Origin of the sequence: Pseudarthrobacter sp. S6 (assembly GCF_050156575.1) — a bacterium.
In the GTDB taxonomy this organism is placed as follows: Bacteria; Actinomycetota; Actinomycetes; order Actinomycetales; family Micrococcaceae; genus Arthrobacter.
In genome coordinates, this window is record NZ_CP189581.1 from 842,587 (window position 1) to 957,681 (window position 115,095).

99 protein-coding genes, 4 tRNA genes, 3 rRNA genes, 1 pseudogene and 2 riboswitches (2 of these 109 cut by a window edge) are annotated in these 115,095 nt (G+C 64.6%); of the genes and pseudogenes, 67 read left to right on the forward strand and 40 right to left on the reverse strand.

All coding sequences use genetic code 11. The annotated features are described in order from the left end of the window. Both ACQCS0_RS04165 and ACQCS0_RS04170 read right to left on the reverse strand, forming a co-directional pair. On the reverse strand, nt 1–10 hold the start of the coding sequence (locus ACQCS0_RS04165) for a VOC family protein (RefSeq protein WP_354154647.1). The gene continues 758 nt to the left of window position 1, outside the view; 10 of the gene's 768 nt are visible here — the first part of the coding sequence; it begins with the start codon at nt 8–10; its stop codon lies off the left edge, out of view. 148 nt (nt 11–158) lie between these two features. Then, a tRNA-Ser gene (locus tag ACQCS0_RS04170) sits at nt 159–246 on the reverse strand. Between the two features lie 109 nt (nt 247–355). Here ACQCS0_RS04170 and ACQCS0_RS04175 point away from each other — a divergent pair. From ACQCS0_RS04175 to ACQCS0_RS04210, 8 genes and pseudogenes are all read left to right on the forward strand, one after another. Continuing rightward, the gene (locus ACQCS0_RS04175) at nt 356–1,339 is read left to right on the forward strand and encodes an NAD(P)H-quinone oxidoreductase (protein ID WP_354154646.1); all 984 of its coding nucleotides are present in this window, start codon (nt 356–358) and stop codon (nt 1,337–1,339) included. Nucleotides 1,340–1,459: 120 nt separating this feature from the next. Beyond that, nucleotides 1,460–2,071, forward strand: coding sequence for a PadR family transcriptional regulator (locus tag ACQCS0_RS04180; protein ID WP_354154645.1), 612 nt, complete (start codon nt 1,460–1,462; stop codon nt 2,069–2,071). Continuing rightward, nucleotides 2,068–2,695 (forward strand): annotated as a pseudogene (locus tag ACQCS0_RS04185) (ABC transporter ATP-binding protein); the annotation flags it as partial. The gene ACQCS0_RS04180 and the pseudogene ACQCS0_RS04185, both read left to right, overlap by 4 nt. Nucleotides 2,696–3,038: 343 nt before the next feature. Beyond that, a complete protein-coding gene (locus tag ACQCS0_RS04190; protein WP_354154644.1) occupies nt 3,039–3,323 on the forward strand; it encodes a DUF1540 domain-containing protein in 285 nt (94 codons plus the stop codon). A gap of 204 nt (nt 3,324–3,527) precedes the next feature. After that, nucleotides 3,528–5,828 carry a carbon starvation CstA family protein gene (locus ACQCS0_RS04195; RefSeq protein WP_354154643.1) on the forward strand — a complete coding sequence of 767 codons (2,301 nt, stop codon included), beginning with the start codon at nt 3,528–3,530 and terminating at the stop codon, nt 5,826–5,828. Then, a complete protein-coding gene (locus ACQCS0_RS04200) occupies nt 5,828–6,019 on the forward strand; it encodes a YbdD/YjiX family protein (protein WP_354154642.1) in 192 nt (63 codons plus the stop codon). Before ACQCS0_RS04195 ends, ACQCS0_RS04200 begins: the two co-directional genes overlap by 1 nt. Before the next feature lie 83 nt (nt 6,020–6,102). Then, on the forward strand, nt 6,103–6,780 hold the full coding sequence (locus tag ACQCS0_RS04205) for a bacterial proteasome activator family protein (RefSeq protein WP_354154641.1): 678 nt from the start codon (nt 6,103–6,105) through the stop codon (nt 6,778–6,780). Nucleotides 6,781–6,788: 8 nt separating this feature from the next. Further along, nucleotides 6,789–7,268 carry a hypothetical protein gene (locus ACQCS0_RS04210; protein ID WP_282330000.1) on the forward strand — a complete coding sequence of 160 codons (480 nt, stop codon included), beginning with the start codon at nt 6,789–6,791 and terminating at the stop codon, nt 7,266–7,268. 3 nt (nt 7,269–7,271) lie between these two features. Here the strand turns inward: ACQCS0_RS04210 and ACQCS0_RS04215 are convergent, their stop codons facing one another. Both ACQCS0_RS04215 and ACQCS0_RS04220 read right to left on the reverse strand, forming a co-directional pair. Further along, on the reverse strand, nt 7,272–7,457 hold the full coding sequence (locus ACQCS0_RS04215; protein ID WP_354154640.1) for a hypothetical protein: 186 nt from the start codon (nt 7,455–7,457) through the stop codon (nt 7,272–7,274). Nucleotides 7,458–7,496: 39 nt separating this feature from the next. Next, entirely contained in the window at nt 7,497–8,405 is a 909-nt protein-coding gene (locus ACQCS0_RS04220; RefSeq protein ID WP_354154639.1) for a hypothetical protein, read from the reverse strand. A 288-nt stretch (nt 8,406–8,693) separates the two neighbouring features. On the opposite strand from ACQCS0_RS04220, the gene ACQCS0_RS04225 reads away from it, so the two are divergent. Continuing rightward, nucleotides 8,694–8,960, forward strand: a complete 267-nt coding sequence (locus ACQCS0_RS04225; protein ID WP_426940038.1) for a hypothetical protein — start codon at nt 8,694–8,696, stop codon at nt 8,958–8,960. Between the two features lie 150 nt (nt 8,961–9,110). Here ACQCS0_RS04225 and ACQCS0_RS04230 read toward each other — a convergent pair. From ACQCS0_RS04230 to tmk, 4 genes are all read right to left on the reverse strand, one after another. After that, nucleotides 9,111–9,183, reverse strand: a tRNA-Thr gene (locus ACQCS0_RS04230). A 95-nt stretch (nt 9,184–9,278) separates the two neighbouring features. Continuing rightward, on the reverse strand, nt 9,279–10,844 hold the full coding sequence (locus ACQCS0_RS04235; RefSeq protein ID WP_354154637.1) for an alpha/beta hydrolase: 1,566 nt from the start codon (nt 10,842–10,844) through the stop codon (nt 9,279–9,281). 21 nt (nt 10,845–10,865) lie between these two features. Further along, nucleotides 10,866–12,008, reverse strand: coding sequence for a DNA polymerase III subunit delta' (locus tag ACQCS0_RS04240; protein ID WP_354154636.1), 1,143 nt, complete (start codon nt 12,006–12,008; stop codon nt 10,866–10,868). Next, nucleotides 12,005–12,661 (reverse strand): dTMP kinase, encoded by a 657-nt coding sequence (tmk, locus tag ACQCS0_RS04245; RefSeq protein WP_354154635.1) that lies wholly within the window; start codon nt 12,659–12,661, stop codon nt 12,005–12,007. The genes ACQCS0_RS04240 and tmk overlap by 4 nt, the downstream gene beginning before the upstream one ends. Before the next feature lie 53 nt (nt 12,662–12,714). Here tmk and ACQCS0_RS04250 point away from each other — a divergent pair, with 53 nt between their 5' ends. Then, nucleotides 12,715–13,905, forward strand: coding sequence for an aminotransferase class I/II-fold pyridoxal phosphate-dependent enzyme (locus ACQCS0_RS04250; RefSeq protein ID WP_354154634.1), 1,191 nt, complete (start codon nt 12,715–12,717; stop codon nt 13,903–13,905). Between the two features lie 9 nt (nt 13,906–13,914). Continuing rightward, entirely contained in the window at nt 13,915–14,265 is a 351-nt protein-coding gene (locus ACQCS0_RS04255; RefSeq protein WP_354154633.1) for a DUF2516 family protein, read from the forward strand. A 73-nt stretch (nt 14,266–14,338) separates the two neighbouring features. Here ACQCS0_RS04255 and ACQCS0_RS04260 read toward each other — a convergent pair whose 3' ends face one another. Continuing rightward, on the reverse strand, nt 14,339–15,199 hold the full coding sequence (locus ACQCS0_RS04260; protein WP_354224109.1) for a class I SAM-dependent methyltransferase: 861 nt from the start codon (nt 15,197–15,199) through the stop codon (nt 14,339–14,341). Between the two features lie 130 nt (nt 15,200–15,329). On the opposite strand from ACQCS0_RS04260, the gene ACQCS0_RS04265 reads away from it, so the two are divergent. Next, nucleotides 15,330–16,076 (forward strand): phosphoglyceromutase, encoded by a 747-nt coding sequence (locus ACQCS0_RS04265; protein ID WP_354154631.1) that lies wholly within the window; start codon nt 15,330–15,332, stop codon nt 16,074–16,076. 147 nt (nt 16,077–16,223) lie between these two features. On the opposite strand, the gene phoU is transcribed toward ACQCS0_RS04265, so the two are convergent. After that, nucleotides 16,224–16,877 carry a phosphate signaling complex protein PhoU gene (gene phoU / locus ACQCS0_RS04270; protein WP_354154630.1) on the reverse strand — a complete coding sequence of 218 codons (654 nt, stop codon included), beginning with the start codon at nt 16,875–16,877 and terminating at the stop codon, nt 16,224–16,226. Nucleotides 16,878–17,079: 202 nt separating this feature from the next. Between phoU and ACQCS0_RS04275 the strand changes: the two genes are divergently transcribed. Together ACQCS0_RS04275 and ACQCS0_RS04280 are read left to right on the forward strand one after the other, a co-directional pair. Beyond that, a complete protein-coding gene (locus ACQCS0_RS04275) occupies nt 17,080–18,288 on the forward strand; it encodes an ATP-binding protein (protein ID WP_354154784.1) in 1,209 nt (402 codons plus the stop codon). Continuing rightward, on the forward strand, nt 18,285–18,965 hold the full coding sequence (locus ACQCS0_RS04280) for a response regulator transcription factor (RefSeq protein ID WP_185262586.1): 681 nt from the start codon (nt 18,285–18,287) through the stop codon (nt 18,963–18,965). The genes ACQCS0_RS04275 and ACQCS0_RS04280 overlap by 4 nt, the downstream gene beginning before the upstream one ends. Nucleotides 18,966–19,055: 90 nt before the next feature. Here the strand turns inward: ACQCS0_RS04280 and ACQCS0_RS04285 are convergent, their stop codons facing one another. Next, nucleotides 19,056–19,601, reverse strand: a complete 546-nt coding sequence (locus ACQCS0_RS04285) for a hypothetical protein (protein WP_426939523.1) — start codon at nt 19,599–19,601, stop codon at nt 19,056–19,058. Between the two features lie 270 nt (nt 19,602–19,871). Between ACQCS0_RS04285 and ACQCS0_RS04290 the strand changes: the two genes are divergently transcribed. From ACQCS0_RS04290 to ACQCS0_RS04325, 8 genes are all read left to right on the forward strand, one after another. Continuing rightward, complete coding sequence (locus ACQCS0_RS04290; RefSeq protein WP_026266570.1) at nt 19,872–20,354, forward strand: CarD family transcriptional regulator; 483 nt, start codon at nt 19,872–19,874, stop codon at nt 20,352–20,354. Nucleotides 20,355–20,499: 145 nt separating this feature from the next. Beyond that, on the forward strand, nt 20,500–21,306 hold the full coding sequence (gene ispD / locus ACQCS0_RS04295) for a 2-C-methyl-D-erythritol 4-phosphate cytidylyltransferase (RefSeq protein ID WP_354154628.1): 807 nt from the start codon (nt 20,500–20,502) through the stop codon (nt 21,304–21,306). Nucleotides 21,307–21,323: 17 nt separating this feature from the next. Further along, nucleotides 21,324–21,806: a 2-C-methyl-D-erythritol 2,4-cyclodiphosphate synthase gene (ispF, locus tag ACQCS0_RS04300; RefSeq protein ID WP_354154783.1), complete on the forward strand. Its 483-nt coding sequence runs from the start codon at nt 21,324–21,326 to the stop codon at nt 21,804–21,806. A 71-nt stretch (nt 21,807–21,877) separates the two neighbouring features. Then, entirely contained in the window at nt 21,878–23,335 is a 1,458-nt protein-coding gene (cysS, locus tag ACQCS0_RS04305; RefSeq protein ID WP_426939198.1) for a cysteine--tRNA ligase, read from the forward strand. Nucleotides 23,336–23,403: 68 nt separating this feature from the next. Then, entirely contained in the window at nt 23,404–24,393 is a 990-nt protein-coding gene (rlmB, locus tag ACQCS0_RS04310) for a 23S rRNA (guanosine(2251)-2'-O)-methyltransferase RlmB (RefSeq protein ID WP_282330035.1), read from the forward strand. Nucleotides 24,394–24,580: 187 nt separating this feature from the next. After that, nucleotides 24,581–26,692, forward strand: coding sequence for a glycogen debranching protein GlgX (glgX, locus tag ACQCS0_RS04315; protein WP_354154782.1), 2,112 nt, complete (start codon nt 24,581–24,583; stop codon nt 26,690–26,692). Nucleotides 26,693–26,710: 18 nt separating this feature from the next. After that, nucleotides 26,711–27,196 carry a ribonuclease domain-containing protein gene (locus ACQCS0_RS04320; RefSeq protein ID WP_354154626.1) on the forward strand — a complete coding sequence of 162 codons (486 nt, stop codon included), beginning with the start codon at nt 26,711–26,713 and terminating at the stop codon, nt 27,194–27,196. 8 nt (nt 27,197–27,204) lie between these two features. Further along, nucleotides 27,205–27,561 (forward strand): barstar family protein, encoded by a 357-nt coding sequence (locus ACQCS0_RS04325; protein ID WP_282330038.1) that lies wholly within the window; start codon nt 27,205–27,207, stop codon nt 27,559–27,561. Between the two features lie 30 nt (nt 27,562–27,591). Here the strand turns inward: ACQCS0_RS04325 and glgP are convergent, their stop codons facing one another. Continuing rightward, nucleotides 27,592–30,210 carry an alpha-glucan family phosphorylase gene (glgP, locus tag ACQCS0_RS04330; RefSeq protein ID WP_354154625.1) on the reverse strand — a complete coding sequence of 873 codons (2,619 nt, stop codon included), beginning with the start codon at nt 30,208–30,210 and terminating at the stop codon, nt 27,592–27,594. Between the two features lie 152 nt (nt 30,211–30,362). Here glgP and ACQCS0_RS04335 point away from each other — a divergent pair, with 152 nt between their 5' ends. The 3 genes from ACQCS0_RS04335 to ACQCS0_RS04345 are packed head-to-tail and all read left to right on the forward strand — an operon-like array spanning nt 30,363 to nt 37,919. Next, complete coding sequence (locus tag ACQCS0_RS04335) at nt 30,363–32,444, forward strand: alpha-1,4-glucan--maltose-1-phosphate maltosyltransferase (protein WP_354154624.1); 2,082 nt, start codon at nt 30,363–30,365, stop codon at nt 32,442–32,444. After that, nucleotides 32,441–34,237 (forward strand): maltose alpha-D-glucosyltransferase, encoded by a 1,797-nt coding sequence (treS, locus tag ACQCS0_RS04340; protein WP_354154623.1) that lies wholly within the window; start codon nt 32,441–32,443, stop codon nt 34,235–34,237. Before ACQCS0_RS04335 ends, treS begins: the two co-directional genes overlap by 4 nt. Before the next feature lies 1 nt (nt 34,238). Next, nucleotides 34,239–37,919 carry a 1,4-alpha-glucan branching enzyme gene (locus ACQCS0_RS04345; protein WP_426939199.1) on the forward strand — a complete coding sequence of 1,227 codons (3,681 nt, stop codon included), beginning with the start codon at nt 34,239–34,241 and terminating at the stop codon, nt 37,917–37,919. A 169-nt stretch (nt 37,920–38,088) separates the two neighbouring features. Here ACQCS0_RS04345 and ACQCS0_RS04350 read toward each other — a convergent pair whose 3' ends face one another. Next, entirely contained in the window at nt 38,089–38,355 is a 267-nt protein-coding gene (locus ACQCS0_RS04350) for a hypothetical protein (RefSeq protein WP_426940039.1), read from the reverse strand. A 63-nt stretch (nt 38,356–38,418) separates the two neighbouring features. Here ACQCS0_RS04350 and ACQCS0_RS04355 point away from each other — a divergent pair. The 4 genes from ACQCS0_RS04355 (at nt 38,419) to ACQCS0_RS04370 (ending at nt 44,592) form a co-directional block, all read left to right on the forward strand. Beyond that, nucleotides 38,419–39,940 (forward strand): 16S ribosomal RNA (locus ACQCS0_RS04355). Between the two features lie 547 nt (nt 39,941–40,487). Continuing rightward, a 23S ribosomal RNA gene (locus tag ACQCS0_RS04360) occupies nt 40,488–43,634 on the forward strand. Nucleotides 43,635–43,870: 236 nt separating this feature from the next. Next, a 5S ribosomal RNA gene (gene rrf / locus ACQCS0_RS04365) occupies nt 43,871–43,987 on the forward strand. Together the 16S, 23S and 5S rRNA genes form the textbook arrangement of a ribosomal RNA operon. Nucleotides 43,988–44,094: 107 nt before the next feature. Then, the gene (locus tag ACQCS0_RS04370; protein ID WP_354155831.1) at nt 44,095–44,592 is read left to right on the forward strand and encodes an SRPBCC domain-containing protein; all 498 of its coding nucleotides are present in this window, start codon (nt 44,095–44,097) and stop codon (nt 44,590–44,592) included. Between the two features lie 48 nt (nt 44,593–44,640). Here the strand turns inward: ACQCS0_RS04370 and ACQCS0_RS04375 are convergent, their stop codons facing one another. Together ACQCS0_RS04375 and ACQCS0_RS04380 are read right to left on the reverse strand one after the other, a co-directional pair. Further along, the gene (locus ACQCS0_RS04375) at nt 44,641–45,720 is read right to left on the reverse strand and encodes a LacI family DNA-binding transcriptional regulator (RefSeq protein WP_426940040.1); all 1,080 of its coding nucleotides are present in this window, start codon (nt 45,718–45,720) and stop codon (nt 44,641–44,643) included. Then, nucleotides 45,687–47,429, reverse strand: a complete 1,743-nt coding sequence (locus ACQCS0_RS04380; RefSeq protein ID WP_354155829.1) for a glycoside hydrolase family 13 protein — start codon at nt 47,427–47,429, stop codon at nt 45,687–45,689. The genes ACQCS0_RS04375 and ACQCS0_RS04380 overlap by 34 nt, the downstream gene beginning before the upstream one ends. 203 nt (nt 47,430–47,632) lie before the next feature. Here ACQCS0_RS04380 and ACQCS0_RS04385 point away from each other — a divergent pair, with 203 nt between their 5' ends. Continuing rightward, nucleotides 47,633–49,003, forward strand: coding sequence for an FAD-linked oxidase C-terminal domain-containing protein (locus ACQCS0_RS04385; RefSeq protein WP_354155835.1), 1,371 nt, complete (start codon nt 47,633–47,635; stop codon nt 49,001–49,003). Between the two features lie 74 nt (nt 49,004–49,077). Here ACQCS0_RS04385 and ACQCS0_RS04390 read toward each other — a convergent pair whose 3' ends face one another. The 4 genes from ACQCS0_RS04390 to ACQCS0_RS04405 all read right to left on the reverse strand — a co-directional run bounded on the left by ACQCS0_RS04390 (nt 49,078) and on the right by ACQCS0_RS04405 (nt 54,311). Next, complete coding sequence (locus tag ACQCS0_RS04390) at nt 49,078–50,496, reverse strand: DUF4032 domain-containing protein (protein WP_354155828.1); 1,419 nt, start codon at nt 50,494–50,496, stop codon at nt 49,078–49,080. Nucleotides 50,497–50,671: 175 nt separating this feature from the next. Beyond that, nucleotides 50,672–51,754: a sn-glycerol-3-phosphate ABC transporter ATP-binding protein UgpC gene (locus ACQCS0_RS04395; protein ID WP_354155827.1), complete on the reverse strand. Its 1,083-nt coding sequence runs from the start codon at nt 51,752–51,754 to the stop codon at nt 50,672–50,674. A gap of 234 nt (nt 51,755–51,988) precedes the next feature. After that, on the reverse strand, nt 51,989–52,819 hold the full coding sequence (otsB, locus tag ACQCS0_RS04400; protein ID WP_354155826.1) for a trehalose-phosphatase: 831 nt from the start codon (nt 52,817–52,819) through the stop codon (nt 51,989–51,991). Further along, nucleotides 52,809–54,311, reverse strand: coding sequence for a trehalose-6-phosphate synthase (locus ACQCS0_RS04405; protein ID WP_354155825.1), 1,503 nt, complete (start codon nt 54,309–54,311; stop codon nt 52,809–52,811). The genes otsB and ACQCS0_RS04405 overlap by 11 nt, the downstream gene beginning before the upstream one ends. Before the next feature lie 179 nt (nt 54,312–54,490). Between ACQCS0_RS04405 and ACQCS0_RS04410 the strand changes: the two genes are divergently transcribed. From ACQCS0_RS04410 to ACQCS0_RS04430, 5 genes are all read left to right on the forward strand, one after another. Then, entirely contained in the window at nt 54,491–55,381 is an 891-nt protein-coding gene (locus ACQCS0_RS04410) for a thioredoxin domain-containing protein (RefSeq protein WP_354155824.1), read from the forward strand. Nucleotides 55,382–55,531: 150 nt separating this feature from the next. Further along, nucleotides 55,532–55,605, forward strand: a tRNA-Thr gene (locus ACQCS0_RS04415). A 354-nt stretch (nt 55,606–55,959) separates the two neighbouring features. Continuing rightward, nucleotides 55,960–57,186, forward strand: a complete 1,227-nt coding sequence (locus ACQCS0_RS04420; protein WP_354155823.1) for a glycosyl hydrolase — start codon at nt 55,960–55,962, stop codon at nt 57,184–57,186. Nucleotides 57,187–57,474: 288 nt separating this feature from the next. After that, nucleotides 57,475–57,777: a DUF4193 domain-containing protein gene (locus ACQCS0_RS04425; protein ID WP_248762310.1), complete on the forward strand. Its 303-nt coding sequence runs from the start codon at nt 57,475–57,477 to the stop codon at nt 57,775–57,777. A gap of 236 nt (nt 57,778–58,013) precedes the next feature. After that, nucleotides 58,014–58,565, forward strand: a complete 552-nt coding sequence (locus ACQCS0_RS04430; protein ID WP_354155822.1) for an AMIN-like domain-containing (lipo)protein — start codon at nt 58,014–58,016, stop codon at nt 58,563–58,565. Nucleotides 58,566–58,673: 108 nt separating this feature from the next. On the opposite strand, the gene ACQCS0_RS04435 is transcribed toward ACQCS0_RS04430, so the two are convergent. Genes ACQCS0_RS04435 through ACQCS0_RS04445 form a run of 3 tightly spaced genes read right to left on the reverse strand, consistent with a single transcriptional unit; the run spans nt 58,674 to nt 62,408 of the window. Next, nucleotides 58,674–60,236, reverse strand: coding sequence for an APC family permease (locus ACQCS0_RS04435; protein ID WP_354155821.1), 1,563 nt, complete (start codon nt 60,234–60,236; stop codon nt 58,674–58,676). 13 nt (nt 60,237–60,249) lie between these two features. Next, nucleotides 60,250–61,275 carry an agmatine deiminase family protein gene (locus tag ACQCS0_RS04440; RefSeq protein ID WP_354155820.1) on the reverse strand — a complete coding sequence of 342 codons (1,026 nt, stop codon included), beginning with the start codon at nt 61,273–61,275 and terminating at the stop codon, nt 60,250–60,252. Continuing rightward, nucleotides 61,272–62,408: a nitrilase-related carbon-nitrogen hydrolase gene (locus ACQCS0_RS04445; RefSeq protein ID WP_354155819.1), complete on the reverse strand. Its 1,137-nt coding sequence runs from the start codon at nt 62,406–62,408 to the stop codon at nt 61,272–61,274. Before ACQCS0_RS04445 ends, ACQCS0_RS04440 begins: the two co-directional genes overlap by 4 nt. A 213-nt stretch (nt 62,409–62,621) precedes the next feature. Between ACQCS0_RS04445 and ACQCS0_RS04450 the strand changes: the two genes are divergently transcribed. Then, on the forward strand, nt 62,622–63,101 hold the full coding sequence (locus ACQCS0_RS04450; protein WP_354155818.1) for a DNA starvation/stationary phase protection protein: 480 nt from the start codon (nt 62,622–62,624) through the stop codon (nt 63,099–63,101). Between the two features lie 96 nt (nt 63,102–63,197). Here the strand turns inward: ACQCS0_RS04450 and ACQCS0_RS04455 are convergent, their stop codons facing one another. Further along, nucleotides 63,198–64,784 (reverse strand): MFS transporter, encoded by a 1,587-nt coding sequence (locus ACQCS0_RS04455; RefSeq protein ID WP_354155817.1) that lies wholly within the window; start codon nt 64,782–64,784, stop codon nt 63,198–63,200. 67 nt (nt 64,785–64,851) lie between these two features. Between ACQCS0_RS04455 and ACQCS0_RS04460 the strand changes: the two genes are divergently transcribed. Together ACQCS0_RS04460 and gcvP are read left to right on the forward strand one after the other, a co-directional pair. Then, nucleotides 64,852–65,391, forward strand: a complete 540-nt coding sequence (locus ACQCS0_RS04460; RefSeq protein WP_354155816.1) for a helix-turn-helix domain-containing protein — start codon at nt 64,852–64,854, stop codon at nt 65,389–65,391. Nucleotides 65,392–65,570: 179 nt separating this feature from the next. Then, nucleotides 65,571–68,435 carry an aminomethyl-transferring glycine dehydrogenase gene (gene gcvP, locus ACQCS0_RS04465; protein WP_354155815.1) on the forward strand — a complete coding sequence of 955 codons (2,865 nt, stop codon included), beginning with the start codon at nt 65,571–65,573 and terminating at the stop codon, nt 68,433–68,435. Between the two features lie 27 nt (nt 68,436–68,462). Here gcvP and ACQCS0_RS04470 read toward each other — a convergent pair whose 3' ends face one another. Continuing rightward, a complete protein-coding gene (locus ACQCS0_RS04470) occupies nt 68,463–69,008 on the reverse strand; it encodes a TspO/MBR family protein (RefSeq protein ID WP_354222564.1) in 546 nt (181 codons plus the stop codon). A 158-nt stretch (nt 69,009–69,166) separates the two neighbouring features. Here ACQCS0_RS04470 and ACQCS0_RS04475 point away from each other — a divergent pair, with 158 nt between their 5' ends. From ACQCS0_RS04475 to ACQCS0_RS04485, 3 genes are all read left to right on the forward strand, one after another. Continuing rightward, nucleotides 69,167–70,240, forward strand: a complete 1,074-nt coding sequence (locus ACQCS0_RS04475) for a peptidoglycan bridge formation glycyltransferase FemA/FemB family protein (protein WP_354155813.1) — start codon at nt 69,167–69,169, stop codon at nt 70,238–70,240. A gap of 86 nt (nt 70,241–70,326) precedes the next feature. Next, a complete protein-coding gene (locus tag ACQCS0_RS04480) occupies nt 70,327–71,643 on the forward strand; it encodes a peptidoglycan bridge formation glycyltransferase FemA/FemB family protein (protein WP_354155811.1) in 1,317 nt (438 codons plus the stop codon). Between the two features lie 39 nt (nt 71,644–71,682). Beyond that, nucleotides 71,683–73,170, forward strand: a complete 1,488-nt coding sequence (locus ACQCS0_RS04485; protein WP_354155810.1) for a threonine/serine exporter family protein — start codon at nt 71,683–71,685, stop codon at nt 73,168–73,170. Between the two features lie 111 nt (nt 73,171–73,281). Here ACQCS0_RS04485 and ACQCS0_RS04490 read toward each other — a convergent pair whose 3' ends face one another. From ACQCS0_RS04490 to ACQCS0_RS04500, 3 genes are all read right to left on the reverse strand, one after another. Then, entirely contained in the window at nt 73,282–74,163 is an 882-nt protein-coding gene (locus ACQCS0_RS04490) for a metallophosphoesterase (protein WP_354155809.1), read from the reverse strand. A gap of 350 nt (nt 74,164–74,513) precedes the next feature. Further along, the gene (locus tag ACQCS0_RS04495; protein WP_354155808.1) at nt 74,514–75,353 is read right to left on the reverse strand and encodes a siderophore-interacting protein; all 840 of its coding nucleotides are present in this window, start codon (nt 75,351–75,353) and stop codon (nt 74,514–74,516) included. Nucleotides 75,354–75,367: 14 nt separating this feature from the next. Continuing rightward, complete coding sequence (locus ACQCS0_RS04500; protein WP_354155807.1) at nt 75,368–76,138, reverse strand: uracil-DNA glycosylase; 771 nt, start codon at nt 76,136–76,138, stop codon at nt 75,368–75,370. 133 nt (nt 76,139–76,271) lie between these two features. On the opposite strand from ACQCS0_RS04500, the gene ACQCS0_RS04505 reads away from it, so the two are divergent. The 6 genes from ACQCS0_RS04505 to ACQCS0_RS04530 all read left to right on the forward strand — a co-directional run bounded on the left by ACQCS0_RS04505 (nt 76,272) and on the right by ACQCS0_RS04530 (nt 82,090). Next, nucleotides 76,272–76,601: a DUF3263 domain-containing protein gene (locus ACQCS0_RS04505; protein WP_354155806.1), complete on the forward strand. Its 330-nt coding sequence runs from the start codon at nt 76,272–76,274 to the stop codon at nt 76,599–76,601. A gap of 51 nt (nt 76,602–76,652) precedes the next feature. Continuing rightward, complete coding sequence (locus ACQCS0_RS04510; RefSeq protein WP_354155805.1) at nt 76,653–77,270, forward strand: LytR C-terminal domain-containing protein; 618 nt, start codon at nt 76,653–76,655, stop codon at nt 77,268–77,270. Nucleotides 77,271–77,428: 158 nt separating this feature from the next. After that, a complete protein-coding gene (locus tag ACQCS0_RS04515; RefSeq protein WP_141139551.1) occupies nt 77,429–77,635 on the forward strand; it encodes a cold-shock protein in 207 nt (68 codons plus the stop codon). An 11-nt stretch (nt 77,636–77,646) separates the two neighbouring features. Further along, the gene (locus ACQCS0_RS04520) at nt 77,647–78,912 is read left to right on the forward strand and encodes an ABC transporter substrate-binding protein (protein ID WP_354155804.1); all 1,266 of its coding nucleotides are present in this window, start codon (nt 77,647–77,649) and stop codon (nt 78,910–78,912) included. 290 nt (nt 78,913–79,202) lie between these two features. After that, nucleotides 79,203–80,831: a chaperonin GroEL gene (groL, locus tag ACQCS0_RS04525; RefSeq protein ID WP_058929984.1), complete on the forward strand. Its 1,629-nt coding sequence runs from the start codon at nt 79,203–79,205 to the stop codon at nt 80,829–80,831. Between the two features lie 200 nt (nt 80,832–81,031). Continuing rightward, nucleotides 81,032–82,090: a ribonuclease HI family protein gene (locus ACQCS0_RS04530; RefSeq protein ID WP_354155803.1), complete on the forward strand. Its 1,059-nt coding sequence runs from the start codon at nt 81,032–81,034 to the stop codon at nt 82,088–82,090. Between the two features lie 20 nt (nt 82,091–82,110). Here the strand turns inward: ACQCS0_RS04530 and ACQCS0_RS04535 are convergent, their stop codons facing one another. The 3 genes from ACQCS0_RS04535 to ACQCS0_RS04545 all read right to left on the reverse strand — a co-directional run bounded on the left by ACQCS0_RS04535 (nt 82,111) and on the right by ACQCS0_RS04545 (nt 84,711). Further along, nucleotides 82,111–82,398, reverse strand: a complete 288-nt coding sequence (locus ACQCS0_RS04535) for a WXG100 family type VII secretion target (protein ID WP_058932786.1) — start codon at nt 82,396–82,398, stop codon at nt 82,111–82,113. 109 nt (nt 82,399–82,507) lie between these two features. After that, nucleotides 82,508–83,998 carry a HAMP domain-containing sensor histidine kinase gene (locus tag ACQCS0_RS04540; protein WP_354155802.1) on the reverse strand — a complete coding sequence of 497 codons (1,491 nt, stop codon included), beginning with the start codon at nt 83,996–83,998 and terminating at the stop codon, nt 82,508–82,510. Between the two features lie 2 nt (nt 83,999–84,000). Beyond that, nucleotides 84,001–84,711: a response regulator transcription factor gene (locus ACQCS0_RS04545; protein WP_354155801.1), complete on the reverse strand. Its 711-nt coding sequence runs from the start codon at nt 84,709–84,711 to the stop codon at nt 84,001–84,003. 307 nt (nt 84,712–85,018) lie between these two features. Between ACQCS0_RS04545 and ACQCS0_RS04550 the strand changes: the two genes are divergently transcribed. Both ACQCS0_RS04550 and ACQCS0_RS04555 read left to right on the forward strand, forming a co-directional pair. Next, a complete protein-coding gene (locus tag ACQCS0_RS04550; RefSeq protein ID WP_354155833.1) occupies nt 85,019–85,276 on the forward strand; it encodes a hypothetical protein in 258 nt (85 codons plus the stop codon). 27 nt (nt 85,277–85,303) lie between these two features. Beyond that, nucleotides 85,304–86,155, forward strand: coding sequence for an FHA domain-containing protein (locus ACQCS0_RS04555; protein WP_354222570.1), 852 nt, complete (start codon nt 85,304–85,306; stop codon nt 86,153–86,155). Nucleotides 86,156–86,222: 67 nt separating this feature from the next. Here the strand turns inward: ACQCS0_RS04555 and ACQCS0_RS04560 are convergent, their stop codons facing one another. The 3 genes from ACQCS0_RS04560 to ACQCS0_RS04570 are packed head-to-tail and all read right to left on the reverse strand — an operon-like array spanning nt 86,223 to nt 90,616. After that, entirely contained in the window at nt 86,223–87,869 is a 1,647-nt protein-coding gene (locus ACQCS0_RS04560) for a DNA repair helicase XPB (RefSeq protein ID WP_354155799.1), read from the reverse strand. 13 nt (nt 87,870–87,882) lie between these two features. Further along, nucleotides 87,883–90,372, reverse strand: a complete 2,490-nt coding sequence (locus ACQCS0_RS04565) for a helicase-associated domain-containing protein (protein WP_354155798.1) — start codon at nt 90,370–90,372, stop codon at nt 87,883–87,885. Between the two features lie 10 nt (nt 90,373–90,382). Beyond that, complete coding sequence (locus ACQCS0_RS04570; protein WP_354155797.1) at nt 90,383–90,616, reverse strand: hypothetical protein; 234 nt, start codon at nt 90,614–90,616, stop codon at nt 90,383–90,385. A 148-nt stretch (nt 90,617–90,764) separates the two neighbouring features. On the opposite strand from ACQCS0_RS04570, the gene ACQCS0_RS04575 reads away from it, so the two are divergent. Genes ACQCS0_RS04575 through ACQCS0_RS04585 form a run of 3 tightly spaced genes read left to right on the forward strand, consistent with a single transcriptional unit; the run spans nt 90,765 to nt 93,092 of the window. Next, complete coding sequence (locus ACQCS0_RS04575; protein ID WP_160677866.1) at nt 90,765–91,148, forward strand: cold-shock protein; 384 nt, start codon at nt 90,765–90,767, stop codon at nt 91,146–91,148. Between the two features lie 9 nt (nt 91,149–91,157). Further along, nucleotides 91,158–91,712 carry a DUF3027 domain-containing protein gene (locus ACQCS0_RS04580; RefSeq protein WP_354155796.1) on the forward strand — a complete coding sequence of 185 codons (555 nt, stop codon included), beginning with the start codon at nt 91,158–91,160 and terminating at the stop codon, nt 91,710–91,712. A 45-nt stretch (nt 91,713–91,757) separates the two neighbouring features. Then, nucleotides 91,758–93,092, forward strand: a complete 1,335-nt coding sequence (locus ACQCS0_RS04585; RefSeq protein ID WP_354155795.1) for an MFS transporter — start codon at nt 91,758–91,760, stop codon at nt 93,090–93,092. A 25-nt stretch (nt 93,093–93,117) separates the two neighbouring features. Here ACQCS0_RS04585 and serC read toward each other — a convergent pair whose 3' ends face one another. Further along, the gene (gene serC / locus ACQCS0_RS04590) at nt 93,118–94,248 is read right to left on the reverse strand and encodes a phosphoserine transaminase (protein WP_354155794.1); all 1,131 of its coding nucleotides are present in this window, start codon (nt 94,246–94,248) and stop codon (nt 93,118–93,120) included. A gap of 277 nt (nt 94,249–94,525) precedes the next feature. On the opposite strand from serC, the gene ACQCS0_RS04595 reads away from it, so the two are divergent. The 10 genes from ACQCS0_RS04595 to ACQCS0_RS04640 all read left to right on the forward strand — a co-directional run bounded on the left by ACQCS0_RS04595 (nt 94,526) and on the right by ACQCS0_RS04640 (nt 105,887). After that, nucleotides 94,526–95,221: a metal-dependent transcriptional regulator gene (locus ACQCS0_RS04595; RefSeq protein ID WP_354155793.1), complete on the forward strand. Its 696-nt coding sequence runs from the start codon at nt 94,526–94,528 to the stop codon at nt 95,219–95,221. A 155-nt stretch (nt 95,222–95,376) separates the two neighbouring features. Next, nucleotides 95,377–95,595: riboswitch (cyclic di-AMP (ydaO/yuaA leader) on the forward strand. Between the two features lie 3 nt (nt 95,596–95,598). Beyond that, nucleotides 95,599–96,423: a peptidoglycan DD-metalloendopeptidase family protein gene (locus ACQCS0_RS04600; protein WP_354155792.1), complete on the forward strand. Its 825-nt coding sequence runs from the start codon at nt 95,599–95,601 to the stop codon at nt 96,421–96,423. Between the two features lie 148 nt (nt 96,424–96,571). After that, a riboswitch (cyclic di-AMP (ydaO/yuaA leader) is annotated at nt 96,572–96,734 on the forward strand. Nucleotides 96,735–96,804: 70 nt separating this feature from the next. Next, nucleotides 96,805–97,497, forward strand: coding sequence for an NlpC/P60 family protein (locus ACQCS0_RS04605; RefSeq protein ID WP_354155832.1), 693 nt, complete (start codon nt 96,805–96,807; stop codon nt 97,495–97,497). A 171-nt stretch (nt 97,498–97,668) separates the two neighbouring features. Next, nucleotides 97,669–98,436, forward strand: coding sequence for an NlpC/P60 family protein (locus ACQCS0_RS04610; protein WP_354155791.1), 768 nt, complete (start codon nt 97,669–97,671; stop codon nt 98,434–98,436). 237 nt (nt 98,437–98,673) lie between these two features. Further along, nucleotides 98,674–99,174, forward strand: coding sequence for an HNH endonuclease (locus ACQCS0_RS04615; RefSeq protein ID WP_104062827.1), 501 nt, complete (start codon nt 98,674–98,676; stop codon nt 99,172–99,174). A gap of 62 nt (nt 99,175–99,236) precedes the next feature. Further along, entirely contained in the window at nt 99,237–99,959 is a 723-nt protein-coding gene (mobA, locus tag ACQCS0_RS04620) for an NTP transferase domain-containing protein (RefSeq protein ID WP_354155790.1), read from the forward strand. Next, on the forward strand, nt 99,956–100,249 hold the full coding sequence (locus ACQCS0_RS04625) for a DUF6457 domain-containing protein (RefSeq protein ID WP_354155789.1): 294 nt from the start codon (nt 99,956–99,958) through the stop codon (nt 100,247–100,249). The genes mobA and ACQCS0_RS04625 overlap by 4 nt, the downstream gene beginning before the upstream one ends. A gap of 10 nt (nt 100,250–100,259) precedes the next feature. After that, nucleotides 100,260–101,651 carry a molybdopterin molybdotransferase MoeA gene (locus ACQCS0_RS04630; RefSeq protein WP_354155788.1) on the forward strand — a complete coding sequence of 464 codons (1,392 nt, stop codon included), beginning with the start codon at nt 100,260–100,262 and terminating at the stop codon, nt 101,649–101,651. Between the two features lie 126 nt (nt 101,652–101,777). Beyond that, on the forward strand, nt 101,778–102,713 hold the full coding sequence (fdhD, locus tag ACQCS0_RS04635; protein WP_354155787.1) for a formate dehydrogenase accessory sulfurtransferase FdhD: 936 nt from the start codon (nt 101,778–101,780) through the stop codon (nt 102,711–102,713). 138 nt (nt 102,714–102,851) lie between these two features. Beyond that, nucleotides 102,852–105,887 carry a glycoside hydrolase family 38 C-terminal domain-containing protein gene (locus ACQCS0_RS04640; protein WP_354155786.1) on the forward strand — a complete coding sequence of 1,012 codons (3,036 nt, stop codon included), beginning with the start codon at nt 102,852–102,854 and terminating at the stop codon, nt 105,885–105,887. Between the two features lie 270 nt (nt 105,888–106,157). On the opposite strand, the gene ACQCS0_RS04645 is transcribed toward ACQCS0_RS04640, so the two are convergent. Further along, complete coding sequence (locus ACQCS0_RS04645) at nt 106,158–106,895, reverse strand: hypothetical protein (RefSeq protein ID WP_354155785.1); 738 nt, start codon at nt 106,893–106,895, stop codon at nt 106,158–106,160. Continuing rightward, nucleotides 106,892–107,647 (reverse strand): hypothetical protein, encoded by a 756-nt coding sequence (locus tag ACQCS0_RS04650; RefSeq protein WP_354155784.1) that lies wholly within the window; start codon nt 107,645–107,647, stop codon nt 106,892–106,894. Before ACQCS0_RS04650 ends, ACQCS0_RS04645 begins: the two co-directional genes overlap by 4 nt. A 248-nt stretch (nt 107,648–107,895) precedes the next feature. On the opposite strand from ACQCS0_RS04650, the gene ACQCS0_RS04655 reads away from it, so the two are divergent. Together ACQCS0_RS04655 and ACQCS0_RS04660 are read left to right on the forward strand one after the other, a co-directional pair. Beyond that, the gene (locus ACQCS0_RS04655) at nt 107,896–109,560 is read left to right on the forward strand and encodes an ABC-F family ATP-binding cassette domain-containing protein (RefSeq protein ID WP_354155783.1); all 1,665 of its coding nucleotides are present in this window, start codon (nt 107,896–107,898) and stop codon (nt 109,558–109,560) included. Further along, the gene (locus ACQCS0_RS04660; RefSeq protein ID WP_354155782.1) at nt 109,557–111,470 is read left to right on the forward strand and encodes an ABC transporter ATP-binding protein; all 1,914 of its coding nucleotides are present in this window, start codon (nt 109,557–109,559) and stop codon (nt 111,468–111,470) included. Before ACQCS0_RS04655 ends, ACQCS0_RS04660 begins: the two co-directional genes overlap by 4 nt. Nucleotides 111,471–111,479: 9 nt before the next feature. Here ACQCS0_RS04660 and ACQCS0_RS04665 read toward each other — a convergent pair whose 3' ends face one another. The 3 genes from ACQCS0_RS04665 to ACQCS0_RS04675 all read right to left on the reverse strand — a co-directional run bounded on the left by ACQCS0_RS04665 (nt 111,480) and on the right by ACQCS0_RS04675 (nt 112,497). Next, on the reverse strand, nt 111,480–111,899 hold the full coding sequence (locus tag ACQCS0_RS04665) for an NUDIX domain-containing protein (protein WP_354155781.1): 420 nt from the start codon (nt 111,897–111,899) through the stop codon (nt 111,480–111,482). Nucleotides 111,900–111,946: 47 nt separating this feature from the next. Then, a complete protein-coding gene (locus ACQCS0_RS04670) occupies nt 111,947–112,423 on the reverse strand; it encodes a DUF6314 family protein (protein WP_354155780.1) in 477 nt (158 codons plus the stop codon). 1 nt (nt 112,424) lies between these two features. After that, a tRNA-Arg gene (locus ACQCS0_RS04675) sits at nt 112,425–112,497 on the reverse strand. A gap of 83 nt (nt 112,498–112,580) precedes the next feature. Between ACQCS0_RS04675 and ACQCS0_RS04680 the strand changes: the two genes are divergently transcribed. Further along, nucleotides 112,581–113,342 (forward strand): DUF998 domain-containing protein, encoded by a 762-nt coding sequence (locus ACQCS0_RS04680; protein ID WP_354155779.1) that lies wholly within the window; start codon nt 112,581–112,583, stop codon nt 113,340–113,342. Here the strand turns inward: ACQCS0_RS04680 and ACQCS0_RS04685 are convergent. Then, nucleotides 113,339–113,965 (reverse strand): hypothetical protein, encoded by a 627-nt coding sequence (locus ACQCS0_RS04685; protein ID WP_354155778.1) that lies wholly within the window; start codon nt 113,963–113,965, stop codon nt 113,339–113,341. The genes ACQCS0_RS04680 and ACQCS0_RS04685 overlap by 4 nt on opposite strands. Nucleotides 113,966–113,997: 32 nt before the next feature. Here ACQCS0_RS04685 and ACQCS0_RS04690 point away from each other — a divergent pair, with 32 nt between their 5' ends. Together ACQCS0_RS04690 and pcrA are read left to right on the forward strand one after the other, a co-directional pair. Further along, the gene (locus tag ACQCS0_RS04690; protein WP_354155777.1) at nt 113,998–114,843 is read left to right on the forward strand and encodes an inositol monophosphatase family protein; all 846 of its coding nucleotides are present in this window, start codon (nt 113,998–114,000) and stop codon (nt 114,841–114,843) included. Between the two features lie 104 nt (nt 114,844–114,947). Next, a protein-coding gene (gene pcrA / locus ACQCS0_RS04695) for a DNA helicase PcrA (protein WP_426940214.1) crosses the window boundary here: on the forward strand, nt 114,948–115,095 show its 5' portion. 2,423 nt of this gene lie beyond the right edge of the window; the window shows 148 of its 2,571 coding nt (coding positions 1–148); its start codon is at nt 114,948–114,950; the stop codon falls past the right edge of the window.

Consider the following 115,095-nt stretch of genomic DNA (forward strand, 5'->3'; position numbering starts at 1 on the left):
GTGCAGGCATGGCGGGGCTCTTTCTGTCGATGGGTGGCAACAGGAACGACCCTATGTCCAGGCTCCGACAGTTTCAATGGGTCCGGTGTGGGGCCCGTGAGCCGGTTAAACGAAGAAGCCCCGGCCCGCCATCATGTGGCGTACCGGGGTTCCATTCGCGGAAGGTAAGAGATTCGAACTCTTGGTACGGGGTTACCGCACACTAGTTTTCAAGACTAGCTCCTTCGGCCGCTCGGACAACCTTCCCTAACGAGTAGTGTTTCATAGGCAGTTGGCTGCAACAAAACAGAGTCTGCCGTGCGTCCGGTGCACACTGGTTCTGGGGCACGAATCAGCTAGAAAACGGGAGTCCGCCATGAAAGCCGTCTACATTGTCGAACCCGGTGGTCCGGAAGTGCTGGAAATCCGCGAGGTGGACGCGCCGGTGCCCGGGCCAGGCGAGGTGTTGCTCGACGTCGTCGCCGCCGGCCTGAACCGGGCAGACGTGCAGCAGCGCCGGGGTTTTTACCCGCCTCCGCCCGGTGCCTCCGAGATCCCCGGGCTGGAAGTCTCCGGGCGGATCGCCGGCTTTGGTCCGGGAGTCACCAAAGCCTTCTCGGTGGGTGACAAAGTAGTGGCTCTGCTGTCCGGCGGAGGCTACGCGGAGCAGGTAGCGGTGCCGGCGGAGCAGGTCCTGCGGATTCCCGACGGCGTTGATGTGGTCACCGCTGCGTCGCTGCCGGAAGTCGCAGCCACGGTCTACTCCAACCTGATCATGACGGCGCAGCTGCAGGCGGGAGAGACCGTCCTGATCCACGGCGCCACCGGTGGGATCGGCACCATGGCGATCCAGATGGCCAAGGCCTTCGGCGCCAGGGTGGCCACCACCGCGGGGACAGCGGAAAAGGTGGGAACGGCGAAGGCGTTCCTGGGCGCAGACATCGCCATCAACTACACCGAAGAGGACTTTCCGGACAGCCTGCGGCGGCAGAACGGCGGCAAGGGTGCCGACGTGATCCTCGACGTCGTCGGTGCCAAGTACCTGGCGCAGAACGTTGATGCGCTCGCTGACTACGGCCGGCTCATAGTCATCGGCCTGCAGGGCGGTGCCAAGGGCGAGTTGGATCTTGGCCAGCTCCTGCGGAAGCGTGCGGCAGTGGTGGCCACGGCACTGAGGCCGCGCCCGGTGGCGGAGAAGGGCGCCATCATGAACGCGGTGCGCGAATCCGTGTGGCCACTCATTACGGATGGCCGGATCCGCCCGCTGGTGGCCAAGACCTTCCCGCTGGACCAGGCTGCGGCCGCGCACCGGTACTTCGATAGCGGCGACCATGTGGGCAAGATCCTGCTGGTTGTGTAGCCCGGGCAAATACTGAGTATTGCTATGTGCGGCGGACTCGGTTAGCCTCACTCTATACGCGGTATGCACTGGTCTTGAGGGTCCGTGCATACCGACGCTCACGCCCCCGCTAGGAGCATCATGTCCATCCGTCACAGCCTCCTCGCCCTGCTGCAGGACCAGCCGCGGTACGGCTACCAGCTCAGGGTTGAGTTCGAAAACCGCACCGGGTCCACCTGGCCCCTGAACATCGGGCAGGTGTACACGACCCTGGACAGGCTGGAACGCGACGGACTGGTCAGCAATGACGGCAGTGACGGCGAAGGCCACGTGGTCTACAGCATCACCCCCGGGGGCAACGCGGAAGTGCAGAACTGGTTTGCCGCGCCCGTGGAGCGCAACAACCCGCCCCGGAACGAGCTGGCCATCAAACTGGCGCTCGCGGTCACGCTGCCCGGCGTCGATGTGCAGTCCATCATCCAGGCCCAGCGGGTGGCGTCCATCCGGGCGCTGCAGGACTACACCAAGGCCCGCCGTGACACGGCCGCCAACCAGCGGGCGGCGGATACCGCCTGGCTGCTGGTGGTGGACTCGCTGATCTTCCAGACGGAAGCGGAAGTCCGCTGGCTGGACCTATGCGAGGCCCGGATGCTGCAGCAGGCGCAGACCGCAGGCCACGCATCACCCCGTAAATCGTCCAACGGGGTCACTGTGGAAGAGGCTTCCCCGGTCATCGCCGACAACCGCCGATGAGCGTCCAGGGGCCGCAGGTCCTGGAACTCGCCAAGGTCAGCAGGACGTTCGGTGAAGGCGCGACGGCGGTCGCCGCGTTGCGCGAGGTTGACCTCAGTATCAGCGCCGGCGAGTTCGTCGCGGTGATGGGCCCGTCAGGTTCCGGGAAATCCTCCCTTCTGGCGCTGGCCGGGGGACTTGACCGGCCGACGTCGGGCGATGTCTTTGTGGAGTCCACGCCACTGGGCGGGCTGGGACTGAACGATCTCGCCCGGTTGCGCCGCCGCGCCGTCGGCTACGTCTTCCAGGACTTCAACCTTGTCCCCACCCTGACCGCGGCTGAAAACGTGGCGCTGCCGCTGGAACTGGACGGGTCGGCCCACCCGGAAGGCGCAACGCCAGGCGTTGGATGCGCTGCGGCAGGTGGGAATCCCGGAACTCGCGGACCGCTTTATGGACCAGATGTCCGGCGGCCAGCAGCAGCGGGTGGCCATTGCGCGGGCCATCGTGGGCGACCGCCGGCTGATCCTGGCCGACGAACCTACGGGAGCCCTGGATTCCACCACCGGCCACGGCGTGATGGAAGTGCTCCGTGCACGTGCCGATGCCGGTGCGGCCGTGATGCTGGTGACCCATGAGGCCAGGAGACCGCAGCCGAGCGCGTGCAATACCAGCTCGGCGCCACCCAGGCGCGGTTCCGGCCCATGCTCGTGGCGCTGCTGATCGCGGTGCCGCTCACCGGTGCGGTCCTGGCTTGGCTGTTTACGCGGGCGAGGCTTCCGGTGTCCCGCCGGGAGGTGGGGACCTGAGCGGTCTGCCGCGGCAATGGAGGAGTGCGGGGGAGCCGGACAGCTGGGTTGGGCCGTGGAGTTGGGCAGGGCCTGTAATTAGGTCACACAGTTGGGTCTTTTTGATTGGGCCCAGCGGGCCTACCGTGGGGCCTAGGGCGCTGTCCCTCCCGGACAGCCGAAGTTCGGAGGGACCTCATGTGACAACCCATGTTGCCGATTGCAGTGTTACCCGTTGCTCGTTTAATGACCATGAAGGCTGTACGGCCCAGGCCATCACGGTTGGCGGGAGCAAAGACCACGCCAGCTGCGCCACGTTCATCGACACCGGGACGCACGGCGGGCTGCCCAAAGTCCTGGCGGATGTTGGAGCATGCCAGCGCTCCGAGTGCGTCCACAATGACCACCTGATGTGCAATGCCCCGGAGGTCCATGTTGGCCCGGGCGCTGACAACGCGGACTGCCTTACGTACGCACACGCTTAGCCACTGCTCCCGCGTGCGAGCAGACATTGAAGCCCCCGTCCAGGAAACCCTGTACGGGGGCTTTTGCGCCGCCCGGCGCCTGCAGCCCGCCGTTCACCGCAAATGGCACTCGGTGCGTGCACAATGCCATTTCCACGTCTGCGTGGCGTTGGTAGGGTGCCGTTGAGCAACCCACCGAAGCACAGAATCTCTCAAGGAAGAGACATGGTCAGCAGGCCTGACGACGCGGTAAGAGAAGCGCAAGGAGGCGGGCCGCTGATCGCAGATCCGAAGCTTCCGCCAACGGCCGTGGATGCGGCCGTCAGCGAGGCCGAAGACAGGAAATGGACCCCTGCCAAGATCGCACTGTGGTCAGCCATCGCGCTGCTCGGTGGCGTCGCCTGGTTCATGCTGGCGATCGTCCGTGGCGAGACCGTCAACGCGATCTGGTTCGTCTTTGCCTCGGTCTGTACCTATCTGATTGCCTACCGCTTCTATTCCAAGGTGATCGAACGCCTCATCACCAAGCCGGATGACCGCCGTGCCACGCCCGCGGAATACAAGGCTGACGGCAAGGACTACGTCCGCACCGACCGCAACGTGCTGTTCGGCCACCACTTCGCTGCCATCGCCGGCGCCGGCCCGCTCGTCGGCCCGGTCATCGCCGCCCAGATGGGGTACCTGCCCGGCACCATGTGGATCATCCTCGGCGTCGTCTTCGCCGGCGCCGTCCAGGACTACCTGGTGATGTTCTTTTCCATGCGTCGCGGCGGACGTTCCCTGGGCCAGATGGCACGCGAGGAACTCGGCGTCATTGGCGGCACCGCGGCCCTGGTTGCCACGCTGCTCATCATGGTCATCATCGTTGCAATCCTGGCCCTCGTTGTGGTCAACGCCCTGGGCGAAAGCCCGTGGGGTGTCTTCTCCGTCGGCACGACCATCCCGATTGCCCTCTTTATGGGCGTGTACCTGCGTTACCTGCGTCCTGGCAAAGTCATGGAGGTCTCCATCATCGGCTTCGTCCTGCTGATGGCCGCCATCATCGGTGGCGGCGCCGTCGCCGGCACCGAATGGGGCGCCGCGATGTTCCACCTGGACAAGGTCACCATCGCCTGGGGCCTGATTATCTACGGCTTCATCGCCGCGATCCTGCCCGTGTGGCTGCTGCTGGCCCCGCGCGACTACCTTTCCACCTTCATGAAGATCGGCGTCATCGGTATGCTTGCCGTCGCCATCATCGTGGTGCGCCCGGAAATCAACGTTCCGGCCTTCAGTGAGTTCGCCAGCCGGGACAACGGTCCGGTCTTCTCCGGCGCACTCTTCCCGTTCCTGTTCGTAACGATCGCCTGCGGCGCATTGTCCGGCTTCCACGCACTCATCGCTTCCGGTACTACGCCCAAACTCATCGAGAAGGAACGCCAGACCCGGTTCATCGGTTACGGCGGCATGCTGATGGAGTCCTTCGTTGCGATCATGGCCCTGGTAGCGGCGCTGTCGATCGACCGCGGCATCTACTTCGCGATGAACGCCCCCGCGGCCCTGACCGGCGGCACCGTGGAAACGGCGGCCGTTTGGGTCAACTCGCTGGGGCTCTCCGGTGTGAACCTCACCCCGGACATGCTGGCGCAGACCGCGAAGGACGTGGGCGAGCAGAGCATCATCTCCCGTTCCGGCGGCGCCCCGACCCTCGCCGTCGGCCTGGCGCACATCATGCAGCAGTTCATTGGCGGACCGGCCATGATGGCCTTTTGGTACCACTTCGCCATCATGTTCGAGGCACTCTTCATCCTGACCGCCGTCGACGCCGGCACCCGCGTCGCGCGGTTCATGCTGCAGGACTCGATCGGCAACGTCATCCCGAAGTTCAAGGAACACTCCTGGCGGATCGGCGCCTGGCTCACTACCGCGGTCATGGTGGCGGCCTGGGGCGCTGTGCTGATGATGGGCGTCACCGACCCCCTCGGCGGCATCAACACGCTCCTGCCGCTGTTCGGCATTTCGAACCAGTTGCTCGCAGCCATCGCGCTGTCGGTGTGCATGGCCATCGCGGCCAAGCGGGGGTCGTTCAAGTACCTGTGGATCATCGTTGTACCGTTGGCGTTCGCTGCGGTCGTGACCATTACGGCCAGCTTCCAAAAGATCTTCTCCACCACGCCAGCGGTGGGCTACTTCGCCAACAATGCCGCGTTCAGCAAGGCGCTGGCCGACGGCAAGACCTCTTTCGGCTCCGCCAAGACCCAGGCGGCCATGGAAGCAGTGGTACGCAACACCATGATCCAGGGCATCCTGTCCATTGTGTTTGTGGTGCTCAGCCTGATCGTGATCGTCGCCGCGATCCTGGCAACTATCAAGGCCTTCCGCGACCACACGGCAGGTATGCCCACGGTGGACAACGAGGACCGTCCGAGGGCATCCCGTGTCTTTGCTCCCGCCGGACTCATCCCGACGCCGGCTGAACGGGAACTGATGGCGAAATGGGACGAGCTGCCGGCCGATCAGCGGCTGGATAAGGCGGGGCACCACTGATGGGTGCGGTTGCCGGTGGTTTCCGTGGGTTCGCCACGTACTTCAAAGGGATCATGGGCGCCGATGCCTACACGAAGTACTTGGAGCACCACAACGCTTCCGGCCACGCGGAAGCGCCGATGACCGAACGCGAGTTCTGGCGCGACCGGACCGACCGACAGGACTCCAACCCGCAGGGCCGGTGCTGCTGATGTTGACGGCCCGCCAGCCTTCACCAGCTGGCCGGCTTCATCGACTGGGCTGCGCAGTCGTCCGCTCGTGAGAGTATGAACGCATGAGCGATCCCACAGACACTCAGCCTGATGATGTCCCCGTTGAGGGCAGGACCCTCGACAACGGCGAACCGGTCATGCCCGCCGCGGCCAGCCCGGCGGGAGCCGGTGCCGGTCCCGGCGCCCCTGGCCCGGTCAGTACCGACCCGGCGGCAAACGGCAACGCCAAAGGCAGCAACCTGCAGGACCTCGTGGACGAGCCCGCGAAAGTCATGCGGATCGGCACCATGATCCGCCAGCTCCTGGCGGAGGTGAAGTCAGCTCCGTTGGACGACGCCGCGCGCGAACGCCTGGCCGAAATCCACGAGCGTTCCATCAAGGAGTTGGAGGATGGCCTGGCGCCGGAACTTGTTGAAGAGCTGGAACGGATCAGCCTGCCCTTCCCGGAGAACGCCACGCCGTCCGACGCCGAGCTTCGGATCGCCCAGGCGCAGCTGGTGGGGTGGCTGGAGGGCCTCTTCCATGGCATTCAGACGGCTATCGCGGCCCAGCACGCGGCACGGGAGCAGGCCGCCGCGCAGCTGCACCTAAGGCAGCTTCCGCCGGGCACCATGATCGCCCCTGGTGTGGTTATCGGGGAGAACGGCGAGCCTCAGCGGGCCGCCGCAGGCCAGCGTTCTGGTCCGGTACCGTCCGGGCAGCCAGAGGACCCGGACCACGGCCCCGGCCAGTACCTTTAGGTTCCTGCGTGGGATTCTTTTCTGCCGCCCGCCAAGGGCGCAAGGACGATACTGAGCTGGGGAAGGGCCTTTGGCGCCGCGCCCATGATCGTTTCCACCGGGGCCTGGACCGCTATCACCAGGTCCTCGAAGGTGTCGAAGACGAGCAGCTTTACGCAGAACTCGTGGAAGTAGCCAACGAGCTGGCGGGGCTTATGGAACGCGTCCGTGTCGTTTGCGTCGAGGCCCAGCGGAAGTCGCCCAGCGAAGGCCTGGACATTCCCGGGGACTTGGCAGGTGTACACCGGTCGCTGTCGAAGGCGGGCAATTCGCTGGCCACCACCGCCGAGGCTGCCGCTATGCTGAGGCTCGCCGTCGGTCCCGTCCCGGTAGGGGCGGCTTCGGTGCGCCGCCGTGCGGAATCGGTGTTTGAGCAGGTGGCCGACGCTGAACGCCGGCTCGCCGAGGATGCCGCCGCCAGTGGCCAGCCGGAGAGCCTTTCCGGCTAACCGTCAGGCGGCGATCCTGGCCTGTCCGACGGCAACAGCGTCGATGACAGCCCAGGATTCCTCGCTGCCGCAGTTCCGGCTGGCGAAATGCTCGGCTTCCTCAAGGGAATCGAAGCCTTCACTGATGATCCGGCCGCAATCAGCGTCGAAGTACGTGACGTGAAATTCCTGTGCAAGTTGGTTTTCCATAAATCCAGTCTGCGACCGGGGTCTGACAATAATCGTTCATCAGTCCCGTGTGTTGCCAAGGCGGAGCACCCGCTCCTGCGCGAGCATGGCTGAACGCTTGGCCTTATCTGCTGTCCGCGCCGCTTGCCTGGCCTCGGCTGCCGCCGTGCCCAGACTCTTCCTGGCACTATCGAGCTGCTCTTCCGCGGCTCTGAGTTTGTCTCGCAGCTCACGTGTTTCGCGGGTCAGGTCCGAAACTTCCGCCTCCGTATCCGCCAGCTGCCTCCGCCGGTCCGCGGCCAGCCCGGCTGACTCCGCCTCGGCAGCCTGGGCCTCGGCCAGGGCAGCGCTGGCCTTCTCCAAGGCGGAGGGGGACACCGGCCGCGGAGTCTCCCGGACTGCCTTAAGCCGTGGCTGGTCCGCAGGCCTGCGGGCGCCGCGTTCCGGCGCCGGCACTGCGCCCGGAAGAGCCACGGCCCCGTCAAGTTCTACGGTGTCCACGCCGTCGGCGGACAGTGCCTGGACCAGCAGTCCGCTTTGGACGGCGGCGGTGGCCCCTTCGTCGGCCGTCATTGCCTGCAGGGTCCGCCCGACGTCGGCCGCGATCGTTGCGCTGATGGTGCGCCCCTGGCGCTCGGCAACGGCGCGGGCGGTGTCGACGGCGATCCCCAGCAGGGTGCGGCGCTCACGTGCCAGTTCCCTCAGTGCGGCGGCGTCGAGGGATGCCTGGGCCCCTCGCATCCTTTGGCCGAGCTCGGCAAGCTGCGCGAGGACTCCTGGCTCATGGCTGGCCAGCATGTTGACGGCCCAGGCCGCCACTGATGGTTTTGGCAAGGCCTTGACGGCTGCCGGGAGCTCCTTTCCGGAACCGGCGGAGGCCTTGGCTGCCGCCGTCCGGGCAGCCACAAATTCCTCGAAGGGCAGGGCGTACAGTTCGAATGCGATAGCCGCCAGCGCTTTGTCATCCATGCACGCCATCATAGGTGGAGCGGCTGGGCGCGGCCGGGAAGCCGTACAGCCTAGACTGGCCGCATGAGAGGAGTGTGGGGGCTCATTGTCCGGCTGGCGGTTCTGATGTTGGCCGTTTGTATTCCGGTGGCGGGATGCTCGAACGTCTGTCCGGCCATGGGGTGGGTCAACTCCGTCACGGTTGAATTGTCGGGTGATGTCTCGCGGGTAGGCACCGTGCCGCTGTGTGCTGATGGCGCGTGCTCGGAGTTGCGGCCGGAACCCGGGACAGCAGTGCCGCGTATTGTCGTGACAACACCGCTGGATGCCGAGGCTTCTCTTGCACCGGAAGCTCAGCCGGCCATGGTCCCGTTTTACGCTGAACGGATCGATGCCGATACCTGGCGGTTCCAGTTCAATGTGAGCTTCCCTGACCATGTGACCGCGAAAGCGCTGTCTGCCACAGGCGAGGTCATTGCCGAGACGGACGCCGACCTGGACTGGAAGCGGGTGGGCGGCTCAGCCCAGTGCGGCGGGCCTGTGGAAGCTTCGCCGGTGCGGCTAGCGGTGCCCTAAACCTGAAAGTTCGGGCGAGCTGCGGGGGCTTCACGTGCGGTTCCCGCACGGCAGCTTCTTCCAGGAGGGCACGCCTGGGCGGTAAGCGGCTTCCCTGTTTAACCAGCGAAAAACCCCCTAAAAACCTTGGTTTCTAGGGGGTTTATCCCGAGCTTCCTATCAGAATCGAACTGATGACCTTTTCATTACGAGTGAAACGCTCTACCGACTGAGCTAAGGAAGCACCGCACAAATTCATCCGGCGTAACCGGGCGGTTCATGCAAGAGTCAACTGTAATAGAGTCCCTGCGCCCGGGTCAAAATGGGGTTCGAAAAACGTCAGCAGACCGTGTTGTCGGTGGGAACCGTTCCGTCCACGAGGTACTTGTCCACGGCATCTTCGATGCAGCTGTTGGCCCGGCCGTAAGCGGTGTGGCCTTCTCCCTGCCAAGTCAGCAGCGAGGCGTTGCCCAGCTGTTTGCGCAGGGACGCCGCCCATTCCACGGGGGTGGCAGGGTCTCCGGTGGTTCCGACAACTACAATCGGGGCTTCGCCGGCATATTCCACCGGGGCAGGAGTCCGCAGGCTTTTATACGGCCAGTCCAAACAGTTGGTGCCGCCGTAGGCGAAGAAGTAGCCCAGAGTGGGGGAGGCCTGCATAAGCCGTTGTTGTTCGGCGCGCATCGCTGCCGTGTCGGACACCATGGGGTAGTCCAGGCAGTTGATGGCGCCAAAGGCGAAAGTCGAGTTGGACGTGTACTTCCCGTCGGCGCCGCGGTCAGCGCCGAGGTCGGCCAGACGGAGCATCAGGCTCACGTCGCCCGTAGTGGCGGCCTCCAGGGCCTGGGTCAGGGCAGGCCAGCTCTGGTCGTTATACAGCGGGGTGATGAGGCCACTGACGAACATCGTGGCGTTCACCAGGCGGCCGTCCTTGGCCAGCCTGGGTGTCGACTGGACGGCGTTGATGATGTCGCGGATCTGTTGGACGCCGCTGTCCACGTTCCCGGTGAGCGGACACGAGGATTCCTGCTGGCAGCTTGCCACATAGGCCCTGATGGCCTTTTCGAAGGCCACCGCCTGGCCGCTGGTCAGCTCCTCGTTGCTGATGGAAGGATCCAGGGCACCATCGAGGACCATCCGGCCCACATTGTCCGGGAACAGTGAGGCGTAGGTGGAACCGAGGAACGTGCCGTAGGAGTACCCCAGGTAATTGAGCTTCGCGTCGTTGACCACAGCCCGCAGGACGTCCAGGTCCTTGGCCGCGCTGACCGTGTCCACATGGCCCAGTACAGGCCCGGTCTTTTCGGCGCACTGCTCCGCGATGGCCTTGTTGTCAGCCAACGCGGCGGCCAGCCCGGCGTCGGTATCCAGGGCGTAGACCTTGGCCCGTGACGCGTCCCGTTCGGCATCCGTCAGGCAGGTCACCGGGGCGGAGCGTTTGACGCCGCGCGGGTCGAATCCCACCAGGTCGTAGCTGGCCCGGACGGACTGCGAGAAGTGCGTTCCTGCCGCATCCTTGACGAAGTCGTAGCCTGACCCGCCCGGACCGCCAGGATTGACCAGTAGGCTGCCGGTTTTCTTGCCCGTGCTGGGAGCCCGCAGCGCAGCTATTTGGATCGTGTCGCCATCCGGCTTCGCGTAGTCCATGGGCACGGTGACCTTGGCGCACTGGAAGCCGTTTTCGCAAGGCTCCCACACGACCTCCTGGGCATAGAAAGCATCCAATCCGGCGGGCGCGGACGCCACGATGGACGGGTCTGCCTTGGCCCTGGGAGGGGCTGCGGCCGGGGTATTCCCGCCCAGGAGGCTGCACGAGGCCAGCGTCAGGGCCAGGATCAGGGCGCCGGCAGCCCGCAGCCCAATCACCAGGGATCGGGAGCGTGCGGGCAGGGGGCGTGCAGTCATCGAGCGGTCTCCTAGTAGTTGCTAGATCAGGCTGGCTGCCATCGACTCAATGGTCAATAGCGGAGCAACGTTAGTGGTGGTAATTCGTTGGCGGGCTTTGTTGATCGCGTCCATGCGGGCGAGGGTGGTCTCCGGGGCAGACCGGGCAGCGAATTCCTCCAGCTCACCCGTGAGCTCAACGTTCACCAGCTCCACGGCGTTCCCGAACTGGATGATCAGCACATCCCGGTAGAACGAGAGGAGGTCCGTCAGTGTCCGGTCCAGGGAGTCCGTGATGGATCGCTTGGCCCGCCGTTTCTGGTCGTCTTCCAGCTGCCTGACCTGGCTGCGCAGCGATGGCGGGAGCATCCCTGACTCCGGGGCGCCCAGGGTGGCCAGCAGCGCAGCCCTCTCGGCGGCGTCGCGCTCTTCATTGGAACTGCTGGCTTCCGCGGTGGCGATCTTCACCAGCTTGTCCGCCATCATCACCGCCGCGGTCACACCGCGCAGACCCAGCGGGAATCTCACGGTTTCCAGCCGGCGTTCCCTCGCCTCAGGGTCCCGCGCCAGCCGGCGGGCGATCCCAACATGGCTTTGCGCCGCGCGGGCCGCACGTTCGGCGAGGACCGGATCCACCCCGTCGCGCTTGACCAGCAAAGCGGCGACGTCGGCGGCCGGAGGAAGGCGCAGGGCCACAGTGCGGCAGCGCGAACGGATGGTCACCAGGACGTCAGCGGGCGATGGTGCGCACAGCATCCAGATGGTCCGCGGAGTGGGTTCCTCGATGGCCTTCAGCAACACGTTGGTGGTCCGCTCGGCCATGCGGTCGGCGTCTTCCACCACAATGATGCGCCAGCGCCCGGAAGAGGGCCGGTTGCCCGCCTTGGAGACCAGGTCGCGGGCTTCATCGATGGTGATGGTGACCTTCTCGGTCCTGACGTAGGTCACGTCCGAATGGGTTTCGCCGAGGATGGTCAGGCAGGCTGGACACTCGCCGCAGCCGCGCCTGGCGACGTCGTCCTGGTCGCAGTTGAGGGCCGCCGCGAAGGCCTTCGCGGCGTTGGAACGCCCGGAGCCGGGCGGGCCGGTGAACAGCCAGGCATGGGTCAGTCCCTCTCCCCGCGAGGCCTGCCGGAGCTGTTCGACGACGGCGGGCTGGCCCTGAAGGTCGTCCCAGACAGTCACGCGGCGCCCCTGCCTGCAGACGCGAGCAGGGTATCCACCCGGGCGAGGATGCGCGCGGACAGTTCGGCGACAGGCAGGTCCGCCGGCAGGACCAGATAGGCCGCCGGCCGGCCGGCGGCCAGTGCGAGGAACGCTCCGCGGATTGTTGAATGGAACTCATCGGCCTCTGACTCAAGGCGGTCTTCGGCCGCGTCGCCGGCTGTTCGGCGGCGGCGGCCGTCAGCGGGATCCACGTCCAATAACACCGTGAGATCGGGCTGCAGCCCCGTCGTCGCCCATTCGTTGAGGGTACGCACGGCATCGGCACCCAGATCCCGGCCGGCCCCCTGGTACGCCACGGACGAATCAATATAGCGGTCCGTCAGGACAACCTCGCCGCGTGCCAGCGCCGGGCGGATGACCTGGCTGGCATGGGCTGCGCGGGAGGCGGCGAAGATGAGGGCCTCGGTGTGGGCGTCGATGTGGCCATGGCCGTGGTCCAGGACCAGGGCGCGCAGTTTTTCGCCAATGGGCGTCCCGCCGGGTTCGCGGGTCCGCAGGACCGTCAGGCCACGTGTTTCCAGGGTTTCGGCAAGCCGGCCAGCCTGGGTGGACTTGCCGGCGCCGTCGCCGCCCTCGAAGGCGATGAAAAATCCAGGGCTGTTGGTGGTCACTGCTCAAGACTACCGACTTCGGACACCGCTGCACGTCCAAGTACGCTTTCTCCATGAGTCTCCCGGAACAGTACGCAGCCTCCCTCTCGGCCGAAACCGTGGTGGTTGCCGCCGGCCGGCCGCCGCGTGAACGGGACGAGCCCGTCAACCCGCCCATCGTGCTGTCCTCGACATACTTCGGCACAGGAGCGCTGGGCGACGGGGACCGGGGCTATGGCCGCTATTCCAACCCCACCTGGGATCCCTTTGAGGAGGCCCTGGGCCAGCTTGAAGGATCCGACCTGCCCGGTCTGCTCTACGCGTCCGGACTCGCAGCCGTCAGTTCCGCGCTGTCCCTACTGCCCGCCGGAGGCGTCCTGGTGATGCCATCGCACAGCTACGCGGGCTCGCTGGTGATGGCCACGGAGCTGGCGCAGAAGGGCTTCCTGGAACTGCGGACGGTGGATATCGTGGACACAGACGCGGTCAAAGCACAGCTCGCCCCGCAGGGCCCGGACGCCAAGGCAGCCAGGATGCTGTGGCTTGAGAGCCCCACCAACCCCATGCTGGGCATCGCCGATATCCGGGAACTTACTGCGGCGGCCCATCGGGTGGGCGCCATTGTGGTCACGGACAATACGTTCTCAACGCCGCTGGTCCAGCAGCCGCTGAGCCTGGGTTCAGACGTCGTTCTTCACTCGGTGACCAAATACCTGGCCGGGCACTCCGACGTCGTCCTCGGTGCCCTGGTGACCTCCAACCCCGACATCCGGGCAGCGCTGTTGCACCACCGCATAATCCATGGCGGTATTGCCGGGCCGTTCGAGGCATGGCTGGCACTGCGCGGGCTGCGGACGCTTGCCCTGCGTATTGACAGGTCGCAGGCATCCGCCGCGGTCCTGGCCGAACGCCTCAGCGTGCACCCACTGATCGACAGCATCCGGTTCCCGGGCCTGCCCGCGGATCCCGGCCACGAACGGGCCAAGACCCAGATGACGGGTTTCGGTTCGATTGTGTGCGTGCAGATCGCGCCCGTTGCCGGCCTGAGCGGTGCGGATGCCGCGGATAAGCTGGTCCGCGCGCTGCAGCTCTGGCTCCCGGCCACATCCCTGGGCGGGGTGGAATCGCTGATCGAACGGCGCCGCCGCCACTCCGCTGAGCCGCTGAGTGTTCCGGACAATCTGGTGCGGCTGAGCGTCGGCATTGAGAATATTGAGGACCTCTGGGCCGATTTGAAGCAGGCACTGGACTCGCTGGGCCGCTAGGCTTGGACGGTGGACGGTGAACTGATAATTCGGCCTGTAGAGCTGGCAGTGTTTTTTATCCTTGCCCTGGTGGCATTCGGACTTGAAGTGTGGGCTCTGCTGGACTGCGTCAGGCACAAGTCCGCCGCCTTTGAAGCGACGGGCAAACGAACCAAGACCTTCTGGCTGGCACTGACCGGCGGCGCCACCCTGATCGGCGCCATCTCGCTCTTCAGTGGCGGCGGAATCTTCGGCACACTTGGCCTCTTTGGGCTCGCGGCCGTGGTTTCAGCCTCGGTGTACCTCGCCGACGTCCGGCCGGCGGTCAAGGACGCGGGCCGCGGCGGCAGCCGCAACACGGGGCCCTACGGCGGCTGGTAGTCCCCACCGGCCCCCTCAGGTCGCAAGCTCGCTGAGGGAACCCTGCCGGCGTGGGCCCACCACCGGCCGCCACCTAACCCAGTGGCGCCACAGCATCCCAGGCCACCGTCAGTTCGCCCAGGCGCCACCGCGACGGCCCGTCCTGAAGCGGCCACCCGCTGTCGAGCAGTGCCTTGCACATGGCGTGCCAGCGCTGCCTGTTACCGAATGACGCCAGCGGCGCCGACTCCAGCCAGGCCCGGTCCATGGCTTGCATCAGCCGGTGAACAGGCTCACCGGGAACGTTGCGGTGGATCAGCACCTTCGGCAGCCGCTCGGCAATTTCCGAGGGCAGGTCAAAGCTGCCGAACCGCACGGACATGCTCAGGGACAACGGCCGCTCGGCGTCGAGGGCAACCCACGTCACGCGCCGCCCGATCTCATCGCAGGTCCCGTCGATAAAGAGCCCGCCGGGGGCAAGCCGGCCCTGGACCAGCCGCCAGATCCCCGCCACGTCAGCCTCTTCATACTGCCGCAGGACGTTGAACGCGCGGACCAACACCGGGCGCCCGGGCAGCGGCAGCTCGAAACCGCCCACCTGGAAGCTCAGGCCCGGCCTTTCAAGCATTTTGGCCACCCGGACGCGCTCCGGCTCGATTTCGATGCCACACACCCGCACGTCCGGCCGGACGGTGCGGAGGCGTTCAAAGAGTTCGACGGCGGTGGCCGGCGTTGCACCGTAGCCCAGATCAACCACGAGTGGGTCTTCTGCGGCGCGCAGGCGCGAGGCCTGGGGGCCGGTGAGCCAGCGGTCCACCCGCCGCATCCGGTTGGGATTGGTGGTGCCCCGGGTGACGTTTCCAACAGGCGTGCCTGGCTTGGCGGGTTTGGCTGGCCCGCCGGCGGTTCTGCCCGAGATCTGGGCGTTTGCCACCCGTTCAGCTTTTTGCACCACCGCCCCACTGTATCTTCCAACGCGGAGTCACTTACGGCCCATCCAACGCTCCGCCATGGGCCGTAAGTGACCCCGCGTTGCAGAACGTAACGCCCGGCGGCGCCTCAGCAGATCAATTAGGATAAAAATCATGACTTACAAGCTGATTCTGCTGCGCCACGGCCACAGCGAATGGAACGCCAAGAACCTGTTCACCGGCTGGGTGGACGTTGACCTGAACGACCAGGGCCGCGAGGAAGCAGCACGCGGCGGCGAGCTCCTGGTTGAGAACGATCTTCTCCCGGATGTCCTCTACACCTCGCTCCTGAAGCGGGCCATCAACACCGCCAACAGCGCCCTGGACAAGGCAGACCGCGGCTGGATCCCCGTCAAGCGGGACTGGCGCCTGAACGAACGCCACTACGGCGCCCTGCAGGGCAAGGACAAGGCACAGACCCTGGCCGAATACGGCGAGGACCAGTTCATGGAATGGCGCCGGTCCTACGACACCCCGCCGCCGCCCCTGGCCGATGACTCCGAGTTTTCCCAGGCCCGCGACCCCCGTTACGCGGACCTCGGCGACTCACTGCCCCGCACCGAGTGCCTCAAAGATGTCCTGGTCCGCCTGCTTCCTTACTGGGAATCAGATATCAAGGAAGACCTCAAGGACGGCAAAACGGTCCTGGTCACCGCCCACGGCAACTCGCTGCGCGCCCTGGTCAAGCACCTGGACGGCATCAGCGACGACGCCATCGCCGGCCTGAACATCCCGACGGGCATCCCGCTGGTCTACGACCTGGACGAGGACTTCCAGCCGGTCAAGCCGGGCGGCACCTACCTGGACCCGGACGCTGCTGCGGAAGCCATCCTGGCAGTGGCCAACCAGGGCAAGAAGTAGGACTCCGCAGGTTCTTCGCCGAGTGCTCGGTCGTTCCTCCCTTAGACGCACTCCGGCCGAAGAACCCGCTGCGTTGACGGTTAATTGACGACGGCGGGTCGGTCACCTCAGGTGACCGACCCGCCGTCGTATGTGGTTCCGGAGTAGCTAGAAGCCCTGCGGCTGCCATTCGCCGGTGACCAGGTATGTGACCTTGCGGGCCACCGACACACCGTGGTCGGCGAAGCGTTCGAAGTAGCGGCTCGCAAGGGCCACATCCACCGTGGTGGCGGGGGACTCGGCCCAGTCCGGCGCGGCGATCGCCTTGAAAACGCTCAGGTGAAGGTCGTCGATGGTGCTGTTGGCCTTGAGGATGTCGCGGGCTACTTCGAGGTCCCGGGACTCCAGCAGCACAATGAGCTTGTCCGCGATCAGTTGGTCCTGCTCGGCCATTTTGTTAAACGTCTCCGTCATGGAGGCAGGAATCACAGTCGACGGGAAGCGCAGCCGGGCCAGCTGGGCGATGTGGCGGGCCAGGTCACCCATCCGCTCCAGGGAAGCGCTCATGCGCAGGGAACCCACGATCATCCGCAGATCGCTGGCCACCGGCCCCTGCAGGGCAAGGATATCGATGGCACGCTCATCGAGACTGGTCTGCAAAAAGTCGATACGGGCGTCCGCGGCAATGACATCCTCCGCCAGATCAACGTCGGCAACCTGGAAGGACGTAGCGGCCTTCCCCATTGCCTCGCTGACCAGCTTCGAAATCTCCACCAGCTGCTCACCCACCTGGGTCAGCTCTTCCTGAAAAACCTTACGCACGTGGGCGTCCTTTCTTTGGAACTCCGCCCCTCACGTGGCAGACGGAACTCTTGTCGCCATTCGGCACTCCAACGTATAACGCTGTCAGCGTCCGGTAAACGTTAAGTCGCTTGTAGATGAACGTTAGTTGAACCGTCTCCCCTAAGGACCAAGACGCACCGTCCGGCAATGAACCACGGCCTAAGCTGGAGCTGTGGATCCTATGCTCATCGGTGTCATCGCCGGCCTGGTCGGCCTGTCACTCGGCACTTTTGGTGTGCTCGCCTTCAGGATCAGTGAAAAGCAGCGCAAGCTTGTCGACGTCGACATGGACGAACCTGCCTTGCCTGCCGGCGCCGCGGAGGTGCTGGCCGTCGTCGGACGGGCTTTTGTAGTGGTGGACGCCGTGGACGGTGTGGTGCGGGCCAGCCCCGCAGCTTATGCGTACGGACTGGTACGCGGCCATACGGTGGTCCACAAGGAGCTGCTGGACATGACGGCCGGAGTGCGCCGCGACGGCGTGATCCTGGAGAAAAAGCTGGAGCTGCCGCGTGGCCCGCTGGGCCAGGGAACCATCATCGTGCAAGTCCGGGCAGCCATGCTCGGCGAGGAATATATTGTCCTGCTGGCCGACGACCGCACCGAAATCACCCGCACTGAGGAGATCCGCAACGACTTTGTGGCCAACGTGTCCCACGAGCTGAAGACCCCGGTGGGCGCAATTTCCCTGCTGGCCGAGGCGCTGGAGTCCTCAGCCGACGACGAACAAGCTGTTCGCCGTTTCGCCAAGCGGATGCACAAGGAATCGGGCCGCCTGGCCGCGCTGGTCCAGGACATCATCGAACTTTCCCGCCTCCAGGGTGCCAGCGTCTCCCAGGAGGGCAAGGCAGTGGACATCAACACGGTCATCACCGAAGCAGTGGACCGCTCCCAACTCCCCGCCGAAAGCAAGAACATCCGGATCGTAGTGGGTGACCGGGTTGAAGCAACTGTCTTCGGCGACCGGGACCTGCTGGTGACCGCACTGCGTAACCTGATCGACAACGCCATCCGCTACTCCCCGGAAAACACCAGGGTGGGCGTGGGCGTCCGGTCCAAGGAGGGGCTGATTGCCGTTTCCGTCACGGACCAGGGCGAGGGCCTGACCCCGGAGGACCAGGAGCGCGTGTTTGAGCGTTTCTACCGGGTGGATGCGGCGCGTTCGCGCCACACGGGCGGAACGGGCCTGGGCCTGAGCATTGTCAAGCACGTTGCCTCCAACCACGGCGGTGAAGTGACCTTGTGGTCCCGGCCCGGCCAGGGTTCCACTTTCACCCTGCGGCTGCCTGAGATGGAAAGCCGGGACGAACCGGATACTGCAGGTGCCAAACAACGAGTCGTACCCGAGCGTGTTAAAGAACGCGGTGTACATGAGCAAGGAGCCAGCTCTTGAGCAGGATTTTGATTGTTGAAGACGAAGAATCTTTCAGTGATCCGTTGTCCTATTTGTTGGGCAAGGAGGGATTCGAGGTTGAGGTTGTAGACAACGGCTTGGACGCCATCACCGAATTCGACCGTAATGGGGCTGATCTGGTGTTGCTGGATCTGCAGCTACCCGGCCTGTCAGGCACTGAGGTCTGCCGCCAGCTGCGGCAGCGCTCCAGCGTTCCGGTCATCATGCTGACGGCCAAGGACTCCGAGATAGACAAGGTGGTTGGCCTGGAGCTGGGTGCTGACGACTACGTCACCAAGCCCTATTCCTCCCGCGAGCTTGTGGCCCGCGTGCGGGCCGTGCTCCGCCGGCAGGGTGAACCTGAGGAGCTCATCTCCGCCACGGTGCAGGCCGGACCTGTCCGGATGGATATCGAACGGCATGTGGTCAGCGTGGAGGGACAGCAGGTCCTCTTGCCACTGAAGGAATTCGAGCTGCTGGAAATGCTGCTGCGCAATTCCGGCCGCGTGCTGACCCGCGGGCAGTTGATCGATCGGGTCTGGGGTTCGGACTATGTGGGGGACACCAAAACCCTTGATGTGCACGTCAAGCGGCTGCGCGGCAAGATCGAGCCGGACCCGTCCGTGCCCCGCTACCTGGTAACAGTCCGCGGCCTGGGCTACAAGTTCGAGCCGTAGGCTTCCCTACCGGTAAGGCATACAAAGCTTCAAGTGCACAAAAGGAGGGTCTCCCCGCGGGGAGACCCTCCTTTTGTGCTTTGTTGCTGTTTAGTGGGCCGCGGCTGTGCCGGTGGCCGACGGCGACGGGCTGGGTGTGGCGGAACCGGTCGGTTCGCTGCCAGCCGGCAGGTACTCCTTGTACTCCGCCAGCGAATCATCCAGGACAGGGATCCGGACAGTCTTGCTCACGTTGGTGCCGTCTTCAGTGACCTTGACGTCCACAAGTGAACCGGCGATGCCGCCGCTGGTGCTGAGCATGGCCTTGTCCGTGGAGTCGTTGAGCAGGGTGTAGGAGTTGGCTTTCACCGGCACCTGTGTCTGCGAACCCTCGGCACCGTTGACCGTGAGCTTGACGTCCTTTGAAGAGGAGTTGTAAACCGCGCCGAGCAGGCGGCCGGGCTTGTCTTCGCCGGCGGAGACTATCAGCATGTTGCGCAGCTGCAGCGGACCCAGGTCGGCGCGGATACCGTCCGACGCCGCGTACTGGTGAGAAGTCTGTTGGGGGTTGATGTAGCCACAGCCGGTCATCGTCGCCAGGACGAGGGCCAGGGATCCTGCCGCCAGTGCCAGTTTTCCGCCCTGGGCCCGGTTCATCGCAGTGAAACGCACGTCACGTACTCCTCGAGAGTCTTGAAACATTATTCAGCCATAGCCTAACGGCAAACCGGGCCAAACGAGGATTCCGTGCGGTCACATTGCCCTTGGCAGCAGGCCGCGCATGCACTATTATCTGCATCCGTCAAGGGGTCCAAGGGGGTCTATTCTGCCCATTTTCCGCGTATTTCCGGGGTTCCGGGGCCGGTTGGAGGCCAGTCATATGCCTGGATCGTGATAAACTGGTCTGCGGGAAAGGGGAATGTTTACATGGTATTTGAGGTCGGCGAGACAGTAGTTTACCCTCACCACGGTGCTGCAAAAATTGAAGAAATCAAGATGCGCACTGTCAAGGGCGAAGAGAAAATGTATCTCAAGCTCAAGGTGGCTCAGGGTGATCTGACCATTGAAGTTCCAGCAGAGAACGTTGACCTTGTTGGGGTCCGTGACGTTGTGGGCAAGGAAGGTCTGGAGCACGTATTTGACGTGCTGCGGGCCGAGTTTACTGAAGAACCCACCAACTGGTCGCGCAGATACAAGGCAAATCTGGAGAAGCTTGCTTCCGGTGACGTCATCAAGGTAGCAGAGGTTGTTCGCGACCTCTGGCGCCGTGATCACGATCGGGGCCTTTCCGCAGGTGAGAAGCGCATGCTGGCCAAGGCCCGTCAGATTCTGATTTCAGAACTTGCATTGGCTGAAAAGACTGATGAAGAGAAGGCTGCAAGCGTTCTCGACGAGGTCCTGGCTTCCTAAGAATTGAACCCCGGGGGCACGCAAGTGCCTCCGGGGCTTCTTTTTGCCCTTTTTCGGACCACGATCGGACCACGTCCGATGCGCCAGGCGCGTCGGACGGTCGGGATTCGGCAGGCCGGGCAGGCGGGCACGTAGGCTGGGCAGCATGAACAACGGACTTCCGCGCCCCGTCACCGCCGTCGTCATAGTGGCTGCCGGTTCCGGCGAACGGTTGGGTTATGGCATACCCAAGGCGCGTGTGCCACTGGGGAGCGACACCATCCTCACCCATGCCCTCCGGGGCGCCGCCGCAGCCGGCGTTGCACGCCAGATCTGTGTGGCCCTTCCGCCCGGCGATGCCGTCCTGCAGGAATTGTGCGAGGACTTCGCCGAGGAACTCCGGGCAGCGCACGACGGAAACCCGGACAGCGCTCCTCCTGTTCTGACAACGGTCGACGGCGGCGCCACCCGTGCCGCGTCCGTCCGGTCAGCGTTGGCCGCCTTGCTGGACGGCACCGAAGCCGTGCTGGTCCACGACGCCGCCAGGGCGCTGACGCCCGAGTACGTCTTCCACCGGGTAGTTGATTCCCTGGCTGCCGGCGCCGTTGCGGTGATTCCGACGGTACCGGTGGTGGATACAGTGAAGATGGTTACCCCCACCACCGGTGACGACACCAGCATCGCCCCGGAACTCGTGACGGGTACTGCCCCGCGGGAAGAGCTCCGCGCGGTCCAGACACCCCAAGGGTTCCGCCTGTCCACGCTGATCCAGGCCCATCAGGCGGCGTCGGGCTTTGATGAGAAACAAGCGGCCGCGGTCACCGACGACGCGATGCTGGTCGAACTGCTGGACGTTCCGGTGCACGCGGTCCATGGCTCCACGCAGTCATTGAAAATCACCACGCCGCTGGACCTGATTATTGCCGAGGGCCTGCTGGAAGGTCCGCTGGGTATCCGCTGGGTGGAAGGTTAGTCGTGAGTGAAACCAAGATGATCCTGCCCCGCACCGGAATCGGCCTTGATGTCCATGCCTACGCCTCCGATGACCTTCCCCGTCCGCTCTGGCTGGGCGGTCTGTTCTGGGAAGGCGAGCGTGGCCTGGCCGGGCATTCGGACGGAGACCCGGTGGCTCATGCCGCCGCCGACGCACTGTTCTCGGCCGCCGGCATCGGGGACCTCGGTACACACTTCGGCACCGACCGCCCGGAGTTCGCCGGCGCCTCCGGCGTCACGCTGCTGGGAGAGGCGGCCAGGATTGTCCGTGCTGCGGGATTTGAGATCGGCAACGTGGCTGTGCAGTTCGTGGCCACCCGGCCCAAATTCGGCCCACGGCGGGAAGAGTCCCAACGCGTGCTGAGCGAGGCGGCGGGGGCTCCGATCAGTGTCACGGCCACCACCAGCGACGGACTGGGTTTCACCGGCAGGGGCGAGGGCATCTCCGCCATCGCCACCGCTTTGGTCTATCCGCGCTGATACACCCGGGCTGTTCAGTCCGGATAGGGCGTGGGAGCCGGCGCGCAGGCCTTTTCCGCTAATCTGGAGCGGTGACTCTCCGCTTCCATGACACCGCTGCCGCCGAAGTCCGTGACTTCGTTCCCCTCGTCCCGGGAAAAGCGAGCCTGTACTACTGCGGAGCCACCGTGCAGGGCATGCCGCACGTGGGCCACATCCGCTCGGCGATCGCCTTTGACCAGCTCACGCGCTGGCTCGAGTACCGGGGGCTGCGGGTCACCGTGGTCCGCAACGTCACGGACATCGATGACAAGATCCTGACCAAGTCTGCAGAGTCGTTCGCCCCGGACTTCGAAGCCGGCCCGGACGCCGTCCGCGAGGAGGAATGGTGGGCACTGGCCTACCGCTACGAGCAGGCGTTCCTGCAGGCCTACGACACGCTCGGTGTTGCCCGGCCCACCTATGAGCCCCGGGCAACCGGGCATATCCCCGAAATGCATGAGCTGATCCAGCAGCTGATCGACCGGGGTCACGCCTACCCGGCGCTGGACGACTCCGGGGATGTTTATTTCGACGTGCGCTCCTGGGATAAGTACGGGTCACTGACGCGCCAGAACATTGACGACATGCAGGGTGCCCCGGACGCCGATCCCCGGGGCAAAAAGGACCCCCGCGACTTTGCGCTGTGGAAGGGCTCCAAAGACGGAGAGCCGACGACGGCGATCTGGGCGTCGCCCTGGGGCCCCGGCCGCCCGGGCTGGCACCTGGAATGCTCCGCCATGGTCACAAAGTACCTCGGCACCGAGTTTGATATCCACGGCGGCGGACTGGACCTGCGCTTCCCGCACCACGAAAACGAGATGGCACAGTCCCAGGCCGCCGGGCACGGGTTCGCCAACTTCTGGATGCACAACGGCATGGTCACCTACCAGGGCGAAAAGATGTCCAAGTCCATCGGCAACACCATCAGCCCTGCGGAGATGCTGGACCTCGCGTCACCGCGGGTGGTCCGCTACTACCTTGGGCAGGCGCAGTACCGCTCGGTCCTGGACTACCAACCCACGTCCCTGCAGGACGCCGCGGCCGCCGTCGAACGGATTGACGGGTTCATCAGTCGTGCGCTTCGGAGCACTATGACTCATGACGGCGCTGCCGGCTTCTTCAGCTACGGCACCGTCCCGGAGGCTTTTGCCGCGGCCATGGACGATGACCTGAATGTCCCAGCGGCCCTTGCGGTCCTGCACGAGACTGTCCGGGCCGGGAACACCGCGCTCACCGCCGGGGAACTCGACGACGCCCGGCAGGCGCTCGCATTCGTGACCGACATGCTCCGTGTCCTTGGTCTCAGCGCCACCGCGGCGCCCGTCGCCACTGGCCAGGCGGACAGGGCCCTCGAGGTGCTCGTCGAAGCCCAGCTCGCCGCGCGTGCCCAGGCCCGGGCCGGCAAGGACTGGGCAGCCTCCGACGCCATCCGGGACACGCTGAAGGCGGCCGGCGTCGTCGTCGAAGATGGCCCGGAAGGCGCTACCTGGAGCCTGCAAAGGAACTGAACTGGCGATTTTACTTGATTCAGTAGACTGGTAAGCAGACTCAGTCAAACAATCAAGGGTGGAAAATCATGGCCAACAACGGTCGCCGGTCGGTCAAAGCAAAGAAGGGGCCAACCATCGGAACCGGTGGTCATGGCCGCAAGGCTCTGGAAGGCAAGGGCCCCACGCCCAAGGCGGAGGACCGCCCGTACCACAAGGCGCACAAGAGTAAGCAGCTGTCCGAACGTTCGGCCGCCAAGCGCGGCACGGGCGCTCGCAGCGCCGGCGCCTCGCGCTCAGGCCCCAAAGGCCGTGCCACCGAGGAAGTTGTCACCGGCCGTAACTCGGTTGTCGAAGCCCTCCGCGCCGGGATCCCCGCGAAGGCCCTGCACATCGCCATCCGGATTGAAATGGATGACCGTGTCAAGGAGTCGCTGAAGATCGCCGCCGAACGCGGCATTCCGCTGCTCGAGACCGGCAAGATCGAGTTGGACCGCATGACGGAAGACGCCGTGCACCAGGGCCTGGTCCTGCAGATCCCGCCCTACGAGTACCAGGACGCGTACGAGCTGGCCGAGGAAACTGTGGACCGCTGGAAGAAGGGCCACGTAGCCAACGCGCCGCTGTTTGTTGCCCTCGACGGCATCACGGACCCGCGCAACCTCGGCGCCATCATCCGCTCCGTCTCGGCCTTCAGCGGCCACGGCGTCATCGTCCCGGAACGCCGTTCCGTCGGCGTCACGGCATCGGCCTGGAAGACCAGCGCGGGCGCGGCCGTGCGCGTTCCAGTGGCACGTGCCGGCAACCTGAACAGCGCGCTGAAGCAGTTCAAGAACATGGGCATCTTTGTCCTGGGGCTCGACGGCGACGGCGACGTTTCGCTGCCTGCCCTCACCCTGGCCACGGAGCCCGTGTGCATTGTGGTCGGGTCCGAGGGCAAGGGCCTGAGCCGCCTGGTCCGCGAAAACTGCGACCAGATCGTCTCCATCCCGATCAACTCCGCCATGGAATCGCTCAACGCATCCATGGCCGTTGGCATCTCGCTGTACGAAATCTCCAGGCAGCGCGCCGTCAAGTAGTCCTCGCTGCGGCTGCCGCTCCGGTGGGCGAGCCTGTCGAGACCCCTCATGCCACATCACGGCAGGAGGGGTCTTGCTCTCGGGTTGGAACACCCGGCGGCTCCCGGAACACAGCCCCAAGGCCAGCGGGCGGCGTCACAAAAGCGGCAGTGCAGTCCAACAGCCGCTGGCCGCTACCATTGACCTGATGGTCATGCCGCTTTTTGATACCGCTTCCACCAAGGATGCCTCTTCGGCGCACCCGCTCGGTGTCAGCGTTCCGCGCCCGGGTTCGGGGGCGGATCATGCCGCGCAGTCCAGCGCGAATGTGGCCGTGTACGCTCCGGCCGTGGAGAACCTTGAAATCGCCTACAAGGCCGCCGGGGGTGATTGGCATCTTCAAGCCTTGCCCAACGTCACCCACGGCGTGCATCACGGAATTGTTGAGGATTTCCCGTACGGATCGCTGTACGGGTTCCGCGCCACTTCCAAGGCCGAGACGCTGCCGCTGGCAGTTCCCGTTATTGATCTGGACGACGACGGCGGGCAGCCTCTCCTGCTCGATCCCTACGGCCGGGCGGTGGACCAGGGGGAAGGCTTCCTGACGAGTGTCCGGATGGCCGGCGATTTTGACTGGCGCAACGACGAACGGCCCCGGACGCAGTGGCGAAACACCATCATCTATGAGGCGCACGTCCGCGGCCAGAGCATGCTCCACCCCGATGTCCCGGAGGAACTGCGCGGCACGTACGCAGGTATGGCCCATCCGGCCATCATCGAGCATTTCAAGAGCTTGGGTATCACCGCTGTCCAGTTGCTCCCGGTTCACTTCCATCTCGATGAGCTGCACCTGCAGAACCTCGGCCTGACCAACTACTGGGGCTACAACACGGCAGCGTTTTTCGCACCGCACCCGGCCTATGCAACGCAGGCTGCGCAGGATGCCGGACCGCACGCCGTCCAGGACGAGTTCAAGGGAATGGTCAAGCTGCTCCACGCCGCCGGGCTTGAAGTGATTCTCGACGTTGTCTACAACCACACTGCAGAGGGTGGCCCCGACGGCCAGGCCATCAGCTTCCGCGGACTAGGCGATGACACGTACTACCGCACGGACGGCCACGGTAAGTACATCGACACCACGGGCTGCGGCAACACACTGAATTTCGGCCAGCCCCGAGTGGTCCAGCTCGTGCTGGATTCACTCCGGTACTGGGTGGACGAATTCCATATTGACGGCTTCCGCTTCGACCTGGCAGTGACGCTCTGCCGTAATGCGGACAACGACTTTGATCCCCGGCACCCGTTCCTGGTGGCCGTGGCCGCCGATCCTGTGCTGTCCGACGTGAAACTGATCGCCGAGCCCTGGGACGTCGGCTACGGTGGCTGGCAGACGGGACGATTCCCCGGCGGCTGGGTTGACTGGAACGATCACTTCCGGGACGGCGTCCGTTCATTCTGGCTGGCCGACCGTGCGGCCATCGATGCCGGCGGCCAGGGCGGCTCCGTGGCGCGGCTGGCTGATGCCCTGTCGGGATCGGCCGGGCTGTTTGAGGCGTCGGGCCGGTCCCGGCTTGCGTCGGTCAACCTCATCACGGCACACGACGGCTTCACGCTCAACGACCTAGTGTCATACGACCGCAAACACAACGAGGCCAACGGCGAACAGAACCGGGACGGTCACGGGGATAACCGCAGCTACAACCACGGCGCCGAAGGCCGGAGCGAGGACGAAGGCATCGTGGCGAAGCGGGCGCAGTCCCGGCGGAACCTGATGGCATCCCTGATGATCTCCCTCGGCGTGCCGATGATCACCGCAGGTGACGAACTCGCGCACACGCAGCAGGGCAACAACAACGCCTACTGCCAGGACAACCCCTTGGCCTGGCTCGACTGGACGCGGACCCCGGAATCCGCGGAGATGCTCCGCAGCACCAAACGCTATGTCCGACTGCGCAAGGAGTTCCTGGCGAGCCAACCCTATGATTTTCCCGCTCGGGATGAGCAGTCCTATCTCTACTGGTTTGACCACGCCGGGCAGCCCATGTCCATGGATCAATGGAATGATCCCCGGCACCGTGTCATGCAGCTCCTGCTTGGCTCTGACGACGGTACGCTGGCAGGTCTCGTGGTGGTCAACGGCAGCACCTCCGACGTGAAGATCACACTTCCGGAACTCAAGAACGACGACGGAACGCCCCGCAGAATCTTTGAACTCCGGCTGACCACCTCGCCACTCCACGAGCTTCGGCAGGGCGTCCGCGTGACGTCCGGCGAGACAGACAGCATCGAGGCAAACTCGATCAACATCTACCGCACGTAACTGCGGAGGGGACCAAGATTGCGCAACCGCTCCTTTGCCCTGCTGCTGACCGTTCTGTTGGCCATAGCGGTGATCGCTTTTGGCGGCAGCGGGCTCCTCGATGCACTGACGGGAGGTTCGACGCCGGCGGCCAGTTCCAGCGCGGCCCCGCGTCCAAGCGCTCTCACGCCCGGTCCCGTGGAGGTTCCAGCCCCGGCGGTAATACCCGCTAACCCAACCGGCCTGCCCGCGGTCAAGGAATCCCAGCTGCCGGACGAAGCCCGGACGATCCTCACCGCGATCCGGGCCGGCGGTCCCTACCGCTACAGCCAGGACAACAAGACGTTCGGCAACTTCGAGCGTATCCTTCCACGGCAGGACTCCGGCTATTACCGTGAGTACACGGTGCCCACACCGGGTGAATCGGACAGGGGAGCCCGACGCATCATCACGGGCTCCGCGGGCGAGAAGTACTACACCCAGGACCACTACGACTCGTTCAAATTCATTGCAGAAGGCAGCTGAACACCCTCATGAAAATTTACTCCGCCGATACCTGGACCATCGAAGAACTCCGGGAACAGGTCGCCGACGCCGGCCGCCGCAGCCTGATGGTCCCCGCTGCCGACAGCAAGAGGGCTGTCCTGGAAACGTTCGGCGAAGTGCTCGCATTCCCTGAGCACTATGGCGTGAACATGGACGCCCTGAACGATTCCCTGCACGATTTCGCGGACAGCATTGGCGAGGACGGGGGCACCCCGGTCACCGTCATCTGGGAGGTGGCCGCAGCGTTCCGCGGTGACCGGTCCTTCGGGATCATCTGCGAGGTCCTCCAGGATGCCGAGAGCTACGCCGGCCGTGACCTGGCGGTCACGGCCGTGCTCCTCTAAATGTGACGCTGCTAGATGTGACGCTGCCCGTCAGGCGTTGACGATCAGCCCCAGCTCGGCTTTGGAAGCCAGTGCCTCGTGCCGGGGCATGACGCGGACGGTGTAGCCGAACGGACCGGACCGGTCGATCAGCAGGGAGCCGCTGAACAGGTGGCGTCCGTCGCCCAGGTCCTCTTTCGAGCTCAGTTCCATCAAGGTGACGTCCGCCAGGGTGTCGCTTTCCTCGGCGCGGCCATAGGCCACCTCCACTGATACATCGTCCGGAGACAGGGTGTGCAGCGCGATGTAGGCGTTCACCTGCAGGGTGTCCCCGATCTGCGGATCCTCGGAAACTCCCACGGAGTCGACATGTTCAACGTGCAGCAGCGGCCACGCGGAACGCACCTTGGCCGTCCACGCCGCGAGGACACGGGCCTGGGCGTAGGAGTCGGCAACTGCCCTGCGTCCGGCCTCGGCTGCCGGGCGGTAGAGCAGGTTGACGTAGTCGTGAAGCATACGCTCGGCGGAAACGGCCGGGCCCAAATGCGACAGCGTGTGCTTGATCATTGACACCCAGTGCGTGGGGACTTTCTCCGTACCCGTGGTGGACGGTCCGGCAGCACCTGCACTGTCAGATACCGTGTTCCCGTAGAAGCGCGGCGCCACCTGCGTTTCCAGGAGTCCATACAGCGCTGCCGCCTCGATGTCGTCCCGCTCCTCGGGGGACGCGTCATTGTTGGCGGTGGGGATCGCCCAGCCATTCTCGCCGTCGTACATTTCATCCCACCAGCCGTCCATCACAGAGAGGTTCAGCGAACCGTTGATGGCGGCCTTCATGCCCGACGTGCCGCACGCCTCCAGGGGGCGGAGCGGGTTGTTGAGCCACACGTCGCAGCCCGGGAAGAGTGTCCTGGCCATCGCAATGTCGTAGTTCGGCAGGAATGCGATGCGGTGGCGGACCTCGGGGTCGTCGGTGAAGCGGACCAGATCCTGGATCATCTTCTTGCCGGCGTCATCTGCCGGGTGGGACTTTCCGGCGATCACGAGTTGGATCGGGTGCTCCGGGTGCAGCAGCAGCGCCTTGAGCCGGTCCGGCTCGCGGAGCATCAGCGTCAGGCGCTTATATGTGGGGACACGGCGGGCGAAGCCGATGGTCAGCACATCGGGGTCCAGGACGCTGTCGGTCCAGCCAAGCTCGGCGTCGGCGGCGCCGCGCTTCTTCCACGCGGCGCGGAGGCGGCGGCGCACGTCCTCCACGAGTGCTGTGCGCATTTCACGGCGCAGCCCCCAGACGTCGGCGTCGCTGACGTTGTAGGCAAGGTCCCAGCGGCCCATGGCTTCGGCCTCGGAGCCGAACTGTTCCCGCGCGAGCCGGGAGATACGACTGTCCACCCAGGTGGGCACGTGCACGCCGTTGGTCACGGACGTGATGGGCACCTCGGAGTGGTCGAACCCGGGCCACAGGGCCGAGAACATCCCGCGGGATACCTCGCCGTGCAGCTTGGCGACTCCGTTGGCCCGCTGTGCCAGCCGGAGCCCCATCACGGCCATGTTGAAAACTGAGGGATTGCCATCGGCGTAGTTTTCCCGGCCCAGTTCAAGGATCCGGTCCACCGGTACCGCGGGCGCGAGCCCGGCCTGGAAGAAGTGGTGGATCTGGGAAATTTCGAAACGGTCGATTCCGGCGGGAACGGGCGTGTGGGTGGTGAAGACCGTTGACGCCCGGCCGGCGGCGAGGGCTTCATCGAAGCTGAGGGCGGCGTCGCCGGCCATCAGTTCCTGGATGCGCTCAATCCCCAGGAAGCCGGCATGGCCCTCATTGGTGTGGAATACTTCGGGCGCCGCGGTTCCGGTGAGCTGCTGGTAGGCGCGCAGGGCCTTGACTCCGCCCATGCCCAGCAGGAGCTCCTGCTGCAGGCGGTGGTCGCCGCCGCCGCCGTAGAGGCGGTCCGTGATGCCGCGGGCCGCGTCGTCGTTGCCGGGAACGTTGGAGTCCAGCAGTAGCAGGGGAACGCGTCCGACGTCGGCACGCCAGATGTGTGCCAGCAGCCGGCGCCCGTTGGGGAGCGGGAGCGAGATCTGCAGGGCCCGGCCGTTGCCGTCGGCGGACGGCTCACGGAGGAGCGTGAGCGGGAGCCCGTCAGGGTCGAGGACCGGATAGGTCTCCTGCTGCCAGGCATCGCGGGAGAGCGATTGCTTGAAGTAGCCGGCCTGGTACAGCAGGCCCACGCCGATCAGGGGCACGCCGAGGTCCGAGGCGGCCTTAAGGTGGTCGCCGGCCAGGATGCCCAGGCCGCCGGAGTACTGCGGCAGGACTTCGGTGATGCCGAATTCGGGGGAGAAATATGCGATGGCGGCGGGGGCTTCCCCGCCCAGGCTCTGATACCAGCGGGGCTGCTCAAGATACCGGTCAAGGTCCTCGGCGGCGGCCCGGACCTGGTCAACGACTGACTGCTCGGCGGCGAGGCGCTGGAACTCTTCGCGGCTGACCCGGCCCAGGAAAATGATGGGATCCTGGCCGGATTCTTCCCAGATGCGGGGGTTCAGTGCCGCGAAAAGTTCCCTGGTGGGCCGGTGCCAGGACCAGCGCAGGTTGGTGGCCAATCGGGCCAGCGGCCTGATGGGTTCCGGGAGGACTGTTCTGACGGTAAATCTGCGGATTGCCTTCACCTGCGCCACACTAACCGACAACATCAACGTCTGGAACCGCTTTGGCTTTCTTTTAGGTAAATGACAGTTGGCGTGGCGGATAAGTCGAATCGCGGGGGCAAAAAGCAGAGCACACTTAGCATTCTGGGCCATTTCTCGCTAACGTCGAGGCTGTGACGACTAACTCAGCAACCCCTGCCGCCTTGAAGAAAAAGCCGAAAGGCAAAATTACCGACGGGCTTAGATTTGGCCGTTTTCCGATCACCGCCGTGCAGCCTGCGGTGGAGGGTGGAAAGTATCCTGCCAAGGCTTTGCCGGGGGAGGGAATTGTGGTGGGCGCCACCGCGTTCCGCGAGGGTCATGACCAGCTGGGTGTCAGCGCGGTCCTCCTGGATCCCCGGGGGAAGGAACGCCAGCGCGTCAGGCTGGCACCGCCCAAAGGGGAACGCGGCCTTGGTACGGACCGCTGGGAGGGCATCCTCACGCCGTCGGCCGTTGGAAACTGGACCTTTCTCATTGAGGCGTGGCACGACCGCTACGGAACCTGGCACCACAACGCCGAGGTCAAGGTGGCGGCAGGCATCGACGTGGAGCTAATGCTCGCCGAAGGTTCGGCGCTGCTCTCAGAAGCGGCGGCCGACGCCTCCCGTAATGCGTCGGACCGGCGCACCCTGCGCATAGCGTCTTCCATCCTGGCCAACGGAGCCCTCACCGATGAGGAACGTCTGGCAGCCGGCTTCGGCGCCGACGTCGCCGGCGTAGTGGAACGCCAGCCGATCCGGGAGCTGGTCACCGTTTCCGAACAGTTCCCGCTGCTGGTGGAGCGCGATCTCGCAGGCCGCGGTGCCTGGTACGAGTTCTTTCCCCGGTCCGAGGGCGCCGTCAGGGACTCCGCTACGGGGGCCTGGACGTCCGGGAATTTCAGGACTGCAGCGAAGCGGCTGGACGCGGTGGCGGAAATGGGCTTCGACGTGCTCTACATGCCGCCCATCCACCCCATCGGCATCCAGCACCGCAAGGGCCCCAACAACACCCTGATCGCCGGCCCGCACGATCCCGGCTCGCCGTGGGCGATCGGCGCCAAGGAGGGTGGCCACGACGCCATCCACCCGGAGTTGGGCTCGTTCGAGGACTTTGACGCCTTTGTTGCCCGCGCTAAGGAACTGGGCCTGGAAGTCGCGCTTGATCTGGCGCTGCAGGCAGCGCCCGACCACCCCTGGGTACTATCCAACCCGGAATGGTTTACCACCCGGGTTGACGGGAGCATCGCGTATGCGGAAAACCCGCCCAAGAAATACCAGGATATTTTCCCGCTCAATTTCGACAATGATCCGGAAGGGCTTGCGAAGGAAATCCTGCGGGTCGTGTTGCTGTGGGTCAGCCATGGCGTGAAGATCTTCCGGGTGGATAATCCGCACACCAAACCGGTGTGGTTCTGGGAATGGCTCATTGGCCAGGTCAACAAAAAGACTCCCGGCGTGGTGTTCCTCGCGGAAGCGTTTACGCGCCCTGCGATGATGCACGCCCTGGGCCGTGCGGGCTTCCAGCAGTCATACACCTACTTCACGTGGCGGAACACCAAGAAGGAATTGGAAACCTATTTCGCGGAGGTCAGCCACGACTCGCCGGCGTATTTCCGGCCCAACTTCTTTGTCAACACGCCGGACATCCTCACGGAATACCTGCAGTTCGGCGGTCCGGCGGCGTTCAAGATCCGCGCCGCATTGGCCGCCACCGCCAGCCCGCTGTGGGGCGTTTACGCCGGCTACGAGCTCTATGAGCATGTTGCCCGCCCCGGTGCGGAAGAGTATATCGACAACGAGAAATTTGAATACAAGGCCCGTGACTGGGACGCTGCCGCAGCCTCAGGCCGGACCCTGGCGCCGTATCTGACCAGGCTCAACGCCATCAGGCACAGCCACCCGGCGCTGTTGGACCTGCAGAACCTCACGGTCCACCAAAGCACCGACGACGCCACGGTGGTGTATTCCAAACACAAGACCCTGCCGGACGGCACCAAGGACACCATCATTGTGGTGGTCAACGTCGATCCGCACGGCACCAGGGAGAGCACCATTTCCCTGGACCTGGCTGCCCTTGAACTTGACCCCGAGGACCTGTCCCCCAACGGCGGGTTCTGGGTGGAGGACCTCATTTCCGGAGAATCCTGGGAATGGGGCGAATACAACTACGTCCGCCTGGATGCGCACGTTGAACCCGCACACATCCTGAGCGTGAGGAGAATTCATCAGTGAGCTTTAACCCGCAGAGTTCCAGCCAGCATTTCACCCCCAAGAGCACATTTGAGCTACATGCGCCGGGCCTGGCCCACGATCCGCTCTGGTATCGTAAGGCCGTCTTCTATGAAGTGCTGGTCCGGGCCTTCGCGGATGCGAACGGCGACGGTTCGGGCGACTTCACCGGCCTGATCGACCGGCTGGACTACCTGCAGTGGCTCGGCATCGATTGCCTGTGGCTTCCACCATTCTTCCAGTCGCCGCTGCGTGACGGCGGCTATGACATCTCGGACTACAATTCCGTCCTGGATGAATTCGGCACCATCAGCGACTTCAAGCGGCTGGTGGCGGAGTCCCATGCCCGCGGCGTCCGGGTCATCATTGACCTGCCGCTGAACCACACCTCGGACCAGCACCCCTGGTTCCAGGAATCGCGCAAGGACCCGGACGGCCCCTTCGGCGACTTTTACGTGTGGAGCGATACGGACGAGAAGTACCAGGATGCCCGCATCATCTTCGTGGACACGGAGGAGTCCAACTGGACGTTCGACCCCATCCGCAGGCAGTTCTTCTGGCACCGCTTCTTCAGCCACCAGCCTGACCTGAACTTTGAAAACCCCAAGGTGATCGAAGCGCTCTTTGACGTGGTCCGTTTCTGGTTGGACCAGGGGATCGACGGTTTCCGGGCGGACGCCATCCCGTACCTCTTCGAGGAGGAGGGGACCAACTGCGAAAACCTGCCGGCCACCCATGACTTCCTGCGCAAGCTGCGGGCCATGGTGGATGAAGGCTACCCGGGCCGCGTCATCATCGCCGAGGCCAACCAGCCGCCCAACGAGGTGGTGGAGTACTTCGGAACAGCAGAAGAGCCCGAGTGCCACATGGCCTTCCACTTCCCCATCATGCCGCGCCTTTACTACGCCCTGCGCGACCAGAAGGCCGCTCCGATCATCGAGACCATGCATGACACTCCGGAGATCCCGGAAGGGGCGCAGTGGGGAACCTTCCTGCGCAACCACGATGAACTGACGCTGGAGATGGTCACTCCCGACGAGCGCGCGGCGATGCTGGGCTGGTACGCGCCGGACCCCCGGATGCGCGCCAACATCGGGATCCGGCGGCGCCTTGCACCGCTGCTGGATAATTCCCGGGCCGAGATCGAACTGATCAATGCCCTGCTGCTGTCGCTGCCTGGCAGCCCGTTCCTGTACTACGGGGACGAGATCGGCATGGGGGACAACATCTGGCTCGACGACCGCGACGCCGTACGCACTCCCATGCAGTGGAATCCGGACCGGAACGCTGGATTCTCCAACGCTGATCCCGGCAAGCTCTACCTGCCGGTCATCCAGTCACTGGTGTACAACTACAACATGGCCAATGTGGAAGCCGAGGCCGCCCACTCCGGCTCGCTGCTCCGCTGGACCCGGCAGATCCTCAGCGTCCGCAAGAACCACCCGGTCTTCGGGCTTGGTGCGTTCAAACATGTCGAAGCGGACCACGACGCCGTGGTGGCATACCTCCGGGAACTTTCGGATGACAACACTGCGGGGCTGCCCGGCGAAACTATTCTGTGCGCCTTCAACCTTTCGCAGCACCCCGTCGCGGCAAAACTGCGGATTCCGCAGTTTGCCGGCCGCGGACTGCGCGATGTGTTCGGGGGGCAACCGTTCCCCGGGATCGACGACGACGGATCATTGACGCTGACCCTGGGAAGCCATGATTTCTTCTGGCTGCGGATCCGCTCTGCGACGTCCAACCCGGCCTCCCCGTACACGCAGGCACTGCCTATCCTGTCCATCGAGAACTGACATGGCCCAGCCCACTCTCACGGCCCCACTGAGCGCCGTCCTCCGCGATTGGCTTCCGCGCCAGCGCTGGTTCCCAATGAAGACAGCCGAATTTTCGCTGGAACAGGCAGGCAGCCTGAGCCTTGAGGATGCCGCCGGGCAGGCCCGGCTCGAGATATTCCTGCTGGCTGTTTCCTCAAGGACGCCCGACGGCGGACTCCGGACTGAGGTGGTCCAGGTCCCGCTGAGTTACCGGGCAAGTCCGCTTGCCGGAGCGGAGCGGGCACTGGTCGGCCAAGCTCCCGAGGCCGGCATGGCGTGGATCTACGACGCCGTGCACGATCCTTCCTTCGTGTCCTCCTGGCTGGAGCTGATCCGGTCTGAAGCAAGCTCGAGCACAGGCTCGGCGACAGGCCACCGCACCCGGTCGGAGCACCGGCTGCCCACCGCCCACGGAATGGTCAAAGTCCTCTCCGGCGAGCAGTCCAACAGCTCGGTCATTGTTGACGACGGCGAGTCAGCGGCTATCGTGAAATTCTTCCGCGTCCTCTCTGAAGGGGTTAACCCTGAGGTCGAGGTTGGCGCGGCACTGACCGCCGAGGGCACCTCCGAGGTTCCGGCCACCCTGGGGTGGGTCCGCGGGGAATGGCAGGCGCCGGCGTCATCGGGGCTACCGGCACAGGCGCCATCGCAGGGCGAGCTTGCCGTAGCCCACGAATTCCTCGCCGGCGGCCGCGATGCCTGGCGCCTTGCCGTGGATGCCGCGCGCACCGGCGCCGATTTCACCGCCGAGGCGCATGCCCTGGGCGCTGCCACGGCCACGGTCCACCTCCGGCTGGCGGAAGCGCTCGGCACAGCGGTTGAACCGGCCCCGGGTCAGCACATTGCGCCCGGAGTAGCCCAGCGGGTCCGGCAGGCATGGACGGAAGCCGGCGCCGCCGTCGGGCCTTACGACGACGCCTTGGGGGCTTTGCTTGGCGAGCTCGACGGCGTTCCGGCAGGGCCGCTGCAGCGGATCCACGGCGATCTCCACCTTGGCCAGATCCTGCAGGTCCCCGGTCACGGCGGCCAGCCCGGCCGGTGGGCCATCCTTGATTTTGAAGGTGAGCCACTCCGGCCCATCGCAGAACGCAACTTCCCCGATGTTCCCCTCCGGGACGTAGTCGGAATGCTGCGCTCCTTCGACTACGCGGCAGGCGCTGCTGAACGCGAATATCAGGGTGCCCGTGTTCCGGCGTCTTGGGTCGATGATTGCGCGGACGCGTTCCTTGCCGGCTACGCCGCAGTTACACCCGGCACCATCGACCGGACTTCACCGCTCTTTGTGGCATTGTGGCTGGACAAGGCCCTTTACGAAGTCGTTTATGAATTGCGGAACAGACCTGACTGGCTGGCCATTCCAACGAATGCCTCCAGGCGGCTCCTCAGCGTTAAAGGCTCCGGCGATCAGGCCCGGGCAGCATCGGAAGGTATCAAAATGACAGGCTCAGCACCTACAGACCGGCCCCGTGTGCCCCTACACGTGGACCCGGAAACCTTGGTCCGCGTGGCGAACGGCGAACATCACGCCCCGCACTCGGTGCTGGGTGCCCACCTGGACGACCACGGCCATGTGACTGTCCGGACCGTCAAGCACCTCGCGGAGGCAGTAAGCGTGGTGACTGCCGTGGGTGCGGTGCCCATGACCCACGAGGATAATGGCGTTTGGGTGGCGGTCCTGGAGCCGCTGCAGGCCGGCCACGTGCCCGACTACCGGCTGGAGGTCACCTATCCTGGTGCCGCGCCGCTAACTGTGGATGAGCCGTACCGCTACCTGCCCACAGTGGGTGAAGTGGACCTGCACCTGATCGGCGAGGGCCGGCACGAGAAGCTCTGGGAAGTCCTGGGCGCGCACGTTCAGCACTATAAGTCCTCACTGGGCGATGTTGACGGCGTCTCTTTTGCCGTGTGGGCGCCGAACGCGCAAGCAGTCCGCGTCAAGGGCGACTTCAACGCCTGGGACGGCCGGCAGAACTCACTCCGCTCGCTGGGATCCTCCGGCGTGTGGGAAGTCTTCCTGCCGGGTGTTTTAGCAGGGGCGTGCTACAAGTTCGAGATCAAGACCAAGGCCGGCTACTGGGTCGAAAAGGCCGATCCCCTGGCCTTCGGTACCGAGGTCCCGCCGCTGACAGCCTCCAGAGTGGTGGAGCAGTCGTACGCGTTCAAGGATGCAGAATGGATGGAGGCACGCGCGCAGCGTGACCCGCACAATTCGCCGATGAGCGCCTACGAAGTCCACCTCGGATCCTGGCGCCTTGGCCTGGGCTACCGTGAGCTCGCCAAGGAGTTGGTGGACTACGTCAAATGGCTGGGCTTCACGCACGTTGAGTTCATGCCCGTGGCCGAGCATCCCTTCGGCGGCTCCTGGGGCTACCAGGTGACGTCCTACTTTGCGCCGACCTCGCGCTTTGGCCATCCGGATGAATTCCGGTTCCTGGTGGACTCCCTGCACCAGGCCGGAATCGGCGTGCTGCTCGACTGGGTCCCGGCGCACTTCCCCAAGGATGCCTGGGCGCTGGCCCAGTTCGACGGCGAACCCCTGTACGAACACGCCGACCCGAACTTGGGCGAGCACCCAGACTGGGGAACGCTGATTTTCGACTTTGGCCGCACCGAGGTGCGGAATTTCCTGGTGTCCAACGCGCTGTACTGGCTTGATGAGTTCCATATCGACGGACTCCGGGTGGATGCTGTGGCCTCGATGCTGTACCTCGACTACTCACGCGAAGAGGGGCAGTGGTCGCCCAACCGCTTTGGCGGACGCGAAAACCTGGAGGCCATTTCGTTCCTCCAGGAGGTCAACGCCACTGTGTACAAGACGCACCCCGGCGCGGTGATGATCGCTGAAGAGTCCACAGCTTTCCCCGGCGTCACCGCCCCGACAAGCCAAGGTGGCCTGGGCTTCGGGCTCAAGTGGAACATGGGCTGGATGCACGACTCGCTCAAGTACGCCTCCGAGGACCCCGTCAACCGGAAGTGGCACCACGGCACGGTGACGTTCTCCATGGTCTACGCGTTCACCGAGAACTTTCTGCTTCCCATCAGCCACGACGAAGTAGTGCATGGCAAGGGCTCCATGCTCCGAAAGATGCCGGGGGACCGGTGGCAGCAGTTGGCTAACCTGCGCGCCTTCTTTGCATACCAGTGGGCTCACCCGGGCAAACAGCTCATTTTTATGGGCACCGAGTTCGGCCAGGAGGCTGAATGGTCCGAGCAGCATGGGCTGGACTGGTACCTGGCAGAGATTCCGGCGCACCGCGGAATGCAGCTCCTCACCAAGGATCTCAACGAGATCTACAGCTCGACGCCGGCCCTCTACTCCCGTGACAATGAGCCGGGCGGTTTCCAGTGGATCAACGGTGGGGATGCCGACCGCAATGTCCTGACGTTTATCCGCTGGGACAAGGAGGGCAATCCGTTGGTGTGCGCCATCAACTTCTCCGGCGGTCCGCATGTGGGCTATGCCCTCGGCGTTCCCGCTGCCGGGGCCTGGACCGAAGTGCTGAACACCGACGCCGCGGCCTATGGCGGTTCGGGTGTTTTGAATAGCGTTGAGCTGGTTGCCCTGGACGAAGGGCTCGATGGCCAGCCGGCAACGCTTACCGTGACGCTGCCGCCCCTGGGGGCCGCGTACTTCAAGCCCGTTCCTTTGGCGGCGGGCTGACCGATTCGTGTGAGCCCGCTCTCTTAAGCGCGGCGCGAAAGGCCCGGAATTCCTTGAGATTCCGGGCTTTTTGCTGCCCACGGGGTAGTGCCGCAGGGACACCATCGGGGCCTGGTTGGTCATCAGGGCAAAGTGGTGGTATAGTTTATTTCCGCGCTGCTCCACAGAGTCAGACCGAAAAAACCGACACGAAAGCTTCAAGCTGACGAAGTCGCGGACGCCGGTTTGACAAGTTGGAGAGCAGCCGGTAAGTTTGAAAAGTTGCTCCGGAGCGATCCACGGCCGTTTGATTGGTTGTGGTGGTGCCGGGTGTGTCTGTTGTTTGAGAACTCAATAGTGTGCCAAGTTTGTTGATACCAATTGTTTTATTGATTGGTTGTTTTGGCCAGGCCTGTCCACCCCGTGGATTGGGTTTGGTTTTTACAGCTGGTTTCAAATTTTGCAGCTTTCTTCTTCCGTTATTTCCGGGGGTGTTGGTTGTGTTCGTTTTTGTTTTACTTCAACGGAGAGTTTGATCCTGGCTCAGGATGAACGCTGGCGGCGTGCTTAACACATGCAAGTCGAACGATGAACCTCACTTGTGGGGGGATTAGTGGCGAACGGGTGAGTAACACGTGAGTAACCTGCCCTTAACTCTGGGATAAGCCTGGGAAACTGGGTCTAATACCGGATATGACTCCTCATCGCATGGTGGGGGGTGGAAAGCTTTATTGTGGTTTTGGATGGACTCGCGGCCTATCAGCTTGTTGGTGAGGTAATGGCTCACCAAGGCGACGACGGGTAGCCGGCCTGAGAGGGTGACCGGCCACACTGGGACTGAGACACGGCCCAGACTCCTACGGGAGGCAGCAGTGGGGAATATTGCACAATGGGCGAAAGCCTGATGCAGCGACGCCGCGTGAGGGATGACGGCCTTCGGGTTGTAAACCTCTTTCAGTAGGGAAGAAGCGAAAGTGACGGTACCTGCAGAAGAAGCGCCGGCTAACTACGTGCCAGCAGCCGCGGTAATACGTAGGGCGCAAGCGTTATCCGGAATTATTGGGCGTAAAGAGCTCGTAGGCGGTTTGTCGCGTCTGCCGTGAAAGTCCGGGGCTCAACTCCGGATCTGCGGTGGGTACGGGCAGACTAGAGTGATGTAGGGGAGACTGGAATTCCTGGTGTAGCGGTGAAATGCGCAGATATCAGGAGGAACACCGATGGCGAAGGCAGGTCTCTGGGTTAACTGACGCTGAGGAGCGAAAGCATGGGGAGCGAACAGGATTAGATACCCTGGTAGTCCATGCCGTAAACGTTGGGCACTAGGTGTGGGGGACATTCCACGTTTTCCGCGCCGTAGCTAACGCATTAAGTGCCCCGCCTGGGGAGTACGGCCGCAAGGCTAAAACTCAAAGGAATTGACGGGGGCCCGCACAAGCGGCGGAGCATGCGGATTAATTCGATGCAACGCGAAGAACCTTACCAAGGCTTGACATGAACCGGTAATACCTGGAAACAGGTGCCCCGCTTGCGGTCGGTTTACAGGTGGTGCATGGTTGTCGTCAGCTCGTGTCGTGAGATGTTGGGTTAAGTCCCGCAACGAGCGCAACCCTCGTTCTATGTTGCCAGCGCGTTATGGCGGGGACTCATAGGAGACTGCCGGGGTCAACTCGGAGGAAGGTGGGGACGACGTCAAATCATCATGCCCCTTATGTCTTGGGCTTCACGCATGCTACAATGGCCGGTACAAAGGGTTGCGATACTGTGAGGTGGAGCTAATCCCAAAAAGCCGGTCTCAGTTCGGATTGGGGTCTGCAACTCGACCCCATGAAGTCGGAGTCGCTAGTAATCGCAGATCAGCAACGCTGCGGTGAATACGTTCCCGGGCCTTGTACACACCGCCCGTCAAGTCACGAAAGTTGGTAACACCCGAAGCCGGTGGCCTAACCCCTTGTGGGAGGGAGCTGTCGAAGGTGGGACTGGCGATTGGGACTAAGTCGTAACAAGGTAGCCGTACCGGAAGGTGCGGCTGGATCACCTCCTTTCTAAGGAGCACCTACAGCCACCGCGCCGGATGTACTGTCCGTGTGGTGGGGTTGTCAGGAGTATATGCCCGTTGCGCAGACGATTGTTCTGCGGCGGGTGCTCAAGGGTGGAATATCAACGGATAGCGGCTGCTTGTTTCTTTCCTTGCCTAGTACGGATGTCCTCTTGAGGGTGTCCTGGAACGGTGTGGGTTGGGGTGGGTGGTTTAGTGTTTGGCACACTGTTGGGTCCTGAGGCAACAGGGCCGGTGGGATGTGCTGCGGCCTTTTGGGTTGTGGTGTGTTTTGTCGGGTTTGTTTGTTTCTGGTTTCCTGGCTGCATCGATCGCACGGTTGACCTTTTGGGGTTGTGTGTGGGGTGTGTGGTTTGGGGTTGTTGTTTGAGAACTACATAGTGGACGCGAGCATCTTTTATAAGAAGCAATTTCCAAGAATATATGAACCTGGATCTGTCCGGGCGTCTGTTGCTGTGGCCTTTTGGGGTTGTGGTGGTGGTGTCCGGGTGGTTTTCGTGGTTCTCTCGAAAATTAGCGTTTTGATCTTTTGTGGTCAAGTTTTTTAAGAGCACACGGTGGATGCCTTGGCATTAGGAGCCGAAGAAGGACGTAGGAATCTGCGATAAGCCTGGGGGAGTCGATAACCGGACTTTGATCCCAGGGTCTCCGAATGGGGAAACCCCGCCAGGGGAGCGATCTGCCTGGTGACCCGCATCTGAACACATAGGGTGTGTGGAGGGAACGCGGGGAAGTGAAACATCTCAGTACCCGCAGGAAGAGAAAACAATAGTGATTCCGTTAGTAGTGGCGAGCGAACGCGGATCAGGCTAAACCGTTCCATGTGTGATAGCCGGCGGGCGTTGCATGGGCGGGGTTGTGGGACTTTCCGTATCAGTTCTGCCGGACTGGTGAGGTGTGATGTGCAGGCATAGGTGAACGGTCTTGAAAGGCCGGCCAGAGAGGGTGTGAGCCCCGTAACCGAAATGTTTTGTGCCGCCTGGAGAGTATCCCAAGTAGCACGGGGCCCGAGAAATCCCGTGTGAATCTGTCAGGACCACCTGATAAGCCTAAATACTCCCTAATGACCGATAGCGGACCAGTACCGTGAGGGAAAGGTGAAAAGTACCCCGGGAGGGGAGTGAAACAGTACCTGAAACCGTGTGCTTACAATCCGTCGGAGCATCTGCAGCTTGTCTGTATGGGTGTGACGGCGTGCCTTTTGAAGAATGAGCCTGCGAGTTAGTGTTACGTCGCGAGGTTAACCCGTGTGGGGAAGCCGTAGCGAAAGCGAGTCTGAATAGGGCGTTGCAGTGGCGTGATCTAGACCCGAAGCGAAGTGATCTACCCATGGCCAGGTTGAAGCGACGGTAAGACGTCGTGGAGGACCGAACCCACTTCAGTTGAAAATGGAGGGGATGAGCTGTGGGTAGGGGTGAAAGGCCAATCAAACTTCGTGATAGCTGGTTCTCCCCGAAATGCATTTAGGTGCAGCGTTGCGTGTTTCTTGCTGGAGGTAGAGCTACTGGATGGCTAATGGGCCCTACAAGGTTACTGACGTCAGCCAAACTCCGAATGCCGGTAAGTGAGAGCGCAGCAGTGAGACTGTGGGGGATAAGCTTCATAGTCGAGAGGGAAACAGCCCAGACCACCAACTAAGGCCCCTAAGCGTGTGCTAAGTGGGAAAGGATGTGGAGTTGCGAAGACAACCAGGAGGTTGGCTTAGAAGCAGCCATCCTTAAAAGAGTGCGTAATAGCTCACTGGTCAAGTGATTCCGCGCCGACAATGTAGCGGGGCTCAAGTACACCGCCGAAGTTGTGGATTTCAGATATTAGCTAAGCCGCCCCTTGTGGGTTGGTTCAGGCGTCTGGAGTGGTAGGGGAGCGTCGTGTGGGCAGTGAAGTCGCGGTGTAAACCAGCGGTGGAGCCTACACGAGTGAGAATGCAGGCATGAGTAGCGAAAGACGGGTGAGAAACCCGTCCGCCGAATGATCAAGGGTTCCAGGGTCAAGCTAATCTGCCCTGGGTAAGTCGGGACCTAAGGCGAGGCCGACAGGCGTAGTCGATGGACAACGGGTTGATATTCCCGTACCGGCGAAAAACCGTCCATGTTGAACAGGGGATACTAACCGCCCGATACCTGCCCGCCCACCCTTTTGGGGTGATGTGGGTTTTGGTGGAGCGCGGGACCTGATCCTGGGAGGCAAGCGTATTAACAGGTGTGACGCAGGAAGGTAGCCAAGCCGGGCGATGGTTGTCCCGGTCTAAGGATGTAGGGCGAACGGTAGGCAAATCCGCTGTTCATGATGCCTGAGATCTGATGGGACCCCCTCACGGGGGATTTGGTGATCCTATGCTGCCGAGAAAAGCATCGACGCGAGGTTTTAGCCGCCCGTACCCCAAACCGACACAGGTGATCAGGTAGAGAATACTAAGGCGATCGAGAGAATTATGGTTAAGGAACTCGGCAAAATGCCCCCGTAACTTCGGGAGAAGGGGGCCCCAACCTTGAACACCACATGCTGGTGGGAGGGGATCGGGGCCGCAGAGACCAGGGGGAAGCGACTGTTTACTAAAAACACAGGTCCGTGCGAAGTCGCAAGACGATGTATACGGACTGACTCCTGCCCGGTGCTGGAAGGTTAAGAGGACCGGTTAGCCTCACGGCGAAGCTGAGAATTCAAGCCCCAGTAAACGGCGGTGGTAACTATAACCATCCTAAGGTAGCGAAATTCCTTGTCGGGTAAGTTCCGACCTGCACGAATGGAGTAACGACTTCCCCGCTGTCTCAACCATAAACTCGGCGAAATTGCAGTACGAGTAAAGATGCTCGTTACGCGCAGCAGGACGGAAAGACCCCGAGACCTTTACTATAGTTTGGTATTGGTGTTCGGAGTGGCTTGTGTAGGATAGGTGGGAGACGTTGAAGCCCGGACGCCAGTTCGGGTGGAGTCATCGTTGAAATACCACTCTGGTCACTTTGGACATCTAACTTCGGCCCGTAATCCGGGTCAGGGACAGTGCCTGATGGGTAGTTTAACTGGGGCGGTTGCCTCCTAAAAAGTAACGGAGGCGCCCAAAGGTTCCCTCAGCCTGGTTGGCAATCAGGTGTCGAGTGTAAGTGCACAAGGGAGCTTGACTGTGAGAGAGACATCTCGAGCAGGGACGAAAGTCGGGACTAGTGATCCGGCGGTACATTGTGGAATGGCCGTCGCTCAACGGATAAAAGGTACCTCGGGGATAACAGGCTGATCTTGCCCAAGAGTCCATATCGACGGCATGGTTTGGCACCTCGATGTCGGCTCGTCGCATCCTGGGGCTGGAGTAGGTCCCAAGGGTTGGGCTGTTCGCCCATTAAAGCGGTACGCGAGCTGGGTTTAGAACGTCGTGAGACAGTTCGGTCCCTATCCGCTGCGCGCGCAGGAAATTTGAGAAGGGCTGTCCTTAGTACGAGAGGACCGGGACGGACGAACCTCTGGTGTGTCAGTTGTACTGCCAAGTGCACCGCTGATTAGCTACGTTCGGATGGGATAACCGCTGAAAGCATCTAAGCGGGAAGCTCGCTTCGAGATGAGATTTCCATACACCTTGTGTGTGAGAGGCCCCCAGCCAGACCACTGGGTTGATAGGCCGGATGTGGAAGCGAGGACTAACGACTCGTGAAGCTGACCGGTACTAATAGGCCGATAACTTACACCACACACCACCCCGTAAACCTATTCAAAAGAGGTTTGCAACAACGGGTGGTAAAAAGATAACAAGACTGCTTGCGTCCACTATGTGGTTCCCAAACAACAAACCCGACACGGGTTCGTTGCAGGGAACAAAAAACACAACATAATAACAACACCACACCTGCAACCAAAAGTTGCAGCAAAGCATGTTGTAACCACTGATTTCCCACACACCCCCTCGGGGTGTGACGGGTAAAAGGGTTACGGCGGTCATAGCGTGGGGGAAACGCCCGGTCCCATTCCGAACCCGGAAGCTAAGACCCACAGCGCCGATGGTACTGCACCCGGGAGGGTGTGGGAGAGTAGGTCACCGCCGGAACATCATTACAGGTCGAGAACCCCCCAACCACCAGGTTGGGGGGTTCTCCCACGTTAACCACCCAACCCCCAAAAACCACCCGGTGGATCCGCGTAGAGTGGACGTCCATGGATAACCTTTTCAGCCACGCGGATGATGCCCTACCTGTCTCTGTTGAGACCGCAGAGAGCCTGGAAGCCGTCATCTGCACGGTCACGGTGCCGGGGCCGGTGGCCCAGACGTTCGCCGGCTTCACGGATCACACGCACCTGTGGTGGCCACTCGATTCACATGGTGTGTACGGGGCAGGATCCTACGTCGAGTTTGAAGAGAACCTCATCGTTGAAACAGCTGACGACGGCAGGAGCGCGGTCTGGGGCTCCATAGATGACTGGCAGCCGCCGCTTTCCTTCCATGCGTCCTGGCATCCGGGGACTACTGCTATTTGGTCCACAGAGCTGCGCGTCGCGTTCAGGGCGGTGGAATCCGGGACGGAGCTGCGTCTGGTCCACAATGGCTGGGAAGGTGCGGAGGTTCCTGCCGCTACGCGCGCGTCCTATGCTGCAGGCTGGCCGAAGGTGTTGGACCGTTTCGTAAGGTTTATGGGCGGGGAGTCACAGGCCTGACGGTCGCCCCAGAACAGAGCGAGCTCAGAACAGATCTGCGATGCAGCATCAGGCCGGTGGTACGGCCGTGCTGTTCCGGATCAGGAACTCTGTGGGATACTCCAGGTCAGTCGCCGCCGGCGACGGTGGTACGCCCGTGGCATGCTGCTTTGCGCCGGCGTCGAGCGTTTCCAGCAGCATACGGGCCGCCAGGGCGCCCTGGCCGCGCGCATCCTGGTTGATGGTGGTCAGCCCAAAGACCTCACCGAGTTCATGCCCGTCCATGCCGATCACGGAGAGCTCCTCCGGTACACGCAGGCCGAAGTCGCGGGCGGCGAGGATGGCGCCGATGGCCATCTCATCGGATGCCGCAAAAATTGCAGTGGGCCGCCCGGCCGCGGAAGCCAGGAGCTTTCGGGCACTCGCGTAGGCGCCCTGGATGGTGAAGTCCGCGGACACTACCCACTCGGGGCGGACAGCATGCCCCGCGGCTTGCATTGCTGTCTCGAAGCCGTCCCGTCGTATCCCTGGCAGTTTGAAGTCCTGGTTCAGTTCGGCACTGCCGGTGATGTGTGCGATTCGGGTGTGGCCCAGCCCGAGGAGGTGTTCGGTGGCGGTCCGGGCAAGGCGGGCGTCGTCAATCCTGATGGTGGAGGCGCCGGCCAGGGCGCCGCCGATGCCTACAATTGGACGGCGGAATGCCAGCAGCTGCTTGATTTCGGCGTCGCTGAGGACGAGCGCTACCGTGATGACTGCGTCTAGCCGCTTCCGGAGCAGGAAGTCGCTGAGGACGCTGCGGCGGCGTTCCGGCCGGTCACCCATGTTGTACAGGGTGAGGTCATAGCCGGCATCGAGCAAAGTGCCGGACACGCCTTCCAGCACCGACGAAAAGTACCAGCGGTGGATGGACGGGACCACCAGCCCCACGTTGTGGTTACGCCCTGAAGCTAGGCTGGACGCATGGTATGACGGGACGAAGCCCAGTTCGTCCGCCGCTGCCTTTGCCAGCTGCCGGCTCTTGGCGGACACATTGGCTTTGCCGCTCAGTGCCCGAGACACTGTAGCGATTGACAGCCCGGCGCGGTCGGCAACATCCTTGATGCCCGCAAGTCCCACTATGCTGCGTCGCCCCCGCCAATCCGCAGCCATGCGGTCTCGCCGGAAGCCAGGAAGCGCGCTGCACCCGGCTCGGAGCCAGAGTCAGAGCTGCGGACGAGGACGCTGCCGGCCGGCATTTCCAAGGGTTCGTGGTTGAGGTTCATGAGCACCAGCGTATCGCCGTTGAGGTATGCCAGGGACGAGCCGCTGCACCAGTCCTCGGCCCATGCCAGTGATCCCCTGCCCAAACCCAGCTCACGGCGCAGGGCCAGCATGTTCCTGTAAAGGGAAAGGTGCGACGCCGGCGATGCGGCTTGCGCGTCCCGTGCCAGTTCCGCGAAGCTCGCCGGCAAGGGAAGCCAAGGATCCTCGCCGGAGCCAAAGCCCAGGTGCCGTTCTGCAGTTCGCCACGGGAGGGGAACCCGGCAGCCGTCGCGGCCCAGCCGGGCGCCTCCGGTGCGGGCAAACGTGGGATCCTGCCGCAGGTGCTCCGGAATATCGATGCCGTCCGGGAGCCCGAGCTCCTCACCCTGATAGAGATAGGCGGCGCCGGGCAGTCCCAGCATAAACAATGAGGCGGCGGCTGCTCGACGGCGGCCCAGGGTTGTATCCGGCTGAGGATCCGCCGGACCAATACCGTCACCATCACGCGGACCGGATCCGTTGTAGCCAAAGCGGCTGGAATGGCGGACCACATCGTGGTTGGATAGCACCCATGTACTGGGGGCTCCCACGGCGTCCAGGGCGGTCAGTGAGTCCGTGATAACACTGCGCAGCCGGTAAACATCCAGTCCGGCGTGCAGGTAAGGAAAGTTGAAGGCCTGGTGCATTTCATCGGACCGGACCCATTCGGCGAGGCGCGGAAGCGGATCCACGTTGGCTTCCGCGCACAGTATGCGGTCCGGGCCGTAGCCGTCCAGGATGAGGCGCCATGCCCGGAAGATGTCATGAAGGGCCGGCTGGCCGAACATCGGAGCCTCATGGCCGGGGAAGCCGTCCGAGCTTCCGCCGTCGGCCCGGCCGCCCCAGGCGGGCAGCCCCGGGGCTTTGACCAAGGCGTGGGCGACGTCCACCCGGAAGCCGGAGACGCCGCGGTCCAGCCAGAAACGGAGCACCCGCTCAAATTCGGCGTGCACGGCCGGATTGTCCCAGTTGAAGTCAGGCTGGGAGGAATCGAACAGGTGCAGGTACCACTGGTCCGGCCGGCCGTCAGGACCGGTTACCCGGGTCCAGGCGGGGCCGCCGAAGTGGGACTGCCAGTTATTGGGCGGTTCGTGGCCTTCGGGCCCCCCTCCGTCCCGGAAGATGAACATGTCGCGTTCCGGGGTCCCTGCACTGGAGGCTAGGGCTGCCTGGAAAGCCACGTGCTGGTCCGAGCAGTGGTTGGGAACCAGGTCCACGATGACCCGAAGACCCAAGCGGTTGGCCTCGGCAATCATGACGTCAAAGTCGCCCAGGGTGCCGAAAATCGGATCCACGTCGCAATAGTCGCTGACATCGTAGCCGGCATCGCGCTGCGGCGATTTGTAGAAAGGTGACAGCCACACGGCGTCCACGTCGAGCTCGGCCAGCTGCGGAAGTTCCACAGTAATCCCGGCGAGATCGCCGATTCCATCGCCGTTGAGGTCGCGGAATGACCGCGGGTACACCTGGTAGATGACGGCGGAGCGCCACCAACCGGGGGCATTGTCGGAATCGTGGATAAGGGACAGCCGGCCCATCAGTGGGGCGGTGGCGGCAAACGCTGTATCTACAGACATGGAGGACAGCCTAGACCCTAACCGGCGGGAAACTGTAAACGTTTCCAGGTCAAGGTCTGCAGGTCTACTCATCAGTATGTTTCGGATGTTCGACACTTGCTGGAAACGCTTACAGCCGATAGGAGATCACGGGCCAACGAGGAACCCCGGCCTAGACTGTGCAGAAGCGCAACGACAACAACGACAAGGAACGGGGAGGCCGCGTGGGTGGCTTGGTTGAAGAGCTGGTGGGCGCCCTCGGCGCAGGGCAGGTCAGTACCGAGGGTGAACTGCTCGCGAGGTATGCCGTGGACCAGGCCCCCGTCCTGGATTTCCAGCTGCCCGAAGCGGTGGTCTTTGCCAGGTCTGTCACGGACGTACAGGCTGCGGTCAGGCTGTGTGCGGCCCACAACGTCACCGTTGTTGCCCGCGGAGCAGGAACAGGAGTTTCCGGCGGCGCGCACGCGAGCAGGAACTGTGTAGTCCTGTCCCTGGAACAGATGAACCGCATTCTTGACCTGAACCCCGACGACGAGACCGCCGTCGTCGAGCCAGGAGTGGTCAATGCGGCTCTCAACGAGGCGGCAGCAGAGCATGGCCTGATGTACGCGCCGGATCCGGCGAGCTTTCGTTCCTCCACGATCGGCGGCAACGTTGCCACGAATGCCGGCGGATTGCGCTGCGCCAAGTACGGGGTTACCCGGGACTCGGTGCTGGCGCTGGAGGTGGTGCTGGCTGACGGGTCCCTCATCCGCACCGGCCACCAGACGTTCAAAGGCGTTGCGGGTTACGACCTGACGGGGCTGTTTGTCGGTTCGGAGGGCACCTTGGGGATCGTGGTGGGGGCGACCGTCCGGCTCAAGTACCTGTCCCGTGACGTGCGCACCATCGCCGCGTTCTACCCGGACTTCCGGCAGGCCGCTGCCGGCGTCCTGGCGGTGGGGCGGGCCCGGGTGCAGCCGGCCATCATGGAACTGCTCGACGGCGGCACACTGGCCCAGCTGGATGACCTCCACGGCTCCGACCTGAGTTCACGCGGCCGTTCGCTGCTCCTGATTCAGACTGACGGGTTCGGGGCAGCCGCGGAGGCCGACGTCGTGCGTTCCGTCCTCGCCGCCAGCGGGGCAATAGTGAGCACAGAATCCACGGCGGAAGCCGAGCAACTCGTGGAGCTGCGCCGGAACAGCCGGGGTGTGGAAGTGGATGACGAATACCGCGTCGGCGAGGACGTGGCCGTGCCGCGCTCGCGCCTGGTGGATTACGTGGCCGCGTTGGAAGACCTCGCGGCAACGCACGGCGTGAGCCTGAAGGTGGTGGCGCACGCCGGCGACGGCAACCTGCACCCCACCTTCTGGATTGACAGGCAGGGCCATGCGGTGGACGCTGACGCCATGAGGCGGCTGAACTTAGCCCTGGATGCCTCTATCGAAGCTGCGCTCGAAATGGGCGGCACCATCACCGGGGAGCACGGGATCGGGCAGTACAAACTGCGCTGGCTGGGCCTGGAACAACCGGAACCCGTCCGGGAGCTCCAGCGCAGGATCAAGGAGCTCTTTGACCCGGCGGGGATCTTGAACCCGGGAAAGGCCATTTAGCGACTGGTGCTCCACCAACAAGCAGGGTCGTGTTAACACAACGGTGCTGCCACCGGCGCCGGCCCCGGGGCACGTCAGTCGTCGACGTCCGGGTAATCTTCGATGGATTCGTCGGCACCATAACGGGATTCCTCGGTTTCGACGTCGAGGATCTTGAGCATCGCCGTGTCCGGGTTGAGCATGATGGCGGCCTCGTCCCTGCGGTGGCGCAGGACGGACTCTATATAGGACTGCACAGCCTCGGCGAGAGGAATGTGGCGGGCCTGCTCCTCTGACATATACCAACGGTGTTCCAGCACCTCGTGGACTGCCTCCGCCGGCTCAAGCTTGCGGGACAGGTCGCGCGGGATCGACCGCACGATCGGCTCGAAGACCTGGCTGACCCAGAGGTGCGCGCTGTATTCCTCGTCCATCCCCGGGTTGTTGTCCGCCCGGAAGGAATCCATGTCATTGAGCAGGCGCCGGGCCTGGTTTTCCTGGGCGTCGAGCCCGGTCAGCCGCAGCAACCGGCGCTGGTGATGGCCGGCGTCCACCACCTTGGGCTGGAGCTGGATGGTGGAACCGTTCTGGGTGGTCTTGATGGCGTATTCCTCGACGTCGAAGCCCAACTCGTTGAGCCTGCGGATACGGGCGCCCACACGCCACCGTTCGCCGAGTTCAAAAGATTCCTTCTCCGTCAGTTCCGTCCAGAGACGCCGGTAGCTTTCCATGATGAGTTCGCTGGTGGCCACAGGGTCCACCTTCTCTTCGATCAGGCCGCCATCCAGTAGATCCATCAGCTCACCGGCGATGTTGACCCGGGCAATCTCGAGATCGTACTCCCGCTGGCCGGTGGAGAGATCTGGATACAGCTCGCCGGTTTCGGCATCAACTAAGTAGGCTGCGAAGGCGCCCGCATCGCGGCGGAAGAGCGTGTTGGAGAGCGAGACGTCCCCCCAATAAAAGCCGATGAGGTGCAGCCGGACCATGAGCAAAGCCTGGGCATCGATGAGCCTTGTCAGGGTGTCTTTGCGCAGCATCTGCGAGAACAGGGCCCGGTACGGCATGGAGAACTTCAGGTGGCGGGTAACCAGCACGGGGTTCAGTGGCCGCCCATCCAGGGTGGTCCGGCCCGTGATGACTGCCACCGGTACAACACACGGGACATCCAGGCGGGCCAGCTTCCGGAGCATATGGTACTCGTGGCGGGCCACATGCTCCGATGTTTCCTTGATGGCGATGACGGAGCCGCCCAGGTGGGCGAAACGCACGATGTGCCGCGAAATGCCGCGTGGCAGCGCTGCCAGGTTCTCAGCCGGCCAGTCCTCCAGGGCGATGTGCCACGGCAGGTCCAGGAGCTCCGGGTCAGCCGCGGCGGCCGTGATGTTCAGGTTACTGGAAACGCTGGAACTCTTGGCGTCGTTGGCGCTGGCAGCTTCAAACCGAGGGAGTTTGCCGATCTGGCCGTAGTCGGTGGGTTCGTCGTGCCATTGGGCGCTGCTTTCCTCGGTCATGTGCCAATTCTTCCGTACGTAGGGGCGGGGTGCCTAAACAAAGTCAGGAAAGCCACGCTTAAACCACGACGGCGGCCCGTCCGGTAAGGAGGGGCCGCCGTCGGTTGGTGCAGAGCGGGGCCGATCAGGTGGTGACAGCAGGTGCAACCACCGGATTCAGGCTCCGCAACCGGGATTAGTCGCCCAGGCGCAGACCGGTCTTGGTGTCGAACAGGTGTACGTGGCCCGACTGCGGACGGAAGTAGATGGTCTCGCCCTTCATCGGGGGGCGGCGACCGTCGACGCGTGCCACGATGTCGTGGTCCTTGCCGTCCAGCGTGGTGTGGCCGTAGATGTAAGCGTCGGCACCGAGTTCTTCTACGACGTCGACCTCGACCTGGAGGCCTTCGCCCTGCGGGGCCTGCTCGAGGTCCTCGGGGCGGCTGCCCAAGGTGACGGTGCTGCCGTGGGCCTCTTCGAGGATGTTGCGCGGCACGGGGTAAACCGTTCCGCCGAACTGGACGCCGCCGTCGACCACGGGCAGTTCGAGCAGGTTCATGGCGGGCGAGCCGATGAAGCCGGCAACAAAGACGTTCTTGGGCTTGTCGTAGAGGTTGCGCGGGGTGTCAACCTGCATCAGCAGGCCGTCCTTCAGCACAGCCACGCGGTCACCCATGGTCATGGCCTCGACCTGGTCGTGGGTGACGTAGACGGTGGTGACGCCGAGGCGGCGGGTTAGGGATGCGATCTGTGTACGCGTCTGGACACGGAGCTTGGCGTCGAGGTTGGAAAGCGGCTCATCCATGAGGAAGACCTGCGGGTTACGCACAATGGCGCGGCCCATGGCAACGCGCTGGCGCTGGCCACCGGAGAGTGCCTTCGGTTTGCGGTCCAGGTAGGGCTCGAGGTCAAGAAGCTTGGCGGCTTCACGGACTCGCTCGGCGCGCTCTTCCTTGGAAACGCCGGCGATCTTTAGCGCGAAGCCCATGTTGTCTGCAACCGTCATGTGCGGGTACAGTGCGTAGTTCTGGAAAACCATTGCGATGTCGCGGTCCTTTGGCGGAACGTCGGTGACGTCGCGGTCGCCGATAAGAATCCGGCCGGCGTTGACGTCCTCAAGGCCTGCGAGCATGCGCAGGGAGGTGGACTTACCGCAACCGGAGGGTCCTACGAGGACCAGAAATTCGCCATCGGCGATTTCAATGTTGAGCTTGTCAACAGCGGGCTTCTCTGTGCCCGGGTACAGACGCGTAGCGTTATCAAAAGTAACTGTAGCCACAGTTATCAATCCCTTCACCGGCAGGTACGTGCCGGACGATCCGTTGTGAATGGTTCATGTAATTCAGTTATCCACGGCATTGCAGCCGTGTACTCCCCGGCCGAAGCCGAGGAGTATCACGTGACGCCGCACGGTTCCTGTGCGCCACATCACAACCAAGAGTATGTCAGACGAATGGCGTATTGGTGCAAATGTTACGGAGGTCACATGTGAGGTTGGACATGTCCCCGAGGTTCAGGCAGTGCCGGGCTCTTCTTCAGCCACGACCAGGCTCCGTTCCTGCAGGAGTGCTTCAAGCAGTTCCGCGACGTGGGCCGGCGCTTCCACCCGGAACTGGGCCTGGGTGAAGTCCAGGCCCACCTTGACGCCCACATCGCCGGATTCCAGCCGGGCCAGGGCGTCCTCGTCCGTGACGTCGTCGCCGGCGAAGAGGACTGCAGTGGCCCCGGTGATCTGGCGCAGGAACGTCAGGCCCTCGCCCTTGGAGGCGTTGACTACCGACGTTTCCAGGACGCGTTTGCCGTTCTTCAGGAAAACGCCCTTGCGGTCCTGGAGAACGGAACGGGCAGCAGCCACCGCGTCCTCGGCGACATCGTCAGTCGCCAGCCGGGTGTGCAGGACCACGCCTGCGGGCTTGTCTTCGAGCAGCGTGCCCGGCGCCTGCTCAACGATCTCTTCGAGGACGCTGCGGACTTCGGCCAGCAGCAAGCGCTGGGCTTCGTCCAGTGTCAGCTCCGTGGAGCCGGGGCCCAGCCACGCCTCGGCGCCATGGCTGCCGATCAGCAGCGTGTCCACCGGGGGCGAGGCTGCCGCGCGCAGGCTGGCGAGGGCCCGTCCCGAGATGAGTGCCGTCGTCGTGCGTGGAAGGGCGGCGAGCCCGGCGAAAGCGGCGGCCGAGCGGGGAAGCGGGCGGGCGTCGTCGGCGCGGTCAACCAGCGGGGAGATGGTGCCGTCAAAGTCCATGGCCACCAGCAGGTGTTCCGTCCGGGCGATCCGCCGGGCGGCCTGACGCAGTTCGGGGGACAAGGTGAGCGGGCCTTTGGCGGGCCGGGCGTCAGGAGTCATCTCGCACAACTTTCTCGTTCAGGGCGGCCAGGAAGTCAGCTGACCAATGGTCGACGTCGTGCTCCAGGATCTGCTTGCGCATGGAGCGCATACGGCGCGCGGCGTCTTTGGGAGGCAAATCGACGGCCCGCATGATGGTGTCCTTGAGGCCGTCGATATCGTGCGGGTTCATCAGCAGCGCCTGCTTAAGCTGGTCAGCGGCGCCGGCGAACTCACTGAGGACCAGGGCGCCGTCGTTGTCCTTGCGGGCGGTGACGTATTCCTTGGCCACGAGGTTCATGCCGTCCCGCAATGCCGTCACGAGCATGACGTCGGCAGCGAGGTACAGCGCCACCATCTCCTCCACGGGGTAGCTATGGTGCAGGTAGCGGACGGCCGTGTTCTGGAAGGTGTCATAGGTGCCGTTGATGTGGCCGACGGTACCTTCGATTTCCTCGCGCAGGAGGCGGTACTGCTCCACCCGTTCACGGCTGGGGCTGGCTACCTGGATCAGCGTTGCGTCGCCGACCGTCAGCTTGCCTTCGTTCAGGAGTTCCTCAAAGGCCTTGAGCCGGTGCCGGATCCCCTTAGTGTAATCGAGCCGGTCTACGCCCAGGAGGACGGTCTTTGGGTTGCCGAGGTCCTGGCGGATCTGGCGTGCACGCTCGATGATTTCGGGGTTGTGGGCCAGTTCGCTGATCTGGGCCACGTCGATGGAGATGGGGAAGGCCTGGGCCCTGGCGATGTGCGTGATTTCGCCGTCCTTACCCTTCACGTGCACCTGCTGCTGCTTGACGCTGGCGCCCAGGAACCGGCGGGCGGAGCGCATGAAGTTGCCGGCGTCGCTGGGGCGCTGGAAGCCCACCAGGTCCGCGCCCATCAGGCCGTCGATGATGGCACGCCGCCACGGCAGCTGCGCGAAAATCTCCGGCGGGGGGAAGGGGATGTGGTTGAAGAACCCGATCCGCAGGTCCGGCCGCGCCTGGCGCAGCAGCCGCGGCACCAGCTGCAGCTGGTAGTCCTGGACCCACACCGTGGCGCCCTGGCCTGCATGGCGCACGACGGCGTCGGCGAACCTTTGGTTGACCTTGCGGTAGGCGTCCCACCAGGTCCGGTGGAACTCCGGCGGGGCGATGACGTCGTGGTAGAGGGGCCACAAGGTGGCATTGGAGAAACCCTCATAGTAGAGCTCGACGTCCTCGTTGCTCAGCTGGACGGGGACCAGATCCATGCCGCCGTGGCTGAAGGGCTCGACGGTTTCGTCCGGGGCGCCGTGCCAGCCCACCCACGCGCCGTCGGTCTTGGTCATCATGGGTGCGAGGGCGGTCACCAGGCCGCCGGGGGATCGGCGCCAGCCGGAGCCGTCGTCGCCGCTCTCGCCTGGCGCGCAGCGGTCAACCGGCAGCCTGTTGGAGACAACCATAAAATCGTATGTGGCGACTGTGCTGTGGCTGCTCGCGGCGGCGCCGGTGGCAGGTACAGCTGTTGGTTTTTCTTGGACGGGTGTTTGCATTGCGGCCCCCTGGGGTTGCTTGTGCCTTTAAACCACCTTAATAGGATGGAATCTTCGGGGCTATTCGTCCGTCGCTTATTCGGGCTGAATACTTGAAAGCGCAAGCTCTCAGGTTTGTCCCCTAAAATGGTGGAGTCGCCACAGAGTGGTCCCCCTATGTCGATCGACCCAAGGAACACATGAGCCCCGCAAATGAAATACGCAAGTCCAAGGCTGAACGAACCTCGGAGGCGCGCGAGAAGGCACGCCTGATCCGTGAGGCGCAGCTGAAGAAGGACAAGCGCAAAAAACTGCTGATCGGCTGGGGCATTGTGGTGGCCGTGGTGGCCATCCTTGTGGTGGTGGGTCTGGTGGTGACCACAACGATGCGGCAGAACGCCCCCATCGCTGACCAAGGGCCGTCGCCCGCGAATGGTAACGCCTACGGTGGCGTCACCTTGCTGGCAAATACCGACGTCGCGAAGCTGGAACCGGCCGCCGTTGACGCAGCCTCCGTGGGGGAGCCCCCGAAAACCGCGCCGGCGTCGGTTGTGGCTCCGGGCGCCGAAGCTGAGGCCGGAAAGCCGGTCAAGGTGGTCCTGTACGTTGACTTCATCTGCCCGGTTTGCAAGAACTTCGAGACACAGTACAACGAGCAGCTGACGACGCTACGCAACGAGGGCAAGATCACGGTGGAATACCGGGCGCTCGGGTTCCTGGACAACCGGTCCTCCACGAACTACTCCTCCCGTGCAGCCAACGCCGCCGCGTGCGTAGTGAATGACTCCCCGGAAAAGTACGCGGAGTTTGTGGACTCGCTGTTCGCCAACCAGCCTGCCGAAGGCAGCGCCGGACTTTCTGACGACAAGCTTAAAACCATGGCGACAGACATCGGGGCCAAGAACATCGGCACCTGCATCGACGAGAAGACCTACCGTCCGTTCGTGAAGTTCACAACCAAGCAGGCCGCCGCGATCGGTGTCACCGGCACGCCCACCGTGTTCGTAGACGGCCAGCAGTGGGGCAAGGGTGCCAGCGCGCAGACCCCGTTCCCGGACTTCCTGCAGGCAGCGATCACCGCGAAGGGTTAGGTCCTTCCACCCAGGGGACCTGCCTCCGGATCGATTCCGGCGGCAGGTCCTTTCTTTTACTTCCGGTTCGCCCTGGCTGGCGTTTTTACGAGCGGGCGGACTTGGGCTAACCTTATCTAGCGCCGTTGCGGCGCACGCCCAGTTGGGCGCGCCTCCTTAGCTCAGTTGGCCAGAGCACCGCTCTTGTAAAGCGGGGGTCGTCGGTTCGAATCCGACAGGAGGCTCCGATTGTGGCTTTGACCTGCGGGGTCAGACTTGAGGCCGTGCTTCCAACGGCTCGCGACCGCCGCGGATCTCCAACGCCTCATGAATCTGCAAGCGCACTGGAACCGGCCTCGAATACAAGCCCGTGAGCGGCTGGGTTGCCACTGCCCGACCTGGGCTGGGCTGCCTCGTCGAATCTTCGATCACAAGTTGGGCCGGCCTGCAGGAGCCAAGAGCGGCGAGTTCCTTTCAAAAATATTCGAAAAATCCCCTCTGGTTTCGGCGTCCAACCCTTAGGATCAGGAAAGTGCCGGTAGGCGCCACCTGACCGGCGGATTAGCACCCGCCTTGCCGATTGCGGGGGACTGATCGCCATGCCCAAAACCTTGAGATCCATCGCGGCAGTGGTTGGGCTGGGTGTGGCTTTGGGACTGATGCCGGCCCAGGCAGCCCAGGCAGCGCCTGCCACAGGCCGGATCTCCCTCAGCCCGGCCACTGGACCGGCAGGATCCGCCGTCACAGTCAGCGGAACGGGGTTCAAAGCCTCCACCACGGGTTCGGTGATCGCCGGTGCCACGACTTTTCCCATGAAAACGGCAGCCTCCGGTGCCTTCAGCACGTCGATCACTATCCCGTCCGCAGCCACGGGGTCGTTGACCATCACGGCCAAGACCTCGTCTGTCGAGGCCTCGTCGGTGTTCACAGTGACCGCACCGGACGCTACGCTCCCTCCGATCAGCACAGCCGCACTTCGGTTCGGGGTGGCCACGGCCGGCGGCCCACTGGCCAGCGGCGAACTGGATGAAGTGGCGCAACTGGCCGGCGAAAGCCCGTCCACCATTCTCTTTTACAAGGACTTCCTCCAGGCGCCTCCCATCACCGAAATGAGCTCCGTCCGGGCACGAGGTGCCGTTCCGCTCATTACCTGGGAACCCTGGGCCTGGGGCGGTGGAACAGAACAGCCGGCATACTCCCTTGACCGAATTGCCGCCGGCGACTTTGACGCCCACATCACGCAGTGGGGCCAGGCGCTCGCTGCCTGGGGCCACCCGGTCCAGCTCAGGTTCGCCCATGAGATGAACGGAAACTGGTATCCGTGGGCTGAAGGCGTCAACGGCAATCAGGCCGGTGACTACGTAAGTGCCTGGCGTCATGTTCACGACGTTGTCGCTGCCACCGGCGCCGGCAACGTGTCCTGGGTCTGGAGCCCGAATGTTCCGTACTACGGTTCCACCGATCTCGCCGGCCTCTTTCCCGGTGTCGGATACGCGGATGTTGTAGCCCTCGACGGGTATAACTGGGGCACCTCCGCTTCATGGAGCGGCTGGATATCGCCGCAGGATCTTTTCGCTCCGGGCATAGCCCAGGTGCGTGCTCTGGCACCCGGAGTTCCCATCCTGATCAGCGAGACGGCATCCAGCGAGGCAGGCGGCAACAAGGCTGCCTGGAACGCTGGGCTTGTGTCCTATCTTGCCGCCCAGCCCGATGTGGTGGGCTTCGTTTGGTTCCATCTCCAGAAGGAAACCGACTGGCGCATCAACAGCAGCGCCACCTCAGCCTCCGCATTCAAGTCCGCACTTGAGGCGCGCCGGACTCCCTGACCCAATGCTCAATCTCCCGGTGATCAGGGACTCGACTTGCTGTCCCGACGGACCACACCCGGGTAGCCACGGCAGAATCGGAAGCGACGCTTCTTAGATTTCGCCCCCGGATACTGTCAAGGTTGCACCAATACGGTTCCGGCCGCGCCTTGGACAAATCCTGCATAGGGCGAAGCAACCAAATCTGTCTGGTCGGCCACACTATTGCCCAAGAAGCGACATAATGACCTAAACTGCTTCACTGAGGCGCCTGAAATGGTGCCGTGCAGCGACGAAAGTGAACATGCCATGGCTACCGATTACGACGCTCCACGCAAGACCGACGACGAGGCTTCTGCCGAGTCGCTGGAGGCCCTGCAGGCATCCCGCAGCGGCAGTGCCCAGACCGCTGTCATCGACGTCGAGGAGACCGACACCGCCGAAGGCATCGACCTTCCGGGAGCCGATCTCTCCGGCGAAGAGCTGACCGTCATTGTGGTTCCCGAACAGTCCGATGAGTTCACCTGCTCATCCTGCTTCCTGGTCCGCCACCGGTCCCAGGTTGCACGCGAAAAGAATGGCCTGAAGTACTGCATCGAGTGCGAAGGCTGAACGCCCCACGCCGGCACTCCGGTGAGGCGCGCCGGCGTCGTTATTATGCATAACGGTAGGGTGCAGAAACGGTGTTAATAGCGTATCGATGGCCCCGTTAAGTGCTTCAGAATTACGCCCGCGTGACCGGAACCAAGGCCGATTAACGGTTCCGCGCCGAAGCGGCAACAACCCTGTTGAGTGGCTCCGGAGGCTCCTACGCTTGAGCTACCTAATCACTCGAAGGGTGGCCCACAATGAAAAAGATTCACACGTGGCTGACAGTCATTTTGATGACCGTTGGATTGGGTTTCCTGGCTCCGGGGCCCGCCTCGGCAACCACATCCTACTGCGGACTTGTATGGGGATCGCTGGCCCAATCAAACCCGGCGATGAGTACCGCATCAGTAACCAACGTTCGGACGGGGCAACACTACTGCTTCGACCGGATGGTGGTTGATCTCAACGGCCCTGTGGCCGGCTACACTGCCCGTTACGTTCCCGTAGTGGTCCAGGACGGTTCAGGTTTCAGTATTCCCCTGCTGGGCAGCGCGTTCCTCCAGGTGACTGTGAACGCGCCTTCCTACGACGTGGAGACAGGCAACGTCACGTACAGCCCGGCCGCAAAAGCCGAACTGTCCAACGTGGCGGGATACCAGACCTTCCGGCAGGTTGCATACGCGGGGAGTTTTGAGGGCTACACCAGCATCGGACTGGGCGTACGTGCCCGGCTCCCGTTCCGGGTGTTCACACTGGACGGTCCCGGGTCCGGGTCGCGCATGGTGGTGGACGTAGCGCACTTCTGGTGACCGGCGGTTCGCTGCTGAACCGAAGTTGAGACAAGATCAGGAAAACCAAAAAACGGCGCCCTGCTTCGGAGACTTTCCGTGCAGGGCGCCGTGCTGTTGTTGGGGCAACTACTCAGGCACTACCAGCGCAGGGGTGTCCCGGCGGATGGTTTCGCCGCGGAAGAACCCCGGGGCGAGGCGGGCCATGATCACCATCAGCACTGCCCCCAGCGCCAGGATCCCGATGCCCAGGACAAACACCAGCCCGACGCCGAAGACCTCGGAGCCGCTGCCGAACTCCGGCGCCCAGCTGTCCACGGCCGTCTGCAGGAAAACCACAAACAATCCGGCGCCGCCCAGCACGGGGCACAGGAGCCGCAGCACGAAGTTGCGGACGCTGCTGAACACGCTGTTCCGGAAGTACCAGGCGCAGGCGATGGCGGTCAGGCCGTAGTAGAAGCAGATCATCAGGCCGAGGGCCAGGATGGTGTCGTTCAGGACGTTTTCGCTGATCACGTGCATCGCCGCGTAGAACCCGGCGGACAGGATGCCCGCCGTCACCGTTGCGAAGCCCGGCGTCGAGAAACGCCTGTTGATGTGGCTGAACGACGCGGGCAGCGCACCGTAGTGCGCCATGGCCAGCAGGCTGCGCGAGGGCGACGTGAACGTCGACTGCAGCGAGGCTGCGGAGCTGGACAACACCGCGAGGGACATCAGGATGGCGAACGGTCCCATGACGGGGGAGGCCAGCGCGGTGAAGACGTTTGCGCTGTTTTCCGCGTTGTTCAGGCCGATTCCGGTGTCCCCAACGCCGGCGAACATCATGGTGGCGATGCTCACCAGAAGGTAGATGCCCAGGACAGCGACGGCGGTCAGCGTGCCGGCGAGGCCGGCGGTCTTCTGGCCGTTGGCGGTTTCCTCGTTCACCGTCAGGCACACGTCCCAACCCCAGTACACGAAGATGGACAGCGAGATGCCGGCCGCGATCTGGCCGAAGGTCTCAATCCTGGTGACGTCGAACCATTCCCAGCTGAACGGGATGGCCGTTTCCGACGTGGACCAGTTGGCGAATGCCATGGCCACGAAAAGGCCAAGGACCAGCAGCTGGAAGCCCACCAGACCGTACTGGACGATCTTGGTGCTGTGCAGGCCTCGGTAGCTCACCCACACGGCGAGGGCCACAAAGACGAAGCACGTCAGGACGTTCAACGGCTTATTGGCCGCGAGGTCCGCGAGTTCAGGCGCACCCGTCAGCTGTGACAGGAAGAGGTAGAAGAAGTCCACGGCCACGCCCGCCAGGTTGGACAGGACGATGATGTTGGCGGCAAGGAGTCCCCAGCCGCCCATCCAGCCCACCCTGGGGCCAAACGCTTTGGTGACCCAGGTGAACGTGGTGCCGCTGTCCGGGGAATCGGCGTTGAGTTCCCGGTAGGCGAGCGACACCAGGATCATGGGGATGAACCCGATCAGGAAAATGACGGGTAGCTGGAGCCCCGCCTCGTTAACCGTGGGGCCGAGGGCGCTGGTCAGCGTGTAGGCCGGCGCGATGGTGGAAATGCCAAGAACGACGACGGCGAGGAGGCCCAGCTGCCCGCCCTTCAGTCCCTTTGCGGTGATGCCGTGCGCCGAGCCGGCCGTGTCGGTCCCGGATGGCTGGCCTGCGGGGGTGCTATTGCGGATGGTTTGGGTCATTGTCCGGCGCTTTCTACGAGGCAGCAGGCTGCTGTTGGGTGATGCAGTGGATACCGCCGCCGCGGGCGAAGAGCTCACGGGCGTCAATGCCGACCACACGCCGGCCGGGGTAGGCCTCTGTCAGGATCTGCAGCGCCTTGTCATCGTGGGGGTCCGCGAAGGTACAGGCGATGACCCCGCCGTTGACCACGACGTGGTTGATGTAGCTGTAGTCGACAAAACCCTCGTCATCCCAGAGCACCTCCGGTGCGGGGACTTCGATGATGGTCCACTCCCGGCCGGCCGCGTCCTTCGTGGTGCGGAGGTGCTTGATGATGTCGCGGCTCACCTGGAAGTCCGGGTGGCGGGGGTCCTGCTGGGAATGCACCAGCAGCGTGCCGGGGGAGGGGATGGCGGCCACGATGTCCACATGACCGCGCGTGCCGAACCGTTCCGAGTCCCTGGCCAGTCCGCGGGGGAGCCAGACCGCATGGGTGGCGCCGATGGTCCGGGCGAGCTCGGCCTCGACGTCGGTGCGGCTGAGTCCCGGGTTGCGGCCCGGATCCAGCTGAACGGTTTCGGTCACCAGCACGGTTCCCTGACCGTCCACCTGGATGCCGCCGCCTTCGTTGACCAGCGCAGACAAGAGATGCGTGGCGCCGGCACGGCCTGAGACTTCACCGGCGATCAACGCGTCCTTGTCCCAGCGCGCCCAGTCCTGGGCGCCCCAGCCGTTGAAGACCCAGTCGACGGCGCCGAGGCGCCCGTCCTGGTCCAACACGAAAGTGGGGCCGATGTCCCGCATCCACGCATCGTTGAGCGGGGCGGCAAGTACCTCGACGTTCGGATGCAGATAGCGGGCGGCGATGCCGACGTCGTCGGGGTCCACCACCACGGTGACCGGCTCAAATTCGACGGCGGCGTTGGCCACCGATGCCCAGATGGACCGGGCAGCGTGGGCGTCTTCCTCCGTCTCGCCCAGCGTGTAGCCGCTGGCGGGAAAAGCCATCCACAGACGCTCCTGCAGAGCGGTTTCGGCGGGCATGCGCCAGGTGCTCATGCGGTTACCTTCTGACGGTTGATTGAGCCGGAGTGCCCGGTGACTGAGCTTGGGGCCACGACCGCAGGGTTCCCTGACCGAGCTTGCGAGCTTAGGGGGCGGGTGGGGAGCGAAATCCCGCCGGGCGGCTGGGCGTGGCGTACGGGTTCGGTGAGCGGGCCGTAGGTATCGGGGCGGCGGGTAGCTAGAAACGGGAAGAGCGTGAGCCAGTCCTGGCGCTGGTCCAGGTCGAGGTCTGCCACCAGCACTGCGGAGGCGTCACGAGGGGCCTGGGCCAGGATCCTGCCGTAGGGGTCGGAGATGAAGGAGGAACCGTAGAAGTTCAGTATTCCTTCATCACCCCAGCGGTTCGGCGCCACCATAAACAGTCCGTTGGCGATGCCGTTGCCCACAATCACCTGCTGCCACAGCGGCTGGGTGTCGAAATCCGGGTGGTCCGGCTCTGAGCCGATCGCCGTGGGGTAGACCAGGATCTCTGCGCCACCGAGGGAGTAGAGCCGGGCAACCTCCGGGAACCATTCGTCCCAGCAGGTGGGCATGCCGAGCCGGGCGCCGCCCAGTTCTGCCGGCGCGTGGATCTCGTAGGCGTCAGCGGCCGCCGGCCCGTGGCGGAAGAACTTGTCTTCGTAGTAGCCGGCGGTCACCGGAATGTGCAGCTTGTGTGTGCGGGCGAGCAGCTCACCGTCGGACGACACAAGGATGGCGGTATTCAGTCCCAGGCCGTCGTCGCTGCCGTCCGGGTTCTCCGCCAGCTGGTACAGCGAGGCGTGGAGGGCCACCCCGTGGCGACGGGCGGATTCGGCGGCAAACCGGAAGGTGGGCCCGGTGAGCAGGTCTTCTGCGGTGTCCGACGGCCTGGGGCGGACCGCGCCAGGCTGTACCGCTCCGGGCGGGGGAGTGTCGTTTTCGGGGCGGGTGTCCGCGGGGTAGCGGGAGAGGGTGAGTTCGGGCAGGAACACCACCTTGGCACCGAGCCGGGCGGCCCGGCCGATTCCTTCATCGAGTTCGGCCTGCAGGACGGCAGTGTCTGCATGCCAGCGGTGTTGAACGACGCCAACCCGCAGGGCTGGGCGGTGGGACGGCGTTGTCCGGGCCAGGGAGGTGGGTGAGTCGAGGCAGGAAATTTCAATCATGTGCTTACTTCCAGTGAGACGACCGTCACTAAATGAATGACGTTCATTTAGTATGGAGGGCGAACGGCTTTCGCGCAATGGGTTAAATGAATCCAATTCTTTTATGACGCTCCGGCCAGATTAGTAAGCTCACTAAGAAATTTGCTTTCGGCCCGGCGCGATCGATCCCCTGGCTGATAGCGTCGGGACTACTGGACCAATCGAGGAGGATTCATGAAAGCTTCACCGACCCTGACCAACAACCTGCAGGCCGTACTTGCGGACCTGATCGAGCTGCACATCCAGGGCAAGCAGGCCCACTGGAACATTGTGGGAACCAACTTCCGGGACCTTCACCTGCAGCTGGACGAAATTGTGGATGCCGCCCGGCAGTTCGCGGATGATATGGCCGAGCGGATGCGCGCCCTCCATGCACTGCCTGATGGCCGCAGTGCTACGGTGGCGAAATCCACCAGTCTGGCCCAGTTCCCCGAAGGCCTCATTAACACCAAGGACGCCATCGAGCGGATCGTCGCTGCGCTTGAGGCAGCCGTGGGCACCATGCGCAAGGTCCATGACGAAGTGGATGAAGAGGATCCCACCACCGCGGACCTGCTCCACGAATTCATCGCCAAGCTGGAACAGTTCGCGTGGATGGTGAACGCAGAGACCATGAAGGCCTCCGCCAGCGTCACCTCCCCTGACGCCAAGTAGACCCGGCCGATTGTGAGGCCACAAGTGCCCGGCGCCGGAAATGATTTCGGACGCCGGGCGCTTTTGTGCGCTCGCCGGCTTGCCGGCGGCGGGTGCCTAGTCCGCCGTCGGAACCTTCCGGAGTGCGACGGCGGCGAGGACTGCCGCGCTCGCCATCAGTACCAGCGCAATTGCCGCAGTGGTGTGGACGCCGGAGTCAAATGCCAGGCGCGCTGCGCCGCCGAGCGCTTCGGCCAGCGGCGCAGGCAGGGTGCCGGCCAGTTCCACGGCGCCCGCCAAAGTTTCGGCGGCCTGGTGCACCGCAGTGCCTGACGCCGTTTCCTCCACCCCGGCCGGCAGCAGGAGATTGCGCTGGTAGGAAGCGGTCAGGATGGAGCCCAGTACCGCCGTCCCCAGCAGGGACCCCACCTCATAGCCCGTCTCCGAGATGGCGGCCGCCGCTCCTGACTTCTCCGCTGGGACGGAGCCCAGGATTAGGTCATTGGAAATGGTTTCCGCTGTGCCCACCCCCAGGGCGAGGATCAGCAGCGCGGCCAGCAGGAGGGCCGGGCCGGAGCCGTGATCGCCAAAGACCACGATTCCGTAGCCGGTGGCACTTAAGGCCAGGCCACCCGCCACCACAAAGCCCGGACGCACTTTCCGGACCAGCGGCACCACTGCCAGCCCGGCCAGCACTGTGGCCACCAGGGCCGGGATCATGGCTATTCCGGCGGCCGAAGGTGTCATCCCTTCCAGGAGCTGCAGGTGCTGGGCGAGGAAGAGAATGAAGCCGTTAAAGGAGAACAGGGCCAGCACGTTTGCTGTGATGGCGGTTCTGAAGACCCGGTTGCCGAACAAGGACATGTCCAGCAGGGGGCTGGCCAGCCGCTGCTGGCGGCGGACAAAGACGACGCCCATGGCCAGGCCAAAGGCAACAAGTCCCAACGGAGCGGCCCCGAAGCCTTCGGTCGCCAGTTCCTTGATGCCATACACGACGGGCACCATAACCAGCAGGGACAGGGCGATGCTGGGCACGTCCACCCGTCCGGGGTGCGGATCTTTTGATTCCGGGATGCACGCAGGACCAAACACCAACAGTGGCAGCATGATGGGCACGGCGACCAGCAGGATGGCGCCCCACCAGAACTGCTCCACCAGCCACCCGCCGAAGATGGGACCCAGGGCGGCGCCGCCGGAGAAGCCGGCAGCCCAGATGGCGACGGCCAGCCGACGCCGGTTTGGGTCCGGAAAAATGTTGCGGATCAGCGACAGGGTTGAGGGCATCAGCATGGCGCCGAAAAACCCCATCGATGCCCGTCCCGCAATCAGCCACTCCGCGCTGGGGGCAAAAGCTGTTGCTGCCGAGACCGCGGCGAATCCAATGCTGCCGGTCAGCAGCAGCCGGAGGCGGCCGATCCGGTCTCCCAGGCTGCCCATGGCAACCAGCAGGCCGGCCAGCACCAGGGGATAGGCGTCCACAATCCACAACAGCTGGACTCCTGTTGTGTCCAGGCTGCTGGCAATGGCCGGAAGCGCAAACGTCAACGCAGTGTTGTCCACCGCAACCAGGAGCACCGGGAACATCAGCAGGGTCAGCGCGAGCCAGTCGCGCCAGGGCGCCTTGGCGGGCCCGGACGGCCGGAGATCGACCGCCGTCGGAGATGTGATTGGGGTGTTCTGGTTGGACTGGGTAGACAGCGTCATGTCAATAACTATACCGTCCAGACGGTATAGTTAAGAAACGGAGCCCGGACCGTGCATGATTGAAGACATGGCCAGAAATCCCGTCGCACGCGATGCAGTCCTTGACGCTTTTGAAGAACTCCTGATCGATGTGGGGGAGCGGGCTGCCACATTGGACGCGGTTGCCAAACGGGCCGGCGTGTCCAAAGGCGGACTGTTGTACCACTTCCCCAACAGGGAAGCGCTGATCGCTGCCGTACTGGAACGGATGGATCGCCTGGCCGTTGAGGACCTCACGCTGATGGCCGCAGCCGCCGAAGGTGCGGCAGCATACTTCATCCGTTCCTCGCTCTGGTCCGACTCCCCGATGGACCGCTCCTTCGTGGCCGTCACGCGCCTCGCCGAAGTAGCCCATGAAGAGGCGCGGCGGCGTTTTGCCGCGATCCAGCAGCAGTGGTTGGACCTGATCGCGTCCGACGTCGGCCCGGCCATGGCGAAAGCCGTGCTCTACATGGGGGACGGGCTGTATTTCAACGCCATGTGGGAAAGCGGCACTGGCGGGGGCGGCCGGGGCAGGCATGGAGACATAGAGGAGCTTCTTGCCGCCGTGGAGCGGCTGCGGGGCTGAATCCGATGACCTCATTTGCCCGGCAGCCCGGGGAGTAGGAGAATTGGACCTCGTGGCGGCCTTCTGCTTCCGGCACAATATCGAATACTAAACCTGAATATGCCTTTTCTCTCAGGCCCACGTACCGCCGCGGCCAGGCAACTCTGGAAAGCGGCAGGCCATTAGTAATGGAGTTCCCTGTGAGTGTTAATTCGGCCTCGGCCACGTTCGTTGACCGGCATATTGGCGCCCGCCGCCAGGCCGATGTTGACACCATGCTCAAGGCCGTCGGCTACGGTACTGTGGACGCGCTGGTGGATACTGCTGTCCCAGACTCCATCCGCCAGGCCAAGCCGCTGGCCCTCAAGGACGCCCTGAGTGAGGTTGAGGTCCTTGCCGAGCTGCGGAAGCTGGCTGCGAAGAACAAGACGGCTGTGCAGATGATCGGGCAGGGTTATTACGGCACGGTGACGCCCGCGGTGATCCGCCGGAACATCCTGGAGGCCCCGGCCTGGTACACCGCGTATACCCCGTACCAGCCGGAGATTTCGCAGGGCCGGTTGGAGGCGTTGCTGAACTTCCAGACCATGGTCCAGGACCTGGTGGGCCTGCCGATCGCGAACGCCTCCCTGCTGGATGAAGCCACCGCCGTGGCTGAGGCGGTGCTGATGATGCGCCGGGCGAACAAGAACAAGGAGGCCCGGGATGGCAAGACGGTCCTGGATGCGGATTGCCTGCCGCAGACCATCGCGATCGTGAAGGGCCGCGCCGAGGCCCTGGGGTTCGAGGTGGAGGTCGCTGACCTGTCCAGGGGCCTGCCGGACGGTGTCATCAATGGTGTGGTGCTCCAGCAGCCGGGTGTGTCCGGCCGGGTCTTCAACCACGCTGACGTGATTGCCGCTGCGAAGGAGCGCGGCGCGCTCGTGACCGTTGCCGCTGATCTGTTGGCGTTGACGCTGATCACCCCGCCGGGGGAGCAGGGTGCGGACATTGCGGTCGGTTCGACGCAGCGTTTTGGGGTGCCGTTGTTCTTCGGCGGCCCGCACGCGGCGTATATGGCGGTGGCGAAGGGTCTGGAGCGGTCCATGCCCGGCCGCCTGGTGGGTGTGTCCAAGGACGACGCCGGTGTCCCGGCGTACCGTCTGGCGCTGCAGACCCGTGAGCAGCACATCCGCCGTGAGAAGGCCACGTCCAACATCTGCACCGCGCAGGCACTGCTGGCCATCGTCTCCTCCTTCTACGCCGTTTACCACGGCCCCGACGGCCTGAAGGCAATCGCGGAGACCACACATGGCCACGCTGCAACTATCGCCGCATCCCTGAAGTCGGCCGGCCTGGACGTACTGCACACAAGCTTCTTTGATACCGTCACGGTTTCCGTGCCCGGCAAGGCCGCCGCTGTTGTGGCCGCCGCCGAAGCCCGCGATATCAACCTGCGCCACATCGACGGCGATACCGTGGGTCTCTCCGCCGACGAAACCACGACCCCGGCAATCGTCGCCGGTGTCCTGGAAGTGTTTGGTGCCGCCGTGGTGGACGCGGCCGCAGGCCCTGACACTGAGTTCGCACTGGATACCGCCGTCGAACGTTCCTCCGAGTACCTGCAGCATCCGGTGTTCAACACGCACCGTTCCGAGACGCAGTTGCTGCGCTACATCCGCAGGCTCGGTGACCGGGACCTGGCGCTGGACCGGACCATGATCCCGTTGGGTTCGTGCACCATGAAGCTGAACGCCACGGCGGAGATGGAAGCCATTTCCTGGCCGGAGTTCGCCTCGATCCACCCGTTTGCCCCGGATTCCCAGACCGTGGGCTGGCGTGAGCTGATCGGCGGGCTGGAGTCTGACCTCGCGGAAATCACTGGCTACGATCAGGTGTCCCTGCAGCCGAACGCCGGGTCCCAGGGTGAGCTCGCGGGCCTGCTGGCGATCCGTGGCTACCACCTGTCCCGCGGCGATGACCAGCGGACGGTGTGCCTGATCCCGGCTTCGGCGCATGGCACCAACGCGGCCTCGGCTGTCCTGGCCGGCATGAAGGTGGTTGTGGTGGCGACCGCTGCGGATGGCAGCATTGATCACGCGGACCTGAACGCCAAGATCGAGGCGAACAAGGACGTCCTCTCGGCGATCATGATCACCTACCCCTCCACCCACGGTGTGTACGACGCGGACGTGACCGAAATCTGCGACGCCGTGCACGCCGCCGGCGGCCAGGTCTACGTGGATGGTGCCAACCTGAACGCCCTCGTGGGTCTGGCGCAGCCGGGCAAGTTCGGCGGTGACGTCTCGCACCTGAACCTGCACAAGACGTTCTGCATCCCGCATGGCGGCGGCGGACCCGGTGTTGGTCCGGTCGCAGCGAAGGCGCACCTGGCACCGTTTATGCCCGGTGACGCTAACAAGTCAGCCCACGAAGCGGGCCACGGCGTGGCCATCAGCGCATCCAACTACGGTTCCGCGGGCGTGCTGCCGATCTCGTGGGCGTATGTGAAGCTGATGGGTGCCGAGGGCCTGACCGAGGCGACGAAGTCGGCGCTGCTGGCGGCGAACTACGTTGCGGCGCGCCTGAACGAGTACTTCCCGGTCCTTTACACCGGTGAGGGCGGACTCGTGGCGCACGAGTGCATCCTGGACCTCCGGGATCTGACGGCGAAGACCGGCGTTACGGCTGAGGATGTAGCCAAGCGCCTCATTGACTACGGTTTCCACGCCCCTACCCTGGCGTTCCCGGTTGCGGGCACGCTGATGGTGGAACCGACGGAGTCCGAGGACCTGGTGGAGATCGACCGGTTCATCGACGCGATGATCACCATCCGGAAGGAAATCGCCCAGGTGGCCAGCGGCGATTTCAGCGTCGAGAACAGCCCGCTGCGCCACGCACCCCACACCGCGTCCGCCGTCGTGAATTCCGATTGGAACCGCGCGTACCCGCGCGAGCAGGCAGCCTTCCCGCTCCACCACCTCAAGCAGGACAAGTACTTCCCGCCCGTAGGCCGGATCGACGGCGCAGCCGGGGACCGCAACCTGATCTGCTCCTGCCCGCCGCTGTCCGAGTTCGAAGACTAAAACACCGGCCAGCAGCTGGTACGTTGGCTAGTTAGTCAGCGCTGCCCACAGGTTGAGGGACGACGCGAACACGATCCAGGTTATGTAAGGCAACAACAGGATCCCGGCCAGCCTGCTGATCGGGCCGAAGCGGACCACCGTAACCGTCACCGCCAGGATCAGCGCCAGGATGACCGCAAAAGCCAGCCACAAAGCGGCCGTCCCGATCAGCGGATACAGGCTGAAGAAGACAGGTGTCCACACAAGATTCAGGAACAACTGGATTCCGTAGATAACCAGGGCCGGACGCGACTCCGGACTGCCGCGGCGCCAGACCAGCCACGCGGCCACGGCCATGGCTGTGTAGAGGATCGTCCACACTGGCCCGAACAGCCAATTGGGTGGCGACCAGGGAGCCTTGTCGGCGTCGACGTACCACCCGTTCACGTTGTTGACCGTGGCAAAGGCACCCAGCCAAGCGACCAGGGCGGAGGCCGCAAGGAAGAGCGCGAGGGCAGCCACCTGCACGCCGCGCCCGCGGATCCCGGTGGCGTTTTGGCGGTGGTGGATGGACCTGTCTGATGGCGACTCCATGGGTCAACCCTTGCGAAGCGCTGCCTGCCGGTCAAGGTAGTCCCGGGACCGGGCTGAAACGCCCGGGCCAGATCAGGCTTTAGACTTGTGGCTACATGTCCGCACGTAGCCACGAGTACAGAACCGCGCACAAACCCCTGAGATTGGACACGGCCCCCTTGCGAGAATTCACCGCCCGCTTTGCCACAGCGGAGGAAATTGAGAACTGGGACAAGCACGTCACGGCCAACCCGAACGGCGGCAACATGCTGCAGTCCGCCGCCTACGCGTCCGTGAAGAACGGCAGCGGCTGGACCGCCCGCTTCCTGGTCCTGGAGTCTGCCGGGACCGCCAGCTACAACCTGGTGCTGGAGAAGAAATTCCCGGTGCTGGGCGTCCTGTGGTACCTGATCAAGGGCCCTGACCTGGGTGCCGTCGAGGACCTCAAGCCGGTGTTGGACGCGTGCGCTGCGTTCGCCCGGAGCCGGAACCTCAACGTCTTCACCATCAAGATTGAACCCGACGTTGTGTCCACCCCGGAAGCCCGGGCGCACGTCGCCGCCGCCGGCTTGGTGAAGGCCCCGAACATCCAATCCAATGACTCCACCGCCCTGCTGGACATCGCGGCACCGGAGAACCAGGTGTTCCGGTCCATCTCCTCCCGGGCCCGCAACGCCATCCGCCGGGCAGAGCGTGAAGGCTGCGCGGTGGTGCAGCAGGAGCCCGGCCCGGAAACGTACCGGGCGCTGTATGACCTGATGGCGGACACCGTCAACGCCAAGGGCTCTATGCCGTTGCGCAGCCTCGAGTACTACACCCGGTTCTGGGAGGAATTCTGCACCCGCGGCCAAGGTAACTTCTTCTTCGTTTATGAGGACGGCAAACCCAGTGTGGGCGCCTTTGTGATCAACTACGGATCCAAGGCAACCTACAAGGACGGCGGCTCCACTCAGAACAGGAAGCAGTACGGCGATTCGCACCTGGTCCAGTGGCAGGCCATCCGAAGAATGCAGGAACTCGGCTGTACCGAGTACGACTTCTGCGGCACCCCGCCGTCCAGCCTGATCAAGGACAGGTCCCACCACCTGTACGGCATGGGCATGTTCAAGACGAGCTTCACCAAAACGGTCACGGACTTCGTCGGCTGCTACGACTACGTGCTGTCGCCCGTCAGGCATGCCCTGTGGGTCAAAGGCGCGGAACGGATCTTCCGCAGGCTGGAAACCGCACGCAGCGGCCAGCAGTTCTACTGACAGTCCGCCAGCCACGCTCACCATCCACACCACGAAGGCCAGCGCCTGCCCAATGCGGCAGCGCGGCCATAGATGAGGTTACTTCCGTGAATCCCACCAAAGCCGGAGCTGGTCTCCAGCTCAGCGTCCTCAGCGACGCCGAGTTTGAGTCCTTCTCCCTCAAGCACCCGCAAAACAACTTCATCCAGTCCGCTGACTTCACCCGCTTCCAGAGCGCCCGCGGCCAGGCAGTGGAGCTGTTCGGTGTCAGGCGCGACGGCGTTCTGGTCGCAGCCGGCAAGTTGAATTACACCACCAACCGTTGGGGCTACAGGGTGTGCGAATGCGCCAAGGGCCCCCTCCTGGACTACACGGACGCCGCCCTGGTGAGTGACGTCGTCGGACTCCTTAAGGAACGTGCCGCGGAGCGCAAGGCTGCCGAACTGCGGATTTCCCCGAACCTGACGTACATCGCCCGCGATGCCGACGGTGCCGAACACCCCGAGATCCTTGACAACAGGCCGCTCGTGGCGGAACTGGCGGCCCTGGGTCTTGAACACCAGGGCGCGGACATGAACTTCGCCAACGTGAACTGGATGTTCATCAAGCAGCTCGAGGGCATCACGGACGCCGAGGAGCTCATCATGGGCACCAACTACCGGACCCGGAAGGCCATCCGGAAGGCCGAAAAGAACGGCGTGTTCCTGGAACAGGCGACCCTTGAAACCCTCGACGAGTTCTACGATGCGCTGAGCACCGCGGGGGACGAGAAGGGCTTCTTCTACCGGGAACGCGAATACTACGAACAGCTCCTGCGGACCACCTCGGCCGAGTTCACCAAGCTCATGATGGCCAAGATTGACATCCCCGAGTACCGGAAGTCCATCACCGAGCGACTGGAAGCGGAAGCGGCGTCCGCAGTCGAACTCCGCCGTGAAGTGGAAGAGACCGGCAGCAAAAAGAAGGCTAACCGCCTCAAAGTGGTCCAGGACCTCGTGGACAGCTACGAACGCAGCCTCAAGGACATCGAGCGGTTCCCGGACTCCGTGGGAGTGGCAACAGTGGCCGCCATCCACTTCGTCTGCTTCGGCGACGAGGTGGTCTGCGTTATCGGCGGCACCAAGCAGGACTACATCTACTTCAACGGCGCCACCTCGCTGTACTGGGGGATGATGCTGCACGCCCTGGACAAGGGCTACTCGCGCTACAACTTCTACGGCACCTTCGGCATCCAGGGACAGGACGAAGAAGGTCACGGCGGCTACGAGTTCAAGAAGGGCTTCGGTGGCGACGTGGTCCAGCTGCTGGGTGACTTCGTGATGCCCGTGCGGCCGGTAGCCTTCCAAGCCAACCGCCTGGTCCGCACGGCCATCGCTGCTGCCCGCACGCTGCTGGGCAAACTGCCACTCAAACGCCGGGCTTAGCACCAATCCACGAACTGCCATAAAGGGAGGAGCACCAAGGTGACCGATCGACCTGAAAATCCAAGGCGCAGGCCTCCCACCAGCGGCCTGCCCAAAACAGAGCCGCTGACACCCTCCCAGCTCCACCAGGATGCCGCGGCCAAGAGGATGCTGCGGCGCCTGGTACGGGGGGAAGACCCGCCGACGGCGCCGCTGAGCATCGTGGACAGGCTCGCCGGCAGCCCCTACGCCAACCCCATGATCCAGGTGGGAGGCGTGGACACCTCCGCACGCAAGACCCTTGACTTCTCCCTGCACCTGGCCGAGACCATGTTCCGGTACGGGGCAGGTGCCCTGGAAGTGGAGACGAGCATCATTGCCGTCACCGCGGCGCTGGGGCTCAAAAACATTGAAGTGGACATCACCAACCAGTCGGTGGCCATCAACTATGCGCCCAAGGACCAGACGCCCATCTCGCTGCTTCGGGTGGTGCGGTCCTGGACCAACAACTATGCCGGCCTGGCCAAGGTACACCGGCTGGTGACGGACATTGTGGCCGGGGGAGTGGGCCGCGATGAAGCCATCCGCCGTCTGGACGAGGCCATCACCAGCCCCAAACCGTTCCCGCGCTGGATGGTCACCATAGCGTTCGGCGTGTTCGCCGCAGCTTTTGTGGGCGTGCTCGGCGGAGGACCGGTTTCCTCGGGCATTGCCTTCGCGGCCAACATCGGCGTCAGCCTGCTCGCCCGCCAGTTGGGCCGGTGGCGGGTTCCGGACTTCTTCACGACGGCGGCATGCGCCTTCGGCGTTACGCTCACCGCGTTGCTGTTGTGGCGCTTTGAACTCACCAATGCACCATCGATTGTGGTGGTGGGTGGCATCCTCCTGCTCCTGCCCACGGGACGCCTCGTCTCCTCGGTCCAGGACGCCATCAACGGTTTTCCCGTGACCGCAGCGGGACGGTTCCTGTCCACCGTGCTGACGTTCGGCGCGATTGTGTCCGGGATTGCAGTGGCCTTTGTGGTGGGCCAGATGACCGGAATGCAGCCCATTAGTGTCACGCAGACGTTCCCGCCTGCCTACGACCTTTGGGTCTTGGTGATCTTTATCGCCGTCGCAGTGATGGCCATCGGCGTGACCGAGCAGACCTCCTGGGAGCTGCTGCTGCCCACCGCCGGTGTGGGCGTGGTGGGCTATTTTGTGCTGCTGGGCGCCGCGTCCTTCGGCGTCGGGGACCGGTTCTCCCCGGCGCTCGCCGCCGTCGTGATCGGCCTGCTGGCGCGCGTGGTGGCGCTTAAGATGGGCGCACCACAGCTGGTGGTAGCGGTCCCGGCGGCACTGATCCTGCTGCCCGGGCTGACCATCTTCCGGTCCATGTATGTGTTGACCATGGAGGAATCAGAAGTTCTCCTTGGTGCTGGCGGCATGCTCAACGCCGGCGCGATCGTCCTGGGCACAGCCGGCGGAATCGTGCTCGGCGACACCCTGGCGCGGCCGCTGACACGCGGCCTGGCCAGCAACGAGCGGCGCCGCGCCCGGAGGCGCTAGCTAGCGCCAGCCACTAAAGCCCGCGCCTAGCGCTCAACCGCGAAGGCATCGGTGACGGTGGACCCGGCAGCCGGCACAAAACGTGCGTCCAGGCGGGGGAGTCCGTTAGCTTCACGTCCAGGGTTCCCAGGGTCCGCTCTCTGTTTTTCCCTGTCCAGACAGCAAACAGGCCGGCCTCAGGATCATCGGCTTGGACGTCGTGGTGCCCGGCGCCGCCCACGCCGACCGTGACAAAGACCGTGCCCTGCCTCTGGCAAGGTGGTTGTCGGAGTCGGCCACACAATCGTCCCGGGCCTCTCCGGGGACCAGCACGGGGCAACGTTCAGTCAGGCGGAGTTGACGTGTCCGCTGATAGACATGTTGGTGGCCGGTGAGCACGAGGTCCACGTTCTTGCTCACCAGCATGTTCGTCAGTCGCTCCCCGGGCTGGCAGCCGTAGTCTCCCATACTGAAGCACGGGGTGTGCATGCCCACCACAGTCCAGGGGATGTTTGCGGCTCGGGCACCGTCGATGGCAGATTCGGTCCAGCGCCAGCGGTTGCTGCCCTGCGAATAGTCCAGGGGCTGTCCGCCGGGAAAATCAATCCCGGGAGAAATGAGGATGAATCTCACCAGGGGGCGGTCCCGGGGCACGTCGACGTACCATTGCGTACCGTACGTGCCTTGCGACCCGGGCAGCCTGTTGGGCAGGCAATGGGCGAACGTGCCGATAGCGCCGTCGTGGCCGTCGCTTTCGTGGTTCCCCGTGATCAGCTCGTACGGAAAATCCTGGCCAAGTTTCGCTGTCACCATGTCGCAGAACGGCTGCCCAGTGCCGGTCTGGTAAGAGAGGTCGCCGAGCACTAGGTTTAGATCCGGCTTCAGCCCGGCGATCACGTCGAGCACTGCCTTGGCGCCGCCGCCCATGCCGATGTCCCCGGCTGCGGTGAAGTGAACAGACCTCGAGTCGGAGTCAGGCTGTTCTTCGGAGGCTGGCTGCTCCTGCGGCTGCACGGGTGGGCCCTCCGGCGCCGCTTGGCACGCCGAAGCCCGCAAGGTAGATGAGGGTGGCCCAGGACAGGGCCGCCCAGATCCGGGCCGGGGCGGATGCTGACCGGGCGACCATTGGCGCGAACACTGCTGTTTTGACCACTGCGCGGCAGAAGGTAAACACCCGGCGGAGGAATCGCCTGGTCGTAGCATTCATGACGGCTCCCCGGGACGCTCGAACGGCGTAACCGAAAGCCCGATCAGCAGCTGCCGGAGGGCCATTTACGGTGAGTCTAGGCCTGTGTGGTGCGCCGGACAAGATTTGGACCATTTGTTGGGCGATTGGTCAGAGTCCGCTAAGTGCTGGCTACGGGTCAGACCTTCCCTACGGGGAGCTTCTTTTCGGCCTGGAAGTCGTCCTCCACCCGGCCCTGGGCCCAGTAGCCGGACAGCGAAACCTGGTTCCGTTCCAGGCCGCGCTGGACGAAAAACACGTCCCGCAGGCCCTTCATGTAGCCGCGCTCGCCGTGGGCAAAAACGTCAACCCGGCCGGCAGGCCATTCGGCGCCGGCCACCGCTGAGACCAGAAGGTCCCCGACGCCGGCCGGTGCGCCGTTGCGGCGTAGCCAGGTCACCTGAACCCCGGCAGGGGACGCGACGGACTGGATGTCGGCATCGCTGTCCACCTCGATAAATGCCAGGCCGGCCGCTTCAGCAGGCAACGATTCAATGGCGGCGGCGATCGCAGGAAGTGCGGCCTCATCGCCGGCAAAGAGGTACCAGTCCGCGTCAGGCGCCGGGTTGTAGGCGCCGCCCGGCCCGGTGAAGGTGATGGTGTCGCCGGGCTTGGCAGCAGCCGCCCACGGACCCGCCAGCCCCTCGGCGCCGTGGATCACAAAGTCGATGGCAAGTTCCTGCGCCTCGGTGTCCACCCAGCGGACCGTGTAGGTGCGGGTGAAGGGCCACTGCTCGCGGGGCATGGTTTCGCGGATGGTCCACAAGTCCAGGGGCTGGGCATAGTTAATGTGGGGCTGCGGGAAGACAATCTTGACGTAGCGGTCCACGAAGCTGTTGTTCACGTAGGCGGCGAAACCCTTGCCGCCGGCCACGATCCTGACCATGTGGGGCGAGAGTTCTTCCCGCCGAATGACCGTGAGACCGATCTGCGGACGTGTATTTTTTGTGGCGCTGGTGACGGCCGGAACAGTGCTCATAAGGTAACCCTAAGCTAGGGGACCGGAGGGAGTGCCCAGGTTACGCCAGGGCAGCCCTGGTCCTGCAGCAGCTGGTTGATGGTGCTGAAGGGCCTGGAGCCGAAGAATCCGCGCGACGCAGACAAGGGGCTGGGGTGTGCGCTGGACACGACCGCCGCGCCTGGCAGGAGGGGCCGGACGCTCTCCGCGTCCTTGCCCCACAGCACCGCCACCAGCGGCGCCGGGCCGCCGTCGGACGTCTGCCGGCCGGCAACCGCGGTGACAGCCGCCGTCGTGATGGCCTCCCAGCCTTTGCCCCGGTGGGAGCCGGCAGCCCCTGCCCGGACGCTCATGACCCGGTTCAGCAGCAGGACCCCTTGGCTGGCCCAGGCGGACAGGTCACCGTGGACGCGCGCGGGAAGGCCAAGATCGGCCTCCAGTTCGCGGTAGATATTCGCCAGGCTCCGCGGGATGGGCCGGGTCCGCCCGTCAACGGCGAAGGACAGGCCGATCGCATGGCCCGGCGTCGGGTAGGGGTCCTGGCCCATTACCAGGACTTTCACGCTGGCCAGCGGCTGCCGGAAGGCGCGCAGAACGTTCGACGGCGCTGGTAGCACGTGGTGCCCCGCGGCAACTTCGGTCGCCAGGAAGTTCAGGACGCCACGCAGTTCACCCTCAACGGGGCCCAGCGTCTCCGCCCAGTCGGCCGCCATCAGCGCACTGAGCGGCAAAACGGCCATCTCGGCAAAGCCGACGGGCTCGGCCGGGTCTGCCGTCAGTTCGAACAGCGCGTCAGAATCAAACACGCTCCCATTCTCGCAGGGTTACCGGCCACTGCAGCCGGGGCGCAAATGACATCGGTGTTATTTACGCCGTAACATGGGGAGCAGATTTTGAAACTTAACCGGTGATTCAGCAAGACCAGCGAAGGGGTGTTCCGTGGCGGAACCTGCTCGGGAGCGCGTGCCGGAGCCTGAGAAGCGCGGCTCTTTGCTGGCGGATTTTACCCTCCGTGACTCTCCCCTGAGCGAGCGCGACCAGCAGATGCTGGCACTGGAGCGGCAGTGGTGGAAATACGCGGGGGCCAAGGAACAGGCCATCAGGGAGCTGTTCGACCTGTCCGCGACCCACTACTACCAGCTGCTCAACGCCCTTATTGACACCGAGGCAGCATTGGCCCACGACCCCATGCTGGTCAAGAGATTGCGTAGACTACGTACGTCGCGTCACCGGGCACGCACTGCACGACGCCTGGGTTCCGACGCCTGACCACGCTCGTGCTGAGCCATCAGCAGCAATCAACAAGGACGTCTCCCCACCATGACCAAATACGCTCGGGATGAATTCGACAAGGTTCCGGAGTCCGCCTCGCGGCAGGGCGTCCACCGTGCGGCCTCGGCGCCGGCCCGCCGCAAGCTGTGGCCCATCCTTGCTGTGGGGATTGTTGCATTGGCCATCGGAATGGTCTCCTTCCTGATCCTTCCCAAGCTCGGGTTTACCCAGGCCGGCAGCGAAGCCTCAACCAGCCTGGAATCAACCGCGGCACCCGAGGCAAGCGCTGCACCGTCCGTCACCGCTGAATCTTCCGCGGACCCGGAGCCCTCGAAGAGCCCGGACGCAGAGCCCAGCGCTTCGCCCAGTAACGTCCCCTCCGCAGCTGTGCTGGACAAGACCCAGGGCGTTGCCATCTACAACGCGGCAGGTACGGCCGGGCTCGCCGGACGCATCAGCTCGATGGTCCAGGCCGATGGCTGGACCCTGGGTCAGGTGGGAAACTGGGGCGGCGCTCCGCAAAAGACATCCGCAATCTTCTATGCAGGCCCGGCGCAGAAAGCCAACGCAGAAGCACTCTCGAAACTCCTGAACGTCCCCACGCTGGTGGAGACCCAGGAATTCCAGGTGCCGTTGGTTGTTGTCCTGGGGCCGGGCTACAAGTGATGCCGCGCGGTCACGCCTGAATAACTTTTGGGCACCGGAGCGGCCGTGTGGCTCGGCCCGCCGGATGGCTTGTCGCTAGAGTGATTTCAGGCTTCGGTCCGTAACAAGCGGCACACTTCCGACGGGGACCGACGGCACGACGGAAAAGAGCGGACATCATGGCATTGGGAACGGTTAAGTGGTTCAACGCCGAAAAGGGCTACGGCTTTATTACGGTGGACGGCTCCGGGGACGATGTCTTTGTGCACTGGTCGGCCATTGAGGGCGAAGGTTACCGGGCCTTGGATGAGGGCCAGCGCGTCGAGCTTGAGGTCGGCGAAGGCGAGAAAGGCCCGCAGGCAGAAAACGTCCGGCCCGCTCAGTGATCTCCCGCAGCTTGCGCGCAACAATCGTCCGCACAACTACAGGGGCGGCACTCCTGCTGGCCTTGGCCGGCTGCGCCGGGGCAGGCGGCAACGCCCGGGTTGAATCGGCTGAAGCATCCGGTGACGGCACGCTGCGGATCGGGCTGATTCAGGACAGCACAGGGAAACAGGCCTTCCTCAACGACTCGGAGCTCGCTGCGGCCCAACTCGCCGTCAAGGAAATCAATGCGGCCGGCGGCCACAAGGGCAGGCCTGTTGATCTCGTGGTGGGCACCGGCGAGGGCGCCGACGCCCAGGCCAGGAACCTGGCCTCAGTCAAAGTTGATGCGGTGATCGGACCGACCGATTCGAGCCACGCCGCCGCCGCCATCGACGTCCTCTCAGCTGCGGGCGTCACGCTCGTCTCGCCGGCCAACTCCGCTGCCGGCCTGTCCCGCTACAAAAGCGGCGGCTATTACTTCAGGACGGCGGCAGCGGACGTTGCCCAGGCATCGGTGCTGGTGAAACTGGCCAAGGACGGCGGCGCCAAGAGCCTTGCCGTGGTCCACCAGGACTCGAGCTACGGAAAAGATGTAGCTGCCGCGGTGGCCGGCGCCGCCAAGAACACCGGACTGGTCACCGTCTCCACCACCGCCTTCAAGCCCGGCGACGCCAGGAACGCGGCAGCCGCTGCCAAGGCCGCCACGCCTGACGCGGTGGTGCTGATCGCCAGGGACGACGCCCATGGTGCCCTCGCAGAGCTCAACAACGCAGGGCTCTCGGGCAAGAGCATCATCCTGAGCGACGGCGCCTTCGCCCAGTACGGTTCGGGGCTGGGATCCAAGGCCCTCGACGGTGCCCGTGCAGTGGCACCGGGTCTGTTGCCGTCCGCGGACTTCCAAGCCCGTCTTGTGGCGGTCAACCCTGCGCTGAAAGACCTTTCGTTCGCCGCAGAGACCTACGACGCCGTGAATCTCGCCGCCTTGGCCGCAGCGAAGGCCGACGACGATGCCGGCCGCTCCATTGCCGCGAACCTGATCGCCGTCTCCGGCGGGACAGCAGGCGGGCAGCCCGCCGCGCAGGCCTCTGGCCCGGCCGCCAAGCCATGCCTGTCCTACACCGATTGCCTCGCGGTCCTGAAGACCGGGGCGGGCATTAATTACGACGGCGAATCGGGGCCGGTTGCCTTCGACACCAACGGTGATATCACCACGGCCAACTACATGGTGTTCACTTACGGCGCAGACAACAGGGCGGTGCTCACCGGCCGTGAGGCTGCAGGCCGGGTCGCAGGCTGATCGCCGGTGGCGAACGGGCCGCCTGGACGGCGCGATTTGCGGGGCCTTTCGCTTGCACTCTCACCTAGGGAGTGCTAATTATTGAGTTAGCACTCTTACGTATCGACTGCTAAAGCAACGTCCGGTTTTCCGGCATCGGAGCTTGGCGGCGGTCGTGGAGCGAGAGAAATACCTAGCTGGAGTGAGATCCCCAGCCACGGCATACAGAGGCCGCCGGTGAAGGATCGTCCGTCGCGGGCACTGCAGTGAGGTTCATTCTTAACGACTGTCCCGAAAGGACTACTGCCGTTATGGCCAAGATCATTGCATTTGATGAAGAGGCACGCCGCGGCCTTGAGCGGGGCCTGAACATCCTCGCCGACGCCGTCAAGGTCACCCTCGGCCCGCGTGGACGCAACGTCGTCCTCGAAAAGAAGTGGGGCGCCCCCACGATCACCAACGATGGTGTTTCCATCGCCAAGGAGATCGAGCTGGACGACCCTTACGAAAAGATCGGCGCCGAGCTGGTCAAGGAAGTTGCCAAGAAGACGGACGACGTCGCTGGCGACGGCACCACCACGGCTACCGTGCTGGCGCAGGCTCTGGTCAAGGAAGGCCTGCGCAACGTCGCGGCCGGCGCTGACCCGCTGTCCCTCAAGCGCGGTATCGAAAAAGCTGTAGCGGCCGTCACGGTTGAGCTGCTGGCCTCCGCCAAGGAAATCGAAACCAAGGAAGAGATTGCGGCTACCGCCTCCATCTCCGCCGGTGACGACGAAATTGGCGCCCTGATCGCTGAAGCCCTCGACAAGGTGGGCAAAGAAGGCGTCATCACCGTCGAGGAGTCCAACACCTTCGGCCTGGAGCTCGAGCTCACCGAAGGCATGCGCTTCGACAAGGGTTACATCTCCGCTTACTTCGTTACCGATACTGAGCGCCAGGAAACGGTCCTTGAGGACCCGTACATCCTGATCGTCAACTCGAAGATCTCCAACGTCAAGGAACTGGTCGCTGTCCTGGAAAAGGTCATGCAGTCCAACAAGCCGTTGCTGATCATTGCCGAGGACATCGAGGGCGAGGCCCTGGCCACCCTGATCGTCAACAAGATCCGTGGCACCTTCAAGTCCGTTGCCGTCAAGGCTCCGGGCTTCGGCGACCGTCGCAAGGCCCAACTGGCCGACATCGCTGTACTCACCGGTGGCCAGGTCATCGCTGAGGAAGTCGGACTCAAGCTGGAGACCGCCGGACTGGAACTCCTGGGACGCGCCCGCAAGGTTGTTGTTACCAAGGACGAGACCACCATCGTTGAAGGTGCCGGCGACGCCGACCAGATCGCTGGCCGCGTTTCCCAGATCCGTGCCGAGATCGAAAACTCCGATTCGGACTACGACCGCGAGAAGCTGCAGGAACGCCTGGCCAAGCTGGCCGGCGGCGTTGCAGTCATCAAGGCCGGTGCCGCAACCGAAGTTGAGCTGAAGGAACGCAAGCACCGCATTGAGGACGCTGTCCGCAATGCGAAGGCTGCTGTTGAAGAAGGCATCGTCGCCGGTGGCGGCGTTGCACTGATTCAGGCCGGCGCCAAGGCGTTCGCGAACCTGAACCTGACAGGTGACGAAGCAACCGGTGCGAACATCGTCCGCGTTGCCATCGACGCCCCGCTGAAGCAGATCGCCTTCAACGCCGGCCTCGAGCCTGGCGTTGTTGTCGACAAGGTCCGCGGCCTGCCTGCAGGCCACGGCCTGAACGCAGCAACCGGCGAATACGTCGACCTGCTGGCTGCCGGCATCAACGACCCGGTCAAGGTAACCCGCTCTGCCCTGCAGAACGCGGCTTCCATTGCTGGTCTGTTCCTCACCACCGAGGCCGTTGTGGCCGACAAGCCGGAGAAGAACGCTCCGGCCATGGGTGGCGGCGACGACATGGGCGGCATGGGCGGCTTCTAGCCCCACTTTCCCCACAGTAAGACGCACTACGGCGGTCCTCACCAAACGGTGGGGGCCGCCGTCGGCGTTAACGCCTCCCCCCAAACAGGAAGTTGCTCTATCAGATATGGTCCCTTAGAGGGCCGGTTGGCAACCAAAAGTGATAGAGCAACGGCGGCCGGTGGCCATGGCCTGTCAGGGAACTCTGGCAGGATGGTTCCGTGACAATTACTGCAGCGGCCGACGGTTCGGCTTTAGGAAATCCCGGCCCGGCCGGTTGGGCCTGGTATGTGAACGACGACTGCTGGCGCGCCGGGGGATGGCCGCACGGCACCAACAACCAGGGCGAGCTAATGGCTGTGCTGGATCTGTTCCGTGCCACCGCGCACGTCCCGGAAGAGGACCTGAGGGTTCTCTGCGACAGCCAGTACGTGATCAACTCCATCACAAAGTGGATGCCGGGGTGGAAACGCAAGGGCTGGCGGAAGGCCGACGGCAAACCTGTACTGAACGTGGAGCTGCTCAAGGAACTTGACCGGGAAATCGCCGGCCGGAAATACACCTTCGAATGGGTCAAGGGCCACGCCGGCCACGACCTCAACGAGGCAGCCGATGTCCGCGCGCGTGCCGCCGCCACGGCATACCAGCAGGGTGTGGCAGCGCGGTCAGGCCCAGGCTTCGCTGGAGCCCCGGAAGCTGTTGGCCCAGCAGTTGATAGCCGCGTTGCCGTCAGCTCCGGGGCAGGTCCTGCGCTGGCCGGCCCCGACGCCGTCACTGCAGCCGGCCTGAAGGCGGCCACCACAGCCGGTGGTGCTGGTGCCGGCCGTCAGGCCTCGTACGGCCAGGACCTCGTGAACCAAGACGCCTACGACGAGCCGGACCTCTTCAGTGAACTGGAGAGCGAATCGTTCATCCCTGCGGAGTCCGCCGGGGCTGAGATGAGCCCAGAGGCGATCGTCGAGGCCCTCGAACGCGAATTGTCGGACCCCGACATCCGTGGCGACATCGGCCGTACCGGTGTCCTCCTCCACCCTGATTTTATGGAAATCGGAACCTCGGGCAGAGTCTGGACCCGTGACGCCACGATGATGGCGCTCGAAGAGGAACCAGTGCAGCACACCGAGCTGGAGATCCTGGGTGCGGACCGCATCGGCACCAGCGCGATCCTGCTGACGTGCCGAAGTTACTCGCGCCCCGGCACGGCTCTCCATAGCTCACTGTGGCTCCTGGACGGCAACAGGTGGCGGCTCCGGTTCCGCCAGGGTACGCCGGAGGCCTAGAGTGCATTTCGGTCGCGGACTCAGCTGAAGCGCTGGGTGTTGCCCTGCTCGGCCTGTGCGTAGGTGGACGCTGCCGATGCCAGGGCCATGTTGATGGATGCCAGCGACGCCTCCACCTTGCCTTGGGTGAGGGTCCACTCGGTCACCAGGGCCTGGAAGTTGTTGGCAGCCGAGCCCCGCCAGGTGGACTGCAGTTCGTCCAGGCCTCGCTTCATGGTCTGGACGTCCGAGCTGATCCGGTCCACGGTTGCTTTGACGTTGGCCGACTTGAGCTGAAGGAGTTCGGTGTCGACGGAAATGATGCTCATGGCTAGCTGCCTCTCGAAGTAGTGGGACAGTATCTGCTGCCCGCCCGGCTGCGCCGGGCCACTACAGCGAGCCTACGGACGGATACTGCCCGCATGCCACGCTCCATGGCTATATGTGGATAACCTTGCCATCGCCGGAGTGGGCATTGCCCGTTTGAGCCTCGTCGGTGGCGTCTTCCCTAACAGGCAGGCTGACCACCAAGGTAGCCCCGCCGCCGTCGGTCGTTTCCACCCTGACGGACCCGCCGTGCGATCCCACGATGGCCGCGACAATCGCGAGCCCCAGGCCGCTGCCGCCGGTCTCCCGCGTCCGGGACGTGTCCGCCCGATAGAAACGCTCGAACACCTTGGATGCATCCTCTTCTGAGATGCCGGGGCCATGGTCCCGCACCTCGATCACGGCGACCGGCTGCCCGCCGTCGGAGGTCCGGACCCCGACGGCGAGTTCAATCGGGCTGCCGTCCGGGGTGTAGCGCAGGGCGTTCCCCACCAGGTTCCCCACCACCTGTCGCAGTTTTGCTTCGTCACCGAGCACGGGAGCGGGTGCGGCCCGATCCTCACCAAGGCCGGCCAGGGAGATGGGACGGGAGCGGTCGCTTGCCTGTGTGTCCACCACCGCGTCATGGGCGATCAGCTGCAGGTCAACGGGCTTTTGCTGGAGCGGGCGCTGTTCGTCCAGGCGCGCCAGCAGGAGCAGATCCTCCACCATTGAACCCATCCGTTTGGCTTCGCTTTCGATCCGCCCCATGGCCGTGGCCACGTCCTCGTCGGTGGCCAGCGCACCATGGCGGTAAAGCTCGGAGAAACCCCGGATGGTCACGAGTGGGGTACGCAGCTCGTGGGAGGCGTCTGCTGCGAACCGGCGCATTCTGCCTTCGGAGGCTGTCCGGGCGGCGAAGGCCGTCTCGATGTGCGCCAGCATGGCGTTGAGTGAACTGCCGAGCCGCCCCACTTCGGTGCCGGGATTCTCGACGTCCACGCGCCTGGAGAGGTCGCCGGCGGCGATCGCGGCCGCGGTCTTTTCCACTTTGGCCAGCGGCCGGAACGACCGCGACACGGTCCAACTGGCGATCAGGGAGGCCAGCAGCAGGGTGAGCAGGCCGACGCCGGTGACCACCAGGGTGGCGTGCTTGAGGACATCGTCCACGCTTTGCAGCGGCAATCCGATGACAACAACGGCGGGTTGGCCGATATAGAGCACGGTCACCGCGACCACCCGCCAATTATGGCCGTCCGTGCCACGCACCTGGTAAGGACGCGCGCCCCTGTCCTGGGCGTCCTCAACGGAGATGGTTGAGATGTCGGGGTGGTCATCCGGATTGCCGCCCAACAGCTGCGGGTCCCCACCGGGGGTGTAAAGGATCAGCGAGTAGTCACTGGGGACCATTGGGTTGGTGGGTGCCTGTAACTGGGTGAACGAGCGCTGCTTGCTGGCCAGGTCGACGGCGGCGTACAGCTTGTCATCCACCTGTGCCTGGAGGTAGCTGTGCAGCAGCGTCAGGGTGCCGGCGCCGGTCGCAGTCAGCGCAATAATCAGCAGAGCCATGATCATGGCCACCAGCTGGGACCTCAGTGAGGCCGATTTCCACCGCTGCAGCAAGGTCAGCGCTTCTCTGCCGTCCGGAGCACGTAGCCCACTCCGCGTTTGGTCTGGATCAGTGCCGGTGCGTCCGGATCAATGTCCACCTTGCGCCGGAGGTAGGAGATGTAGGACTCCACGATCGAGGCGTCGCCATTGAAGTTGTACTCCCAGACGTGGTCCAGGATCTGGGATTTCGACAGCACCCGGTTGGGGTTCAGCATGAGGTAGCGGAGGAGCTTGAATTCCGTGGGGGACAGTTCAATCACGGTCCCGCCGCGGCGCACCTCGTGGGCGTCGTCGTCGAGCTCCAGGTCGTCCACCCGGATCACGGCGTCGTCGTCGTGCATGGGCTGGGTCCGGCGCAGGACCGCGCGGATGCGGGCCACTACTTCGTCCAGGCTGAACGGCTTGGTGACATAGTCGTCACCGCCCACCGTGAGGCCGGTGACCTTGTCTTCGGTGTCGTCCTTCGCCGTAAGGAACAGGACCGGGAAGTGCTTGCCCGAAGCCCGCAGCTTGCGGGTGACGGTGAAGCCATCCATGTCCGGCAACATCACGTCCAGTACCGCCAGATCGGGCGTGTGGAGCTCGGCGGCGGCCAGGGCGTCGCGGCCGTTGGCGGCAGATATCACCTCAAAGCCTGCGAAGCGGAGCGAGGTGGACAGCAGCTCGCGGATGTTGGGTTCGTCATCAACAACTAGCAGCTTGGCTTCTGGGCCGGTCTTCTTCATGCTCCCATCATGCTCCCAGAAACTGTGAGTTTTCTGGATGACTGGTGTGAGCACGGTGGGAGCTGTGGCCCGCAGGGGTCCGGGCGTTCCGTGGCTTCATTGGCGGACAGGAGGCTGGACATGGCCGCTTTATCCTCCCGCGGCTGGATAATGTGCAGCGGGGGGAGTCAGGGGAACCCTTTTTTGTCCCGGAACGTTCACCGCTTCCAGGGTTTCGCCGTGTCACGGCCGGGGCTACGCTGGGGCCAGCGGGCTAGCCTGAGCCGCGCTGGGGTTTCAATCATCGCCTAATGAAACGGGAATGACCATGTCTGACATCATCGCAACAGAGAGCACCGCCAATTCTGACCGCAGCATCCGCGACTGGGCCGACCTCGCGGAGGAGATGTGGTCGTACCTGACCGGTAAGGGTGCGGCCATCAACTATGAGTTCATAGACATGACTGTGGAGGTTCCGCGCGATATCGGAAGCGACGCACCGCGGGCAACCTGGAAGCTCAACGGAAGCCTGCGGGTGACAACGAGTGACAAGGACGCCGCAGGGTCCGACAAGAACCGAGGGTGAGCCACGGTGGTCCGATACCGCTTGGACATGGATTTGGACTTCTCGTACACGGACGAGTCGGGGACCGTACTGCGGGGCAGTGCACGGGCGGCCGGAAGCTCAGTCGCGGTCTCCCTAGACGCCATTGACCCGTTCTTGTCGGGCAGGGCGCCGTCCCTGGACCAGATAAGGCCCCTGGCCCAGACGTTCGCTGAGCAGGGACTCACTGTGACCGTGGAGGGTCCGGACGGACACATTGTCAGTATCGGCGCGGTTCACAGCCCGCCTACGCAGCGGCTGATCACGAGGTCTCCCAATATCAAGCTGGGGAACCTAGGCGCCTTGATGCCGCTGATCAGGCCGGGCAGGAGGCGTGCTGCCCAGGGATTTTCGCTGCTGCCGCCCCAGACACTGCTGCCCGTGATGCCTACGGTCAGGCGCAACATCGTGCGCCGCGCCACCACCACCCACTACACCCGTGGGAGCGGACGGCCGAGACTGATCTTTGTCCAGAATTCGTCCACGTGGACCGGCCAGATTCCGCGGGAGGTCAATCTGGACAAGGAGACGTTGCTGATCGGCAGCGACCCCGGCTCGGACCTGCAGCTTGCGGGCCTGGACGCGCTGCACGCCCAGATCAGACACAGCGACGCTGACGAGTACATCCTGGTTCCGCACGGTGAGGTCGGCGGAAGTGTTTCCCCAACAGGTGAGTCCGTGCTCCGCACAGGTGCGCGGATCCAGATGGGGCAGTGGTGCCTCGCCTTTTTCCGGGAAGAGTTCGCTGACCACGGCCGGCCGTTTGGGGGACGCAGCGGCGGTGAACTAGCCTACCAGCGGCCGCAGTTCGACCCCCGGACAGGTGCCACAGAACGGGACGCGTCCCAAGGGGTCTCGTGATGACGCGGGAGGCCCGCTGATCTGAATCAATTGACGTTGGAGGCGGCCGGGCCGCGAGGGACGCCGCTCAGCCGGGCTGCTCGACATCCTTGGCGTCCATGATCCGGTAGGCATACCCCTGCTCAGCCAGGAAGCGCTGCCGCTTGGCCGCGAACTCCTGGTCTAGGGTGTCCCGGGCCACCAGCGAGTAGAAGCGGGCCGCCCGGCCGTCCTTCTTCGGCCGCAGCAGCCGGCCCAGCCGCTGGGCTTCCTCCTGCCGGGACCCGAAAGATCCCGAAACCTGGATGGCCACCGAGGCCTCCGGCAGGTCGATGGAGAAGTTGGCCACCTTGGACACCACCAGGGTGTTCACGTCGCCGGCGCGGAAGGCGTCGAAGAGCTTCTGCCGTTCCTTGACGGAGGTGTCGCCCTTGATGACGGGAGCCTGCAGGCGCTCGCCGATCTCATCCAGCTGGTCAATGTATTGCCCGATCACGAGCAGTTGCTCGCCCTGGTGCCGGGCCACAAGCTGTTCCACGATCAGGGTCTTGGACTCGGAGGTGGCGCACAACCGGTACTTGTCCGCGTCCTCGGCCATGGCGTACGCCACGCGTTCGTCCCGGGGCAGGTCAATGCGGACCTCCACGCAGTCCGCGGGCGCGATATAACCCTGCGCTTCGATGTCCTTCCAGGGTGCGTCATACCGTTTGGGTCCAATCAGGCTGAAGACCTCGCCTTCGCGGCCGTCCTCGCGGACCAGGGTGGCGGTGAGGCCCAGCCGGCGGCGCGCCTGCAGGTCCGCAGTCATCCGGAAGATCGGAGCCGGCAGCAGATGGACTTCGTCATAGATGATCAGGCCCCAGTCGTGGCCGTCCACGAGCTCCAGATGCGGGTAGAGGCCACCGCGCTTGGTGGTGAGGACCTGGTAGGTGGCGATGGTGACCGGCCGGACCTCCTTGACCGCGCCCGAGTACTCGCCGATTTCATCCTCCGTCAAGGACGTCCGCTTGAGCAGTTCGTCCTTCCACTGCCGGGCGGCCACGGTGTTCGTCACCAGGATGAGGGTTGTGGTGGAACTCGTGGCCATGGCCGCGGCACCCACCAGGGTCTTTCCCGCACCACAGGGCAGCACCACCACGCCGCTGCCGCCGGCCCAAAAATTCTCGGTGGCGAGCTGCTGGTATGGGCGGAGCTTCCAGCCGTCCTCGTTCAGCACGATCAGGTGGGGTGTGCCGTCCACATAGCCGGCCAGATCCTCCGCCGGCCAGCCGATTTTCAGGAGCAGCTGCTTGAGCTGGCCGCGCTGTGAGGAATGGACCACAATGGTTTCGCCGTCGATCCGCGGACCCAGCAGCGGCTGGATTTTCTTGGCCCGGATGACCTCTTCCAACACAGGGTAGTCGTCCGTGCGCATCACCAGGCCGTGCTGCGGGTCCTTTTCCAGCCGCAGCCGCCCGTACCGGGACATGGTTTCTTCGACGTCGATCAGCAGCGAATGCGGCACCGGGAACCGCGAGTATTTGAGCAGGGTGTCCAGGACCTTCTCCGCGTCCAAGCCGGCGGCGCGCGCGTTCCACAGGCCCAGGGGGGTCAGTCGGTAGCTGTGCATGTGCTCCGGAGCGCGCTCCAGTTCGGCGAAAGGCGCGATCGCGTGGCGCGCCTCGGTGGCCAGTTCGTGGTCCACTTCGAGCAGGATGGTTTTGTCACTTTGGACGATCAGCGGGCCGTCGTTCACGCGGGGCCGTCCTTCACTGGCGCAGTTCTTCTGCGGCCTCGATATCGATGATGCGGTGGATGGAGAGCACGCGTTCGGTTTCCTTGACAGGATCGAAGACCCTGACGCGTCCGCCGGTTACGGAGAGGGGAACAACTGTCTCCAGGCAGCAATTCCCCTGGCTGTCCACTACGTTCATGCTCACGCGCTGCTTAAGCCGGATAGCCCGCTGCAGGGTCTCCAGGCCAAGCTGGGTTGCGGCTTCGCCGGTACCCGGCACTGCACGTGTGTGGTTTCCGTTGGCTGCGGGCCGCCCGTTCCGCAGGACGGCGAGCTGCGCAGCGACGTCGTCCTCCGCTGGCGCGGTCCGCGGCGCTGTGTAGACGGGGCGGGTGCTGCCCGGAACGCCGGTGGTGCGCCGGAGCCGGACCACTCCGGGCTGGGCCTGATCCACCGACGGCGAGAGGCCCAGCCCGCGCAGGACCTGCGCCGTTTCCCGCGGCGGAGCAGTGGAGATCAGCACGGTCGGCGCAATCCGGGCCAGCCCCAACCCGGCTGCTTTGGACTCGGCCGCCAGCTCCAGCACCGTTGCCTCATCATCGCTTTGGATAAAGCTGGCGGCCGTTCCCACCCGGAGCCGGCCGTGCCGGGACGCGGTGTCCTCCACCAAATATTCCAGGGGTTGGGGCACTGCCGTGGCCGAGTGCTCACGCAGGAACTCCAGCAGGCTCGATGCGTCATGCCCGGCATCCAGGGCGCGCCGGACCGAGTTGGCCGAGAACCGGTAGATGGTGGCGGGCCCCTGCCCCTCGGCGTCGGCCATCAACAGCAGCTTTTCCGCCAGCTCCGGAGCCAGGTAACCCGGGGCAACTGCCGTCAGGTCCGCCTGGAGCAGCACGTGGTTCAGCGCCGCGGGCAGGTGCTCGCCCAGGATGCCCAGGGCCTCGTCCGGCTTGTCTTCGGCAATGGCGCTGCCCAGCTGGCTCAACGCACCGGAGCCGATCAACCCCAGCAGCTCTGCTTCCGCCAGCACACCTCTGATCAGGGAACTGAACCGGCGGGCCATCCGGGGCTGCGTCCATTCAGCCCGCTGGAGCACTGCCGCGGCGTCGAGGACTGGCGCCGTGCCGTCCGCAGCGGCAGCTTCCTGCGTGAGCTCTTCCAGAATTTCCAGGATCCGCTTCCTGACCACCGGGGCATCCGGCCGCTGCGCTTCCGCTGAAAGGGCATTGACGGTATTCCCAGCCACGGCACGGTGCACGGCGGGAACGCCGCCCGGGCCGGTAACGGGCTGACCCACGAGTGAGGGCACACGCTCGCTCGCGAGCCAAGCGTTGACCAGCCACAGCCACTGCTCCTGGCGGGGGAGGGACAGCCACTCCAGCTGCGGGGGCTGCACCCAGGAGGACGAGTCCACATCGAGGCGCAACAGGCCGGCGAGGGCGCTGATCTCCAGCAGCAGGCCCGCCCGGTGCTGGTCGATGCGCAGTGTCTCGGCCAGCCGCTTCATTTCCCGGACGCCTACGCCGCCGCTTCGCAGCGTGGCCAGCGGCTGTTCGCGGACGGCATGGAGCAGATCCCCCACCAGCCGGAGGGTTTCAGCGATGGCGCCCAGCGCCGCGTTCCGACGAAGTGCGGCGGTAGTGCTGCCCAGTTCCGGAACCGGAGGGGAAAGGGAGAAGTCATTGATGATGGCGCCGTCACGCAACGACAGCCCCACGCTGTGCGGCAGTTCCACGTGCGCGGCGTCCAAGGGGACCAGCAGGCCGCGGGCCAGGAGCCAGTCCACGGGCCCGACGTCGGCGCCCTGGTTCGAGACCGAAGCTTTCCGTTGCGCCTGGGGGACGGCACCCATGGCCCAGTTGCGGAATTTGGCGAGCAGCGCCGTCGTGCGTTCCGGGGCTCCGGCCAGAGCCGCGCTGAGTGCCTCGGGCGAGGATGTCCAATGCTGCAGCGCCAAGGCTGCCTCCATGGGGGTGGTGGCGTTCTGGATGGAGACGCCGCTGCGGTGCAGCTCCGCAACGAGCTGGACAACCCGCTGGGCAAACGCGGGCTGAAGCCTGACCAGCTCGGTGTAGCTGCGCCCCAGCCCCGCAGGATAGATTCCCACCACGTCCTTGAGGCTTCCCACCGGCAGGTAGTAGCGCTGCCGATGGCCCGAGGCCGCCGTTCCATGCGGCGGCTCGGCCCGGTGCACCAAAGCCAGTTCCTGGAGCGAGGCCAGGATGCGTTCCAGCGCCACCACCGTGGATCCTGCAATGAGTTTCCGGACGCCCGCCGCAGATGCGCTGTGTTCGGTGTCCGTGTTGGTGCACAGATGCAGGGTTTCCAGCACCTGCATCTGCGGCCTGTTCAGCCGTTCGAGCGCCCGCTGGACGCTGACCCGCGCGCTTGCCCGGGCGGCCAGGGCTGAAAAGTCAGGAACCGCGGGGGACATAAGGTCCGGCCGCGCTGCGAAGAGCGCCCGCAACGAGTCATCGCTGCGTGCTTCCAGTTCTTTGCTGAGCGCGCGGATTAGGGACATCAGTCCAACGTTACCGCCCGCTGGACTTTCCTGCCCGGCGCCGGCCGGCTACGCTGTCCAGCACCAGGAAGAGCATCAGCAGAAACGCCACAGGCAACCCGTACAAGGCAGTGGCGGTGACCCAGGCCGGAGCGGGGGAGCCTGCGAAGGCCAGCGCCATGACGGCGCCCACTGCCACGAGGGAAAGCATGGCAACAACCGCTGCGCAGATCATCAGTGGGCGCCGGTATCGCGAGGGTGTCATGCAGGTAACGCTAACAGCCGGGCGACCGGTAACCTTGAGGAACAGACCAACACGGTCCGTTGCTGTCATACCCTGAACCCGCACATCAGTGCGGATGCGGTGACTGCCGGCCGTGTCAGAAGACGTCAGAACGAAGAAGGTTGATTACGTGCCTACCGGCAAGGTCAAGTGGTATGACAAGGAAAAAGGTTTCGGATTCCTCGCAGGCGAGGACGGCCAGGAAGTCTTCCTGCCCAAATCATCGCTGCCCGACGGCATCACGGAGCTGAAGGCAGGCACACGCGTTGAGTTCGGCGTTGCCGACGGCCGCAAGGGCGCGCAGGCCCTGGGCCTGCGAGTCCTGGACAAAACGCCGTCTATCGCCAAGGCCAAGCGGCCCAGCGCCCGGGACCTCGCGCCGCTCGTCCAGGACCTGGTCAGCGTGCTGGACAACCTTTCCGGAACCCTGTCCGCGGGCAAGTACCCGGAAGGCAACAAGGGCAAGGCCATCGCGGCTGCCCTGCGTAAGGTTGCCGACGAGCTGGACGTTTAGGTCTTGGCCATGGACACGGAAGCTGAACAGCCGGACACCACGGCACCGGAGACGGTGGGCGCCAAAGCCGGGGCCAAGTCCCGGACCGGCGTCCCCGTATGGCGGACCGGCAAGCCGGACGCCTTCCTCGCTGCTGCCGTTGGTGAGGCGCGGACCGCCATCGAAGGCGTCACGGCCGCGTCGGACATCGGTGCGCACCTGGCTGCCAAAAGTGAGGGCGACCGCCTGGTCACCCACCTCTTCGAATCAAAAATGGCCGGCTACGACGGCTGGCAGTGGTATGCGGTCCTGACCAGGAATTCCCGCTCCAAGGTGGTCACGGTCAGCGAGCTTGGCCTCCTGCCGTCCGAGGATTCCATCCTTTCCCCGGAGTGGGTGCCGTGGGCAGAGCGCGTCCGCCCCGAGGACGCACAGGCGGCAGAGGAAGAGGAACCGCGCGCTGCTGTTGCTTCCGCTTCGGAGCCGGAGACTTCGCAGGCCGACGCTTCGCCGGCCGAGGCTGACGCTTCCGGGTCCGATGACGAAGACGCCGAGGACGACGAACCCGCAGGCGAGGCTGACTAAGCAGTTGAGAATGCGCAGGGTTGAGGACCAAGAAGGCCGGCACTGATGTCCACCTTCAAATCCCTGCACATCCTCAATTACCGGATCTGGTTCATCGGCGCACTGGTTTCCAACATCGGAACCTGGATGCAGCGGACGGCCCAGGACTGGCTGGTGTTTGACCACCTCACCGAGCACGACGCCGGGGCCATGGGCATTACCATGGCGCTGCAGCTGGGACCGCAGCTCTTCCTGGCGCCCATCGCCGGCCTCGTGGCTGACCGGTACAGCCGCCGGCAGCTGCTGATCATGACGCAGTCAATGATGGCCCTCCTGAGCGCCGGACTGGGCCTCCTGGTGGTGCTCGGCGCCGGCCAGTTGTGGCACGTCTACGGCTTTGCCTTGCTGCTGGGCATGGTGTCCGCGCTCGATGCCCCGGTCCGTCAGACCTTCGTTTCCGAACTCGTGCGGGACGACTACCTGCCCAACGCAGTGGCCCTGAACAGCGCCTCCTTCAATGTCGCCCGCATGATCGGACCCGCCGTGGCCGGCGTGCTCACCGTGGCGGTTGGTCCTGGCTGGGTGTTCCTGATCAATACCGCCACGTTCCTGGCCATGCTCCTAAGCCTATGGAAAATCCCCTCCGCGTCGCTGCGCCGGCTTCCCCGGGCCGCTCCGGGCAAGGGCCGCATCAGGGAAGGGCTGCGCTACGTCCGGTTCCGGCCGGACATTCTGGTGGTCCTCGTAGCCGTGTTCATCGTGGGCACACTCGGGCTGAACTTCGTACTGTTCATCGCCGCGATGGTGGGCACGGAATTCGGGTTGGATGCCAGCGCCTTTGGGCTTATGAATTCCATCATGGCCATCGGGTCCGTGGCGGGGGCGCTGCTATCCGCCGGCCGCGGCAAACCCCGCCTTCGGATGATCTTCGGCGCGGCGGCTGCCTTTGGCGTGACGTCGGGGCTGGCGGCGCTTGCCCCGAACTACTTCTGGTTCGGCGTAGCGCTGGTGCCGGTGGGCCTGTTCGCGATCACCATGATGACCAGCGCCAACGGCTACGTCCAGACCACCACCGATCCCGTCATGCGGGGCAGGGTTATGGCGTTGTACATGGCCATCTTTATGGGCGGCACACCCATAGGCGCCCCCCTGGTGGGATGGGTGGCCAACGTCGCTGGCCCCCGGTGGTCCCTTTCCGTGGCGGCCGCGTCCGGGATCATCGCCGCCGTGATCGGAATGATCTGGATCATCCGCGCCCAGCAGCTCCGGCTCACCTTCAACCGCCGCGCCCGCGGCCTGCGGTACTTCGGCGTCGTCTCGCATCTGGGCGTCCAACAACCGGGGGACAACGCAAACGGCGACGCCTGGGACGAAAACCCGGACGACGCCGTCGAACGCTGACAGCTGGCCTCTTCGCGGGAGAGCGCTACTTGCGCAGCTCGCCCACCACGTAATCAATGCTTGCCAGCAGCGCAGTGACATCAGCCGGCTCGATGGCCACAAACGTGGCGATCCGGAGCTGGTTGCGGCCCAGCTTGCGGTACGGCTCGGTGTCCACGATCCCGTTGGCGCGCAGCACCTTGGCGATCGCCGCGGCGTCGATCGAGTCGTCGAAGTCGATGGTGGCGATGACGTTGGAACGCTCCTCCGGCTTGGCCACAAACGGGGTGGCGTACTCGGCGGCCTCGGCCCAGGAGTAAATCCGGCCGGCGGACTCAGCGGTCCGGGCTGACGCGAAGTCCAGGCCGCCGTTGGCGTTGAGCCACTGCACCTGCGCGTCGAGGGTCACCAGGGTAGAGAGCGACGGCGTGTTGTAGGTCTGGTTCAGCTTGGAGTTGTCGATGGCGGTCTGGAGGTCCAGGAAATCCGGGATCCAGCGGCCGCTGGCCTTGATCCGGGCGGCGCGTTCCAGCGCGGCGGGGGAGAAGAGGCCCAGCCACAGGCCGCCGTCGGATGCGAAGTTCTTCTGCGGGGCGAAGTAGTAGACGTCGGCCTCGGAGACGTCCACGTCCAGGCCGCCGGCGGCGGAGGTTGCGTCCACCAGGACCAGGGAACCGGCATCGGCGCCTGCGACGCGCTTGACGGGAGCCGCGACGCCGGTGGAGGTTTCGTTCTGCGGCCAGGCGTAGACATCCACGCCTGCCTCGGCGGCCGATGCCGGGCGGGTGCCGGGCTCGGACGTGATGATGGAGGAGGCGTCCAGGAACGGGGCCTTGTTGGTGGCCGAGGCGAACTTGGAGCCGAACTCGCCGAAGGACAGGTGCTGGGCCTTCTTCTCCACCAGACCGAAGCTGGCGACGTCCCAGAATGCTGTAGAGCCGCCGACGCCGAGGACCACTTCGTAGCCTTCGGGGGCGCGGAAGAACTGGCTGAGGCCTTCACGGACGGAGCCTACGAGGTTCTTGACGGGGGCCTGGCGGTGGGAGGTGCCCAGGATGGTCTTGGACGCCGCTAAGAGCGCCTCGAGCTGCTCCGGCCTGACCTTGGACGGTCCCGCGCCGAACCGTCCATCCTTTGGCAAGAGGTCGGCAGGAATAGTGATGCTGGTTTCGCTCACGGGGGCTCCAATTTCGACATGGACGTCGCTCACGTCCGGACGGTGGGGTGGCCGGTAGTCGGCAGTGACTGCATTAAGGGCCTCCCTTATTCTGCCTGAACCCCTCGAGTGGGCAGGAACCGGCACCGTCATAGTCCGGCCAATGAGACCATGTGGGCCCCGTCCGGGGATTATCCGGACAAACTCAAAATAGGCTAAGCTTTTTACCGGACCTCGCCGGTGCTGGACGCGATACGGTGGGACAACGCAAGGTACTGCGCTCGAGGAGCTGAGCTGGATGACGGATCTGATCGATACTACGGAGATGTATCTTCGGACCATTTTGGAGCTTGAAGAAGAGAACATCGTTGCTCTTCGCGCCCGCATCGCCGAACGCCTGCGGCATTCCGGCCCCACCGTGTCCCAAACCATCGGCCGGATGGAACGCGACGGACTGGTGGTGGTCTCCGGAGACCGCCACCTGGAACTGACCGGGGCCGGGCGGAAGCGCGCCACGGAAGTGATGCGCAAGCACAGGCTGGCGGAACGGCTCCTGGCGGACGTGATTGGCCTGGACTGGGCCTACGTCCACGATGAGGCGTGCCGCTGGGAGCATGTGATGAGCGAACGCGTTGAGCAGCGCATTTACGAATTGCTCAACCACCCCACCGATTCTCCCTACGGCAATCCCATCCCCGGGCTGGCGGCCCTGGGCGGGCCGGCGTCGGCGCTGCCTGATGCCGGAGTGATTAATCTCCTGGACGCGATGCAGGCCTACGGGCCGGCGTCGAACGTGACGGTAAGCCGGTTGGCCGAGCCCATCCAGGTGGAGCCTGAGTTGCTGGTCCAGTTGGACGAGGGCGGAATCAGGCCCGGCGCCTCGGTGTCCCTGGAGCGCGTGGGGGAGTACATCTCCGTGCGGGTTCCGGGCATAGAAGGGGCGCTCGAGCTGCCCCCGGAAGTGGCATCGCACGTCTTCGTTTCCATCCGCTGACGGGACGTCGGCTCCCTCGCGTGGGGCCGCGCCCTAGCGCAATGGCGCCAGGTTCCGCAAAGATAACGGAATTGTTACTGTCCAACTTAATCGCCTATAGTTGAAACGCAGCGTCGATACAAAAGCGTTACCTGGTCCGGAGCCGAGCTCTGCCAGCGGATCAGGTGCACGAGTCACCAACTGGCAGAGGCGGGGGAACCACAACCGGCAGTCGCGAGACTGCCTTGGGGTGAAGTCCGTCAGCAGCAAGCCTCTTCCAGCGAAGGATCCTCACGGGATATCTCTGCGTCAAGTGCTTGTCACGGCGGACCGGGTCTTTGAACTCTCCGACCCGAATCCGACAGCTAACTTCGCAGGCTATCCAGAGAGGAACATTCTTGACCACGCAATACTCCAGGGGCCGCCGTCGCGCGGTTGGCCCCGCTTCGGCGCCGAGAGTGGCCGAGGATTTCATCGCGGAGAGGCCCCGCGACCCACAGCGGGAAGCACGCCGCCGCCGGGGACCCTTCCGGCAGATGACGGACTTCGCCGCTGCCAGTGGCCTGGGCCAGAAGGCCGGCATCGCCCTGGCGGCAACTGGCCTGGCTCTCACCGTGACGGTTCCTGTGACCGGCCCCGTGATGGCAACTCCGGCACCCGGCCAGGCCGCGTCGGCCGTTTCCGCGGCTCCGCAGCCTGAAGTCACGGCCGAAGCCGCCGCCCAAATAGATTTCAGCCGCTCGTCCGTGGTAACCCAAGGTGATCCGGATGGCAAACTAAAGCAGCTGCTGAGCGCCCAGTCCGCGGGATCCATTACCCGCGCCGCCTCTGCCGGAAGCCTCGGCCCGCCGCTGGCCCAGCTGGCTACAGTCTCTCCCTTCGGATTCCGGGTCAGCCCTATCACCGGCGGCTCCGGCGACTTCCACCGTGGCCAGGACTTCGCAGCGCAGTGCGGAACCTCTGTCTTGGCTGCTGCCAGCGGCACCGTGACCTTCGTTGGCTGGCACCAGTACGGTGGCGGCAACCGCGTAGTGGTGGATCACGGCAATGGCCTTGAAACCACTTACAACCACCTCTCCTCCGCCAACGTCAAGATGGGCCAGACGGTCAGCCGCGGCGATGTGGTTGCCCTCAGCGGCACCACGGGCGCCTCCACGGGCTGCCACCTCCACTTCGAGGTCCAGGTAAACGGCGAAGTCGTTGACCCCAGCGGCTGGCTCTGAATCAAATGATGGCAAACTCTCGAATCGCCGCGACCTGCCGTGACCTGAATGTGACATTGGCGCTGAACTCATGTAACGTCTAAAGCGCGTCAACTTTTCCGAAGTTGACGTTCTTGAGTGGATTGCCTAGCTCTGCCACCGCTCAAGGTCCGTTCGCATGACATCGTCTGGCAGGGGCGGGGGAACCAATTTTGGTCTTCGAATCTGAAGGCCTTGGGGTTAAGTCGCAAAGCTTCCACTGTGAAGCAGCGTGGCCGGGTGACTCCCATCCGAATCCGACAGCTCACCTCGCAGGCATTGGGAGAGGCTACCTTCGTGTCTTCACGCCATAATTCTGCGCGCCACCGCGCACTATCGGTTCGCACCAACCCCTTGGGATCCGTGTCCAAGGCGGTCAGTGCCAACGCCGGGACCGTAGGTCGCCAGGCTGCTGTTATCGCAGCTGCATCAGGTCTGATCCTGAGCATGGGACTTCCGGCCAACGCCGCGGATACCACCGCCGGTGTTTCCGCCTCTACCGAGTCCGGTTCCGCGCAGACGGCACTTGCCGTAACTGCGGCGCCCACGGCTACCGTTTCCTTCGAGCGCCCCGTGATCAAGACCACGCCGGCACCGAAGGTTGAGACGGTCCGTGCGCAGTCCACGGCCTCCGAAACCGGGGCTCAGGGTGCTGCGGCAACCGAGGCCGCGGCCTCCAAGCTCGCCGACGCCTCCAAGCTCGCTGACACTGTCTCCTCCGCCGCCGCTTCGGGTCTGGCAGCAATTGCCTACACCGGTATCGGCCACCCCTACGTCTGGGGCGGCACCACTCCCAACGGCTGGGACTGCTCAGGCTTCACGCAGTGGGTCTACGCCCAGGCCGGCATCAGCATTCCCCGCACCAATGCCTGGACAGCCATGCGGCCCACCGCCACACCGGCTCCCGGTGACCTGGTCATGCAGAATGGCGGCGCCCACGTTGGCATTTACGTCGGCAACGGCATGATGATCAGCGCACTTAACCCGTCACAGGGCACCCTGCTCCACTCCGTGGCATCCACGGGCTCGTCCGCGTTCTTCACGCTGGCCCCGTAGTTCCCGCCATCCGGCAGTTCCTGCAGCCCTGCGCTGACGGAATGGATTCTTCGCCGGAAACTTTTCGCTAAATCCCCGTTCGGGGCGTGCCGGCGTACCCCCAAGATGCCGGCGCGTCCAAAGCCCTTGGGCTGCCCACGCGGTCCTGAGGAAAACGAAAGAGAGAAATTAATGACTACACGTGCAACTGTTGCACGGCACCGCGCCGAGGTCACCAAGACCAACTCGCTGGCTGTCATTGCCAAAGCTGTCGGCGACAACGCCGGCGGCATGGGCCGCCAAGCTGCGGTTATCGCTGCTGCCTCCGGTCTTGTCCTGACCAGTGGTATCGCTGCGAACGCGGCAGACTCCGGAGTCCAGCGTGAAGCTGCTTCCGCTTCGAACCTCGAAGTTGGGGTTTCCGCGCCTGCCATCATTTCGGCTGCCTCCACCATTGCCATCTCGTACGAGAAGCCAGCCGTGACCACCACGCCGGCTCCTGTTGAGGCTCCCGCGCCGGTTGTCGAAGCTCCCGCGCCGGTTATTGAAGCTCCGGCTCCGGCGAAGCCCGCGGCAACCATCAAGGTCGCGTCGGCAACGCCGGCTGCTCCCTCGGCCCCGGTAGCTGCCAGCGGCAAGGGTGCTGCTATCCTCTCTGCTGCGTACGCCCAGCTGGGTGTGACGCAGGACTGCACCATGCTGGTGACCAACGCCCTGGCCGCCGTGGGTATCAACTACCACGGCTGGCCCGCCGGCTACCTGTCTCTGGGCACGACCGTTAGTGCAGCCGAGGCCCAGCCCGGCGATCTGTTGTACTACGCAGATGGCGGCGCCGGCGTTGCCCACATTGCCGTCTACGCCGGTAACGGACAAGCCGTGCACGGCGGCTACAACGGCAACCAGACTGTTGTGTTCAGCGCCAACGTTGGTTCAGGACCGGTCTACATCCGCGTGCGCTAGCACCAAAGTCGATCTTCAAAGGACCCCTGCCTCACGGCTGGGGTCCTTTGTTGTTGGCAGGGCTGCTGCAGCGACCCGGACGCGTGTCCCGATCCGACACGTGACTGCTGCTGCGGCCGAAATTAGTTGATCCCGGGATTCTTTGTTTACTCTTGTGGTGTCGATCCATAGCCCGGATATGCCGGGGGCAGCCGGCCCTCGTGCCCCTGACGGGTGCGGCCACGAAGAGGTACGTGCATGCGCACTCTCGTTCTGAATGCTGGATATGAACCGCTGGCGGTAGTCACCTTCCGCCGGGCGCTGGTGCTTGTGCTCACGGGCAAGGCCAGCGTTATTGCCGAAGGCGATGACCCTGTGGTGGGGCCCCAGGAGATTCTGGGCCGCCCGTCCGTGATTCTCCTGAACCGCTACATCCGCCCGAGATACAACCAGGGCACTGCGGTCAGCCGCCGCGGAGTCCTGCGGCGGGACGGTCACCGGTGCGCGTACTGCGGTAAAGGTGCCCACACCATTGACCATGTGCAACCGAAATCACGTGGCGGCGCCGACTCCTGGGAAAACCTGGTGGCTGCCTGCCTTCGCTGCAACAACACCAAAGGCGACCACACTCCGGCTGAAATGGGCTGGAAGCTCAGGTTTGTCCCGGAACCGCCTCATGGCACTATCTGGCAGATCAAGGAACTTGAGAAGCCCACGCCGGCCTGGGACCCGTTCCTGTTGCCGGAACGGGCCGCCTGAATTCCGGCCGCTAGTGCCAGCCCCGCACAGTATTCCAGCCCCCGCACCGTTAAGCTGGGTGGGTGGACGCTGACCCCCTCGACTTCGATGCCGTCATCCTCGCCGGCGGCCGTTCGTCGCGGCTCGGTGGTGTGCCCAAACAGAGCCTGACGTACGACGGCGACTCCCTGTTGCGCCGCTCCGTGGCCGCTGCCGGGGGAGCCCGGGCCGCCGTCGTAGTTGGTCCGGACACTGGGGAAGTGCCTGGCTGGAAAGTACCGGCCGGGTTTCTGCGCTGCCGCGAGGAACCGCCGTTTAGCGGTCCAGCGGCTGCCATTGCGGCCGGGCTGGCGGCCCTGGCTGCTGCGGACGGCAGCCGCCCCGCGCTGACGCTGGTGCTGGCCTGCGACATGCCCAACGTGGGGCAGGCGGTGGCGGTACTGAAGGCTGCGTTGCGTGCACGAGGCCCCGGTGCGGAAAGCTCCGAGGGTCAGCACCCGGGCCGGGAACCGGACGGCGTGTTGGCCGTCTCGGAGGATGGCCGCAGCCAGCCGCTGGTTGGCTTTTATAGCACAGTCGCGCTACAACGATCTGTCATCCAACTGGAAACCGCAGGACGATTAATTAATGGGTCGGTGCGGGCACTCCTTGCTAGTCTGGACGTGCAGCTTGTCGCCGTTCCGGCCGGCTCCACGGCCGATGTGGACACCTGGGACGATGCCGCCGCACTTGGTGTGGCCGGTTCGGATCCCCTAAGCGGGCTCCGGGGCAACACTGCCGCAGACAATTTGGGAGGCAGAGCGTGAAAAGCCAGGAAGGGACGCTGGAAGAGTGGTGCAGGTCCTTGCTCCAGGCGTATGAACTGGAGGACGTCCAGATCGATGTCAACACCATTCTGTCGCTGGCCGGTGTGGCGGCACACTCAGTGGTCCGCCCGGCCGCCCCTCTCACCACCTTTATTGCCGGATTCGCCGCCGGCCTGGCTGCTGGATCGGGACAGGCTACGAACGCTGCCGCCATGACCGCCGCCATGGACCGTGCCCGCACCCTCGCTGCTGACTATGATGCCGAATCTGCCAGGACCCCCGTCGAATGACTTCCGTTCAGTGACCGCCGCCCCCGGCGACGTATCCGAAAATCCCCAGCAGCAGGCAGCCCAGGCAAAGCACCTTGCCCACACCTGGGAGGAGGCGCGCAAGGCCGCTTTTGATATCGCCACCCCGATTCCGCCGGGCCGGGTTCCCCTGGGCCAGGCGCTGGGCAGGGTCCTGGCCGGCGACATTACGGCGTTGCACGACATGCCGCACTACGCGTCATCTGCGATGGACGGCTGGGCCGTCAACGGCAGCGGTCCGTGGATCGTGGCGGAGGCCGGCCAGCGGCTGGCACCCCACCAGGCCAGCCCCATCGTCACCGGCGGGCTGATCCCGCCCGGGGCTAAATCTGTCCTGCGCAGCGAAAGTGCAGTGCTCGTTATGGACGACGACGGCCTGCCGCTGCTGATGACCGGCGGCGCTGCACGTCCCGGCGAGCCCGGGAACGGCCAGCACATCAGGAAGGCCGGCGAGGAAGCCGCCGCGGGAGAAGTGCTGGTCAAGGCCGGCGTAACGCTGAACCCGGCCCATCTGGCGGTCGCGGCCCTGGCCGGGCACGATGACCTGCTGGTCCGGGGCAAGCCGGTGGTTAAGCTCCTGCTGACCGGCTCCGAAGTTGTAGCCCAGGGGCTGCCGGTCCCAGGGCAGGTCCGCGACACCTTCGGTCCGCAGCTCGCTGGCGTTGTGGAAATGCTTGGCGGCATCGACGGCGGCCAGGAACGGATCGGCGACTCTTACGCTGAGTGGCTGGGCGGTCTGGCGGACCTCCCACCCGAGGTTCCCGACCCCTCCGCGCTGCCGGCCGACGTCGTGATCACCACCGGCGGTACGGGCGTCTCGGACACCGATCACCTCCGCCGCGCTGTTGCGGAACTGGGCGGGCGGCTGGTTATCGACGGCATCGCCATGCGCCCCGGGCATCCGGCTGTCCTGGCCGAACTCCCCGATGGGCGCTTTGTCCTGGGGCTCCCCGGAAACCCGCTGGCCGCCATGATGGCACTGTCCACGGTGGGCGAACCGCTGCTGGCCGCGCTGGGCCACGGCGCCATGCCGCCGGTGCAGGAGGTCCCGTGCGGGACCACCATCGAGGCTGAGCCGGGGCGGACCAGGCTGATGCCGTTCCGGCTTTTGTACGGGATGGCGTCACCGGCCAAACACACCGGTCCCGGGATGATGCGCGGACTGGCGTCGGCGCACGGGGTGATGGTTGTTCCGCCGCATGGGGTGCAGCTGGGCGAACCCGTCCCGGCGTTTGCCTTGCCGTGGGGACCGCCGGTGCCCACGCCCGATCAGCCGGGCAGCAAGACCAAGAGTAGGTCCGGCGCGAAACCAGCCACCCGGGCAGCTGGCAAGGACACTGCGAAGCCCGCCGGTCCGGTGGACTGGAGTGCCCTGCTTGGCTAGGCGACGTCCTGCGGAATCCCGTACGCCACAGTTCGGCCAGTGGTGCAATGATGGACCTATGAACAGCGCCAGCCGGCAGGTCCGGAACGTCCACGGGGCCCTTCAAGACAGTCTGGCGGTTCGCTGATGGGGCGAGTGACGCAGCGCCGCAAGGTGCACAAGTATGTTTTGGATGGCTCGCCCAATGCCCTCGAGTTCCCGGTCCGCCACCGCGAGGACGTCCTCGCCGTCGAAGAGCCGCTGGAAATCCGGCTCGGTCCGCTGTCATTCTCGGTGACCATGCGGACGCCCGGGGACGACTTTGACCTGGTGGCCGGCTTCCTGGTGTCCGAGGGGATTATCTGGGCTCCCGAGCAGCTGGTATCGCTGCGGTTCTGCGCCGGCGAGGACGAAGACGGCGTCCAGACGTTCAACGTGGTGGAAGCCCAGCTGCGGCCCGACGTCGAACTCCCCGCGAAAGGACGGAACGTCTTCACCTCAAGTTCCTGCGGTATCTGCGGCACGGACTCGATCGAGGCAGTGCGCAAGTCCTCCCATTTCAGCCCCGCGGCGGATCCATTGACCGTGCCCGCCCACGTGCTGGCTTCACTGCCAGGACGGCTCCGCGAAGCCCAGGACGTTTTTGACGTTACCGGCGGAGTGCACGCCGCGGGCCTCTTCCGCATAACGGACGACGGCGGCGTGCAGCTCTTGTGCCTCCGCGAGGATGTGGGGCGCCACAACGCCGTGGACAAGGTGGTGGGCTGGGCTCTGCGGGAGCGGTTGCTTCCGCTGACCGGGCTGGTCCTGCAGGTCTCGGGCCGCGCATCGTTTGAACTCGTCCAGAAGGCAGCGTTGGCGGGCATTCCCGTACTGGCGGCAGTGAGTGCGCCGTCGAGTCTTGCTGTGGAGCTGGCGGAGGCCAGCGGCATGACCCTGGCAGGATTCAGCCGGGGCACGAGCCTGAATGTCTACGCCGGGCAGGGCAGGATTACGCTGTCCGCCACGCACGTTCCTGCGCAGGTTCCGGAGCCGGTTCCCGGGAAGGCCGCGGACGAATTAGGCGCGAACGCGCCCGGATAACAGCGGTGCCGGCCCCTTCGGCGGAGATTTACCGTGGTGCTTGGCTATTGAGCTACTAGCCGGTAGATTTTATCCATCGATTGGAAGCTTTTGGTCCGGACTCGAATACTCCAGTTCAAGCACCTAAGAGGGTTTACATTGCATGACGACCGCCGGATCACCGAAGTCCGCTTGGACCGGTTTGTCCGCGAGCGGATCAATCCCGCCGTTTACGCGCGCACCGTTCCGCTCAACCTGAGCAGCTGGGACGCCCCCGGCGAACCGGTGCCCGTGTTGGATGCACTGCGGAATCACTTCGAGCCGCAGGAGCACGGTGCCGCCTGGGGCAAGCCGTGGGGCACCAAGTGGCTGCGCCTCCAGGGCGACGTCCCGGAGGCGTGGGGCACCGGACCGGACACCGCGGTGGAAATCGTGGTGGACCTTGGCTTCATCAACGAAGCCCCCGGATTCCAGTGCGAGGGCATCGCCTGGCGCCCGGATGGCTCCATCATCAAGGCGATTTCGCCCCGGAACCAGTACATTCCCCTGAAACTCCTGGGCAGCGGCATGTCCGTTGACTTCTACGTTGAGGCGGCCGCCAACCCGGACATGGCGCAAGGTTGGACCTTCGCCGCCACACCCTACGGGGATAAGGCAACATCAGGCACGGCGCCGCAGTACCGGCTGGGCAGGATCGCCATCGCCGAACTCAACCAGACGGTCTGGGAACTACAGCAGGACATCGGGACCCTCGCCGGGCTCATGCACGAACTCTCCACCGAGCAGCCGCGGCGCCATGAGATCCTCCGTGCGCTGGAGCGCATGATGGACCAGATGGATCCCGACGACGTCCCGGGCACCGCCGGAGCCGGGCGGGCAACCCTGGCGGAAGTCCTGTCCAGGCCCGCCTATGCGTCCGCCCATCAATTGGTGGCTACGGGCCACGCCCACATCGACTCCGCCTGGCTCTGGCCGGTGCGTGAAACTATCCGCAAATGTGCCCGGACGTTCTCCAACGTGGTGGCGCTGATGGATGAGGATCCGGGCTTTGTTTTCTCCTGCTCGTCAGCCCAGCAGCTGGCCTGGATGAAGGAGTTCTACCCTGAGCTTTTCAGCCGGATCCGGGAAAAGGTCAAGGCCGGTCAGTTCGTCCCGGTGGGCGGCATGTGGGTCGAGTCGGACACCAACATGCCCGGCGGCGAGGCCATGGCACGGCAATTCATTGAGGGCAAGAACTTCTTCCTCGACGAGTTCGGCCTCGAATGCCGCGAAGCCTGGCTCCCGGATTCCTTCGGCTATTCCGCGGCACTGCCTCAGATCGTCAAGTCGGCGGGCAGCCGCTGGTTCCTGACGCAGAAGATCTCGTGGAACCAGGTCAACCGCATGCCGCACCACACCTTCAACTGGGAAGGCATCGACGGCACCCGGCTGTTCACGCACTTCCCGCCCGTAGACACCTACAACGCCGAGCTCAGTGGACGCGAACTGGCGCACGCCGAGCGGAACTTCCGCGACCACGGGCACGGCAACAGCTCGCTTGTCCCGTTCGGCTACGGCGACGGCGGCGGCGGGCCTACGCGCGAAATGCTGGCGGCCGCCAGCCGCACCGCGAACCTCGAAGGCTCGCCCAAAGTCAGGGTGGGGTCCGCCGAGAGTTTCTTCACCCAGGCGGAGGAAGAGTACTCCTCCCTGCCCGTCTGGGTGGGGGAGATGTACCTGGAGCTTCACCGCGGCACGTACACCAGCCAGGCCCAGACCAAGCGGGGCAACCGGCGCAGCGAACACCTGCTCCGCGAGGCCGAACTCTGGTGCTCCACCGCTGCCGTCCGCAACCCCGGTTCGTTCGAGTACCCGGCAGCAGAGCTGAAGCGGCTATGGCGGCTGGTGCTCCTGCAGCAGTTCCACGACATCCTGCCCGGCAGTTCCATAGCCTGGGTCCACCAGGACGCGGAACGTAACTACGCCGCCATCAGCGCCAGCCTGGAAATCCTCATTGGGAAGGCGGCGGCCGTGCTCCTCGGCGGGGGATCGCGGACCTTCCTGCTCAACGCCGCACCGCACGCGCGCAACGGGGTTCCGGCGTTGGCGGCCGCAGAGCTTTCGCCGACCGGCCGGCCGGTCCAGGCAACCGCGCTGAATGGCGGCCATGTGCTGGACAACGGCATCATCAGGGCGGTCCTGGATGCCGATGGCCTGCTTGCCTCCCTGACCGACTACGCCACGGGACGCGAAGCCATCGCTCCAGGTGCGCGCGGCAATCTGCTGGAACTGCACCGGGACACGCCCAACCAGTGGGACGCCTGGGACATCGATGAGTTCTACCGCCGCAACGTCACGGCCCTCACAGCGGCGCAGGCCATCCGGCTGGAGCATGCCGGAACCAGTGCCGTTGTGGTGGTGGACCGGGTTGCCGGCTCGTCACCGGTCACCCAACGGATCACGCTGGATGCCGGAAGCGGATCCCTCACCATCACCACGGCCGTGGAGTGGCAGGAGAGCGAGAAGCTGCTGAAACTGGGCTTCCCGTTGGACGTCAGGGCCGACCGCTCCGCTTCGGAAACCCAATTCGGTCATGTCTTCCGCCCCACCCACGTCAACACCTCGTGGGAGGCTGCCAAATTCGAGATCTGCGCGCACCGCTGGATCCACGTGGCCGAGCCCGGCTACGGTGTTGCGATTTCCAATGCTGCCACCTACGGACACGATGTCACCAGGAGCGTGCGGAATTCCGACGGCGGAACCACCACTTCGGTGCGTCTCTCCCTGTTACGGGCACCGAAGTTCCCGGACCCGACGTCGGACCGCGGCCATCAGGAACTGACCGTGACCATCCGCCCTGGTGCCGGAATCGCCGAAGCCGTGGAGGAGGGGTACCGCACCAACCTTGTGCCCCGGCTGGTCAAGGGCACGCACGGCGCGGAGCCGCTGTTCGCCGTGGACAACCCGGCCCTGGTCATCGAGGCGGTCAAGCTTGCCGAGGACGGTTCGGGCGACGTTGTGGTACGCCTCTACGAGTCCCTCGGGCAGCGGTCCGCCGGCGTGCTCACGGCGAACTTCCCGGTCACGGCCGTTCAGGCCACGGACCTGCTGGAGCGGATCATCGAGGCCCCCGGGGTCAACGCTGCCGCGGCAGAGCAGTCGGTGGAGCTTTTGCTGCGCCCGTTCCAGCTGGTGACGTTGAGGTTCGCGCGGTAGGTGCGGCATGGATGCCGACCGTTCCGCCGCACTCGGGCGGGGCAGCCCTGGGGTGAGTCAGCACTCAGGCGGGGCAGTAAATGCTGACTGGCCGTTAAACGGCTGAGTGGGGGCGGTCCCCAACGGCCCGCCACCACTCATCCCCCCAAAGAATGCAAAGACTCAACGGGCCCGGCGTCCAGAATCTATCCCCGTTCGTGAACAACCGGCACCCAACTTCACACATTCATGATTGTGCCATGTCTAATGATTTTGTGAAAGCACGCAGGGTTACTTTCCGGTAGAAGTCTTTTTCCCAGGCGCATTCAACCCGGACCGCAGCTTGGCTACCCAGATCAGCGCCAGCCCGATGACAAAGCACAGGACGGCGGTGTAGTTGATGACAAACTCCACTGAGTCAAGCGCCGGTGGGAACACCGGGAACAACAGACTCACGCCAATGGCAACCGATCCGAGAACCAGCAGCAATGCCGCCACCCGGATCAAGGCCGGAAGGTTGCTCCGGCAGGCCTGGACCATGGCCGGCAGCAGGACCAGTGAAACGTAGGCAGGGTAGGCACGGCCTGCTGCACCGTAGTACTCCACCAGTAGACCGTTCCTGGCATTCTGGCCTGACATGGCGATTAATCCCGCGGAGGACCCTGCCGTATCCATCATGAGAAACAGTACAAGCACAGCGAGGGAGATCAGGCCCAGGACGGCCATCCCGATCCGTCCCGTGAGCAGCCGGTAAGCGCTGTCGGCCCCAAAGCCCCGGGTGACGCGGATACCCACGAAGAAAATAGCGGCGAAGATGACAAAGCGGAGCAGCAGATTGGCCGCGTTAACCCCGCCGAGCGCCTGGTCGATGGCAAAGTACGGCGCCCGGATGCTGAGCAGGGTGGCGAGCGTCATCAGGGCAAAGATGTAGAAGACTGTCCTGTTCTTCCCCCTCAGGGCACTGGGAACGCGCGCGATGGCCGCCAGGCCGCAGACAGTCAGCGTGGACCACTGCAGGATTTCGATCATCCCAGGTTCTCCCAGATCTTTTCGGTTTTTTCATGGTCATGTTCCTGCCGGCGGAGGGCGCGGCCGAGTGTCTGCAGCCGGTCACCTGCCAGCGTGGTCAGTTCGCCGTCGGATAGGCTGTCGAGCGCGGACTGCCGGGCTTCGGGAAGCCAGCCTGCCTCCGCCTCCGTGACCAGCCCGGTGGCCACCAGGCCGCTGGCAGGGCCGACGCCGGCGGCAAGGGAGGTGGCAACCGCCAGTTCCGGCGCCAGCCGGTTCGCGGTCAGTTGCGCCGAATAGTTCTGCGGGGCGATTCCGGTGGCAACGGAGACCCGGTGCCGCAGTTCGCCGTCGTCGATGGCCTCCACCCAGTTCTTGACCGAGGTGGCGTGCGGGGCCGGCTCCAACGCCGACGAACCGGCCGGCTCGGCAGCCTCGGCAGGCGCCGGCGCGCCGCCCGGGTCCGCGTCTGAACGCGCCAAAACTGCCCGCAGGAGGTCCGCGGTGGAGATCTGGCTGACCAGTTCTGGCCTTGTAGGCGGGTGCGGGTCCGTGAGCAGGCTGTAGGCATCGAACGCCGCCAGCGCAGACACGGGGTTGACGTTATACGCGCGGCTGATGTTGACCACAGTTGTCTCTGCTACCTTGCCCCGGACAAGCTGCTGGGCCAGTGTTGTGCGCTTGATGCCGGACACGCGGCAGACGTCTGCCGTGCTCGTGTGGGGGGCGATGCCGTGCAGCCAGCGCTGGAACGCCTTGGCAGGAATGGGCATATCGGCTCTCTACTGAACGGATGGTCGCTTCCAATTTTAGCCTGATCCCGCAGACGGTTTGTTGCGGCGTGCTGGTTCGACTATGCTTGATGGTCGAGCCCGTTGGTCCGTACACCCCCCAAGTCCGGACCAGCGGGCTCTTTAGTGCCCCGGCACTTTTCGGGGCGGCACATTGCGGATTCACCGCAGTTTCGGGCCGATTTAAGCGGGCTCCTCCGGCCGGGCGGCGGGAGAGGATGGACCAACCTATGACTGCAACCCTTGTTGCCAAAGATCTTTCCGGCGGCCATGACCACCGGACACTGTTCGCCAAACTTTCCCTCACGGTGGCCCCGGGCGACGTGGTGGGCGTGGTGGGCGCCAACGGCGCCGGCAAATCCACCCTGCTGCGACTGCTGGCCGGCGTGGACCAGCCCCAGTCCGGTAGCGTCAGCCTCGCGCCTGCCGATGCCTTTGTGGGCTGGCTGCCCCAGGAACACGAGCGCGTCGCCGGCGAGACTGTGGCAGGTTACATTGCGCGCCGGACCGGCTGCGCCCAGGCCACCGTGGAGATGGAGTCCACCGCCGAGGCTTTGGGTTCCGGCGCACCGGGAGCCGATGACGCCTACTCGCTGGCCTTTGACCGTTGGATGGCCTCCGGCGCGGCAGACCTCGACGAACGCATCCCGCCCGTCCTGGCCGACCTCGGCCTGGACACCGGAGCGCACGCTCCCATGACCGGGCTCTCCGGCGGCCAGGCCGCCCGCGTGGCACTCGCCGCGCTCCTGCTCAGCCGTTTCGATGTTGTGCTGCTGGACGAGCCCACCAACGACCTTGACCTCGCCGGCCTGGCCAAACTGGAAGCTTTTGTCCAGGGCCTGCGCGGCGGTGTGGTGCTGGTCTCCCATGACCGCGAGTTCCTGGCCCGCTGCGTCACCACCATTGTGGAACTGGACCTGGCGCAGAATTCCGTGGCGGTCTACGACGGCGGCTACGATGCCTTCCTCGAGGAGCGCGCCGTGGCGCGGCGCCACGCGAGGGAAAAGTTCGAGGAGTTCGCCTCCACCAAGGCAGACCTGGTCTCCCGTGCCCGGACCCAGCGCGAATGGAGCTCCCAGGGCGTGCGGAACGCCATGAAGAAGAGCCCGGACAATGACAAGATCCGCCGGGCCGCCAGCACCGAGTCATCGGAAAAGCAGGCACAGAAGGTCCGGCAGATGGAATCCCGGATTGCCCGGCTGGACGTGGTGGAGGAGCCGCGGAAGGAATGGCAGCTGCAGTTCACCATCGGCCAGGCGCCGCGCTCCAGTGCGGTGGTGGCCACCTTGCGTGACGCCGTCGTGAAGCAGGGAAGCTTCACGCTGGGCCCGGTGAACCTGCAGCTTAACGCGGGGGAGCGGATCGGGATCACCGGCCCCAACGGAGCCGGCAAGTCGACGCTGCTGCGCCTGCTCCTGGGCGTGCAGATGCCCGACGCCGGCAACGCGGCCATGGGCGCCTCGGTAGCCGTCGGCGAAATTGACCAGGCCCGCGGGCTGCTGGCCGGCCATCTCAATCTTGGCGACGCCGTCGAAGCCGTGCTCACGGACCTGACGCCGGCGGAGGTCCGTACCCTGCTGGCCAAGTTCGGGCTGAAGGCGGACCACACCACACGCCCGGTGGATTCACTGTCGCCGGGGGAACGCACCCGCGCCGCCTTGGCGTTGCTGCAGGCACGGGGAGTGAACCTGCTGGTCCTGGATGAACCCACCAACCACCTGGACCTGCCCGCCATCGAGCAGCTGGAAGAGGCCCTGGAAAGCTACGAGGGCGCGCTGCTCCTGGTGACGCACGACAGGAGGCTGCTGGAGAACGTGCGGCTGGATGTACGGTGGAATGTGGACAACGGAACGGTAACTGAACTGATGGCAGACGCAACGGAGCAACAGCGATGAGCATGGACGGCGTTGCCTGGCACTCCCTATACAACATCTCCCGGGCCAAAAACGGCTCCCGGCCCTTCTCCAAGGCAACGCTGAAGCGGGTGCTGGGTTTCGCCCGCCCCCACCGGACAAAACTGATCGCGTTTGTGGCGCTGTCCATTGTGATGGCGTTCCTGGCTGTCGCCACGCCCGTGCTGGCCGGCCAGGTGGTTGACACCATCGTGGCCAAGGCGGGTACCGACGAAGTGATCCGGCTGGCGATGCTGATCGCCGTGGTGGCCGTAGCCGAAGCAGGGGTGGGACTCGTCAGCCGCTGGCTGTCCTCCAACATCGGCGAAGGCGTGATCGTGGACCTGCGCACCCGGGTCTTTGACCATGTGCAGAAGATGCCCATTGCGTTCTTCACCCGTACCCGCACCGGGGCCCTGGTCAGCCGGCTGAACAACGACGTCATCGGCGCCCAATCCGCCTTCGCGGGAACCCTTTCCGGTGTGGTCAGCAACGTGGTGGCCCTGATCCTGACGCTGATCGTGATGCTCGGGACCTCCTGGCAGGTCACGGTGCTCGCCATGATCTTGCTGCCGATCTTCCTCATCCCCGCCCGCCGGATGGGCTCCCGGCTCGCGGACCTGCGCCGTGAGGCCGCAGACCACAACGCAGCCATGGGCACCCAGATGACCGAGCGGTTCTCCGCTCCGGGCGCCACGCTGGTGAAGCTCTTCGGCCGGCCGGATGAGGAATCCCGCGAGTTCGCTCTCCGGGCCGGCCGCGTCCGGGACATCGGCGTCCGCACCGCCATGCTGCAGTTCACCTTCGTCACCGCGCTGACGCTGGTCTCCGCGCTCGCCTTGGCGCTGGTCTACGGGCTGGGGGGCTGGCTGGCCATTGGCGGGCAGCTCGCCGCGGGCGACGTCGTGGTGCTGGCACTGCTGCTGACCCGCCTGTACGCCCCGCTCACCGCCCTGTCCAGCGCCCGCGTGGAAATCATGAGTGCACTGGTCAGCTTCGAGCGGGTCTTCGAGATCCTGGACCTCAAGCCCCTGATCCAACAGAAGCCCGACGCCGTGGCCATCCCGCCGGGACACGTTTCGGTGGAGTTCGACGACGTCCGCTTCGCCTACCCCTCCGCGGACAAGGTCTCACTGGCCTCGCTCGAGGAAGTATCCACGCTGGACACCCGCGGCGGCGAAGAGGTGCTCCATGGCATCAGTTTCCGCGTGGAACCGGGGCAGACCGTTGCCCTGGTGGGTTCATCGGGTGCCGGAAAGTCCACTATCGCGCAGCTGCTTTCCCGGCTGTACGACGTCGATTCCGGCGCTGTGCGGCTCGGCGGCACCCTTCCCGGGACCGGGCTGGACGTCCGGGACGCCACCTTCGATTCCCTGCGGGACACCCTGGGTATGGTCACCCAGGACGGGCACCTGTTCCACGAATCCATCGCCTCCAACCTCCGGCTCGCCCGGCCGGACGCCACCGAAGAGGACATGTGGGACGCCATCCGGCAGGCCCGCCTCGAAACCATGATCCGGTCCCTGCCCGACGGACTGGACACCGTGGTGGGGGAGCGCGGCTACCGGCTCTCCGGCGGCGAACGCCAGCGCCTCACCATCGCACGGCTGCTGATCTCCCAGCCCCGCGTGGTCATCCTCGACGAGGCCACCGCCGCACTGGATTCCACGAACGAAGCCGCCGTGCAGGCGGCCCTGGGCGCCGCGCTCGAGGGGCGCACCGCCGTCGTGATTGCCCACCGGCTGTCCACCATCCGCGCCGCCGACGTCATCCTGGTGGTGGAGGACGGGCAGATCGTGGAGCGCGGGAACCACACGGAGCTGCTGGCCGCCGATGGCCGGTACGCCGAGCTCTACCAGACGCAGTTCGCCGAGGCCTCGGCAGTGGCAGCGGAAGCCGTTCCGGAGTACTAGCCCAAGTTCTCAGCGGCGCAGCGCAGCCAGTTCCGGAAGGATGTGGTCGGTGAGCAGTGGGGCGAGGTCCGCGGGCAGCGGCGCGCCCCGGTCCAGCGCTGCCAGGTCCAGCCAGCGGATCTCGGCGATCTCAGCTGAGGGGTGTGCCGTCCAGGTTCCGGGTGCCGTAAACACGGTGGCCTCGATGTCCGTGGCGGCCTCGTTGGCGGCGTCGGCGATCCAGACGCCCATCAGCTCCAGCTCGCGCGGATCCACAACGATCCCCACTTCCTCCTGAAGTTCCCGCGCCGCGGCGTGCACGGCGGTTTCACCGGCTTCGGGTTTGCCGCCGGGGTGCATAAACATGCTGGTGCCGCGCTTGCGGACGGTCAGGAGCCGGCCGGCGTCGTCGAAGACACAGACGGCGGAGACAACGATGCGGGCTTTCACGGTACCGAGCCTAGCCTGTTCCGACGGGCCGCTTCAGGCAAGTCGCTTCAGACCAGCCGCTTCAGCGCGGACGTCAGCAGCAGGTCCTTGCGCGGGCCGGTCACATCCCAGGTGTAACTGAATGCGTCCGCGCCTTCGTAGTTGTACGCCACGCGGTACGTATCGGGATCGCACCAGTGCCGGTCCTGGCTGGCCTCCGGGCTGAAACTCATCTGGTGGAAGGGCCGCCCGTCGGCAAAAAACACGTCCAGGGCATCCGGCCGGGCGGCGGGTTTCAGGACGTATTCGCGCGAGGCTGGACCGGTAAAGGTAGGCCACCGCATGGTGCCTTCTTCACGGAAGTCCAGGCCGCCGTCGTGCGTGGGGGAAAAACGAACGACGCCGGCAAAGGTCCCGTGGGTGCCGGTGGACCGGTCCAACAGCAGCCGTTCGACGGCCCAGTTCCCCTGAACGGGAAGGTTCCCATAGGGCCGGGGGCCATGCAGGTATGCGCGGAGGTCGAACTCCGGGGAAGGAAGATTCAAGTGCCCTCGATTGGAATCGAACCAACGACACCGGCTTTAGGAGAGCCGTGCTCTATCCACTGAGCTACGAGGGCGCATGTCCGCCATACCGGCAGGGCCGGTCCGTCCGGACACGGATACAAGCATACAAGGTGGTGGGCCGTACTACGCTCTTGGCATGAGATCAGCCCCGACATCCGCCCCCGCCGGGGCCTACCTCCCGGACACAGCCTCCACCCGCCAGTACATCGGCGCCTGGTCCGTCCTGAGTGTCCTGCAGTATTTTGTGGCGGAAACGGCCGTGATCGGAGCCTGGGGCGGCCCGCAACCCTACGACCGCCGGACCGGATACATCAGCGACCTCGGCGCGCTTAACTGCGGGATCTACGACGGACGGGACGTGTGTTCGCCGCTGCATTGGCTGATGAACGCCTCGTTTGTGGTCCAGGGCCTGGGGATGTTGCTTGGTGCAGTGCTGCTGGGCTCGGGGTTGCTGTGTGTCGCTGCCCGGGCCGGGGCCAGGGTCCAGCCGGCGCGCCGGAAGCCCTGGTTGGCTGCGGTCGGGGTTCGGATTCTGACCGGCGCCGCCGGTGCCGGGACCATAATCGTGGGGCTGGTGCCGGAAGACGTCGGCTCCGGCTGGCACTTCGTCGGCGCGTTGATGTACTTCCTGGCCGGCGCGTTGGCACTGCTGCTGCTGGGCGTGTTGTGGCTGCGGCAGACGCCCCTGGGGTGGTTCGTGCTGGTGTGCGGGCTGGTGTCGCTCGCCGCACTGGTGACCGGCGGCCTCACGCGCTTGGACGTGCCGGAGCCGGGCACGCTGGAACGGCTGATGGGTTATCCGGTCACCGTAGGCGTAGCGGCCGCGGGCCTCGTGATCGCCCAGCGGGTGCGCCGGCAGCGCAAAGTCGGGCGCGCTACTGCTGCCGCGCGGGCCTAGTCGGTTTTTGCGGGCTTTTTGCGCAGGAACACTGCCGCGGCCCCGGTCAGCAGGCTAAGAACGAACAGCACCCACCCCGCAACCGTAAGCCCGGACGCCAAGGCGACCTGGCTGGCGTCGGCCGTTTCCGATCCCAGCGCGGCGTCGATGGCGACATTGCCCCACAGCCGGACCACCACAAACAGCAGCGGCCCCGCCCAGAGAGCCCAGCGGAGCGTCTTCCTGGCGACGTTGGTCCCGATCAGGAGCAGCCATGTGAAGCCGAAGATCAGGGGGAACAGCGTGCCGGCCGTTTTGTGGACGTAGTTGAGCTGGCCGCGGGCGTCGTCATCCATGACGGCGTTCAGTTGGCCGATGTAGCCGGCGTCAAAACCTCCCACGAGCGAGTCGGGCATGGCCAGGCCGCCGGAGAGTTGGGTGAGCTGCTGCAGCGTGAGCAGGTGGACGTACCAGAACAGGAACAGGCTTACCGTCACGCCCGCGATGAGGATCAGGTTGGTGTTGTTCTGGGCCTTCTGCGGCGAACGGCCGGTGGTGGGGTTGATCACCGGCGGAAGGCTGTGCTGCGGAACAGCCGCCTTGGAGCCGTGCTTCTTGATCCGCTGCGCTGGGGTTTTGGCCATGGCACCATTATCACTCCACCTAAACTGGGTCCATGACCATTGGCCGGCACAGCACCCTTGAACTTGACCCCGCCCTGGACGACTACCAGCTGGCATCCGCACTGGTGCGCGAAGCCGGGCAGCTCGCCCTCCTGATGCGCATGGCCGGACTGCAGTCCCAGCAGAAAACCTCCATCTCCGACGTGGTGACCGCCGCGGACCACGCCGCGGAGGCCTATGTGCTGGAGCAGCTGCAGCGCTGCCGGCCGGAGGATGGCATCCTGGGGGAGGAGGGCGCCTCAGTGGCCGGCACCAGCGGCCGCACCTGGGTGATCGACCCCGTGGACGGCACCTACAACTTCCTGCACGGTTCAACGTACTGGTGCTCGGCCATTGCCCTTAAAGACACATCCGATGTACTGCTTGGCGCGATATTCCAGCCGGAGGAGGACAAGCTCTGGCTCGGCGGCACGGCCCACGCGGCCACTCTGAACGGCGGGGCCCTCACCACTTACCATGGCCCGGGCGCTGTCCCGGACGGGGGGGCGCGTAACGCGACCGCACTCGCCGAACTCGGCGCGGCCACGTATATCCACCCCACCTGGCTGATGGATCCGCTCTGCGCCATGCCGTGGCACGCGGCCGCCACGTCCGCCGCGGCGCTGCGGATGTTCGGCTCCGGGTCCTGCGACCTGGGCAGGGTGGCCGATGGCCAGTTGGGATGCTGGTTCCAGCACAGCTGCCCGGAATGGGACTGGCTGCCCGGCAAAGCAATCGTCCGGGCCGCCGGCGGCGCCACGGACACGGTCCGGGTCAACGGGCTGGACTGGTTTATGGCGGGAGGCACGACGGCGGTGCGGGAGTTGCGTGCCGCCCTCGAATCGGGCTCCGTTGCATGAGTCCGGGCCTGCTATTGCGCGCGTCCGGGGTTGGCTCGCGGTGTTATCCACAGGGTTGGCCCTGAGTGTCAGCCCCACCGCCTAGACTTGTAGGCACCATGGATATGTTGTTTGACCCGTACTCTGACGGACCGTTCAAGGCCGCCACGCCAGCCTCCGCCCGCACCAAGTCGCGCCCGGAAGGCCTTGCTGCGGCCGCCGAATTCGGGGGCGGCAGGCCTGGCAGCGCGTCCGCCAACGGCTCCGAACGCG

Excerpts from the sequence above, each read along its gene's own strand:
- ACQCS0_RS04175 (WP_354154646.1), top strand. The coding sequence starts at position 356 with ATGAAAGCCGTCTACATTGTCGAACCCGGTGGTCCGGAAGTGCTGGAA.
- ACQCS0_RS04180 (WP_354154645.1), top strand. The coding sequence starts at position 1,460 with ATGTCCATCCGTCACAGCCTCCTCGCCCTGCTGCAGGACCAGCCGCGG.
- ACQCS0_RS04195 (WP_354154643.1), top strand. The coding sequence starts at position 3,528 with ATGGTCAGCAGGCCTGACGACGCGGTAAGAGAAGCGCAAGGAGGCGGG.
- ACQCS0_RS04200 (WP_354154642.1), top strand. The coding sequence starts at position 5,828 with ATGGGTGCGGTTGCCGGTGGTTTCCGTGGGTTCGCCACGTACTTCAAA.
- ACQCS0_RS04205 (WP_354154641.1), top strand. The coding sequence starts at position 6,103 with ATGAGCGATCCCACAGACACTCAGCCTGATGATGTCCCCGTTGAGGGC.
- ACQCS0_RS04215 (WP_354154640.1), bottom strand. The coding sequence starts at position 7,457 with ATGGAAAACCAACTTGCACAGGAATTTCACGTCACGTACTTCGACGCT.
- ACQCS0_RS04220 (WP_354154639.1), bottom strand. The coding sequence starts at position 8,405 with ATGGATGACAAAGCGCTGGCGGCTATCGCATTCGAACTGTACGCCCTG.
- ACQCS0_RS04235 (WP_354154637.1), bottom strand. The coding sequence starts at position 10,844 with ATGACTGCACGCCCCCTGCCCGCACGCTCCCGATCCCTGGTGATTGGG.
- ACQCS0_RS04250 (WP_354154634.1), top strand. The coding sequence starts at position 12,715 with ATGAGTCTCCCGGAACAGTACGCAGCCTCCCTCTCGGCCGAAACCGTG.
- ACQCS0_RS04265 (WP_354154631.1), top strand. The coding sequence starts at position 15,330 with ATGACTTACAAGCTGATTCTGCTGCGCCACGGCCACAGCGAATGGAAC.
- ACQCS0_RS04275 (WP_354154784.1), top strand. The coding sequence starts at position 17,080 with ATGCTCATCGGTGTCATCGCCGGCCTGGTCGGCCTGTCACTCGGCACT.
- ACQCS0_RS04285 (WP_426939523.1), bottom strand. The coding sequence starts at position 19,601 with ATGAACCGGGCCCAGGGCGGAAAACTGGCACTGGCGGCAGGATCCCTG.
- ACQCS0_RS04290 (WP_026266570.1), top strand. The coding sequence starts at position 19,872 with ATGGTATTTGAGGTCGGCGAGACAGTAGTTTACCCTCACCACGGTGCT.
- ispD (WP_354154628.1), top strand. The coding sequence starts at position 20,500 with ATGAACAACGGACTTCCGCGCCCCGTCACCGCCGTCGTCATAGTGGCT.
- ispF (WP_354154783.1), top strand. The coding sequence starts at position 21,324 with ATGATCCTGCCCCGCACCGGAATCGGCCTTGATGTCCATGCCTACGCC.
- rlmB (WP_282330035.1), top strand. The coding sequence starts at position 23,404 with ATGGCCAACAACGGTCGCCGGTCGGTCAAAGCAAAGAAGGGGCCAACC.
- glgX (WP_354154782.1), top strand. The coding sequence starts at position 24,581 with ATGGTCATGCCGCTTTTTGATACCGCTTCCACCAAGGATGCCTCTTCG.
- ACQCS0_RS04325 (WP_282330038.1), top strand. The coding sequence starts at position 27,205 with ATGAAAATTTACTCCGCCGATACCTGGACCATCGAAGAACTCCGGGAA.
- ACQCS0_RS04345 (WP_426939199.1), top strand. The coding sequence starts at position 34,239 with ATGGCCCAGCCCACTCTCACGGCCCCACTGAGCGCCGTCCTCCGCGAT.
- ACQCS0_RS04370 (WP_354155831.1), top strand. The coding sequence starts at position 44,095 with ATGGATAACCTTTTCAGCCACGCGGATGATGCCCTACCTGTCTCTGTT.
- ACQCS0_RS04375 (WP_426940040.1), bottom strand. The coding sequence starts at position 45,720 with ATGGCTGCGGATTGGCGGGGGCGACGCAGCATAGTGGGACTTGCGGGC.
- ACQCS0_RS04380 (WP_354155829.1), bottom strand. The coding sequence starts at position 47,429 with ATGTCTGTAGATACAGCGTTTGCCGCCACCGCCCCACTGATGGGCCGG.
- ACQCS0_RS04390 (WP_354155828.1), bottom strand. The coding sequence starts at position 50,496 with ATGACCGAGGAAAGCAGCGCCCAATGGCACGACGAACCCACCGACTAC.
- otsB (WP_354155826.1), bottom strand. The coding sequence starts at position 52,819 with ATGACTCCTGACGCCCGGCCCGCCAAAGGCCCGCTCACCTTGTCCCCC.
- ACQCS0_RS04405 (WP_354155825.1), bottom strand. The coding sequence starts at position 54,311 with ATGCAAACACCCGTCCAAGAAAAACCAACAGCTGTACCTGCCACCGGC.
- ACQCS0_RS04410 (WP_354155824.1), top strand. The coding sequence starts at position 54,491 with ATGAGCCCCGCAAATGAAATACGCAAGTCCAAGGCTGAACGAACCTCG.
- ACQCS0_RS04420 (WP_354155823.1), top strand. The coding sequence starts at position 55,960 with ATGCCCAAAACCTTGAGATCCATCGCGGCAGTGGTTGGGCTGGGTGTG.
- ACQCS0_RS04425 (WP_248762310.1), top strand. The coding sequence starts at position 57,475 with ATGGCTACCGATTACGACGCTCCACGCAAGACCGACGACGAGGCTTCT.
- ACQCS0_RS04430 (WP_354155822.1), top strand. The coding sequence starts at position 58,014 with ATGAAAAAGATTCACACGTGGCTGACAGTCATTTTGATGACCGTTGGA.
- ACQCS0_RS04435 (WP_354155821.1), bottom strand. The coding sequence starts at position 60,236 with ATGACCCAAACCATCCGCAATAGCACCCCCGCAGGCCAGCCATCCGGG.
- ACQCS0_RS04440 (WP_354155820.1), bottom strand. The coding sequence starts at position 61,275 with ATGAGCACCTGGCGCATGCCCGCCGAAACCGCTCTGCAGGAGCGTCTG.
- ACQCS0_RS04445 (WP_354155819.1), bottom strand. The coding sequence starts at position 62,408 with ATGATTGAAATTTCCTGCCTCGACTCACCCACCTCCCTGGCCCGGACA.
- ACQCS0_RS04450 (WP_354155818.1), top strand. The coding sequence starts at position 62,622 with ATGAAAGCTTCACCGACCCTGACCAACAACCTGCAGGCCGTACTTGCG.
- ACQCS0_RS04455 (WP_354155817.1), bottom strand. The coding sequence starts at position 64,784 with ATGACGCTGTCTACCCAGTCCAACCAGAACACCCCAATCACATCTCCG.
- ACQCS0_RS04460 (WP_354155816.1), top strand. The coding sequence starts at position 64,852 with ATGGCCAGAAATCCCGTCGCACGCGATGCAGTCCTTGACGCTTTTGAA.
- ACQCS0_RS04470 (WP_354222564.1), bottom strand. The coding sequence starts at position 69,008 with ATGGAGTCGCCATCAGACAGGTCCATCCACCACCGCCAAAACGCCACC.
- ACQCS0_RS04495 (WP_354155808.1), bottom strand. The coding sequence starts at position 75,353 with ATGAGCACTGTTCCGGCCGTCACCAGCGCCACAAAAAATACACGTCCG.
- ACQCS0_RS04510 (WP_354155805.1), top strand. The coding sequence starts at position 76,653 with ATGACCAAATACGCTCGGGATGAATTCGACAAGGTTCCGGAGTCCGCC.
- ACQCS0_RS04515 (WP_141139551.1), top strand. The coding sequence starts at position 77,429 with ATGGCATTGGGAACGGTTAAGTGGTTCAACGCCGAAAAGGGCTACGGC.
- groL (WP_058929984.1), top strand. The coding sequence starts at position 79,203 with ATGGCCAAGATCATTGCATTTGATGAAGAGGCACGCCGCGGCCTTGAG.
- ACQCS0_RS04535 (WP_058932786.1), bottom strand. The coding sequence starts at position 82,398 with ATGAGCATCATTTCCGTCGACACCGAACTCCTTCAGCTCAAGTCGGCC.
- ACQCS0_RS04545 (WP_354155801.1), bottom strand. The coding sequence starts at position 84,711 with ATGAAGAAGACCGGCCCAGAAGCCAAGCTGCTAGTTGTTGATGACGAA.
- ACQCS0_RS04550 (WP_354155833.1), top strand. The coding sequence starts at position 85,019 with ATGTCTGACATCATCGCAACAGAGAGCACCGCCAATTCTGACCGCAGC.
- ACQCS0_RS04555 (WP_354222570.1), top strand. The coding sequence starts at position 85,304 with ATGGATTTGGACTTCTCGTACACGGACGAGTCGGGGACCGTACTGCGG.
- ACQCS0_RS04565 (WP_354155798.1), bottom strand. The coding sequence starts at position 90,372 with ATGTCCCTAATCCGCGCGCTCAGCAAAGAACTGGAAGCACGCAGCGAT.
- ACQCS0_RS04570 (WP_354155797.1), bottom strand. The coding sequence starts at position 90,616 with ATGACACCCTCGCGATACCGGCGCCCACTGATGATCTGCGCAGCGGTT.
- ACQCS0_RS04580 (WP_354155796.1), top strand. The coding sequence starts at position 91,158 with ATGGACACGGAAGCTGAACAGCCGGACACCACGGCACCGGAGACGGTG.
- ACQCS0_RS04585 (WP_354155795.1), top strand. The coding sequence starts at position 91,758 with ATGTCCACCTTCAAATCCCTGCACATCCTCAATTACCGGATCTGGTTC.
- ACQCS0_RS04595 (WP_354155793.1), top strand. The coding sequence starts at position 94,526 with ATGACGGATCTGATCGATACTACGGAGATGTATCTTCGGACCATTTTG.
- ACQCS0_RS04610 (WP_354155791.1), top strand. The coding sequence starts at position 97,669 with ATGACTACACGTGCAACTGTTGCACGGCACCGCGCCGAGGTCACCAAG.
- ACQCS0_RS04615 (WP_104062827.1), top strand. The coding sequence starts at position 98,674 with ATGCGCACTCTCGTTCTGAATGCTGGATATGAACCGCTGGCGGTAGTC.
- fdhD (WP_354155787.1), top strand. The coding sequence starts at position 101,778 with ATGGGGCGAGTGACGCAGCGCCGCAAGGTGCACAAGTATGTTTTGGAT.
- ACQCS0_RS04645 (WP_354155785.1), bottom strand. The coding sequence starts at position 106,895 with ATGATCGAAATCCTGCAGTGGTCCACGCTGACTGTCTGCGGCCTGGCG.
- ACQCS0_RS04650 (WP_354155784.1), bottom strand. The coding sequence starts at position 107,647 with ATGCCCATTCCTGCCAAGGCGTTCCAGCGCTGGCTGCACGGCATCGCC.
- ACQCS0_RS04655 (WP_354155783.1), top strand. The coding sequence starts at position 107,896 with ATGACTGCAACCCTTGTTGCCAAAGATCTTTCCGGCGGCCATGACCAC.
- ACQCS0_RS04660 (WP_354155782.1), top strand. The coding sequence starts at position 109,557 with ATGAGCATGGACGGCGTTGCCTGGCACTCCCTATACAACATCTCCCGG.
- ACQCS0_RS04680 (WP_354155779.1), top strand. The coding sequence starts at position 112,581 with ATGAGATCAGCCCCGACATCCGCCCCCGCCGGGGCCTACCTCCCGGAC.
- ACQCS0_RS04685 (WP_354155778.1), bottom strand. The coding sequence starts at position 113,965 with ATGGCCAAAACCCCAGCGCAGCGGATCAAGAAGCACGGCTCCAAGGCG.
- ACQCS0_RS04690 (WP_354155777.1), top strand. The coding sequence starts at position 113,998 with ATGACCATTGGCCGGCACAGCACCCTTGAACTTGACCCCGCCCTGGAC.